This window comes from Luteimonas pelagia (genome assembly GCF_054776035.1).
Genome location: NZ_BAAHCG010000001.1, coordinates 1,013,355 through 1,112,985, shown reverse-complemented (window position 1 = coordinate 1,112,985; position 99,631 = coordinate 1,013,355). Strand labels below are relative to the sequence as shown.

The 99,631-nt window shown below is 71.9% G+C and carries 83 protein-coding genes, 1 rRNA gene and 1 pseudogene (1 of these 85 running past the window's edge); 45 read left to right on the top strand and 40 right to left on the bottom strand.

Features of this window, described 5'->3' with window-relative positions:
• Window positions 1–87: ribosomal RNA gene (gene rrf, locus ACYU7H_RS05095) — 5S ribosomal RNA — on the top strand; the annotation flags it as partial.
• A 169-nt stretch (window positions 88–256) separates the two neighbouring features.
• Here rrf and ACYU7H_RS05090 read toward each other — a convergent pair.
• The 3 genes from ACYU7H_RS05090 to ACYU7H_RS05080 all read right to left on the bottom strand — a co-directional run bounded on the left by ACYU7H_RS05090 (window position 257) and on the right by ACYU7H_RS05080 (window position 3,304).
• On the bottom strand, window positions 257–670 hold the full coding sequence (locus ACYU7H_RS05090) for an MAPEG family protein (RefSeq protein WP_460812995.1): 414 nt from the start codon (window positions 668–670) through the stop codon (window positions 257–259).
• An 80-nt stretch (window positions 671–750) separates the two neighbouring features.
• Window positions 751–2,547 carry a M28 family metallopeptidase gene (locus ACYU7H_RS05085; RefSeq protein WP_460812994.1) on the bottom strand — a complete coding sequence of 599 codons (1,797 nt, stop codon included), beginning with the start codon at window positions 2,545–2,547 and terminating at the stop codon, window positions 751–753.
• A gap of 85 nt (window positions 2,548–2,632) precedes the next feature.
• Window positions 2,633–3,304, bottom strand: a complete 672-nt coding sequence (locus ACYU7H_RS05080; protein ID WP_460812992.1) for a DUF4097 family beta strand repeat-containing protein — start codon at window positions 3,302–3,304, stop codon at window positions 2,633–2,635.
• A gap of 166 nt (window positions 3,305–3,470) precedes the next feature.
• On the opposite strand from ACYU7H_RS05080, the gene gpmI reads away from it, so the two are divergent.
• The 3 genes from gpmI to ACYU7H_RS05065 all read left to right on the top strand — a co-directional run bounded on the left by gpmI (window position 3,471) and on the right by ACYU7H_RS05065 (window position 7,746).
• On the top strand, window positions 3,471–5,003 hold the full coding sequence (gene gpmI, locus ACYU7H_RS05075) for a 2,3-bisphosphoglycerate-independent phosphoglycerate mutase (RefSeq protein ID WP_460812991.1): 1,533 nt from the start codon (window positions 3,471–3,473) through the stop codon (window positions 5,001–5,003).
• The gene (locus ACYU7H_RS05070) at window positions 5,003–6,244 is read left to right on the top strand and encodes a murein hydrolase activator EnvC family protein (protein WP_460812989.1); all 1,242 of its coding nucleotides are present in this window, start codon (window positions 5,003–5,005) and stop codon (window positions 6,242–6,244) included. Before gpmI ends, ACYU7H_RS05070 begins: the two co-directional genes overlap by 1 nt.
• Window positions 6,245–6,369: 125 nt before the next feature.
• The gene (locus ACYU7H_RS05065) at window positions 6,370–7,746 is read left to right on the top strand and encodes a S41 family peptidase (protein ID WP_460812988.1); all 1,377 of its coding nucleotides are present in this window, start codon (window positions 6,370–6,372) and stop codon (window positions 7,744–7,746) included.
• Between the two features lie 7 nt (window positions 7,747–7,753).
• Here ACYU7H_RS05065 and ACYU7H_RS05060 read toward each other — a convergent pair whose 3' ends face one another.
• Together ACYU7H_RS05060 and ACYU7H_RS05055 are read right to left on the bottom strand one after the other, a co-directional pair.
• Window positions 7,754–8,074 (bottom strand): DUF1820 family protein, encoded by a 321-nt coding sequence (locus tag ACYU7H_RS05060; RefSeq protein WP_460812986.1) that lies wholly within the window; start codon window positions 8,072–8,074, stop codon window positions 7,754–7,756.
• 28 nt (window positions 8,075–8,102) lie between these two features.
• Window positions 8,103–8,798, bottom strand: a complete 696-nt coding sequence (locus tag ACYU7H_RS05055) for a rhomboid family intramembrane serine protease (RefSeq protein ID WP_460812985.1) — start codon at window positions 8,796–8,798, stop codon at window positions 8,103–8,105.
• Between the two features lie 206 nt (window positions 8,799–9,004).
• Between ACYU7H_RS05055 and ACYU7H_RS05050 the strand changes: the two genes are divergently transcribed.
• From ACYU7H_RS05050 to ACYU7H_RS05040, 3 genes are all read left to right on the top strand, one after another.
• Window positions 9,005–10,348, top strand: coding sequence for an OmpP1/FadL family transporter (locus ACYU7H_RS05050; protein ID WP_460812983.1), 1,344 nt, complete (start codon window positions 9,005–9,007; stop codon window positions 10,346–10,348).
• A 113-nt stretch (window positions 10,349–10,461) separates the two neighbouring features.
• Window positions 10,462–11,310: a M23 family metallopeptidase gene (locus ACYU7H_RS05045; RefSeq protein ID WP_460812981.1), complete on the top strand. Its 849-nt coding sequence runs from the start codon at window positions 10,462–10,464 to the stop codon at window positions 11,308–11,310.
• 70 nt (window positions 11,311–11,380) lie between these two features.
• Window positions 11,381–12,490: a hypothetical protein gene (locus tag ACYU7H_RS05040; RefSeq protein WP_460812979.1), complete on the top strand. Its 1,110-nt coding sequence runs from the start codon at window positions 11,381–11,383 to the stop codon at window positions 12,488–12,490.
• A 14-nt stretch (window positions 12,491–12,504) separates the two neighbouring features.
• On the opposite strand, the gene putA is transcribed toward ACYU7H_RS05040, so the two are convergent.
• On the bottom strand, window positions 12,505–15,741 hold the full coding sequence (putA, locus tag ACYU7H_RS05035) for a bifunctional proline dehydrogenase/L-glutamate gamma-semialdehyde dehydrogenase PutA (RefSeq protein WP_460812978.1): 3,237 nt from the start codon (window positions 15,739–15,741) through the stop codon (window positions 12,505–12,507).
• A gap of 281 nt (window positions 15,742–16,022) precedes the next feature.
• Between putA and coxB the strand changes: the two genes are divergently transcribed.
• The 4 genes from coxB to ACYU7H_RS05015 all read left to right on the top strand — a co-directional run bounded on the left by coxB (window position 16,023) and on the right by ACYU7H_RS05015 (window position 20,349).
• The gene (gene coxB / locus ACYU7H_RS05030; RefSeq protein WP_460812976.1) at window positions 16,023–17,039 is read left to right on the top strand and encodes a cytochrome c oxidase subunit II; all 1,017 of its coding nucleotides are present in this window, start codon (window positions 16,023–16,025) and stop codon (window positions 17,037–17,039) included.
• A gap of 56 nt (window positions 17,040–17,095) precedes the next feature.
• Window positions 17,096–18,730, top strand: a complete 1,635-nt coding sequence (gene ctaD / locus ACYU7H_RS05025; protein ID WP_460812975.1) for a cytochrome c oxidase subunit I — start codon at window positions 17,096–17,098, stop codon at window positions 18,728–18,730.
• Window positions 18,731–18,871: 141 nt separating this feature from the next.
• Window positions 18,872–19,429 carry a cytochrome c oxidase assembly protein gene (locus ACYU7H_RS05020; protein ID WP_460812973.1) on the top strand — a complete coding sequence of 186 codons (558 nt, stop codon included), beginning with the start codon at window positions 18,872–18,874 and terminating at the stop codon, window positions 19,427–19,429.
• 47 nt (window positions 19,430–19,476) lie between these two features.
• Window positions 19,477–20,349 carry a cytochrome c oxidase subunit 3 gene (locus tag ACYU7H_RS05015; RefSeq protein WP_460812972.1) on the top strand — a complete coding sequence of 291 codons (873 nt, stop codon included), beginning with the start codon at window positions 19,477–19,479 and terminating at the stop codon, window positions 20,347–20,349.
• 69 nt (window positions 20,350–20,418) lie between these two features.
• On the opposite strand, the gene ACYU7H_RS05010 is transcribed toward ACYU7H_RS05015, so the two are convergent.
• Window positions 20,419–20,637, bottom strand: a complete 219-nt coding sequence (locus ACYU7H_RS05010) for a twin transmembrane helix small protein (RefSeq protein ID WP_460812970.1) — start codon at window positions 20,635–20,637, stop codon at window positions 20,419–20,421.
• Between the two features lie 84 nt (window positions 20,638–20,721).
• Here ACYU7H_RS05010 and ACYU7H_RS05005 point away from each other — a divergent pair, with 84 nt between their 5' ends.
• From ACYU7H_RS05005 to ACYU7H_RS04990, 4 genes are read left to right on the top strand one after another with little or no spacing between them, the layout of a single operon-like run.
• The gene (locus tag ACYU7H_RS05005; protein WP_460812969.1) at window positions 20,722–21,456 is read left to right on the top strand and encodes an SURF1 family protein; all 735 of its coding nucleotides are present in this window, start codon (window positions 20,722–20,724) and stop codon (window positions 21,454–21,456) included.
• A gap of 10 nt (window positions 21,457–21,466) precedes the next feature.
• Window positions 21,467–22,051 carry a hypothetical protein gene (locus ACYU7H_RS05000; protein WP_460812967.1) on the top strand — a complete coding sequence of 195 codons (585 nt, stop codon included), beginning with the start codon at window positions 21,467–21,469 and terminating at the stop codon, window positions 22,049–22,051.
• A gap of 23 nt (window positions 22,052–22,074) precedes the next feature.
• Window positions 22,075–23,247, top strand: a complete 1,173-nt coding sequence (locus ACYU7H_RS04995) for a COX15/CtaA family protein (RefSeq protein WP_460813078.1) — start codon at window positions 22,075–22,077, stop codon at window positions 23,245–23,247.
• A gap of 34 nt (window positions 23,248–23,281) precedes the next feature.
• Window positions 23,282–24,202, top strand: coding sequence for a heme o synthase (locus tag ACYU7H_RS04990; protein WP_460812965.1), 921 nt, complete (start codon window positions 23,282–23,284; stop codon window positions 24,200–24,202).
• 3 nt (window positions 24,203–24,205) lie between these two features.
• On the opposite strand, the gene ACYU7H_RS04985 is transcribed toward ACYU7H_RS04990, so the two are convergent.
• The 6 genes from ACYU7H_RS04985 to rpsU all read right to left on the bottom strand — a co-directional run bounded on the left by ACYU7H_RS04985 (window position 24,206) and on the right by rpsU (window position 30,449).
• Window positions 24,206–24,760 carry a hypothetical protein gene (locus ACYU7H_RS04985; protein WP_460812963.1) on the bottom strand — a complete coding sequence of 185 codons (555 nt, stop codon included), beginning with the start codon at window positions 24,758–24,760 and terminating at the stop codon, window positions 24,206–24,208.
• Between the two features lie 36 nt (window positions 24,761–24,796).
• On the bottom strand, window positions 24,797–26,812 hold the full coding sequence (locus ACYU7H_RS04980; RefSeq protein WP_460812961.1) for a S9 family peptidase: 2,016 nt from the start codon (window positions 26,810–26,812) through the stop codon (window positions 24,797–24,799).
• Between the two features lie 68 nt (window positions 26,813–26,880).
• Window positions 26,881–28,620: a DNA primase gene (dnaG, locus tag ACYU7H_RS04975; RefSeq protein WP_460812959.1), complete on the bottom strand. Its 1,740-nt coding sequence runs from the start codon at window positions 28,618–28,620 to the stop codon at window positions 26,881–26,883.
• A 29-nt stretch (window positions 28,621–28,649) separates the two neighbouring features.
• Window positions 28,650–29,579, bottom strand: coding sequence for a YihY/virulence factor BrkB family protein (locus ACYU7H_RS04970; RefSeq protein WP_460812957.1), 930 nt, complete (start codon window positions 29,577–29,579; stop codon window positions 28,650–28,652).
• A gap of 19 nt (window positions 29,580–29,598) precedes the next feature.
• Complete coding sequence (locus ACYU7H_RS04965) at window positions 29,599–30,045, bottom strand: GatB/YqeY domain-containing protein (RefSeq protein WP_460812955.1); 447 nt, start codon at window positions 30,043–30,045, stop codon at window positions 29,599–29,601.
• Window positions 30,046–30,233: 188 nt separating this feature from the next.
• A complete protein-coding gene (rpsU, locus tag ACYU7H_RS04960; protein ID WP_460812954.1) occupies window positions 30,234–30,449 on the bottom strand; it encodes a 30S ribosomal protein S21 in 216 nt (71 codons plus the stop codon).
• 132 nt (window positions 30,450–30,581) lie between these two features.
• Between rpsU and tsaD the strand changes: the two genes are divergently transcribed.
• The 3 genes from tsaD (at window position 30,582) to folK (ending at window position 32,602) form a co-directional block, all read left to right on the top strand.
• The gene (tsaD, locus tag ACYU7H_RS04955) at window positions 30,582–31,625 is read left to right on the top strand and encodes a tRNA (adenosine(37)-N6)-threonylcarbamoyltransferase complex transferase subunit TsaD (RefSeq protein ID WP_460812952.1); all 1,044 of its coding nucleotides are present in this window, start codon (window positions 30,582–30,584) and stop codon (window positions 31,623–31,625) included.
• Window positions 31,626–31,730: 105 nt separating this feature from the next.
• Window positions 31,731–32,093, top strand: coding sequence for a dihydroneopterin aldolase (gene folB / locus ACYU7H_RS04950; RefSeq protein WP_460812951.1), 363 nt, complete (start codon window positions 31,731–31,733; stop codon window positions 32,091–32,093).
• On the top strand, window positions 32,093–32,602 hold the full coding sequence (folK, locus tag ACYU7H_RS04945) for a 2-amino-4-hydroxy-6-hydroxymethyldihydropteridine diphosphokinase (RefSeq protein WP_460812949.1): 510 nt from the start codon (window positions 32,093–32,095) through the stop codon (window positions 32,600–32,602). Before folB ends, folK begins: the two co-directional genes overlap by 1 nt.
• Before the next feature lie 13 nt (window positions 32,603–32,615).
• Here the strand turns inward: folK and ACYU7H_RS04940 are convergent, their stop codons facing one another.
• A complete protein-coding gene (locus ACYU7H_RS04940; RefSeq protein ID WP_460812948.1) occupies window positions 32,616–33,356 on the bottom strand; it encodes a pteridine reductase in 741 nt (246 codons plus the stop codon).
• A 74-nt stretch (window positions 33,357–33,430) separates the two neighbouring features.
• Between ACYU7H_RS04940 and ACYU7H_RS04935 the strand changes: the two genes are divergently transcribed.
• Complete coding sequence (locus ACYU7H_RS04935) at window positions 33,431–34,609, top strand: class I SAM-dependent methyltransferase (RefSeq protein WP_460812946.1); 1,179 nt, start codon at window positions 33,431–33,433, stop codon at window positions 34,607–34,609.
• Window positions 34,606–35,019: a VanZ family protein gene (locus tag ACYU7H_RS04930; protein ID WP_460812945.1), complete on the top strand. Its 414-nt coding sequence runs from the start codon at window positions 34,606–34,608 to the stop codon at window positions 35,017–35,019. Before ACYU7H_RS04935 ends, ACYU7H_RS04930 begins: the two co-directional genes overlap by 4 nt.
• 196 nt (window positions 35,020–35,215) lie before the next feature.
• On the opposite strand, the gene ACYU7H_RS04925 is transcribed toward ACYU7H_RS04930, so the two are convergent.
• The 3 genes from ACYU7H_RS04925 to ACYU7H_RS04915 all read right to left on the bottom strand — a co-directional run bounded on the left by ACYU7H_RS04925 (window position 35,216) and on the right by ACYU7H_RS04915 (window position 39,543).
• Window positions 35,216–36,445 (bottom strand): multifunctional CCA addition/repair protein, encoded by a 1,230-nt coding sequence (locus ACYU7H_RS04925; protein WP_460812943.1) that lies wholly within the window; start codon window positions 36,443–36,445, stop codon window positions 35,216–35,218.
• Window positions 36,446–36,626: 181 nt separating this feature from the next.
• Window positions 36,627–37,544 (bottom strand): complex I NDUFA9 subunit family protein, encoded by a 918-nt coding sequence (locus ACYU7H_RS04920; RefSeq protein WP_460812942.1) that lies wholly within the window; start codon window positions 37,542–37,544, stop codon window positions 36,627–36,629.
• Between the two features lie 22 nt (window positions 37,545–37,566).
• Window positions 37,567–39,543 carry a lytic transglycosylase domain-containing protein gene (locus ACYU7H_RS04915; protein WP_460812940.1) on the bottom strand — a complete coding sequence of 659 codons (1,977 nt, stop codon included), beginning with the start codon at window positions 39,541–39,543 and terminating at the stop codon, window positions 37,567–37,569.
• Window positions 39,544–39,733: 190 nt separating this feature from the next.
• Between ACYU7H_RS04915 and ACYU7H_RS04910 the strand changes: the two genes are divergently transcribed.
• On the top strand, window positions 39,734–42,622 hold the full coding sequence (locus ACYU7H_RS04910) for a TonB-dependent receptor (RefSeq protein ID WP_460812939.1): 2,889 nt from the start codon (window positions 39,734–39,736) through the stop codon (window positions 42,620–42,622).
• 84 nt (window positions 42,623–42,706) lie between these two features.
• Here ACYU7H_RS04910 and ACYU7H_RS04905 read toward each other — a convergent pair whose 3' ends face one another.
• From ACYU7H_RS04905 to ACYU7H_RS04895, 3 genes are all read right to left on the bottom strand, one after another.
• Complete coding sequence (locus tag ACYU7H_RS04905) at window positions 42,707–43,510, bottom strand: endonuclease/exonuclease/phosphatase family protein (protein WP_460812937.1); 804 nt, start codon at window positions 43,508–43,510, stop codon at window positions 42,707–42,709.
• Window positions 43,511–43,548: 38 nt separating this feature from the next.
• On the bottom strand, window positions 43,549–44,358 hold the full coding sequence (locus tag ACYU7H_RS04900; protein WP_460812936.1) for a thiol:disulfide interchange protein DsbA/DsbL: 810 nt from the start codon (window positions 44,356–44,358) through the stop codon (window positions 43,549–43,551).
• Window positions 44,359–44,552: 194 nt separating this feature from the next.
• The gene (locus ACYU7H_RS04895) at window positions 44,553–45,338 is read right to left on the bottom strand and encodes a c-type cytochrome (protein ID WP_460812934.1); all 786 of its coding nucleotides are present in this window, start codon (window positions 45,336–45,338) and stop codon (window positions 44,553–44,555) included.
• Between the two features lie 130 nt (window positions 45,339–45,468).
• On the opposite strand from ACYU7H_RS04895, the gene yihA reads away from it, so the two are divergent.
• From yihA to ppc, 4 genes are all read left to right on the top strand, one after another.
• Window positions 45,469–46,125, top strand: a complete 657-nt coding sequence (gene yihA / locus ACYU7H_RS04890; protein WP_460812933.1) for a ribosome biogenesis GTP-binding protein YihA/YsxC — start codon at window positions 45,469–45,471, stop codon at window positions 46,123–46,125.
• 278 nt (window positions 46,126–46,403) lie between these two features.
• The gene (locus ACYU7H_RS04885; RefSeq protein WP_460812931.1) at window positions 46,404–47,768 is read left to right on the top strand and encodes a glutamate--cysteine ligase; all 1,365 of its coding nucleotides are present in this window, start codon (window positions 46,404–46,406) and stop codon (window positions 47,766–47,768) included.
• Between the two features lie 38 nt (window positions 47,769–47,806).
• Entirely contained in the window at window positions 47,807–49,144 is a 1,338-nt protein-coding gene (locus ACYU7H_RS04880; RefSeq protein WP_460812930.1) for an amidohydrolase family protein, read from the top strand.
• A 343-nt stretch (window positions 49,145–49,487) separates the two neighbouring features.
• Window positions 49,488–52,256 (top strand): phosphoenolpyruvate carboxylase, encoded by a 2,769-nt coding sequence (gene ppc, locus ACYU7H_RS04875; protein ID WP_460812928.1) that lies wholly within the window; start codon window positions 49,488–49,490, stop codon window positions 52,254–52,256.
• A 296-nt stretch (window positions 52,257–52,552) separates the two neighbouring features.
• On the opposite strand, the gene ACYU7H_RS04870 is transcribed toward ppc, so the two are convergent.
• The 3 genes from ACYU7H_RS04870 to rsgA all read right to left on the bottom strand — a co-directional run bounded on the left by ACYU7H_RS04870 (window position 52,553) and on the right by rsgA (window position 57,554).
• A complete protein-coding gene (locus ACYU7H_RS04870) occupies window positions 52,553–54,871 on the bottom strand; it encodes an NADP-dependent malic enzyme (RefSeq protein ID WP_460812926.1) in 2,319 nt (772 codons plus the stop codon).
• 90 nt (window positions 54,872–54,961) lie between these two features.
• Window positions 54,962–56,185, bottom strand: coding sequence for a flavohemoglobin expression-modulating QEGLA motif protein (locus ACYU7H_RS04865; RefSeq protein ID WP_460813076.1), 1,224 nt, complete (start codon window positions 56,183–56,185; stop codon window positions 54,962–54,964).
• A gap of 211 nt (window positions 56,186–56,396) precedes the next feature.
• Window positions 56,397–57,554 (bottom strand): ribosome small subunit-dependent GTPase A, encoded by a 1,158-nt coding sequence (gene rsgA / locus ACYU7H_RS04860; protein ID WP_460813074.1) that lies wholly within the window; start codon window positions 57,552–57,554, stop codon window positions 56,397–56,399.
• 43 nt (window positions 57,555–57,597) lie between these two features.
• On the opposite strand from rsgA, the gene ACYU7H_RS04855 reads away from it, so the two are divergent.
• The 4 genes from ACYU7H_RS04855 (at window position 57,598) to ACYU7H_RS04840 (ending at window position 60,589) form a co-directional block, all read left to right on the top strand.
• Complete coding sequence (locus ACYU7H_RS04855; protein ID WP_460812924.1) at window positions 57,598–57,981, top strand: DUF4345 family protein; 384 nt, start codon at window positions 57,598–57,600, stop codon at window positions 57,979–57,981.
• A gap of 73 nt (window positions 57,982–58,054) precedes the next feature.
• Window positions 58,055–59,299 carry a pyridoxal phosphate-dependent aminotransferase gene (locus ACYU7H_RS04850; protein WP_460812922.1) on the top strand — a complete coding sequence of 415 codons (1,245 nt, stop codon included), beginning with the start codon at window positions 58,055–58,057 and terminating at the stop codon, window positions 59,297–59,299.
• Between the two features lie 4 nt (window positions 59,300–59,303).
• Window positions 59,304–59,909, top strand: a complete 606-nt coding sequence (locus tag ACYU7H_RS04845; RefSeq protein WP_460812920.1) for an SGNH/GDSL hydrolase family protein — start codon at window positions 59,304–59,306, stop codon at window positions 59,907–59,909.
• Entirely contained in the window at window positions 59,906–60,589 is a 684-nt protein-coding gene (locus ACYU7H_RS04840) for a class I SAM-dependent methyltransferase (RefSeq protein WP_460812918.1), read from the top strand. Before ACYU7H_RS04845 ends, ACYU7H_RS04840 begins: the two co-directional genes overlap by 4 nt.
• A gap of 16 nt (window positions 60,590–60,605) precedes the next feature.
• On the opposite strand, the gene ACYU7H_RS04835 is transcribed toward ACYU7H_RS04840, so the two are convergent.
• On the bottom strand, window positions 60,606–61,448 hold the full coding sequence (locus ACYU7H_RS04835) for a polysaccharide deacetylase family protein (protein ID WP_460812916.1): 843 nt from the start codon (window positions 61,446–61,448) through the stop codon (window positions 60,606–60,608).
• An 82-nt stretch (window positions 61,449–61,530) separates the two neighbouring features.
• On the opposite strand from ACYU7H_RS04835, the gene grxD reads away from it, so the two are divergent.
• A complete protein-coding gene (gene grxD, locus ACYU7H_RS04830; RefSeq protein WP_460812915.1) occupies window positions 61,531–62,457 on the top strand; it encodes a Grx4 family monothiol glutaredoxin in 927 nt (308 codons plus the stop codon).
• A gap of 348 nt (window positions 62,458–62,805) precedes the next feature.
• Here grxD and ACYU7H_RS04825 read toward each other — a convergent pair whose 3' ends face one another.
• On the bottom strand, window positions 62,806–63,342 hold the full coding sequence (locus ACYU7H_RS04825) for a DUF924 family protein (protein ID WP_460812913.1): 537 nt from the start codon (window positions 63,340–63,342) through the stop codon (window positions 62,806–62,808).
• Window positions 63,343–63,481: 139 nt separating this feature from the next.
• On the opposite strand from ACYU7H_RS04825, the gene ACYU7H_RS04820 reads away from it, so the two are divergent.
• The 5 genes from ACYU7H_RS04820 to ACYU7H_RS04800 all read left to right on the top strand — a co-directional run bounded on the left by ACYU7H_RS04820 (window position 63,482) and on the right by ACYU7H_RS04800 (window position 71,805).
• Complete coding sequence (locus ACYU7H_RS04820; RefSeq protein WP_460812912.1) at window positions 63,482–64,864, top strand: amidohydrolase; 1,383 nt, start codon at window positions 63,482–63,484, stop codon at window positions 64,862–64,864.
• A gap of 281 nt (window positions 64,865–65,145) precedes the next feature.
• Entirely contained in the window at window positions 65,146–66,450 is a 1,305-nt protein-coding gene (locus tag ACYU7H_RS04815) for an amidohydrolase family protein (protein ID WP_460812911.1), read from the top strand.
• 81 nt (window positions 66,451–66,531) lie between these two features.
• Window positions 66,532–67,473 carry a DegV family protein gene (locus tag ACYU7H_RS04810; protein ID WP_460812909.1) on the top strand — a complete coding sequence of 314 codons (942 nt, stop codon included), beginning with the start codon at window positions 66,532–66,534 and terminating at the stop codon, window positions 67,471–67,473.
• A 211-nt stretch (window positions 67,474–67,684) separates the two neighbouring features.
• A complete protein-coding gene (locus ACYU7H_RS04805) occupies window positions 67,685–71,140 on the top strand; it encodes an amidohydrolase family protein (protein WP_460812908.1) in 3,456 nt (1,151 codons plus the stop codon).
• Between the two features lie 323 nt (window positions 71,141–71,463).
• The gene (locus tag ACYU7H_RS04800) at window positions 71,464–71,805 is read left to right on the top strand and encodes a hypothetical protein (protein WP_460812907.1); all 342 of its coding nucleotides are present in this window, start codon (window positions 71,464–71,466) and stop codon (window positions 71,803–71,805) included.
• Here the strand turns inward: ACYU7H_RS04800 and ACYU7H_RS04795 are convergent.
• Complete coding sequence (locus tag ACYU7H_RS04795) at window positions 71,802–72,467, bottom strand: helix-turn-helix transcriptional regulator (protein ID WP_460812905.1); 666 nt, start codon at window positions 72,465–72,467, stop codon at window positions 71,802–71,804. The two genes, ACYU7H_RS04800 and ACYU7H_RS04795, sit on opposite strands and share 4 nt — an antisense overlap.
• Window positions 72,468–72,762: 295 nt before the next feature.
• Here ACYU7H_RS04795 and ACYU7H_RS04790 point away from each other — a divergent pair, with 295 nt between their 5' ends.
• Window positions 72,763–73,449: a Dph6-related ATP pyrophosphatase gene (locus ACYU7H_RS04790; RefSeq protein ID WP_460812903.1), complete on the top strand. Its 687-nt coding sequence runs from the start codon at window positions 72,763–72,765 to the stop codon at window positions 73,447–73,449.
• 641 nt (window positions 73,450–74,090) lie between these two features.
• Here ACYU7H_RS04790 and fghA read toward each other — a convergent pair.
• Window positions 74,091–74,918, bottom strand: a complete 828-nt coding sequence (gene fghA / locus ACYU7H_RS04785; protein ID WP_460812901.1) for an S-formylglutathione hydrolase — start codon at window positions 74,916–74,918, stop codon at window positions 74,091–74,093.
• Window positions 74,919–75,049: 131 nt separating this feature from the next.
• Window positions 75,050–76,171: an S-(hydroxymethyl)glutathione dehydrogenase/class III alcohol dehydrogenase gene (locus ACYU7H_RS04780; protein ID WP_460812899.1), complete on the bottom strand. Its 1,122-nt coding sequence runs from the start codon at window positions 76,169–76,171 to the stop codon at window positions 75,050–75,052.
• 277 nt (window positions 76,172–76,448) lie between these two features.
• Here ACYU7H_RS04780 and aceE point away from each other — a divergent pair, with 277 nt between their 5' ends.
• Entirely contained in the window at window positions 76,449–79,142 is a 2,694-nt protein-coding gene (gene aceE, locus ACYU7H_RS04775; RefSeq protein WP_460812897.1) for a pyruvate dehydrogenase (acetyl-transferring), homodimeric type, read from the top strand.
• An 86-nt stretch (window positions 79,143–79,228) separates the two neighbouring features.
• On the opposite strand, the gene ACYU7H_RS04770 is transcribed toward aceE, so the two are convergent.
• Window positions 79,229–80,176, bottom strand: coding sequence for an HNH endonuclease (locus ACYU7H_RS04770; protein WP_460812896.1), 948 nt, complete (start codon window positions 80,174–80,176; stop codon window positions 79,229–79,231).
• 158 nt (window positions 80,177–80,334) lie between these two features.
• On the opposite strand from ACYU7H_RS04770, the gene ACYU7H_RS04765 reads away from it, so the two are divergent.
• From ACYU7H_RS04765 to ACYU7H_RS04750, 4 genes are all read left to right on the top strand, one after another.
• Window positions 80,335–82,410 carry a S9 family peptidase gene (locus ACYU7H_RS04765; protein WP_460812894.1) on the top strand — a complete coding sequence of 692 codons (2,076 nt, stop codon included), beginning with the start codon at window positions 80,335–80,337 and terminating at the stop codon, window positions 82,408–82,410.
• Window positions 82,411–82,673: 263 nt separating this feature from the next.
• Complete coding sequence (locus ACYU7H_RS04760; RefSeq protein ID WP_460812893.1) at window positions 82,674–83,222, top strand: fasciclin domain-containing protein; 549 nt, start codon at window positions 82,674–82,676, stop codon at window positions 83,220–83,222.
• A gap of 234 nt (window positions 83,223–83,456) precedes the next feature.
• Window positions 83,457–84,698, top strand: coding sequence for an HD-GYP domain-containing protein (locus tag ACYU7H_RS04755; protein WP_460812891.1), 1,242 nt, complete (start codon window positions 83,457–83,459; stop codon window positions 84,696–84,698).
• A gap of 6 nt (window positions 84,699–84,704) precedes the next feature.
• Entirely contained in the window at window positions 84,705–86,021 is a 1,317-nt protein-coding gene (locus ACYU7H_RS04750) for a putative bifunctional diguanylate cyclase/phosphodiesterase (RefSeq protein ID WP_460812890.1), read from the top strand.
• Here ACYU7H_RS04750 and ACYU7H_RS04745 read toward each other — a convergent pair.
• From ACYU7H_RS04745 to ACYU7H_RS04720, 6 genes are all read right to left on the bottom strand, one after another.
• Window positions 86,010–86,279, bottom strand: coding sequence for a hypothetical protein (locus tag ACYU7H_RS04745; RefSeq protein ID WP_460812889.1), 270 nt, complete (start codon window positions 86,277–86,279; stop codon window positions 86,010–86,012). The genes ACYU7H_RS04750 and ACYU7H_RS04745 overlap by 12 nt on opposite strands.
• A gap of 92 nt (window positions 86,280–86,371) precedes the next feature.
• Window positions 86,372–86,752 (bottom strand): hypothetical protein, encoded by a 381-nt coding sequence (locus tag ACYU7H_RS04740; RefSeq protein WP_460812887.1) that lies wholly within the window; start codon window positions 86,750–86,752, stop codon window positions 86,372–86,374.
• 48 nt (window positions 86,753–86,800) lie between these two features.
• The gene (locus tag ACYU7H_RS04735; protein ID WP_460812886.1) at window positions 86,801–87,598 is read right to left on the bottom strand and encodes a LytR/AlgR family response regulator transcription factor; all 798 of its coding nucleotides are present in this window, start codon (window positions 87,596–87,598) and stop codon (window positions 86,801–86,803) included.
• Entirely contained in the window at window positions 87,591–88,925 is a 1,335-nt protein-coding gene (locus ACYU7H_RS04730) for a sensor histidine kinase (protein WP_460812884.1), read from the bottom strand. Before ACYU7H_RS04730 ends, ACYU7H_RS04735 begins: the two co-directional genes overlap by 8 nt.
• Before the next feature lie 281 nt (window positions 88,926–89,206).
• Entirely contained in the window at window positions 89,207–89,686 is a 480-nt protein-coding gene (locus ACYU7H_RS04725; protein ID WP_460812882.1) for a response regulator, read from the bottom strand.
• 100 nt (window positions 89,687–89,786) lie between these two features.
• Window positions 89,787–90,182: an RcnB family protein gene (locus tag ACYU7H_RS04720; RefSeq protein ID WP_460812880.1), complete on the bottom strand. Its 396-nt coding sequence runs from the start codon at window positions 90,180–90,182 to the stop codon at window positions 89,787–89,789.
• Window positions 90,183–90,379: 197 nt separating this feature from the next.
• On the opposite strand from ACYU7H_RS04720, the pseudogene ACYU7H_RS04715 reads away from it, so the two are divergent.
• A pseudogene (locus ACYU7H_RS04715) lies at window positions 90,380–90,868 on the top strand (pyridoxamine 5'-phosphate oxidase family protein); the annotation flags it as partial.
• Between the two features lie 337 nt (window positions 90,869–91,205).
• Here the strand turns inward: ACYU7H_RS04715 and ACYU7H_RS04710 are convergent.
• Window positions 91,206–91,580 (bottom strand): hypothetical protein, encoded by a 375-nt coding sequence (locus ACYU7H_RS04710; protein ID WP_460812878.1) that lies wholly within the window; start codon window positions 91,578–91,580, stop codon window positions 91,206–91,208.
• Window positions 91,581–91,723: 143 nt separating this feature from the next.
• Here ACYU7H_RS04710 and ACYU7H_RS04705 point away from each other — a divergent pair, with 143 nt between their 5' ends.
• The gene (locus tag ACYU7H_RS04705; RefSeq protein ID WP_460812876.1) at window positions 91,724–92,395 is read left to right on the top strand and encodes an SDR family oxidoreductase; all 672 of its coding nucleotides are present in this window, start codon (window positions 91,724–91,726) and stop codon (window positions 92,393–92,395) included.
• Window positions 92,396–92,589: 194 nt separating this feature from the next.
• Here the strand turns inward: ACYU7H_RS04705 and ACYU7H_RS04700 are convergent, their stop codons facing one another.
• On the bottom strand, window positions 92,590–92,871 hold the full coding sequence (locus ACYU7H_RS04700; RefSeq protein WP_460812875.1) for a hypothetical protein: 282 nt from the start codon (window positions 92,869–92,871) through the stop codon (window positions 92,590–92,592).
• 210 nt (window positions 92,872–93,081) lie between these two features.
• Between ACYU7H_RS04700 and ACYU7H_RS04695 the strand changes: the two genes are divergently transcribed.
• Window positions 93,082–93,504, top strand: a complete 423-nt coding sequence (locus tag ACYU7H_RS04695) for a YciI family protein (protein ID WP_460812873.1) — start codon at window positions 93,082–93,084, stop codon at window positions 93,502–93,504.
• Window positions 93,505–93,570: 66 nt separating this feature from the next.
• Here ACYU7H_RS04695 and ACYU7H_RS04690 read toward each other — a convergent pair whose 3' ends face one another.
• Window positions 93,571–95,280: a hypothetical protein gene (locus ACYU7H_RS04690; protein ID WP_460812871.1), complete on the bottom strand. Its 1,710-nt coding sequence runs from the start codon at window positions 95,278–95,280 to the stop codon at window positions 93,571–93,573.
• A 179-nt stretch (window positions 95,281–95,459) separates the two neighbouring features.
• Between ACYU7H_RS04690 and ACYU7H_RS04685 the strand changes: the two genes are divergently transcribed.
• Window positions 95,460–96,674, top strand: a complete 1,215-nt coding sequence (locus tag ACYU7H_RS04685; protein WP_460812870.1) for an aminopeptidase — start codon at window positions 95,460–95,462, stop codon at window positions 96,672–96,674.
• A 45-nt stretch (window positions 96,675–96,719) separates the two neighbouring features.
• Here ACYU7H_RS04685 and pdeM read toward each other — a convergent pair whose 3' ends face one another.
• Window positions 96,720–97,394 (bottom strand): ligase-associated DNA damage response endonuclease PdeM, encoded by a 675-nt coding sequence (gene pdeM, locus ACYU7H_RS04680; RefSeq protein WP_460812868.1) that lies wholly within the window; start codon window positions 97,392–97,394, stop codon window positions 96,720–96,722.
• On the bottom strand, window positions 97,387–99,631 hold the 3' portion of the coding sequence (locus ACYU7H_RS04675; RefSeq protein ID WP_460812866.1) for a ligase-associated DNA damage response DEXH box helicase. Its footprint extends 287 nt past the window's final position; only the last 2,245 of its 2,532 coding nucleotides appear in the window; its start codon lies off the right edge, out of view — the gene reads right to left on this strand; it ends in the stop codon at window positions 97,387–97,389. The genes pdeM and ACYU7H_RS04675 overlap by 8 nt, the downstream gene beginning before the upstream one ends.

The following is a 99,631-nucleotide window of genomic DNA, read 5'->3' as shown; positions in this document are numbered from 1 at the left end:
ACCCGATCCCATCCCGAACTCGGAAGTGAAACGCAGCCGCGCCGATGGTAGTGTGCATCCGCATGCAAGAGTAGGTCATCGCCAGGAGCTTCATACCAAAAACCCCGCCCAAAAGGCGGGGTTTTTCTTTGCGCCGACGTGATAATCGGAAAGGCGACCAGTGTGGAAACTCGCTGGAAAGCTCCGCATTAACCCGGCGCTCGACGCGGGAGTATGCCGCTTGCCGCATGCCCGGAATTGCGCCGCGCGCCCGAAGTCAGCTGGCGGTCGCCAGCGACAGCGCCGCGAGGGCCATCAGTCCAAGCGCGCACAGGAATCCCCCGGTCCACGCGGTGCTGCGCAGCAGGTGCCGCCCGGACAGGTAGAACAGCCCGTGCAGGATGCGGAAGGCGATGAAGCCAACCGCCAGCATCGCCACCAGTCCCTCGCCCACGCCGGCGAATTGCGCCATCAGCACGCCCGCGGCGAAGGGCGCGAATGCCTCGAATGCATTCAGGTGCGCGGCGTGCGCGTGGTGCACGCGCGGATCCTCCTGGCGGGCGAGCCAGCCGCGCGGATCGCGGTTGTCATACCGCCGGCCGCCCGATTTCGCGATCGCAACCCAGGCGTAGGGAAGGAAGGCGGCAAGCAGCACGCACCAGTAGGCGATGGCCATCGTCGCGGACTCCATGGAAGTTCGCCCGAGCCTAGCCGGAAACGAAGACGGCGCCTTGCGGCGCCGTCCACGTGGTTCGACAGCCGGTGCGGATGTCAGCCCGCGTCGGCCCCGTTGGCGGACGCGTCCGCTTCGTCGGCGTCTTCGGACTCCGGCTTTCCGGCCAGCGACTCCTCCCGCGTCGCGCGGAACGGGTTGCCCTCGTACCACTCGGGCCAGCTGTCGCCCTCGGCGATCTCGCGACCGACCGCGTAAAGGGTCTCCAGGTCCTGGAGCACGCCGGCCAAGTTCCAGTCCGGGTCGAACTCGTCGCCCGGCTTGTGGTAGCGGTCGGCGGTGTAGCGGGCGCCCGCGGCCTTGCCGGCCTCGCTGCCGCCCTCGACCAGGTCGTCGCCACCCTTCGCGTACAGCGACGGCACGCCGGCCTTGGCGAAATTGAAGTGGTCGGAGCGGAAGTAGAAGCCGCCCGCCGGGTTGCTCTCCTCCACCAGGGTGCGCTGCTGCGGGCCGGTGATGCCGGCAAGGATGTCCTCGAGCTCGGAACTGCCCTTGCCCACGACGACCATGTCGTTCGCCGGGCCGTTCACGTTCATCGCGTCGAGGTTGATCGCCGCCACCGTCTTCTCCATCGGGAAGGTCGGGTGCGCCACGTAGTACTTCGAGCCGAGCAGGCCCGACTCCTCCAGCGTCACCGCCAGGAACACCACCGAACGCTTCGGCGCCGGCTCCTGGCCCGCGAAGGCCCCCGCGATCTCGATGATGCCGGCGGTGCCGGTCGCGTTGTCCACGGCGCCGTTGTAGATCTGGTCCTCGCCGTCGGCCGCGCCGTGCGCATCCGCGCCTTCCTCGGCGTGGTTGCCCAGGTGGTCCCAGTGGGCCATGTACACGACCGCCTCGTCGGGCGCCTCGCTGCCGCGCAGCACGCCGATGACGTTGCGCGACGAACTCTGCTCGATCGTGCTGGACAGGTCGAACGAGGCCTTCGCCTTCAGCGGCACCGGCTTGAAGCCGCGCTTGTTGGCGGCCGCGATCATGTCGTCGAGCTCGAGCCCCGCGTCCGCGAACAGCTGCTTCGCCACCTCGCCGGTGATCCAGCCCTGGGCGGGCAGCCGCGGCGCCGGGTCGTCCTCGGGGCGCAGGTCGAACTGCGCGCCGGACCAGGAGTTCTTCACCACGTCCCAGCCGTAGGACGCGCCGGGGGTGTCGTGGATGATGATCGCCGCGGTCGCGCCCTGCCGGGCGGCCTCGTCGTACTTGTAGGTCCAGCGACCGTAGTAGGTCATCCGGTTGCCTTCGAACAGGCCGTCGTCTTCTGCGTGGAACCCGGGGTCGTTGACAAGCATCACGACCGTCTTGCCCTCGACGTCGAGGCCTTCGTAGTCGTTCCAGTCCTGCTCGGGCGCGTTGACGCCGTAGCCGACGAAGACCAGCTCGCTGTCGGCGACCGACACCTCGGCCTCGCCGCTGCGCGTGTTCAGCACCATGTCTTCGCCGAAGGCCAGTTCATGGACCTGGCCGCCGTCGCCGGTGATGGTGAGGGTGGTGGCCGGGTCGGCCGTGGTCGAGACCATCGGCACGGTCTGGAACCAGGTGCCATTCTCGCCACCGGGCGCCAGGCCCAGGCGCTCGTACTGCGCGGCGATGTAGGCGACCGTCTTCTCCTCGCCTGCGCTGCCCGGCGCGCGCCCCTCGAAGTCGTCCGACGACAGGGTGCGCACCATCTCGGCGAAGTCCGCCTCGGTGATCGCGGGGGTGAAGGCGTGGGTGCCGGCGGCGCTGGCGGCCGGCTCGGCCGGCGCGGCCTGCCCGGCCGCGGGGGCCGGGTCGCGGTCGCAGGCGGCGAGCGCGAGCGCCGCGGCGAGTGCGGCGACGGCGTGTCGGGATCGGATCATCGGGGGCTCCACATGCATGGGAACCCCCGATTCTATGCGTTCACGCGGTGGCGCGATGTCGCGGCGCCGCGTGGCGCGCGATGGCTCAGTCGGCCGGGGCGCGGGGCGTGTCGTAGGCCACGGGCGTCGCCCCGGTGACCTGGCCGATGCGGGCGCTCGTGTGCACGTACAGCTTCACTTCGCGCTCGAAGCGCAGCGGGCCGTCGACACGGGCGTCGGGGCCGATCACCACGCGCGGGATGCGCTGCTTGCCGATGGTGATCGGCAGCCAGTTGTTGGACGGCTTCTCGACGGTGATCCCGCCGCGCACGTGCGAGCCGACGCCGACGGTGATGTCGCCGTTGACCGTGGCGATGGCGCCGGCCAGCTCCGTGCGGACCAGGCCGATCGCGCCGTTGACCGTCTCGATGTCGTCGCCGACGCGCCCGTGGCCGCCGACGAAGATCCCGCCGTTGACCGTGGTGAGGTCGCCGCGCACCGTCACGTTCTCGCCCAGGCGGATGCCGCCGTTGACCGTCTCGGCCGACCCGACCGAGGCGTCGTCCGCGATGCGGATCGATCCATTGACCGTCTCGGCATCCTGCACCGTGGCACCGGCTTCGATCCGGATGCTGCCGTTGACGGTGGTCAGGCTGCCGTAGGCCTGGCCGGCGGCCGCCTCGATGCTGCCGTTGACCTTGTCGACGTCGGTCTGCGCGAAGGCGGGCGTGGCCGCGACGAGCAGCGCGGCGGCGAGGGCGAGGGCGGTGCGGGTCATGGAATTCTCCGTCGGGATGGCGCGGCGGGACGCAGGGGAGGGCAGGCGTCGCCCGGGTACAATCGCACCGCACCGCGCCGCGGTCACCTGTCTGAAGTCACTGGGAAGATCGACCGTGCCCGAACGCTCCACGCAAGCGCCCGGAAGCGCGCCCCCGCGTCCCGTCGTGCTGCCGCGCCCCATCGTCCTGCTGATCCTCGACGGATGGGGCCATCGCGACGACCCGGCCGACAACGCCCTCGCGCAGGCCGAGCTGCCGAACTGGACCCGCCTGTGGTCCGGGGCGCCGCATGCGCTGATCCACACCGAGGGCCGCCACGTCGGCCTGCCGGACGGCCAGATGGGCAATTCCGAGGTCGGCCACATGAACCTGGGCGCCGGTCGCATCGTCTACCAGGACCTGACGCGCATCGACGCCGCGATCGAGGATGGCGGCTTCTTCGACAACCCCGAATTGCGTGGCGCCTGCGAAGCGGCGCGCGAATCCGGCGGCACGCTGCACCTGATGGGGCTGGTTTCGCCCGGCGGCGTGCACAGCCACGAGCGGCACCTGCACGCGATGCTCGAGCTCGCGCGTCGCGCGGGCGTGGAACGCGTCGCGGTGCACGCGTTCCTGGACGGGCGCGACACGCCGCCGCGCTCGGCGAAGCCGAGCCTCGAGGCACTCGAAGCCGTCTGCGCCAGGGCCGGCAACGCCCGCGTCGCCAGCGTCGCCGGCCGCTACTTCGCCATGGACCGCGACAAGCGCTGGGACCGCGTGCGCCGTGCGTGGGACGCCATCGTCGAGGCCCGTGCGGACCACGCCGCCACGTCCGCCACCGCAGCGCTCGAAGCCGCCTACGCGCGCGACGAGGGCGACGAGTTCGTGGCCCCCACCGTGGTCGATGGCGGCGCGCCGGTGCGCGACGGCGATGCGATGGTCTTCATCAACTTCCGCGCCGATCGTGCCCGCCAGCTCACCGCCGCCTTCGTCGATCCCGGCTTCGACGGCTTCCACGCGCGCCGGCCCGCGCTGTCGCGCTTCGTGTGCCTGGCCGAGTACGACGCGCGCCTGCCGGCCCCCGTCGCCTATCCGCCCGAGGAACTGCGCAACACCCTCGGCGAGGTGCTGGCCGCGCAGGGCATGCGCCAGCTGCGCATCGCGGAGACGGAGAAGTACGCGCACGTCACCTTCTTCTTCAGCGGTGGCCGCGAAGCCGAGTGGGCGGGCGAGTCACGCGTGCTGGTGCCCAGCCCGAAGGTGGCCACCTACGACCTGCAACCGGAGATGAGCCTGCCGGAGCTCACCGACCGCCTGGTGGCGGAGATCGAAGGCGGCGCGCAGGACGTGGTGGTGTGCAACATCGCCAACCCCGACATGGTCGGCCACACCGGGGACCTGGCCGCCGCGGTCAAGGCGGCCGAGGCGGTGGACCACGCCCTGGGCCGCATCGAGGCCGCGGTCCGCGCCGCGGGCGGCGCGTTGCTGGTGACCGCCGACCACGGCAACCTCGAAATGATGCGCGACCCGGAGACCGGCCAGCCGCATACCGCGCATACGGTCGGCCCGGTGCCGTTCGTGTACGCCGGCCCGCGCGATGCGCGGGTGCGCGAGGGCGGCGCGTTGCGTGACGTCGCCCCGACCATCCTCGACCTGCTCGGCCTGCCTTGCCCGGACGAGATGAGCGGGCGCAGCCTGCTGGTGGCGCCGGCCGGCTGATGGCTCCGCGCCTCCCCGCCTTCGCCCGCCACGGCCTGCTCGCCGGGCTGGCACTCGCGCTGCTCGCGGGCATGCCACTCGCCGCGCAGGACCAGGCCGAGGCGACGAAACGCCTCGAGCGCCTGCGTGGGGAACTCGCGACGATCGCGGCCGACCGGCGCAAGCTGGAGAACGCCCGCGGCGAAGCCGCACGCGACCTGCGCGCGGCGGACGAGGCGGTCGCGAAGGCGGCCCGCGCCGCGGCGGAGACCCAGGCGGCGATCGCAGCCGAACGCGCCGCGCTGGCCGACCTCGAACCCCGGCGCGCCGCGATGCGCGAGGACCTGTCCGCGCAGCGCGCGACGCTCGCCACCCTGCTGCGTTCGGCCTACACGCTCGGCGACGACGCGCCGCTGAAACTGTTGCTGGCGCAGGACCGCGTCGCCGACGGACAACGCCTGCTCGCCTGGCACGGCTACCTGCAGCGCGACCGTGCCCGCCGCATCGCGCGGCTCGCGGAGGAACTGAAGGCGCTCGCCGCGCTCGAGCGCGAGATCGCCGCGCGGCAGGCCCGGCTGGAAACCGCGCTCGAAGGCCAGCAGGCGCGGGTGGCGGAACTCGAATCCGCGCGCGAAGCCCGCGCGGACGTCCTCGCGGACGTCGAGGGCCGGTACCGCGACCGCGCCGCGCGCGAGAAGGCGGTGGGACGGGATGCGAAGGCCCTCGAGCAGTTGCTGGCGAAGCTGCGCGCCGCGGCCGAACGCGCCGAGCGCGAGCGGCGCGAACGGGAGCGCCGGGAACGCGAGCGCGCCCTGGCCGCCCGCCAGGAGCCGCCCGCGGCCCCGCGGACGGCGCCCGCCCTCGCCAGCGGCCCGGCCCTCAGCACGGCCATGGGCTGGCCGCTCGCGGGCACGATGATCGCCGGCTTCGGCGGCACCCTTCCGGATGGCCGCCGCAGCGACGGCGTCCTGATCGGCGCGGCGGCCGGAAGCGAGGTCGCCACGGTCGCCGACGGCCAGGTCGTGTTCGCGGACTGGATGAACGGCTACGGGATGATCCTGATCGTCGACCACGGCGGCGGCGTCATGAGCCTGTACGCCCACAACGACGCCCTGCTGCGCGACGCGGGCGACCATGTGTCGAAGGGCGATGCCGTCGCCCGCGTCGGCAATTCCGGCGGGCAGGGACGGCCGGCGCTCTATTTCGAACTGCGCCGCGCCGGCAAGCCGGTCGATCCCAAGGCCTGGCTGAGGGGCCGCTGAGCGCCCCGGGCGGGGCGGCACCGCGCCCCGGCGGGTGGTCGGCTATGGTGGACGGCCGGGCCGGGCCATCGGGTCCGGCCCGTCCACACGCGCGTCCGCGCGCGCCGAATATCCGGAGCCAGTCCATGCGCACGAAGTCCCCCGCCCGCCTGCTGGTGCTGTCGCTGGCCCTGTCCGTCGCGCTCGCCGCCAACGCGCAGACGACCGGCCCGGACGGGCACGCCGACCAGGTGGACCCGGCCGGGGACGTCCAGCCGGAGGATGCGGAGGCGGATGCCGGCGCGTCCACCATTCCACTCGACGAGATCCGTCGCTACGTCACCATCTACAACGCGATCCGGGAGGCGTACGTCGACCCGGTCGGCGACCGCGAACTGATGGACGCGGCGATCCGCGGCCTCCTGCTCGACCTGGATCCGCACAGCGCCTACCTCGAGCGCCAGGCCACCGAGGCCTTCACCGAGAACACCACCGGCGCCTACGACGGCATCGGCGTCGAGCTGGTCCGGCAGGCCGACGGGACGCTGCTGATCATCGCCCCGATCGACGACACGCCCGCCGCGCGGGCGGGCATCAAGGCCGGCGACGTGGTGGTCGCGATCGACGGCGAGCCGCTCGCGCCCGGCGACGACCGGTCCGAGCCGCTGCGCGGCGCACGGGGGTCGGAGGTGGTCCTCACGCTGCAGCGCGAGGGGCGCGACGCACCGTTCGACGTCACCGTCGTGCGCGACACGATCCGCGTGGCGAGCGTGCGCGGCAGGATGCTCGAGCCGGGCTTCGGCTACATCCGCATCAGCACGTTCCAGGCCGACACCGGCAACGATTTCGCGACGCGCCTGAAGGCGCTGCAGGGCGAGGCCGGCGGCGCGCTGCGTGGCCTGGTGATCGACCTGCGCAGCAACCCCGGGGGCCTGTTGACCACCGCGGTGCAGGTCGCCGACGAACTGCTCGACGACGGCGTGATCGTCAGCACGCGCGGCCGCCTCCCGGTCAGCGACACGCGCTTCTCGGCCACGCCCGGCGACCGGCTCGCCGGCGCGCCCGTCGTCGTCCTGGTGGACGCCGGCTCGGCGAGCGCGGCGGAAGTGCTCGCCGGCGCGTTGCGCGACCACGAGCGCGCGCGCATCGTCGGCAGCCGCACCTTCGGCAAGGGGTCCGTGCAGACGCTGCTTCCGCTCGAGAACGGCGACTCGGTCAAGCTCACGACGGCCCGTTACTACACGCCCGACGACATCTCCATCCAGGCACGCGGCATCACCCCCGACGTCGTGCTGCATGCCGGGACGGCGGACGCCGGGGACGCGCCGGCCGGCAACGGTAACGGCAATGGCAATGGCGGGGGCCGCGTGGCCAGCGAGGCCAGCCTGCCACGGCATCTCCGCCCGGACGGCGAGGCCGACTCGACCGGACCCGGCGAGGTACTCGAGGGACAGGCGCCGATCGACGCCGCGCTCGCGGAGCTGCGGAAGATGGCGGGCGCGGGCGGTACCGCTGCGCGCTGAGCTCGCGTCAGCGCGGCCGCGCGGGCAGCGGGAAGGGCGTGACCACCTTCTCGCCGGTGGCGGCATCGCGGATCGCCGCCGTCCCTTTCCGCTCGACCTCCTCGATCCGCACGATGCTGTGCATCGGCAGGTGCAGCATGCGGGTGCCTGCGAACTCGTCGCGCAGCCGCTCCTCGGTGGGGTCCACGACCACCCCCGCGTTGACGTCGAACACCAGGTCGCCCACCTCGGTGAAGCCCCAAAGCGCGCCCGACGCGACGTGCCGGGCGTACAGCTCGTACACCTTGCCGGCGTTGAGGAAGGTCACCTTGTAGAGGGGCTTGGCCATGCCGCGGATTATAGGAGTGCCCCGGGGGTCAGGGGCCCTGGCGTTGCCGTCGCATGCGTCGCGTGATCCCGCGCCGGGCCAGCAACGCGAACACCACGCCGAACCCGAAGCCGCCCAGGTGCGCCGCCCACGCCACCGCGCCGAGCTCCGGGCCGAAGAAGGTGAAGACCAGCTGCAGCAGCGCCCAGACACCGATCAGCAGCGCCGCGGGCGCGCGGACGAACTGGAGGAACAGCCCGAGCGGCACGACCACCCCGAGCCGGGCGGTCGGGAACAGTGCCAGGTACGCGCCCATCAGGGCCGAGATCGCGCCGCTGGCACCGATGATGATGCGGTCGGGCGACTGCACGCTCGCCACGGCCGCGAGGTTCGCGACCGCGCCGCCGGCGAGGAAGAGCAGGAGCAGGCGCCACGGGCCCATGGTGCGCTCGGCCGGCCAGCCGAAGATCAACAGGAACCCCACGTTGCCGAGCAGGTGCGCAAGGTCGACGTGCAGCAGCAGCGCGGTGACGAGTCGCGCCACGCTGCCGTCGACGAAGGCCTGGCGAAGATGGTCGTCGGAGAGCAGTGCGCCCGACAGCGCGCCCCACTCGAGCAGCAGCGCGCCCTGCGCGTCGCGGTCCAGTCCCAGGGCCCACAGCCAGCCCGCCACCAGCACGGCGGCCAGCAGCGGCGTCGCCCAGCGCCAGCGCGCCTTGGAGCGGGAAGGGATGGCCACGAACATGGGGCGTCGACCGACTCCTGTCGGGTCCGGGAAGATGAATGGGCGGGTGCGCGCAGGATCGCCGCGAAGGGCGCGGGGATTGTTAGCTTCGCGTAAAACCGCGCGCTATATTGCATACGCCTACGTACGTCGGCCAGCGCGTCCCGGGCGCGCTCCTCGCAGAATCATCTTCCGTGTTCACGTCATCCGGATTGGAGACCGATCGCATGCAATCGCAGTCCCGTTTCATTTCCCTGACCGCGCTGGCGCTGGGCGTCGCCGGCGTGCTCGCCACCGGCGATGCCGCGGCGGCCGGCTTCCAGCTCAAGGAGAACAGCGTCAAGTCGATGGGCAGCGCCTTCGCCGGTTCCGGCGTCAAGGAAGGCGACACCTCGGTGGTGGTGAACAACCCCGCCACCATGACCTCGTTCGAGGGCACCACGGTGCAGGGCGACGTCACCGTCATCGACCTCAACTACGAATTCCAGGGCACCGCGACCGATGCGTTCGGCCGCCCGGTGTCCGGCGGCAACGGCGGCGACGCCGGCGACGTCACCCCGGTGCCCGCCCTTTCGGTCGTGCACAAGCTCGACAACGGCATCGCGCTGGGCGCGATGGTCAGCGCGCCGTTCGGCCTGAAGACCGAGTACGACGCCGGCTGGCAAGGCCGTTACTTCGCGGTGACCTCCGACGTGAAGATCGTCGACCTGACGCTGTCGGCGGCGATCGACGTCACCGACCGCTTCTCGGTCGGCGTCGGCGTCATCCACTCGAGCGCCGACGTGACGCTGTCGAACGCGGTCGACTTCGGCACGCTGCTCTTCAGCAACCCGGCCACCCGCCCGCTGCCGTTCGCGCAGCCGCAGGCGCGCGACGGCTTCATCGAGGTGTCCGGCGACGACAGCAGCCTCGGCTGGCTGGCCGGCATCAACGTGCGCCCGACCGACCGGCTCGCGCTCGGCCTGAGCTACCGCTCCGAGATCGACTACGACCTCACCGGCAACGCCGACTGGACCGTGCCCGGCGACGTCGCGGCCGTGTTCAGCGCCAGCCCGATGACGCGCGTGCTGTTCCAGGACGGTGGCGTCACCGCCGAGCTGACCACGCCGTCGATCATGACCCTGGCCGGTACCTACGCGGTCAACGACCGCTTCTCCGTGCTGGGCACCGCATCGCGCACGGGCTGGTCGTCGCTGCGCGAGGTCCGCATCGACTTCGACAACCCGGATCCGGATGCCGTCGAGGACTTCGACTGGCGCGATTCGATGTTCTATTCGCTGGGCGTGGAGTACAAGCTCAATCCGGCGTGGACGCTGCGCGGCGGCGTCGCCAAGGACGAGACCCCGACCCGCCTGGCGACGCGCACGCCGCGACTGCCCGACGACGACCGCACCTGGCTGTCGTTCGGCGCCACCTGGCAGGTGAGCGACGCGCTGGACGTGAACTTCGCCTACGCGCGCATCGAGCCGGACGACCCGCAGGTGGACATCACCCGCAACGGCACCCGCATCAGCGGTCCGTTCGACGGCAGCGCCAACCTGTTCGGCGTGTCGGCGCAGTACCGCTTCTGACGCGCGGCCGCAGGTTGTAAGGGAAATGCCCCGCCCCGGCGGGGCATTTTCTTTTTCAGGCGCCGCGGGGTTGAGCCGCCCCTGCGGGCGCGGCACCGTCGTCATCGAGGCGCATGGATGCGCCGGACGGGAGCGCGGGACGCGTGGAAAAGGGACTTTCGACGCGGGCGGCGGCGATGATCGCGGCGCTCGGCATGCTCGGGGCGGGACAGGCGGCACGGGCGCAGCAGCTCGTGCAGCACTGCAGGTCGGGGAACACATGCATGGTGATCGACGGCATCCGCTCCTGCGGCACGGTGTCGCACTGCTGGTTCACGCTGCACCGGTTCGATGCGATCTTCACCGAACCGGAGGGGATCGCGGGCGGCATCCGCATCCCCAGGCGCGAGCTCGATCTCCAGCCCGACGCGGTCATGGACTGCTGGAAGGACATGACGCCCGACGCACGGCTGACCTCCGGGTTCCCCTACCGGAACGACGGCGTCACGCCGCACAACGGCATCGATGTCGCCTCGGACTCGGGCAACTACGGGCATGGCGCGCCCGTGCGCTCTCTTGGCGCGGGGGTCGTGCATGCCTCGGGATTCACTCGTGCGAACGGGAATTTCGTCAGGATCGACCAGGGCAACGGATTTCGGGTCACCTACATCCACCTTCTCGACTACGCGACAGAAGACGGTGCGTTGCTCCAGGCCGGCGACGTTGTCGGCGTGGGTATGGTGATCGGGCACATGAACTGCACCGGAAACTGCGGCGGCGGGTGGAGCAGTCCTTACCGCGGCACGCTCTCGAAGACACATGTCCATGTCGAGGCCAGGCGGCTGGACGACGAGCGACTGGCAGACCCGATCCAACTGCATGGTGGACAGGGGTGCGGCACCTCGTCAGGCGGGGAAGGTGGGCGTGGTGGCGTAATCACCCCGGCGCCATGCAGCGGCACGATCTGCAACGAAGTTCCATGAAGAGTCGGCGAGGGTCGGCCGGCATCGACGAGGAGTTGAGGCCATGAGATGCGCCACGCCATGCATCGCCATGCTTGCGGTGTTCGTTCTTGGAGCGGCCGGATCCGCCAATGCGGACTCGATCGCCCGGAGTGGACTTCCCCCCACGACCGGCGGCGTCTTCGTCAGTTGCGGCGAGCCGGAACGTTTCCTGGTCGTCGCCCGACGGCCCGGCGAAACGCGAGTGGAGGCGATTGGTCCGGAAGGTGCCGAGTGGTCTTTCGACCTCCCGCCAATGCAGTACGAATACGACCAGTACCAGGCATCCCCTCATGGCGATGCAGTCGTGGTCACGACGGAGTTCGCCGCCGGAAACTCGTTCCTCGTGACGCGTCAGGGTGCGATGCGCATCGAAGCGGGGCACGTGGGTGGCGTCGATTTCGAGGCAGGACGGGTGCTGATCCCGATGCATGCCACCGACGATGGCACCGGCGCCCCGGAGATTCTGGTCGGCACGTTCGACCTTCGGTCACGGGCCTGGATCGGCAAGCATCGCGTGACCGAGCCGGTCGAAATCACGGTCGATCGCGACTTCCTGATGCGCCTGAGCAAGGATGGCAAGCACTTCTACTACGTGGTCGAAGAGAGGCCCGGGATTCCGTCGCGGGTCGAAATCCGCGACGTCCGGAACGGAAGACCCGTAAAACAACGCTCCAGCCTGATGGGGCATGGAGACATCTACGACCTCCTCCTCCTGACAGCGACCGACGGTTACCTTGTCGCGCGCGAAGGCTTCTTCGCGGTTCGCAACGGCGTCACGACGCGGATTTCAATGCCGGGCGGCCTGGGGCGCGCTTGGCGCGTCCTGGACCTGGGGCACTCCGGGCTCCAGGCGGTGAAAGCCGACAAAGGCTGGGCTGTCCGGCATTGGGCGAGCGGAAGGTGGATCGCGTCGGGTCGCGGCCATGGCGAGATCCACCCGGCACCCGGCGGCTGGATGCTGCTCGAAGCGAGCACCCATCGCCATGGAATCACGTATTACCGGTACCGGGACCGGCGGGCATTGGTCGCACGCGCGGTGCATGACGGCGAGTTCCCGGGCCAGCGCGGTCGCGGGATCCTGGTGTGCGCCAATGCCTATGGCGCAATGGGCTACGAAGAGGGTCGCTTCCGCTGGACGCCGAGTCATCCGGTGGATTGAGCCACGGCTGAAGGTCACTCCCCCAGGGTAAGCAGGCTCGCGTTGCCACCCGAGGCCGTGGTGTTGATCGTCACCGTCTTCTCGGTCGTGAACCGGTGCAGGTAGTGCGGGCCGCCGGCCTTCGGGCCGGTGCCCGACAGGCCCTGGCCACCGAACGGCTGCACGCCGACCACCGCGCCGATCTGGTTGCGGTTGACGTAGACGTTGCCCACGCGGACCTTCGCGGCGATCTTCTCGGCGGTCGCGTCGATGCGCGAGTGGATGCCGAGCGTCAGGCCATAGCCGGTGCCGTTGATCTGTTCGATCACCTGGTCGAGCGTGCCGGCCTTCCAGCGCACCACGTGCAGCACCGGGCCGAAGACCTCGCGACCGAGCGTATCCAAGGTCGGGATCTCGTAGGCGCGCGGGGCGAAGTAGGTGCCGTGGGCCGCCTCGTCGCCGAGCGACGCCACCGCGATCGTGCGGGCCTCGCGGTCCATCCGCGCCGCGTGCTTCTCCAGCATCGCGAGTGCATCGGCATCGATGACCGGGCCGACGTCGGTGGACAGCAGCCCCGGGTCGCCGACCTTCAGTTCGGCCATCGCGCCGGCGAGCATCTCCAGCACGCGCTCGGCGATGTCGTCCTGCACGAACAGCACGCGCGCGGCGGAGCAGCGCTGGCCGGCCGACTGGAACGCGGAGGAGATCGTGTCCTTGACCAGCTGCTCGGGCAGCGCGGAGGAATCGGCGATCAGCGCGTTCTGGCCGCCTGTCTCGGCGATCAGAACGCCGATCGCGCCGTCGCGCGCCGCAAGCGCGCGGTTGATCGCGCTGGCGGTCTCGTTCGAACCGGTGAAGGCCACGCCCGCCACGCGGCGGTCGCGGGTGAGCGCCGCGCCGACGGTGGCGCCGTCGCCGGGCAGGAACTGCAGCACGTCCTCCGGCACGCCGGCCTCGTGCATCAGCTTCGTCGCGTAGTAGCCGACAAGGTTGGTCTGCTCGGCCGGCTTGGCGAGCACGCAGTTGCCAGCGGCGAGCGCGGCCGCGACCTGGCCGACGTAGATCGCCAGCGGGAAGTTCCACGGGCTGATGCACACGAATGCGCCGCGGCCCGACAGCTGCAGCACGTTGCTCTCGCCGGTCGGGCCGGGCAGCGGCTCGGGCGCGAACATCACCCGTGCCTGCTCGGCGTAGTAGCGCAGGAAGTCGACCGCCTCGCGGACCTCGCCGACACCGTCGGGGATGGTCTTGCCCGCGTCCTTGACGCACATCGCGATGAACTCGGGCATGCGCGCCTCGAGCAGGTCGGCGGCATTCTCGAGGATCGCGGCGCGCCCGGCGGCCGGCGTCGCGTCCCAGCGCGGGAACGCGGCCACGGCGTTGTCGAGCGCACGCTCGACCGTCTCGGCATCGGCGGGTTGCCAGTGGCCGACGACCTCGCGGCGATCGGCCGGGTTGGTCACCGGCTGGCGCTCGGCGGACGGGCGCGCGCCCGGCACCAGCGGCGTGGCGAGCCAGTCGCCGCGCATGGCGCCGTTCACCTGCTCGGCGAGCGCGCGCAGCTGGTCGTCGTTGGCGAGGTTGACGCCCATGGAATTGCTCCTGTCGCAGTACGGCAGCGTGTCGGCATGGCTGCGGTAGAGGTCGACCGGCAGCGGGATGCGGGGGTGGGTGGCCTGTTCGAAGCCGGCGACGATGTCCACGGGGTCGCGGACCAGGTCCTCGACCGGGACGGCGTCGTCGGTGATGCGGTTGACGAAGCTGGAGTTGGCGCCGTTCTCGAGCAGCCGGCGCACCAGGTACGGCAGCAGGTCCTCGTGGCTGCCCACCGGCGCGTACACGCGGCAGGGCACGTCGAGCCGGTCGGCCGGGATGACCTCGGCGTACAGGTCGTCGCCCATGCCGTGCAGCTTCTGGAACTCGTACGGCGTCGGCTGCGCGCGCGCGGCCTCCGGCAGGTACAGCGCCGCCATCCGGTGCACCGCGGCGATCGTGTGCGCGTTGTGGGTCGCGAACATCGGGTACAGCGCGTCCGCCGCGGCCAGCATCCGGCGCGCGCACGCCAGGTACGACACGTCGGTGTTGGGCTTGCGGGTGAACACCGGGTAGCCCGGGTGGCAGTCGACCTGCGCGCGCTTGATCTCGCTGTCCCAGTACGCGCCCTTGACCAGGCGCACCGGGATCCGGCGGCCGGTGCGGCGCGCGAGGTCGGCGATGAAGTCGATGACGGCCGGCGCGCGCTTCTGGTAGGCCTGGATGGCCAGCCCGCAGCCTTCCCAGCCCTCGAGCGAGGGATCGGCGAAGGCGGCGGCGAACACGTCCAGCGACACCTCGAGGCGGTCGGCCTCCTCGGCATCGACCGTGAAGCCGATGCCGGCGGCCTTCGCGAGCCGGGCCAGCTCCAGCACCCGCGGGGTGAGCTCGGCCAGCACACGGGCGCGTTTGGCGTGCTCGTAGCGCGGGTGCAGCGCGGAGAGCTTCACCGAGATGGACGGCGCGGCGAACACGTCGTCCGCGGCGGCGGCTTCGCGGCCGCGCCCGATGGCGCCGATCGCGTCGCGGTAGGCCTGCAGGTAGCGCTGCGCGTCGCGCTCGGTCAGCGCGGCCTCGCCCAGCATGTCGAAGGAATAGCGGTAGGCGGCGTTGGCGCCCTTGCGCGAACGCGCGAGTGCCTCGCCGATCGTGCGCCCCATGACGAACTGGTGGCCCATGATCCGCATCGCCTGGCGCACGGCCAGGCGGATCACGGGTTCGCCGAGGCGGCCCACCAGGCGCTTGAACGCGCCGTGCGCGTCGCGCTTGGTGTCGTCGGCCAGGTCGACGAGGTGGCCGGTGAGCATCAGGCCCCAGGTCGAGGCGTTGACGAGCACGGAGTCCGAGCGGCCCATGTGCCGCTTCCAGTCCGCCTCGCCGAGCTTGTCGCGGATCAACCGGTCGGCGGTGCCCTCGTCGGGGATCCGCAGCAGCGCCTCGGCCACGCACATCAGCAGCACGCCTTCCTCGCTGCCGAGGTCGTACTGGCGCATGAAGGCCTCGATCGCGCCCTGGTCGACGGCGCGCGCGCGGACGCGGCGCACGAGGTCGGCGGCGGTCGCGTGGACGGCGGCGCGGTCGGCCTCCGGCAGGCGCGCCTGCTCGAGCAGGCGGGCCAGGTGCGGGCCCTCGTCGACCACCCACGCGGCGGTGATGGCGGCACGCAGGGAGGGGGGCGGGGACGGGAGCTCCGGGGCGATCGCGGGCGCGTGCGCCGGGAGGGGGGTTTGCAGGGTCATCGGGGCCGGTCGGCCTGGCGTGGGCGAAGCCGCCTAGTGTATGCGCCCGTCCCGGGCGGGGACAGCCGCGCCGGCTTGCCGCCAATGGGGGTGCCGGCTAACATTCCACAGTTGTCCGCGGCCGCCGCGGTGGGGTCGGCGGCCTGTCCCCCAGAGGCGATCCCCCGGCCACGCGAAGGCGAGGCCCGATGGCCGCCGCCAGCAGGATGCGACCGGAGGCCCGGATGCCGCATCCGCCAGCCAGACCTTCCCGTACACGACGATTTGTGGGGCTCGAACTGATGAAAGCCGGTGGTATGAAGCAGTGGGCGCGGCGCATCGCCGCCGCCGCGGCGGTGCTGGCGTGGGCGCCGGCGGTGCTCGCGCAACAGGCCGACCCCGAGCGCTGGCAGCTGAACATGGGCCGGGGCGTGACGCACGTCTCGCAGAACGCCTACGAGGCGCACATGTTCGTGCTGTGGGTGTGCGTGGCGATCGGCATCCTGGTGTTCGGCGCCATGGCCGTGGCCATGTTCAAGTACCGCAAGTCCAAGGGCGCGGTCGCGGCCCAGTTCAGCCACAACACCACCGCGGAGGTCATCTGGACCGTGGTGCCGGTGGTGATCCTGGCGGTGATGGCCTGGCCGGCGACCGCCAAGCTGATCGAGATGTACGACACCCGCGACTCGGAGATGACCGTGAAGGTCACCGGGTACCAGTGGATGTGGAAGTACGAGTACCTGGGCGAGGGCGTCGAGTTCACCAGCCGCATGGACCGCGAGAGCGAGCGCATCCGCCAGAGCGGCGCGGTGCCGACCGAGGCCGACCACGCCAACTACCTGCTTGACGTCGACAACGCCCTGGTCCTGCCGACCGACACCAAGATCCGCTTCGTGATCACCGCCGACGACGTCATCCACGCCTGGTGGGTGCCGGCGCTGGGCTGGAAGCAGGACGCGATCCCCGGCATCGTCAACGAGGCCTGGACCGACATCTCCGAGCCGGGCATCTACCGCGGCCAGTGCGCGGAGCTGTGCGGCAAGGACCACGGCTTCATGCCGATCGTCGTGCGCGCCGTGCCGCGCGCCGAGTTCGACCAGTGGCTGGCCGCGCGCAAGGCGGAGACCACCCCGGCCGAGGCCGCCGACGACGCCAACGCGATCGCCCCGGGCGGCCCGGCGGCGGACGCGCGCCGCCCGGACCCGGACATGCTCCAGGACGTGATCGAGGGCGAGGAGCCCACCGCGCCCCCGGGCCTGCAGCCGGACGCCCCCGGGCAGGCCGCGCCGGCCGACGCCGACGACACCGACGCCGGCTGAGCGCCCCCGCGCCGCCGCCCAGACCCACGCAGCACCACGCATTCCCGAGGTAGGCCATGTCCGCCACGCACCCCGAAGCGCTCGACCACCACGATGACCACCACGCCCACAAGCAGGGCTTCGTGGAGCGCTGGTTCTTCTCCACGAACCACAAGGACATCGGGACGCTGTACCTGATCTTCTCGTTCGTGATGTTCATCATCGGCGCGGCGATGAGCGTGGTGATCCGCACCGAGCTCGCCGTCCCGGGCCTGCAGCACGTCGCGCCCGAGTTCTTCAACCAGATGACCACCATGCACGCGCTGGTGATGATCTTCGGCGGCGTGATGCCGGCCTTCGTCGGCCTGGCCAACTGGATGGTCCCGCTGCAGATCGGCGCGCCGGACATGGCCCTGCCGCGCATGAACAACTGGTCGTTCTGGATCCTGCCGTTCGCCTTCACCCTGCTGCTGGCGACGCTGTTCCTGCCGGGCGGCGCCCCGGCCGGCGGCTGGACGCTCTACCCGCCGCTGTCGCTGCAGGGCGGCTCGAACGTGGCGTTCACCATCTTCGCCATCCATATGATGGGCATCAGCTCGATCATGGGCGCGATCAACGTCATCGCGACCATCCTCAACATGCGCGCCCCGGGCATGGACCTGCTGAAGATGCCGATCTTCTGCTGGTCGTGGCTGATCACCGCGTTCCTGCTGATCGCCGTCATGCCGGTGCTCGCGGGCGCCGTGACGATGCTGCTCACCGACAAGTTCTTCGCCACCAGCTTCTTCAACGCGGCCGGCGGCGGCGACCCGGTGATGTTCCAGCACATCTTCTGGTTCTTCGGGCACCCCGAGGTCTACATCATGATCCTGCCCGCGTTCGGGATCGTGTCCGAGATCCTGCCGACCTTCTCGCGCAAGCCGCTGTTCGGCTACCAGGCGATGGTCTACGCGATCGCCGCGATCGCGTTCCTGAGCTTCATCGTCTGGGCCCACCACATGTTCACCGTGGGCATGCCGCTGGGCGGCGAGATCTACTTCATGTTCGCGACCATGCTGATCGCGGTGCCCACGGGCGTGAAGGTGTTCAACTGGGTCAGCACGATGTGGAAGGGGTCGATGACCTTCGAGACGCCCATGCTGTGGGCGATCGGCTTCATCATCCTGTTCACCATCGGCGGCTTCTCGGGCCTGATGCTCGCGATCGTGCCGGCGGACTTCCAGTACCACGACACCTATTTCGTGGTCGCGCACTTCCACTACGTGCTCGTGACGGGCGCGCTGTTCTCGATCATCGGCGCGGTCTACTACTGGTGGCCGAAGTGGACCGGCCGCATGTACAGCGAGTTCTGGGGCAAGGTGCACTTCTGGTGGACGATCGTGTTCGTCAACCTGCTGTTCTTCCCGCAGCACTTCCTGGGCCTGGCCGGCATGCCGCGCCGCATCCCGGACTACAACGTCGTGTTCGCGGACTGGAACCTGATCAGCTCGATCGGCGCGTTCGGCATGTTCGTCACGCCGTTCATGATGTTCGCCATCCTGTGGCACGCGAAGAAGCACGGCGCGCCGGCCGCGGCGCGCTCGTGGGAGGCCGCGCGCGGCCTGGAGTGGACCGTGCCCTCGCCGGCGCCGCACCACACCTTCACCCGGCCGCCGGTCATCAACGACCGCGACCTGGCCCACGGCGACTTCGCGCACCTCGACTACGAGTGATCCGATGGCCGCGCCGCAGTCGCCCATGACCGAAGCCGAAGTCGCCGCGCGCCGCAGGGCCGCGCGGCGCACGGCGCTGGTCGTGGGGCTGGTCGCGGTCGCCGTGTACGTCGCGTTCCTCGCGACCGGGATCCTCGGCCGGTGAGCGCGCGCAGGCCACTGGGCACGAAGGCGCTGGTGCTGGTCGCGCTGGGCGCGTTCGGCTTCTCGTTCGCGCTCGTCCCGCTGTACCGCATTGCCTGCGAGAAGGTGTTCGGGATCCGGCTGGAGCAGACCGCCGGCCGGTCCGGCGAATCGCCGGTCGTGTCCGAGCGCTGGGTCACCGTGCAGTTCGACGGCGGCGTGAACTCGAAGCTGCCCTGGGCGTTCGAGCCCAACCAGCTCGAGATGCGCGTGCAGCCCGGCAAGGTCTACGAGACCACCTACTTCGCGCGCAACACCGCCGAGCGCCCGATCGTCGGCAGCGCGGTGCCGTCGGTGGCGCCGGCGCGCGCGTCGGGCTACTTCACCAAGACCGAGTGCTTCTGCTTCACCGCCCAGACACTGCAGGCGGGCGAGGCGAAGGACATGCCGGTGCGCTTCATCGTCGACCCGGACCTGCCGGACGACATCCGGACGCTCACGCTGTCCTACACCTTCTTCAAGAACGACGCGCTGACCGCGCAGCTCAAGCCGGGCACGGCGCACGCCGCGCCCTGACCGGACCCGCCAGCAAGACCGCCAGCCAGACAGACGGAAGACCACCCATGGCCCAGACCCACGACGCCGACATCTACTACGTCCCGCACCACAGCAAGTGGCCGATCATCGGGTCGATCACGCTGTTCGTGGCCATGATCGGCTTCGCGACCATGCTCAACGGCGCGCCGTGGGGCAAGTGGGCGTTCTCCGCCGGCCTCGTCGGCGTGGCCGCCACGCTGTTCTTCTGGTTCGGCGACGTGATCCGCGAGTCGATCGCCGGCCGCTACAACCGCCAGGTCGACATCTCGTTCCGCATGGGGATGATCTGGTTCATCTTCTCGGAAGTGATGTTCTTCGCCGCGTTCTTCGGCGCGCTGTTCTACGCGCGCCAGTTCGCGCTGCCGTGGCTGGGCGGCGACGGCGACGGCATCAGCACCAACGCGATCCTGTGGCCGGAGTTCGCGGCCGCCTGGCCGAGCAGCGGCCCGGGCAACGTCGGCGGCGCGTTCCAGACCATCCCCGCGTGGGGCCTGCCGCTGCTCAACACGCTGATCCTGCTGTCGTCCGGCGTCACGGTCACCATCGCGCACCACGCGCTGAAGGCCGGCCAGCGCGGCAAGCTGCTGCTGTTCCTGGGCCTGACGATCCTGCTGGGCCTGGCGTTCCTGTTCTTCCAGGCGGAGGAGTACATCCACGCCTACAAGGAGCTGAACCTGACGCTCGGCTCGGGCATCTACGGCTCCACCTTCTTCATGCTCACCGGCTTCCACGGCCTGCACGTGACGCTGGGCACGGTGATGCTGATCATCATCTGGTTCCGTTGCCTGAAGGGCCACTTCACCGGCAACGACCACTTCGCGTTCGAGGCGGTGGCCTGGTACTGGCACTTCGTCGACGTGGTGTGGCTGGGCCTGTTCCTGTTCGTCTACGTGCTCTGACCGCAGGCGCGGGAACGCGAACGGGCCGGCAATGCCGGCCCGTGTCGTCTGCGGCGTCGGGTGGCCGCCCTAGCGGCCGACGCCGTGGGGCGTGATCCAGCCCATCCAGATGGCGAGCATGACGATCAGGATCAGCGCGACCGACAGCCCGATGCGGCGGGTGAGGGCATTGACGGTGCGCTTGCTCTCGCCCCTGTCCGTGAGCATGTAGTACAGGCCGGCGCCGAGGTTCCAGACGATGACGACCAGGAAGGCGATCACAAGCAGGGTCTTCAGCGAATCGCTCATGGCGCCTCCTGTCGTGGGCGGATGGGTCGTGGGCAGGGCGTCGCTCGCCCGCGGCGCATTATCGCAGCGGCAGGGAGGTCGGCGGTGACGCCTCGGCACGCCCTGGTTGCCGGCTGGCTTGCCGCGCTCGCGCTCGCGGGCGTGTTCGCCACGCTCGGTGCGTGGCAGTACGGGCGGTCGCAGTCGAAGGCCGCGACGCGCGAGGCGGCCACGGCGGCGCTGGAGGTCCGCGACGCGGTGCCGCTCGCGGACGCGGGCGATGCCGCGAAGCGCGACCTGCTGGCCTGGTCCTCCGGCACCGGTCGGTTCCCGGATGCGCCTGCCGTCCTGCTCGACAACCAGCAGCGCCACGGCCGAGCCGGCGTGCGCGCCTACCGCGTGTTCGTGCCCGACACCGGCGGTCCGCTGCTCGTCGACCTGGGGTGGCTGCCGCTGCCGGGCGACCGCGCGTTGCCCCCCGTGCCGGCGCCCGGTGCGACGCGCGTGGCGGGGCTGCTCGCCCCGCCGCCATCGGCCGGGCTCGCCGCGGCCACCGCGGTGCCGCAGCCGGGCGGCGACCGCATCCTCGCGACCGCGCTCGACATGGACGCGCTCGCGCCGCTGCTCGGCACCGCGCCGCCTGCGCCGCGCGTGCTGCGACTCGACCCCGACCTGCCGTTCGGCCACGACCGCGACCTCGACGTGCACGCCAACACCCTGCCGCCGGAACGCCACCTGGGCTACGCGGTGCAGTGGTGGGCGCTGTCGGCGACGGTGCTGGTCGTCGCGCTGGTCCTGACCCTGCGGCGCACGCGCCGCGCGCCGTCCAACCGCCGATGAAGCGCCAACGATGAACACACCGACTCCGCACCCGACGCCCACGCCTGACCGCTCGCGCCGCAACCGGTGGCTGCTGGTCGCCATCGTGCTGCTGTTCCTGCTGCCGATCGGCGCGGCATGGCTGATCAACCGCGGCGGCCTGGTGCCGGCGCCCAACCGCCAGCACGGCGAACTGCTGCAGCCGCCCGCCGACCTGCGCGAGACGGTGCCGGTCCGCGGCGACGGCACGCCCTACGCGTGGTCGCCAGAGGCCCGCCTGTGGCGCGTCGTCGCGCTGCCGTCGGGCCCGTGCGAGGACGCGTGCAGGGCGCTGGCCGCGGACCTGGACAAGGTCTGGCGGCTGCTCTCGCACAACGCCGACCGCGTGCAGGTGCTCTGGGCGGGCGACTGGCCCGACGGCGTGCGCGCACCCGACACGCTGGTGACGCTGGCGCCGGACGACCGCTTCCGCGACGCGTTGCCCGACGGCGGCACGGTCGCCGGCACGCCGGTCTACGTCATCGATCCGAACGGCTTCGTCGTCCTGCGCTACCCTCCCGGCTTCGATCCCGGCGGCCTGCGCAGCGACCTGGCACGGCTGGTCAAGCTGAAGTGAGCCGCCACGCCGACATGAGTCCCATGGAGCCGACCGCCACACCGACGCGCCCCGCCGGCAAGCCGCAGGTGCACCGCCACTTCCACCGGCTCGCGTGGTTCGCCACCGCGCTGGCGCTGGTGGTGATCGTGTTCGGTGCGTTCGTGCGCCTGTCCGACGCCGGCCTGTCCTGCCCGGACTGGCCCACCTGCTATGGCCGCGCCACGTGGCCGGCCGAGCCCGGGCACGCCGCCGAGCACGCCGCGACCGCGATCCGGCCGGTGGAAGTGCACAAGGCCTGGCGCGAACAGGTCCACCGCATCATCGCCGGCACCCTCGGCGTGCTGGTCCTCGGGCTCGCGCTGATGGGCGCGCGCCGGCGGAGGGCGGGCCTCGCGCAGGTGCTTGGCGCCGCCGCGCTCGTCGCGATGGCGATCCCGCTCTACATGCAGCAGCAGTACGTCGCGGCCTCCGCGCTGGCGATCCTGGGCGAGGCGATCCTGCTGTTCGCCGCGCTGCGCTGGAGCAATATCGACCTGGCGCGCGCGTCGGCGCTGACGCTCGCGGTGATCGTCTTCCAGGCGCTGCTCGGCATGTGGACGGTGACCTGGCTGCTGAAGCCCGCGGTCGTCATGGCCCACCTGCTCGGCGGCCTGCTCACCTTCTCGCTGCTGGCCTGGATGGCGTGGCGGGCCTCGGACCTGCCGATCCGGCTGGTGGACGCGCCGCGCCTGCGCCGGCTGCTCGGCATCGGCCTGGCCCTGCTCGCGGTGCAGATTGCGCTGGGCGGCTGGACCAGCGCCAACTACGCGGCGCTCGCCTGCGGCACCGACTTCCCGCAGTGCGTGAACCGGTGGTGGCCGCCGGCCGACTTCCGCGAAGGCTTCGTGCTGTGGCGCGGGATCGGCGTCGACTACGAAGGCGGCGTGCTGGACGGCGAATCGCGCATCGCGATCCAGATGGCGCACCGGATCATGGCGGTGCTGGTCACCGGCCACCTGCTGGTCGTGGCGCTGCGCCTGCTGCGCACGCCGGGGCTGCGTGGCTGGGGCGGCGCCCTGGGCGGGCTGGTCGTCGCGCAGGTCGCGCTGGGCATCGCCAACGTGAAGCTGGCCCTGCCGCTGTGGACGGCCGTGCTGCACAACGCCGGCGCCGCGCTGCTGCTGTTCGTGCTGGTGTCGCTGCTGGCGCGCCTGCGCCCGGCGGACGTGCGATGACCGCGCGCGCCTCGACCCGGGCGGCGGTGGCCTGATGCCGGCCGGCCTTCGCCAGTACTGGGACCTGACCAAGCCGCGCGTGGTCGCGCTGATCGTGTTCACCGCGGCGATCGGCATGTTCCTCGCCGTGCCCGGCTTCCCGCCGCTGAAGGAGTCGGTGATCGGTTTCGCCGGGATCTGGCTCGCGGCGGCCAGCGCGGCGGCGATCAACCAGATCCTGGACGCGCGCATCGACGCGCAGATGGCGCGCACCGCCTGGCGGCCGATCGTCGCCGGGCAGGTGACCCAGCGGCAGGCGCTCGCCTTCGCGCTGGGGCTCGCGGCGCTGTCGATGGCGCTGCTGCTGGTGTTCGTCAACGCGCTGACCGCACTGCTGACCTTCCTGTCGCTGATCGGCTACGCGGTCGTCTACACGGTGTGGCTGAAGCGGGCGACGCCGCAGAACATCGTCATCGGCGGCGTCGCCGGCGCCGCGCCGCCGCTGCTGGGCTGGTCGGCCGTCACCGGCATGCAGGGGCCGTGGGACTGGGCGCACGCGCTGCTGCTGGTGCTGATCATCTTCGTGTGGACGCCACCGCACTTCTGGGCGCTGGCGATCTTCCGCCGCGACGACTACGCGCGCGCACTGGTGCCGATGCTGCCGGTGACCCATGGCGTCGAGTACACCCGCGTGCAGGTGCTGCTGTACACGCTGCTGCTGTTCGCGGTGAGCGTGCTGCCGTTCGCGGTCGGCATGAGCGGCTGGTTCTACCTGGGCGGCGCGGTGGTGCTGGGCGCGGTGTTCGTCTGGCATGCCTGGCGGCTGCTCGACCCGCCGGACGAGTTCTTCGCGATGCGCGTCTTCAACTACTCCATCGTGTACCTGATGGCGCTGTTCGCCTTCCTGCTGCTCGACCACTGGCTGATGCCGTTCCTGCAGCCGGCGTCCGCGTTCGAATTGCGGCCCGTCGCCTGACCCCTACTCGATCACGACCCGCGCCGTCGGCAACGCATCGGTCGCAAGGGCGGCCATCAGGCTGGGGTTGTCCGGGTAGCCGGTGCCGTCGTGCTGCAGCACGACCGTGCCCGGCTCCAGGCCACCACCGCCCACGTTGACCAGCAGGTCGTGCCACCCGGCATGCCGCTGGGTGCTGACCGCGATCGGCGGGTGGGTGACGCTGGTCTCTGTGACCAGCTCGAAGCCGGCCTCCGCCTGGCGGAACACCAGCAGCGTGCAGCCGCCGCTGCCGCACCAGTTCGGGTCCTCCAGGAGCATCAGCAGGTCGTCCCTGCCGTCGCCGTCCAGGTCCACGAACGCGTCGCGGTGCGCGGGCACCTCGCGGATCTCGCGTTCCTCGAGGAACGTCGCGAGCGCATCGGCGGCGCGGGTCGCCGGGTCGGGCGGCGGGGGTGGCGGCAGGTCGACCGCCTGGTCGCCGGCCCCCGCGGGCGCGTCGCCGCGGTCGCAGGCGGCCAGCGCCAGGCCGGCGAACAGGACGCCCAGCAGGCGGGCGGCGGGACCGGTGCGGGGCATGGGGGCCTCCTCGTCGAAGGCCCCCAATCTATGCGGTCAGTTGTCGTCGCCGAGTAGATGCGACTGCCAGAAAAGCACCGCCGCGGCGGTGAAGTAGTCGCTGTTGGCCTTCTTGCGGAAGCCGTGGCCCTCGTCGTCGAACAGCAGGTACCAGACCGGCTGGCCGTTGCCGCGCACCGCGCTGACGATCTGCTCGGCCTCGGTCCACGGCACGCGCGGGTCGTTTCGGCCCTGCGCAACGAACAGGGGGGCGGTGATCCGGTGGGCGTTGTTGAGCGGGGAGATCCGGTCGAACAGCGCCGCGATCGCCGGGTCGCGCTCGTCGCCGTACTCGGCCCGGCGCAGGTCGCGGCGGTAGTCCTCGGTGTTCTCCAGGAACGTGCCGAAGTGCGAGATGCCGACGATGTCGACGCCGGCGCGGATCCGCTCGGGCCAGGTCGCCATGGTCGCCAGCACCATGTAGCCGCCGTAGCTGCCGCCGTAGACGCCGACGCGGTCGGCGTCGAGCTCCGGCTGCGCCGCGATCCAGTCCAGCAGCGCGCCGATGTCGCGCACCGAGTCCTCGCGCTTCTCCGCGTTGTCGAGCGTCAGCCAGGTCTTGCCGTAGCCGGCCGAGCCGCGCACGTTCGGCACCAGCATCGCCACGCCCAGTTCGTTGGCCAGGAACTGCGCGGTCGGGTTGAAGCTCGGCAGCGCCTGCGCCTCGGGGCCGCCATGGATGTTGACCACGACCGGCAGCTTGGTGCCTTCGGGCACGTTGGCGGGGCGGTAGTAGAACGCGGGGATGGTCCGCGGCTTGCCGTCGACGGTGTCGAACGTCGGGTAGCGCACCAGCGTCGGCGCGACGAAGCCCGCCGGGTCCAGCCCGCCGACCTCGCTGCGGGTCCAGCGCGCCAGCGTGCCGCCGTCGAGGTCGATGACGTACGCGTCGCTCGGCGAGGTGGCGCTGTTGGAGGTGACCGCCAGCGACCGGCCGTCCGGCGAGAACGCCAGGCCCCCAAGCAGGCCGACCGGCAGGTCCGGCAGCGACACCGGTTCATGCGAGGGGAGCGCCAGCACGTTGAGGCGGAAGATGCCGTCCTCGTTGGTGATGTAGGCCAGGTGGCGGCCGTCGTCGGCGACGGCGAACTCGACCACGTCCCAGGGCGTGCCGCCGCTGAGTTCGCGAATGGTGCCGTCGTCCGGCCGGTGGTAGCGAAGGGTGCGGAACTCGCTGGCGCGACCCTCGACCGGCTCGTCCGACACGAAGTAGACCGACGCGCCGTCGGGCGCGTACTGGAAGCCGTCGAACGCCGCCTTGCCGCCGTCCACGGGGAACAGCGTCAGTTCGCCCGTGGCGAGGTCCACTTCGCCCGGGTACGACTCGTTGATCGACACGTACCTGCTGACCAGCAGGCGGCGCCCGTCCGGCGAGAAGTCCAGCGCGCCCCAGCTGCCGCCCTCCGTCACCACGGCGCGGGCCCGGCCCGTGGCCATGTCGCGCACCCAGACATCGGTGTCGGTGCCGTTGCGCGCCGTGCTGCTGAAGGCCAGCAGGCGGCCGTCGGGCGAGAACAGCGGGCCGCGGTTCTGGGTGCGCTTGCCGTCGGTCAGCAGCGTGGTCGCGCGGCTGTCCAGGTCGAACCAGTGCAGCTGCCAGAACTCGTCGCCGCCGGTGTCCTTGCCGAACACGAAGCCGTCGCGGTCGGACACGGCCGGCACCGGCGTCGTGCTGCCCACCGGCTCGGGATAGAACGTCAGCTGCTCGCGCATGCCCATCGGTTCGCACACGCGGTGCACCTGGCTGGTCTCGGCGAAGCGCGTCTCCACCAGCAGGCAGCCTTCCCCGGTCCAGCCGGCCACGGACGCGCCCCGGGTGTTCTGGTAGCGGTTCAGCCGATCCATCAGCTCGGCGGGGATCGCCGGCACGTTCTCGGTGGTGCGGTTGCCTTCGACGGTCCGCGCGACGGCCGGCGCCTCGGCGGCGGCGCGGGGCGTGGATTCCTGCGCGTGGATCGGCAGGGCGATGGCCAGCGAGAGCAGCAGCAGGGACGGATGCGAAGGCACGGGCATGGCGGGCACCGGGGGCGGGCGAAGCGCCGAGCATACCCGCCGCGCCGGGGGCGGCACCGGGCAGGAGGTCAGGGCTCCTGCGCCGGCAGCCGGGAGCGCAGCAGCTCGCGCAGCTCGTCCTTTTCTCCCGGCTCGAGGGACTGCTGCCGCTGGCGCGCCTGCAGCTCGTCGAGGCGCTGGCGCACGGCCTGCGCCTCCAGCCGCTCGAAGGTGTCGCGCAGTTCCGCGGCCAGCATGGCCTCGTCGCCGGGCAGCGTGGTGGAGGCGAGCTTCTGCAGCGCGTCGGCCGCGCTGCGGTCGGCGAAGTGCTCCAGCAGCGCGCCGGTACGGATGCCGGGCCGGTCGTGCACCAGGGTGACGATGTCGGTCAGCAGGTCGATGCCGGGTTGGCGCAGCGTCGCGAACCGGAAGGGCGGATGCAGGTCGAGCGCGAGCGACGGCTGCTGCAGCAGCAGGGCGATCGCATGCCGCACCAGCGTGCGTTTCGGCGCGGGCGCGCCGGTGCCCGTGCGCGGGCGCTGCGTCGGCACGTGCGTGGCCGGGGTGCTGGCGCGCGCGCCCACGCCGGTGAGCTCGGTCAGCCGCTGGCGCATCAGGTCGGCGAACGCGCCGTCCGGGATCTGCGCCAGCATCGGCTTCGCGCGCTCGGCCAGCCGGCCCTTGCCCTCGAGCGTGCCGAGGTTCACGTCTGCGGCCAGCGAATCGAACAGGAACTCCGAGAGCGGCGTCGCCTCGCCCAGGCGTTCGCTGAAGCCCTCGGCGCCTTCCGCGCGCACCAGCGTGTCCGGGTCCTCGCCGTCGGGCAGGAACAGGAAGAACGCCTGGCGGCCGTCGCGCATCCGCGGCAGCACCGACTCGAGCGCGCGCCACGCGGCCTTGCGGCCGGCGGCGTCGCCGTCGAAGCAGAAGGTCACGTCCGCCGCGTTGCGGAACAGCAGTTCGGCGTGGTCGGGCGTGGTCGCCGTGCCGAGCGTGGCCACCGCGGTGTCCACGCCGTGCTGGAACAGCGCCACCACGTCCATGTAGCCCTCGACCACCACCAGCCGCGGGACGTGGTTGTGCGCTTGGCGGACCTGCCACAGGCCGTACAGTTCGCGGCCCTTGTGGAACAGCGGCGTCTCGGGCGAATTGAGGTACTTCGGGCCGTCTTCCTTGGCCAGCACGCGGCCGCCGAACGCGATCGGCCGGCCGCGGCGGTCGTGGATCGGGAACATCACCCGGTCGCGGAACTTGTCGTAGACGCGGCCCGAATCGCTGCGCGAGAACATGCCGGCGCGCTCGAGCAGCTGCATGCGCCGCGCGTCGCTGCCCAGCGCGTCCTTGAGCGCGGAGAAGCCTTCCGGGGCATAACCGATCCCGAAGCGTTCGCGCGTGGCCTCGTCGACGCCGCGGCCGTCCAGGTAGGCCCGCGCCTTCTCGCTGGAGCCCAGTTGCCGGCGGAAGAACTGCGCGGCCGCGGCGACCGCGCCGTACAGGTCCTGCGTCTCCGGGTTGGCGTTGCGCGCCTGCGTGTCGCGCGGCACCTCGAGGCCCGCCCGGCGCGCCAGTTCCTCGACCGCGTCGAGGAACTCGAGCCGGTCGTAGTTCATCAGGAAGCTGATCGCGGTGCCGTGCGCCCCGCAGCCGAAGCAGTGGTAGAACTGCTTGGTCGGCGACACGGTGAACGACGGCGAGCGCTCGTCGTGGAACGGGCAACGCGCCGCGTATTCCTTGCCCTGCTTCTTGAGCTGGACGCGCGCGCCGACGACCTCGACGATGTCCGATCGCGCGAGCAGCTCGTCGATGAAGGCGTCGGGGATGCGGGCCATGGCCGGCTAGGATGCCACGCGCCGGCGGCTCAGCCCGGCGCGGCCGCGGGGCTGCTGGCGGCGTCGCCGGCGTGGTTGCCCGAGGCGATCCGCCGCGCACGCGCGCGCTCGTCGATGATCGAGGTGATCAGCGCGCCGAGGAAGAACACCAGCGCGGCGAAGAACACCCACGCCAGCAGCACCACCAGCGCCCCCATCGAGCCGTACGCGCTGCCCGGCGCCGCGGTGGCCAGGTACACGCCGATGGCCCAGCGGCCGAGCACGAACAGCGCGGTGGTCACCAGGCCGCCGAGGACCGCCTGGCGCCAGTGCACGACCCGGTCGGGCAGGTAGCGGTACATCAGCGCGAACGTGCCCGCGTACAGGCAGGCGGAGGCCAGCGTGCCCAGCACCGGCAGCACGCTCGGCAGGCCGGCGAACACGATCTGCAGCAGCGTGCTGACCGTGGTCGCCACCAGCAGCAGGAAGCCCAGCGCCAGCACCACGCCGAACGACAGCAGCCGCTTGCGCAGCCAAGCCAGCGGCCCGCGCAGCCGGCGCGCGTCGGTGCGGAAGATCAGGTTGAGCGTGTCCTGCAGGCGGGCGAACACCGCGGTCGCGCCGACCAGCAGCAGGCCGGTGCTCCACCAGCCCGCGAGCGACGAGACCGATGGATCCCGGTTCGCATTGCGCAGCACCACGCGCACCACGCGCGCGGCATCGGCGCCGGCGAATGCCTGCACTTGGCCCAGCAGCGCCTCGCCGGCCGGTGCGTAGATCCAGGTGGTGGACCACAGCAGCAGCACCAGCAGCGGCGCCAGCGACAGCAGCGCGAAGAACGCGAGCGCCGCCGACTGGGCCAGCAGGTCGAGCTCGATGAAGCGCTTCGCGACTGCCGCCGGCAGGCTGCCGCGCAGCCGCGCCGCGCGGCGCTGGCGTTGTTCGAGGCGCCCGCGCGGGCCGCCGACGGTCGACCGCACCGTCACCGGGGCGGCCCGGTCAGCCCGCCAGCCGCTGCTTCACGCGGCGCGAGACCTCGCCCATGTCGGCCTGGCCGGCCAGGCGCGGCTTCAGCAGGCCCATCAGCTTGCCGATGTCGGCCGGGCCGGTCGCGCCCGTCTCGGCCACCGCCGCGTCGATGGCGGCGTCGATCTCCGCCGCGCCCAGCTTCGCCGGGAGGTAGCGCTCGATGACCACGATCTCCGCGCGCTCGACGTCGGCCAGGTCCTCGCGGCCCGCGGCCGCGTACTGCGAGACCGAGTCCTTGCGCTGCTTGACCATCTTCTCCATCACCGCGAGGACGGCGGCGTCGTCGAGCTCGACGCGCTCGTCGACCTCGCGCTGCTTGATCGCCGCGTTGACCAGCCGGATCACGCCCAAGGACGCCTTGTCGCCGGACTTCATCGCGGCCTTCATGTCGTCGGTCAGTCGGGTCTTGAGGCTCATGCGGGAACTCCGGCGGGGCGCGCGCGGGCGCGCGGTGGGACGGGAAGGGTAGCGGCCACGCGACCGCAAGGACATGGCCGCGAGATCAGGGCCGTTGGATCAGGGCCGCAAGAACACGAAAAGCCGGCACGAGGCCGGCTTCGGGTGCGACTGGGACGCGAGGCGGCCAGCGGCCGCCCCGGGCGCGCTCAGTACAGGCGCTGGCGCTTGGTGACGTCGCGCGACGAGCGGCGGGCCTGGCGCTTCACCGCCGCGGCGGCCTTGCGCTTGCGCTCCTGCGTCGGCTTCTCGTAGTACTCGCGCTTGCGGGTTTCGGCCAGCACGCCGGCCTTCTCGCACGTGCGCTTGAAGCGGCGCAGGGCAAACTCGAAGGGCTCGTTCTCGCGGACTTTGACGCTCGGCATACGGGATCTCGGTTCGGGTGTCGGCCCGGACGGACCGGGCGAGCCGCGTATGATAACGGTCCCTGGCGAGCCCGCGCAAGCAGGATCCTGACTTGCCGCTGGCCGGCCCGGCCCCCACGTCCCGGTGAGCCCATGCGCGTCCTCGGCATCGAAACCAGTTGCGACGAAACCGGCGTGGCGGTGTACGACACCCGCTTCCCCGGGATGGACGGCCTGCGCGCCCATGCCGTGTACAGCCAGGTGGACCTCCATGCCGAATACGGCGGGGTGGTGCCTGAACTGGCCAGCCGGGACCACGTCCGCAAGCTCCTGCCGCTGGTGCGCCAGACCCTGGCCGAGGCGGACCTCGCCGTCGGCGACCTGGACGGCGTGGCCTACACCGCCGGCCCCGGCCTGGTGGGCGCGCTGCTGGTGGGCGCCGGGGTGGCCCGGTCGCTGGCCTGGGCCCTCGGGCGGCCGGCCATCGGGGTCCACCACATGGAGGGCCACCTGCTGGCGCCACTCCTCGAGGACCCGGACCTGGCGCCGCCGTTCGTGGCCCTGCTGGTCTCGGGCGGGCATACCCAGCTGGTGCTCGTGGAGGCGATCGGCCGCTACCGGCTGCTCGGCGAGACCCTGGACGACGCCGCCGGCGAGGCCTTCGACAAGACCGCCAAGCTGATGGGCCTGCCGTACCCGGGCGGGCCGCGGCTGGCGGCGCTCGCGGAAACCGGGTCGCCGGGCCGGTTCCGCTTCCCGCGGCCGATGACCGACCGGCCGGGCCTCGATTTCTCCTTCAGCGGGCTGAAGACGCAGGTCCTGCTGGCATGGCGCGACAGCACGCAGGACGACGCCACCCGGGCGGACATCGCGCGGGACTTCGAGGACGCGGTGGTCGACACGCTGGCCATCAAGTGCACGCGCGCGCTGGACGCCACCGGTTGCGACACCCTCGTCGTCTCGGGCGGCGTGGGCGCCAACAAGCGCCTGCGCGAACGGCTCAAGGCGGCCGCGTCCCAGCGCGGCGGCCGCGCGGTGTTCCCGCCGCCGGCCCTGTGCACGGACAACGGCGCGATGATCGCGTTCGCCGGCGCGCTGCGGCTGGCGTCCGGCCAGCACGACGACGCCTCGGTGCGCGTGGTGCCGCGCTGGGACATGGCCACCCTCCCCGAGGTCGCCGCGATCCCCTCCCCGTAGGAGCGGGCCTGCGCCCGCGAAGATTTTCCGGCGCAACCGGGCATCCGCGGGATCGCGCCTGTAGAGGCGCTCCTACAATGAGCGACGGAAACGGGCGGAGGCGGCATGGACAAGGTGTTCATCGAGGGGCTCGAGGTCGAGGTGCTGATCGGCATCTACGACTGGGAGCGGCGCATCCGCCAGCCACTGGTGTTCGACGTCGAGATGGCGTTCGACAACCGCGTGCCCGCCGCCAGCGACGCGATCGGCGACACGCTCGACTACAAGGCCGTCAGCAAGCGCATCGCGGCGTACGCCGCCGCGTCGGACTTCGGTCTCGTGGAGACGCTGGCCGAACGCTGCGCGGCGATCGTGCTCGAGGAGTTCGGCGTGTCCGAAGTGCGGCTGCGGCTGGCCAAGCCGGGCGCGGTGCGCGGCGCGCGCAACGTCGGGGTCGAGATCGTGCGCCGCGCGCGCGGCGCGGCGTGATGGCGGCGCGCGCCGACGACCGCCACGTCGCCTGGCTGAGCCTGGGCAGCAACATCGAACCTGCCCGCCACCTGCGTGCGGCGGCGGACGCGCTGCGCGAACACTTCCCCGGCGCGCGGTTCTCGCCGGTGTACCGGACACTGGCCGTGGGGTTCGAGGGGCCGGCGTTCCTGAATGCCGCGGCCGTCATCGAGACCGGGCTCGACCCGTTCGAACTCGACGCCTGGCTGCATGCGCTCGAGGACGCGTCCGGGCGCGACCGCAGCGGCCCCCGCTATGGCGACCGGCCGCTGGACATCGACATCGTGTTCTTCGACGACCTCGTCCTCGACGGCCCGGGACACCTGCAGCTGCCGCGGCCGGAGCTGCACCATGCCTTCGTGCTCAAGCCACTGTGCGACCTGGCGCCGGGCCTGGTCGTGCCGGGCGACGGACGGTCGCTCGAGGCGCTGTGGTCCGCGCATCCGGAGCACGGCGACCCGCCGGCGACCGAGGACCTGGTGCTCTGAAGTCGCGGGTGGCTCAGTCCTGCAGCAGCCGCCCGCCGTCGAGCCGCAGCACCTGGCCGGTGACGTAGGTCGCGTCGCGCAGCAGCCAGCGGACGGCTTCGGCGACCTCCCCGGGCGTGCCGGTGCGGCCGAGCGGCGTGCGCGACAGGATCGCCTGCTTCGCCGCGTCCGGCTTGCCGCCGTCGGGCCACAGGATCGCGCCGGGCGCCACGGCGTTCACGCGCACGCGCGGCGCGAGCTCCAGCGCCAGGGCGCGCGTCATGTGCACCAGCGCGGCCTTGCTCATGCCGTAGATCGCGTGGTCGCGCAGGGGACGCGCGGCATGCACGTCGACGAGGTTCACGATCGCCCCGCCCGCGGCGGACAGGTGCGGTGCCGCCGCCTGCGCGAGGAAGAACGGCGCGCGCGCGTTCGCGGCGAACAGCGCGTCCCAGTCGCCGGGCGTTGCCTGGCCGACCGGCGTCGGGAAGAAGGCCGAGGCGTTGTTGACCAGCCCGTCGAGCCGGCCGAACGCACCGACCGCGCCGGAGACGAGTTCGGGGAGGCGGTCGAACGCGGCCAGGTCCGCCTGCAGGACGCGCACGCTGCCCGGGCGGGCCGCGTCGAGTTCGTCTCGCAGGCGATCCATGTCATCGCCGGACGACCGGTAGTGCAGGACCAGGTCGCAACCCGCGGCATGCAGGGTGCGCGCGATCGCCGCGCCGAGGCGGCGGGCGGCACCGGTGACGAGCACGGCGGGGCGTTCGGAGGCCATGGCGGCATCGTCGCATGGCCGCCCGTCCATCGCACCGCGCGTATCCTTGGGTGCCCCGCGCATTCCCCGCCACGATGCCCGACCCCGCCGTCGACACCGACGCGCTCGCCCACAGCGAGCGGCTGCGCCAGCTGATCGCCGGCGAGATCGCGGCACGCGGGCCGATCCCGTTCTCGCGCTTCATGGAGCTGGCGCTGTACGCGCCGGGCCTGGGCTACTACAGCGCCGGCGCGACCAAGTTCGGCGCGGCCGGCGACTTCGTGACCGCGCCCGAGCTCGGCCCGCTGTTCGCTGCGTGCGTGGCCGATTCGCTCGCACCGGTGTTGTGGTCGATCGGGCCGGAGGCGCAGTGGCTGGAGCTCGGAGGCGGCAGCGGCGCGTTCGCCGAGGTGGCGCTGAAGAAGTTCATGTCCGCCGACGCGTTGCCCGCGCGCTACGCCATCCTCGAGCCCAGCGCGGACCTGCGCGAGCGCCAGCGCGAGCGCCTGTCCCGGCGGCTGGTGCCGCCGCTGTTCGACCTGGTCGAGTGGCTGGACGGGCCAATCCAGGATCCGTGGGACGGCGTGCTGTTCGCGAACGAAGTCATCGATGCGCTGCCGACCCCGCGCTTCACGATCCGCGACGGCGAGGTCTTCGAGGAGCACGTGGCGCTCGACGGCGACGGCGGCTTCACCCGCCAGGACCGGCCCGCGGACGCCCTGCTGGCGGCCGCGGTGCGCCACGTGGAGCGCCAGGTCGAGGCGCCGTTCGCCGAGGGCTATCGCTCCGAGCTGCTGCCGCAGCTGCCGTACTGGTTGCAGGCGGTGGCCGGCGGCCTGCGACGCGGCGCGATGCTGTTCGTCGACTACGGCCACCCGCGGCGCGAGTACTACCTGCCGCAGCGCGACGACGGTACGCTGCGTGCGTTCCACCGGCACGCGCTGGCCGGCGATGTCCTTGCGCGCCCGGGATTGCAGGACATCACCGCGTCGGTCGACTTCACCGCCTTGGCCGAGGCGGGCACGGGCGCGGGCTTCGACCTGGCCGGCTACACGACCCAGGCCGCGTTCCTGGTCGGCAACGGCCTGGAGCGCAACCTGGCCGAGGCCGAGGCGCGCGCGCCCGACGAGGCCGCGCGGCTGGCGCTGCGGCAGGAGGCCAAGCAGCTCACCCTCCCCGGCGCGATGGGCGAGCGGTTCCAGGCGATGGGCTTCGAGCGCGACGTGGCGTTCGAGGCGGCGTTCCTCGCCGGCGACCTGAGCTGGCGGCTGTGAGTCCGCGGCTGCCCGCGCAGTCGGCGCTCCGGCCCTTCCGCCATCCCGCGCCGTGGCTCGGTGCGTGGTGGCTGCTGGTCGCGGTCGTGGTGGCGCTGTCGCTCGTCTCGCCGCCCGACCTGCCCAGCACGCCCGCTGGCAGCGACAAGCTCGGCCACCTGCTGGCCTATGCCGTGCTGATGGCCGGCGCGGTGCAGCTGTTCGCCCGCCGGCGCCACCACTGGCGCGCCGCGGGGGGCCTGGTGGCGCTGGGCGTGTTGCTGGAGGTGCTGCAGGGCGGCCTCACCGCCGACCGCATGCAGGATCCGTGGGACGCGGTCGCCAACACGGTGGGCGTGCTGGCGGGCTGGCTCACGGTCGCCACGCCGCTGCGCGACTGGCTGTCGCGCGTCGATTCGCGGCGGCGTTGAGGCCGCGCCGGGATCGCGCGCGTAGGCGCGCTCCTACAACCGCAACCCGTCTACCCCTGTAGGAGCGGGCCTACGCCCGCGAACGGCTTCCCCCGCGAACCCGACCCGCGTGTCACACCTGTAGGAGCGGGGCTTGCACCGCGATGGCTTTCCCCGCGAACCAGACGGCGCGGGCATCGCGGCCCGGGGTGCGTGCCTACAGGGGATCGCTTCGCGCGCGGCCGATGGCTTCGACGCGCGCTTTCGCCAGGGCTTCGCCGATCGCGGGGCCGGCCATGCCCTCCTCGCGGACATCGGCGGCCCGCACCGCACATGCGGCCTCGAACAGCCGCACCAGTTCCGCGGCCTGCGGGTAGGCCACGTCCTGCAGTCCGGCGCGGCCGCGCTTGTCGGCTTCGCAGACGGTGGCGAGCAGGGGCACGCGTTCCGGCCGCCGGAACGCATCGCAGCGCTCGAGCAGCTTGAGCACGGTGCGGTCCTTGAGCTCGAACAGCCGGTGCACGTTGAGGTGCTCGCGGCAGGCGACGATGGCCAGCTCGCGATGCGCGCCCGGGACCTTGAGCCGTTCGCACACGGCGCGCACCGGCGCGACGCCCGCGTGTTCGTGGCCGATGTGCTTCGGCAGCACGTCGGCCGGCGTCTCCGCCTTGCCGAGGTCATGCACCAGCGCGGCGAAGCCGACCACGTCGTCCCCCGGCGCGAGCCGCGCGGCCATGTCGCACACCAGCTCGACATGCACGCCGGTGTCCACCTCCGGGTGGTACTCGGCGCGCTGCGGCACGCCGTACAGGGCGTCGACCTCGGGCAGCACGACCGCCAGCGCGCCGCAGTCGCGCAGCGTGCGCAGGAAGGCCGACGGCCGTGGCGCGGCGAGCGCGCGCGACAGTTCCTGCCACACCCGCTCGGGCACCAGTTCCGCGAGTTCGCCGTCGTCGACCATCCGGCGCATCAGCGCCTGCGTGCCGGGATGCACCGTGAAGCCGAGCGGTGCGAAGCGCGCCATGAACCGCGCGGCCCGCAGCACGCGCAGCGGATCCTCGGCGAACGCCGGCCCGACGTGGCGCAGCACGCGGGCCTCGATGTCGCGCGCGCCGCCATGGGGATCCACCCGCGTGCCGTCCGCGCGTTCGGCGATCGCGTTGATTGTGAAGTCGCGCCGGGCGAGGTCGTCCTCGAGGGTCACGGACGGATGCGCGTCGACCACGAAGCCGCGGTGCCCACGTCCGGACTTGCGTTCGGTCCGGGCGAGCGCGTACTCCTCGCCCGTGTCCGGGTGCAGGAACACGGGGAAGTCGCGGCCGACGGCACGGAATCCGCGGGCCGCCATCGCCGCCGGGGTCTCGCCGACCACGACCCAGTCGCGGTCGCCCGGCGGCAGGCCGAGCAACCGGTCCCGGACCGCGCCACCGACGAGATAGGTCTCCATCCCGCGCCGCCGTCAGCGCAGCACGTGCCGCGAGCGCAGCCCGAGCAGCGCGAAGTCCCCGCGCACGCGCATGACCGGCATGTCCGGGGCATTGCCCATCAGGGCGTCCAACAGGCCCATCGTGCATCTCCTTGCATGGCTTGGCACGCAGCTTATCGGCGCGCGCGCCGGCGTGCCGTGCTCAGCATTGCCCGAGGATGTCCCCCACCATCGGGCGCACGGCGGTCGGCGTGATCCCGAGCGCGCGCAGCCCGTCGGCGTCGCTGGTCGAGTCGAACTGGAGCGATCGCCAGTTGTCGCGGCTGATCGGCTTGCCGGGCAGGTGCTCGCCCAGTTCGGCCTGCAGCCGGCCCAGCACCCGTGGCAGCGGCAGCACGCGGCGCCGGCGCCCGGCGGCGCGGGCCGCCAGCTCGACGATCTCGCGCAGCGTCATGCGCTCCGGGCCGACGAGGTCGTAGGCCTGGCCGATGGTGTCGTCGCGGTCGAGGGCGACCGCGAACGCCTCGGCCACGTCATCCACCCACACCGGCTGGAAGCAGGCGTCCGCGCGGCCGATCGGCAGCACGGGCGCGAAGCGCAGCAGGTCGTCGAAACGGCAGAACAGGCCGTCGCCGGCGCCGGCGATCACCGAGGGCCGGAACAGCGTCCAGTCCAGCCCGGATTCGCACACGAGCGACTCCGCGCGGCCGCGCGCCTGCAGGTAGTGGCTGTCGCCGCGGCCGGCGTTGAGCGCGCTCATCTGCAGCAGCCGACGCACGCCGGCGTCCCGCATCGCGTCCATGATCCGCCGGGCGAAGTCGACGAACACGCGCTCGAAGCCGCGCCCGTCGTCACCGTGCTCGTTGAGGATGCCGACGAGGTTCACGACGGCGTCGGCGCCCCGGACGGCCGCGCGCAGGAATCCCGGGTCCTCGACGTCCCCGCGGCGCAGTTCCGCGCCCGTCGGCAGCCCCGGGCGGCCGCGCGGACGGACGTCGCGGCGGCTCGGCACGACCACGCGCGCGCCGTCCTCGAGCAGGCGCGCGGCGAGGTTCCGGCCGACGAAACCCGTCCCGCCGAACACCACCACGTGCCTGGGGCCCATCGCGCGCGCGTTCATCCGCCCGATCCTACGCCCGATCCTACGCCGGGCAGGCGAAGCCCTTGCGAGGGCCGTCGAAGCGGCCGGCCAGCCGGTCGCTCAGCCGCAGCGCGTCGCCGCCCAGGCGCCAGTCGTAGAGCACGCTGAAGGCCAGCACGCGGGGCACGTAGTCGCGGGTCTCGTGGTAGTTGATCGTCTCGATCCACACGTCCGGCTCCGCCCAGGGGCGCTCGGACTTCCAGCGGGCCACCGGCGTCGGGCCGGCGTTGTACGCGGCGATCGCCTGGTAGGGCGGGCCGTGCGCGTCGAGCATCTGGCGCAGGTAGGCCGTGCCGAGCACGATGTTGACCTCCGGCCGGTACAGCGACTCGCCACCGCCCCAGGGTTCGCCGATCCGGCGCGCGACCGCGGCGCCGGTCGAGGGCAGGACCTGCATCAGGCCACGTGCGTCGGCGGGCGAGCGCGCGGCGGGGTTGAAGATGCTCTCGGCGCGGATCTCCGCCGCCACGAAGGCTGGGTCCAGCCGGTTGCGGCGGGCCTCGCGCCGGATCAGCGTCTCGTGGTGCAGGGGGAAGCGCAGCGTGTACAGCCGCAGCTCCGCCGGGTCTTCCTTGCCCAGGGAGAACACCGCCCGGTCGTACCAGCCGTGCTCCTGCGCGAGCGCGACCGCCAGCTGGCGCTGGCCGGCGTCGAAGCGCGACAGCGCGTCGTTCCACTCGCGCACCGCCCAGGACGCGCGGTCGATCCTGTACAGCGACAGCGCCCGCTGCAGCGCCGGGACCGCCGCGACCCGCGCGCGCAGCGCGGGGTCCTTCGGCGGCTCGATCGGGCACAGGGCATACGGGGCGTCGATCCGGTCCGCCGCGAGGAAGCCGTGGAACTCGGGCCGCCGCGCCGCCTCGGCGTACTTCGCTCGCGCGGTGGCGGCATCGCCGGTGAGTTCGGCCAGCCGCCCTTCGAAGTACTGGTACTTGGAATCCCCGCGCTGCGCCGGCGCCATCGCGCGGATCGCCGCCAGGGCGCCGGCCCAGTCGCGGCGCGACAACGCTTCGCGGACCTGCCATTCGCGCAGCCGCGCATCGAATGCCGACGCCGGCACCTGCGCGAACCGGCGCGCCGCCGTGGGCAGGTTGTTGGCGGCGGACCACAGCGCGACGGGATGCAGCACGCGTCCGCGCTCGGCCTCGCCGAACCCCAGCGCGGCGGCGAGCGAGGCCAGCAGCGCTTCCGCTCGGTCGGGATCCTTCTCCGCGAGACGGGCCAGGCCATGCGAGGCCACCAGCCGGCTCCGTGCATCCTTGGGCCAGGAGGCGGCGCGCGGATGGACGGCGTCGATGAAGGCGGCGTAGTCCTCCGCCAAGGTCCGTTCGTTCGCGGGCAGGCCGCGCGCGGCGGCGCGCATCACGCCTGCCTGCCCTTCCGCGGCGGCGCGCTCCAGGCGCTGCCAGCGCAGCGCGGGCGTCAGGGCGCCCCGCGCGTCCAGCGTCGCGAACACCGGGTCGCAGGCGGCCGGCAGCGACGTGCCGGCGTCGGCCCACAGCGCGCGCGCCGCCTGCACCCAGGCGGCATCCGCCTGCCCGGCGACGTCGCGAGCATGCAGCGCATGGCAGCGCAGGGCGGTGTCCTCGATGGCGTCGTTCCACGCGGCGAGATAGGCGGACCAGTCCTTGCGGTCGGCCAGTTCGGCCAGCCAGCGCGCACGGAAGGTGGCGGCGACCGCCTGGTCGCGGTGGCGGGCGAGGAACGCGTTCGCGCGCGACGGCGAAAGGGCATCCATGTCGCGGACGAGGTCGGCGTACTCCACCCAGCCCCATGCCGGATGACCGGCCAGGGCGGCGCGGGTGGACGCGTCGAGGCGCCCGCGCTCGGCATCGGCGATCGCGGCCCGGAGGCGGGCGTCGTCCGCCGGGGTCGCGGCGAGCAGCGGCGCGCACGGCAGGGCGGCGCACAGCAGGCGCAGGACATGCACGAACCGGCGCCGGGGGCGGCACCGTGCGGTGGGGGTGGGCACGGGCATGGTGGGGGGGAGGGGAGGGGGCTCCCGACTATAGGCGAGGCACCCCGGGGGGTCGTTCGCGCCGCCTCGACGGACGGACGGCGCTTGCCGTGCGGTTACGGTTTTGTTAACAAGCACGTGAGGCGACAGGGGCAGGGGGTGTCGCCGCGAGGAGCCCGGCTCCGCCTTCGGATTTTCAGGGAGAGAAGTGATGTCCGCCAATCGCCGTACACGGCTGTCCACGGCCGTGCAGTTCTCGTTGCTCGTCGCCGCCCTTCCCGTCGCCGCGCTCGCGCAGGACGAAGCGGCGGAGACGCCGTCGCAGGAAGCCACCACCCTCGACCGCGTGCAGGTCACCGGTTCGCGCATCAAGAAGGCGGAAGTGGAGGGGCTCGTGCCCGTCCAGACCGTCACCCGCGAGGACATCGACCGGACCGGCCTGACCTCGATCGGCGACGTGGTCCAGGCGCTGACCGCCTCCGGCTCCGCGCTCAACACGAAGTTCAACTCGTCGGGCAACTTCGGCTTCCCGCCCGACGGCAGCGGCGTGGGCGCGGGCTCCGCGCAGGTCGACCTGCGCCACCTCGGCGCCAAGCGGGTGCTGGTGCTGGTCGACGGCGTGCGCTGGGTGAACGAGGCCTCCGCCTCCGGCGTGGGCGCGGCGACCGACCTCAACACCATCCCGCTGGCCATCGTCGACCGCATCGAGGTCCTCGAGGACGGCGCCTCCGCGCTGTACGGTTCGGATGCGATCGCGGGCGTGGTGAACATCATCACCCGCCGCGACTTCGAGGGCGGGGCGATCACCGCGCAGTACGGCCAGTACGAGGAAGGCGACGGCGCGACCGGCAAGGTCGACGTGGCCTGGGGCTGGAACGGCGATCGCAGCAACCTGTTCCTGGGCGCGAGCTGGACGGACCAGGACGTCGTCTACTCGCGCGACCGCGTGCAGTCGTCGTTCCCGGTCCCGGGGACCGGCACGACGTTCGGCAGCTCGGGCACGCCGACGGGCCGCTTCATCTTCACCGACCCGCTGACCGGCGTGACGTACGACGTCACCCCGAACACGGGCGCCAACGACCCGAACTTCGATCGCACCGACTTCGACTGCGCGCGCACGGACGACTACCACTGCTTCTCGACGCCGGCCGACCGCTTCAACTTCTCGCAGTTCAACCTGCTGGTGACGCCGTCCGAGCGCGCCGGGCTGTTCGGCCAGTTCCGCTTCGACCTGTCGCCGGCGGCCAGCTGGTACGTCAAGGCGCTGTACAACCGCCGCGAATCGACCAACCAGGCCGCCCCCGAGCCGATCTTCCTGGGTCCGGAAGCCGGCACCGGCAACCCCCTCGCGGACAACATCTTCATTTCCGCGCTGAACCCGTACAACCCGTTCGGGTTCGACCTCGACTCGTCGAGCAACCTGATCCTGATCGGTCGCCGCCCGGTCGAGGGCGGGCCGCGCGTCTTCGAGCAGGAGGTCGACACCTGGTACGTCGGCACCGGTTTCGAGGGCACCTTCTCGACCGGCCAGCGCGACTGGTTCTGGGACGTCAACTTCGCGCACAGCGAGAACGAGGCCGACCAGACCAACTACGGCAGCTACAACATCCGCAACATCGCGCTCGCGCTCGGCGACCCGGCCGCCTGCGCGGCGGTGGCCGGCTGCGTGCCGCTGAACATCTTCGGCGGCCCGGGCACGATCACGCCCGAGATGCTGGCCTGGATCCAGCCGGTGGTGCGCGACCGCAGCGACAACACGCTGACCCAGTTCACCGCGAACATCTCCGGCGACATCCTCGACCTGCCGGCCGGCCCGCTGGGCTTCGCCGCCGGTGCCGAGCACCGCCGCTACGAGGGCAGCTACCAGCCCGACCCGATCGTCGTCGCCGGCTTCTACAACGGCGTGCCCTCGCTGCCGACCGCGGGCGAGTACGACGTGACCGAGGTCTACACCGAGTTCAACGTGCCCCTGGTGGCGGACTCGAGCTGGGCCAAGAACCTCGACCTGAGCCTCGCCGGTCGCTATTCGGACTACTCGACCTTCGGCGGCGAGTTCACCGGCAAGATCGGCCTGCGCTGGCAGGTGGTCGACGAACTGATGTTCCGCACGACGTTCGCGGAGGGCTTCCGCGCGCCGTCGATCGGCGAACTGTTCGGATCGGCCAGCCGCTTCGACGCGCAGCTCGACGACCCCTGCACGGAGCCGTTCCTCGATCCGTCGCTCGAATCGAACTGCCGTGCGCTGGGCGTGCCCGCCGGCTACCAGCAGCCCAACCCGCAGATCTCCGTGACCACGGGCGGCAACGCGGACCTCGAGCCCGAGCGCGCCGACAGCTTCAGCGCCGGGATGGTCTGGAGCCCGAGCATCCTCGAGAACAGCGCGGCCGCCGAGCGGGTGGACCTGGAGATCACCTTCTACCGCCACGAGATCGAGGGCGCGATCCAGGCGATCGACGCGCAGACCCAGCTCGACCTGTGCGTGGAGACGCTCGACCCGCTGTACTGCAACGGCATCACCCGCGCGTCCACGGGCGGCATCAACGGTTTCAACAACCGCCTGACCAACCTCGGCGTGATCCGGACCGACGGCTGGGACGTGGACCTGTTCTGGGTGTTCCCGGACAGCGACCTGGGCAAGTTCAAGGCGACCTGGCGCAACTCGTTCGTCGGCGACTACGAGGCGTTCGGCGCGGCCGGGCAGCGTCAGCCGCAGCGTCCGGGCGTGGAGGTGGTGGACAGCGCGATCCCGGAGTGGACGTCCACGTTCGTCGCGGACTGGGCGCTGGGCAACTGGAAGGCGGCGTGGACCGTCCGGCACATCTCGGAACTGCGCGAGGATTGCGGCCGGGCGGTCAGCTTCCCGGTCTGCAGCAACCCCGCCGAGAGCGAGAACGTGCTGCCGGCGACGACCTACAACGACCTGCAGCTCGGCTACCGTTTCCCGGTGCTCCAGGGCCTGGAGCTGACGGCCGGCGTCAACAACCTGTTCGACGAGGATCCGCCGATCTGCCTGTCGTGCTCGTTGAACGGTTACGACGCCTCGACCTACGACATCCCGGGCGGGCGCTTCTGGTACCTGCGCGCGGACCTGCGGTTCTGATCCGCGTCGAAGCGTGACCACGACGGCCGGCGGGGCGACCCGCCGGCCGTTTTCGTTTCCGGGGCAGGTGTCCGCGCGCGGCGCTCAGGTGCGCAGCGCGGACTCCGGGACGTCGAGTTCGATCGAGAGCGCGAGGTGGTCCGATGCCGCCGCGGGTAATGCGCGGTGGCCCGTGCAGCCACCCAGGCCCGGGGTCACCAGGATGTGGTCGATCGCGCGCTGCGGCGCCCACGCGGGGAACGTCGGCACCACGCAGTCCGGCGGCTGCAGGCGCGTGCGGCGGTAGAGCAGCTGCATCTCGGCGCTGTCGGGCAGGCAGTTGAAGTCCCCCATCAGCACGGCGTTGCCGTGGTCCGAGAGCAGCTCGGCGATGAAGGACAGCTGCGAGAGGCGCGACTGCGCGCCGAGCGACAGGTGCGCGACGGCGACCAGCAGCCCCTCGTCGCCCTCGCCGAAGCGGGCGGTGAGGATGCCGCGACCGCGCACGCGGCCGGGCAGGGCGTGGTCGTCGACCTCCACCGGCTCCAGCCGCGACAGCAGGCCGTTGGCGCTCGAGGCCACGCCGCCCACGCGTCGGTTCGGCTGGTGGCTCCAGTAGTCGAAGCCGCCACGCTCGGCGAGGTAGTGGGTCTGGTTGGTGAAGCCCGAGCGCAGGCTGCCCGGGTCGCTCTCCTGAAGGCCGACGATGTCGTGCCCGCCCGCGAGCGTGGCGATCGCGTCGAGCGCCGCCCGCTTGTTGCCGGCGGGCAGCACGTGCGACCAGCTGCGGGTCGCGTAGTCGCTGTAGCGGCGGGTGCTGGACCCGGCCTGGATGTTCGCGCTCAGCAGGCGCAGCCGGCGGGTTTCGATCCGGGGCTGTTCCACTGCGGTGTCCGTGCGCGTATCCATCAAGCGATCGCCGCCGGCGCGTGGCCGGCGGCCGGGCGTCACTCCGCGGCCGGCGCCTCGCCGCCGCGGGCCACGCGCTCCATCGCCACCAGCTGATTGGTGATGCGCAGGGTGTCCTCCAGCGACCGGCCGGTGACCTTGTAGGTGCCGTTGACCACCATCGTCGGCGTGCCGTCCACGCCGGAGCGCTGCAGGAACTGGCGCGCGCGGTTGAGCTTGCCGTTGGTGCCGAAGCTGTCCATGGTCGCGGCGAAGCGTGCCGCGTCCACGCCGTACTGGGCGTACCACTGCGCGATCTGCGCGCTGTCGGCGCCCTGGATCGGCAGGCTGCGCTCGACGTGCAGCGCGCGGAACATCGCGTCATGGCTGCGGTCGAGCACGCCCTCGGCCTCGGCGGCGTAGTACGCCTTGGCGTAGGGGATCCAGTAGCCGCCGAACGGGGCCGGCACGTAGGTGAAGCGGACGTCGGCCGGCAGCTGCGCCTTCCACGCGTTCACCAGCGGCTGGAAGTTCGCGCAGTGCGGGCAGGTGTAGCCGAAGGCCTCGACCACCTCGACCTTGCCGTCCAGCGGCTCGAAGGGCTGGCCGTTGTCGATGCGCACGTAGTCGGTGCCCTCGACCGGGGCCGGGCCCGACAGCGCGGCGGCCATCGCCGCTTCGGCGGCCGCGGCCGCGGCCGCGGTGTCGACGCCGGCATCCGCCTGCGCGGCCGCCTGGGTGGCGCCCTGCGCGGTGCTGGCCGCGGCGCCGGCCGACGCGGGCTCGACCGGCGGCGCCGGTGCATCCTCCGCGGTGCAGGCCGCGATCGGCAGCAGGAGGGTCAGCAGCAGGGCCAGGGGCTGGCGCATCGTCGGGTCTCCGGGAAGGTCGAGAGGGTGAAGGGGGGGGCGCCTCCGGGGCGCGGGCCGACAAGTCTAGCGGGCCGGCCGGAAGCCGCCGTGGACGATGCCTGAAACGCAGACGCCGACCCTGGGGTCGGCGTCCGGGGCGTCCGTCCGGGGTCTTCAGACCGCGGCGGGGCGCGCAGGTTCCGTGGCGCGCGTCAGCCGCCGTTCGCGGACAGGTCGGAGGCGCGCGGATGCAGGCCCTCGAGGTAGCTGGCGAGCGCCTGGATTTCCTCGTCGGTCAGGTCGGCGGCGACCTGCGACATCACCTCGTTGGCATGGTCGCCGCTGCCGAGCACCAGCCCGTCGCGGTACGCCTGCAGCATGCGCGCGGTGTAGTCCGCATGCTGGCCCGTCAGTTGCGGGTAGGCCGGGCCCGGATTGCCGCGCCCGGCCGGGCCGTGGCACGCCATGCAGGCCGGGATGCCGCGCGCCGCGTCGCCGCGGCGGAAGAGCTGCTCGCCCACCTGGTAGAACGCCATGCCGGCATAGGGGCCGGTGGTCAGGGCGGTGTCGTCGGCGACGCCGGCGCCCGGCGTCTGGCCGGCGAAGTAGGCACCCACGTCGCGCATGTCCTGGGCCGTCAGCGGCATCGCGTAGGGCTGCATCAGCGCGGCCATCGCGGTGGCGCGCTCGCCGCTCTTGAACAGCGCCAGCTGGCGGGCGATGTAGTTCTCGCTCTGTCCGGCGATGCGCGGGTACTGCGGGTCGGCGGGGTTGCCGTCCACGCCGTGGCACGCCGCGCACGCGGCCGCCTTGGCCGCGCCGGCCTCGGCGTCGCCCGGCTGCGTGGACGACAGGTCGGCCATCGCGGTCGCCTCGATGGGCGCGGTCTGGACCGGCGCCTCCTCCGGCAGCGGGGTGACGGTGGTCTGGGCGAACGCGGCCGCGGCCGCCGCGAGGGCGGCGGCGCCGGCAAGGCCGTAAACGCGGACGTGGCGCATGCAGTCTGGCTCCGGGGAATGCGGGCCCCCGCGCGGCGCGCGCGGGCCAAGACCGGAAATTATCGTCGCGGCCGGCAGGCCCGGTCAAACCGCGTCCGGCCGGGCGCGGTGGCCGTGCGATGCTATGCCGATGACCAGTCCCCCCAGCCCCCGGGCCAATCCGCTGGCCCGCGCACGCTACCTGTGCGCCGCGCACACGCCCGCCCAGCTGCCGCCGGACGGGGGCGCGGAGGTCGCCTTCGCCGGCCGGTCCAACGCCGGCAAGTCCAGCGCGCTGAATGCGCTCACCGCCCAGAACGCCCTCGCGCGCGTGTCCAAGACACCGGGCCGGACGCAGCAACTGGTGTTCTTCGACGTCACTCCCGGTTCGGAAGGTGCCGCGGGCGCGCCGGCCAACGAGGCGCGCTACCTGGTCGACCTGCCCGGGTACGGCTACGCCAAGGTGCCGCGCGACCTGCAGGCGCACTGGGAGGCCTTCCTCGATGGCTACTTCGGCAGCCGCCACGCGCTGCGCGGCCTGGTGGTGGTGATGGACATCCGCCATCCGCTGAAGGACTACGACCGGCAGATGCTCGGCTACGCGGTCCAGCGCGGCCTGCCCGCGCACGCCCTGCTGACCAAGGCCGACAAGCTGGGCCGGGGCGCCGCCGGCAACACCGTGCTCGCGGTGCGGCGCGACCTGGCCAAGGCCTTCGGCGACAGCGTCACCGTGCAGGCGTTCTCGGGCGAGTCGAAGCAGGGCGTCGACGAGGCGCGCGCGGTCGTCGGCGGCTGGCTGGACCTCTAGCCGGCTTCGCCCATCGCGCCTGCAGAGGCGCGCCTACGGGATGCGATGGCCCTTGCTTGTAGGAGCGCGCCTACGCGCGCGATCGGGTCCGGGGCCGGTCAAGGCAGGTGTTCCGATCCCCGCGCAGCGGTGTCGCGTCGGACGGATTCGCCTTGCGGACGGTCGCGCCCGTAGGGGCGCTCCTACGGGGTGGGGCGTCGTGGGTGCGGGCTATAGTCGCGGCTTGCGAGGTGGCGGCCGTGGCCCCATCTCGGACCGCCCGCCCGCGAGCCCGCCGCATGTCCAGTCCGAGCGCCGTTGCCGAGACGCCGATCACCGACCGTCGCCAGCTGGTCGAATCGCTCGAGGCCGGCAACAAGCCGCGCGACGCATGGCGCATCGGCACCGAGCACGAGAAGTTCGGCTTCCGCCTGGACGACCTGCGCCCGCCGCCCTTCGACGGCGACCGCGGCATCGAGGCGCTGCTGCGCGGGCTGGTCGCCTTCGACTGGACGCCGGTGGAGGAGCACGGCAGGACCATCGCGCTGGTCAAGGACGGCGCCTCGGTCACGCTCGAGCCCGCGGGCCAGCTGGAACTGTCCGGCGCCCCGCTGGAAAGCATCCACGACACCTGCTGCGAGGTGGACAGGCACCTGGTCGAGGTGAAGTCGGTCGCCGACCGGCTCGGCCTGGGCTTCCTCGGCATGGGATTCCAGCCGAAGTGGCGCCGCGGGGACATGCCGTGGATGCCGAAGGGCCGCTACGGGATCATGCGCCGCTACATGCCCACGCGCGGCGACCTCGGCCTGGACATGATGACCCGCACCTGCACCGTGCAGGTCAACCTCGATTTCTCGGACGAGGCGGACATGGTCCGCAAGTTCCGCGTGTCGCTCGCGCTGCAGCCGATCGCGACCGCGCTGTTCGCGGATTCCCCGTTCACCGAGGGCCGGCCGAACGGCTTCCTCTCGTACCGCTCGCACATCTGGACCGACACCGACCCGGACCGCACCGGCATGCTCGACTTCGTATTCGAGGACGGCTTCGGCTTCGAGCGCTACGTCGACTACCTGCTCGACGTGCCGATGTACTTCGTCCACCACGACGGGGAGTACCTGGATGCGGCCGGCAAGTCGTTCCGCCGCTTCCTTCGCGGCGAGCTCGACCTGCTGCCCGGGCGCGTGCCGACGCTGCGCGACTGGTCCGACCACATGACCACCGCCTTCCCCGAGGTGCGGCTGAAGAAGTACCTGGAGATGCGCGGCGCGGACGGCGGCCCATGGAACCGGCTGTGCGCGCTGCCGGCGTTCTGGGTCGGCCTGCTGTACGACGACGCCGCGCTCGACGCCGCGTGGGACCTGGTCAAGGACTTCACGATGGCGGAGCGCCATGCGCTGCGCGACGGCGTGCCGCGCCACGCGCTGAAGCTGCCGTTCCGCGGCGGCACCGTGCGCGACCTCGCGCTGCGCGCGCTGGAGATCGCCTCGGCCGGCCTGCACCGGCGCGCGTCGCGGAACGCGAACGGCGCGGACGAGTCGATCTTCCTCACCCCGCTGATCGACATCGCCGACGCGGACGAGACGCCGGCGGAGCGGAAGCTGGCATTGTTCCGCGGCGAGTGGGGCGGCAACATCGACCCGGTGTTCCGCGAGTTCGCGTACTGACGCCGGCGCCGGGTGGCGTCGTCAAGAGGGGAAGGCCCATGCAGGTGATCCGACGTGCCGCCGTGGCGGCCCTGTTCGCGCTCGCGAGCCTCCCGGCCGCGGCGGAGAAGCTCGCGCTGGTCGGCGGCACGCTGGTCGACGGCACGCTGCGCGCGCCGGTGCACGACAGCGTCGTGCTCGTCGATGGGGAGCGCATCACCGCGGTCGGCACGGTCGGTTCGCTCCCGGTGCCCGATGGCTACACGGTGGTCTCGACCGAGGGCATGACCGTGCTGCCCGGCCTGTGGGACATGCACGTGCACCTGAAGCTCAACGGCCACGCCGATTACGCGCACTGGGACCGCACGTACATGGACCGGTTCGCGGACACCATCATGCCGGCGTCGGCCAGGCAGTTGCTGCTTGCCGGCGTGACCGGCGCGCGCGACCTGGGCGGCCCCCTGGAGGAGAGCATCGCGGTGCGCGACGCGATCGCGCGCGGCGACATCCCGGGCCCGACCCTGTTCGTCGCGGGCCCGTTCATCCAGAAGGCGCCCTATCCGGGCACCGGGCACTATCGCTGGGGCGTCGATTCGCCCGCCGACGCGCGCGCCAAGGTGCGCCGGCTGGCCGAAGCCGGCGTGGACGTGGTCAAGCTCATCGACCAGGACCGGATGAGCGAGGCCGAGATCCGGGCGATCGTCGACGAGGCGCATCGCCACGACCTGCCGGTGATCGCGCACGCGCACCGGCCCGAGGAGATCCGGCTAGGGCTGGCCGCGGGGGTGGACGGATTCGAGCACACCGGCCTGTCGGCGGCGCCGGAGTACCCGGCGGACGTGATGGCCGCGCTGGCCGAACGCACCGCGGACATGGCGGCCGGACCGCTGTTCTGGACGCCCACGATCGAGGGGCTGTGGAACTTCCCGCATACCGTGCGCAACCACGAGCACATCGACGACGACGACTGGCACGAGGGCCTCCCGCCGGAGATCGTGGCCGACATCCGCCGTTCGCTGGAGCATCCCGAGCGCATCGCCTACTTCCAGGCCACACCGCAGCGCTTCCCGACGCTGGAGCGCAAGTTCAACCAGTTGCGCGAGGCCGGGGTGCAGCTGCTCATCGGCACCGATTCGGGCATCCCGATGAAGTTCCACAGCGACAGCACGTGGCACGAGATCGAGGTGTGGGTGAACCGGCTGGGCGTGGACCCGGTCGAGGCCATCCGTGCCGCCACCTGGTGGCCGGCGGTGGCGATGGGCGTGTCGGAGGACTACGGCACCGTGGCCGAGGGCAAGTACGCCGACATCATCGCCGTCGAGGGCGACGTGCTTCGCCACGTGGCGCTGCTGCGCGACGTCGACATCGTCGTCAAGCACGGCCGCCGCGTGAAGTGACCCCATCCCCGCCCCGCGGCGTCGGCCGGTCGCGCGGCGATCCCACGCACCGCGGCATCGCGCCTGTAGAGGCGCTCCTACGGGAATGGGTTGCACCGTAGGAGCGGGCCTGCGCCCGCGATGGTTGCCCGTCGTCGGCCGGTCGCGCGGCGATCCCACGCACCGCGGCATCGCGCCTGTAGAGGCGCTCCTACGGGAATGGGGTTGCCGCCGTAGGAGGGGGCCTGCGCCCGCGATGGTTGCCCGGCGTCCGTCGGTCGCGCGGCGATCCAAGGCATCGCGGCATCGCGCCTGTAGAGGCGCACCTACGGGGCGCACACGGGGGCGGGTGTAGCCTGACGCGATGACTGCTTCCCCCGGCGACGACATCGACCGCGATGACGACGGACCGCTGCGCGCGGTCGACTTCCCCGACACCGACGCGCTGCTGCGCGACGACGTCAAGCGCCTCGGCGCACTGGTCGGCGACATCCTGGCCGAGCAGCGCGGCCAGGCCTTCCTCGACGCGGTCGAAGCCTTGCGGCGCACGGCGATCGCGCGCCGCGAGTCCGGCCGGCCGGTGGACGACCTGGTCGCCGCGCTCGCGGGCGTCGACGTCGACCGGGCCGCCGACCTGGTGCGCGCGTTCTCGACCTACTTCCAGGCGGTGAACCTGGCCGAGCGCGTCCATCGCATCCGCCGCCGCCGCGACCACGAGCGCGCAGGCGACGGCGCCCAGCCCGGTGGCCTGCACGACGAGCTCGGGCGGTTGAAGGCGGAGGGCGTCGACGCCGACGCACTGGCCGGCCTGCTGGCCCGCCTGCGGATCGAACCGGTGTTCACCGCCCACCCGACCGAGGCGGTGCGCCGCGTGCTGCTGCACAAGGAGCGCCAGATCGTCGCCGCGCTGGTCGAGGATATCGACCGCAGGTTGACGCCCCCGGAGCGCGAGGCCGGCATCGCGCGCATCCGCCAGGCGCTCACCGCCGGATGGCAGACCGCCGAGACCCCCGCGGCGCGTCCAAGCGTGGCCGACGAATTCGAGCATGTCGGCTTCTACCTGTCGGACGTGCTGTACCGGGTGCTGCCCGGCTTTCTCGAGGCCTTCGAGGACGCGCTGCGCGCCCACCACGGGGACGCGGTGCGCCTCCCCGAACCGCCGGAGGTGCTCGGGTTCGGCAGCTGGGTCGGCGGCGACATGGACGGCAACCCGAACGTCGGCGCGGACACCATCGAGGCCACGCTGGCAGGCCAGCGCGCGCTGGTGCTGGAGGCCTACCAGCGCGACATCGCCGAGCTGGCCGACCTGCTCAGCCAGTCCAGCACGCGCGTGGACGTTTCCCTTGACGTGGCCGCGCGCGTCGAGGAGTACCGGTCCCGCCTGCCACGTGGCGCGGAACAGTTGCACCCGCGCCACGCGGACATGCCGTACCGCAACCTGCTGGTGCTGGTGGGCGCGCGCCTGTGGGCCACGCGCCACGACGAGCCCGAGGGCTATCCGGACGCGGCCGCCTTCGAGGCCGACCTCGCGGCGATCGCCGACAGCCTCGCCGCGCATGGCGGGGCGCATGCGGGCCTGTTCGCCCTGCGGCGCCTGCAGCGGCGTGCGCGCTGCTTCGGCTTCCACCTGGCCACGCTCGACCTGCGCCAGGACTCGGCGGTCCACGACGCGGCACTCGCCGCGTTGCTCGACGACCCCGACTGGGTGGACCGGCCCGCCGGCGAGCGGGCGGGGCGCCTGCACCAGCTGCTCGGATCGACCTCGCCGCCGGCGCCGTGCGACGACGATGTCGCGGTGTCCACGCTGGCCGTGTTCCGCACGGTCGCCGACCTGCGCCCGCGCTACGGCCCGCGCGCGTTCGGCCCGTACATCGTGAGCATGAGCCGGACGGCGGCGGACGCGCTGGCGGTGCTCGCGCTCGCGCGCATGGCCGGCTGCACCGACGGCGACGACGTCCCGCTCGACGTCGCCCCCCTGTTCGAGACGGTCGACGACCTGCAGGCCGCGCCCGACACGCTGCGCCAGCTGTTCGCAGACCCCGTGTACCGCGCCCACCTCGACCGGCGCGGCGGCCGGCAGGTGGTGATGCTCGGCTATTCGGACAGCGCCAAGGACGGCGGCATCGTCGCCTCGCGCTGGGCCCTGCAGCGCACGCAGGTGGCGCTGGTCGAGCTGGCGCGCGAAAGCGGCGTGCGGATCGCCTTCTTCCACGGCCGCGGCGGGTCGGTGAGCCGCGGCGGCGGCAAGACGTCGCGGGCGGTGGTCGCCGCGCCGCGCGGCAGCGTCGACGGCCACCTGCGCCTGACGGAGCAGGGCGAGGTGATCCACCGCAAGTACGGCATCCGCGCGATCGCGATGCGCAACCTCGAGCAGACGACCGCGGCGGTGCTCCGCGCGAGCCTCAGGCCGCGGCCGGCCGATGCGCGCGAGGACGGTTGGCGCGCGATCGCCGCCGGGATGGCCGAGACCTCGCGGGCGGCCTACCGCGGGCTCGTGCACGAGCATCCCGACTTCCCCGCGTACTTCCGCGCGGCCACGCCGATCGACGTCATCGAACGGTTGCGGATCGGTTCCCGACCCGCAAAGCGCGGCGGCAGCGGCGGCGTCGAATCGCTGCGCGCGATCCCCTGGGTCTTCTCGTGGGCGCAGAACCGCAGCGGCCTGACGGGGTGGTACGGGGTGGGCACCGCGCTCGAGGCCGCGTTCGACCGCCACGGACGCGACGCGGTCACCGAGATGGCGCGCGACTGGCCGTTCTTCCGCACGCTGCTCGATGACGTCGAGATGGTGCTCGCCAAGTCCGACCCGGCGATCTTCGAACGCTATTCGCGGCTGGCGATCGACCTCCCGGAAGGGAACCTGCACGCCAGGCTTCACCCCGGCATCGCCGCGGAGTTCGAGCGCACGCGCGCGGCCGTGCTCGCGATCAAGGACGCACGCGACCTGCTGGAGAACGACCGGCGGCTGGCCCTGTCGATCCGCCTGCGAAATCCCTACGTCGACCCGATCAGCCTGTTGCAGGTCGACCTGCTGGCGCGGTGGCGCGCGGCAGGACGGCCGGAGGACGCGTTGTTCCAGGCGCTGGTCGCCACGGTCAACGGCATCGCCGCGGGCATCCAGAACACCGGGTGATCCGACGCGACGGTTTGCGTGGCGGCGTCGTGCGACGCCGGCGCCGGACCCATCGCGCGCGCAGGCGCGCTCCTACGGGATCCACGTCCGCAGGCGCGCCGCCACAGACGCGATCGGAACCCACCAGGCGCGCCTCCACAGATGCGATCGGCACCCACCTCGTAGGAGCGCCTCTACAGGCGCGATGGGCGTGCCGTGCAACTGACACGTAGGCGCACGCCCCGACCGGCGCGAAATCTTGGGTTCGCAGGCGCCGGTCGCATCGCGCGCGTAGGCGCGCTCCTACGTGGGCGAGGTCAGTCGCCGCGCATCAGGCGGCCGAGGCCGAGGGAGGGCTGGTGCGCGCGGATCTGCGCGTCCACGGACGCGATCGCCGTCATGTTGACCACGCGGCGGGTCGTGGAGGCCGGGGTCAGGATGTGCGCCGGCTGGTCCAGGCCCATCAGGATCGGGCCCAGCGCCACGCCGTCGGTCATCACCCGCACCATGTTGTAGACGATGTTGGCCGCGTCCAGGTTCGGCAGCACGAACAGGTTCGGCCGCCCGTGCAGCGTGGTGTTGGGGAAGATGTGCTGGCGCAGCTCGGTGTTCCAGGCCACGTCCGCCATCATCTCGCCGTCCACCTCCAGCCGCGGCATGCGGTGGGCGAGGATCTCGCGCACGCGGCGCATCTTGGCGGCCGACGGGTCGTCGTGGCTGCCGAAGCTGGAATGCGACAGCAGCGCCACGCGCGGCTCGATGCCGAACAGCTTCATGCGCAGGGTCGCCTGCAGGGTGCTCTCGGCGATCTGCTCGGCGGACGGGTCGACCTGCACGTGGGTGTCGAGGAAGAACCAGACGCCCTGCTCGTTGATCACGCCGGTCATCGCGGCGGTGCCGGTCACGCCCGGGTCGAAGTCGAACACGCTGCGCAGGTAGCCGAGCTTCTTGTGGTAGCGGCCGACGATGCCGCAGATCATCGCGTCGGCCTCGCCGCGCTCGACCATCAGCGCGGCGATCAGGGTCGGGCGCGAACGCAGCAGGTTCTTCGCCGCGTCCGGGGTCACGCCGCGGCGCTCGGTGAGCTTGTGGTACTGCTGCCAGTACGCGTCGAAGCGCGGGTCGGAGTTGATGTTGGTCAGCTCGAAGTCCACGCCCTCGCGCATGCGCAGGCCCAGCTTCTCGATGCGCGCGTTGATGACCTCCGGGCGGCCGATCAGGATCGGGTCGGCCAGCTTCTCGTCGATCACCGTCTGCACCGCGCGCAGCACGGTGTATTCCTCGCCCTCGGCGTAGACCACGCGCTTGCGCTCGGCGCGCGCGCGGTCGTAGACCGGCTTCATCACCAGCCCGGTGCGCCAGATGAACTGGCCGAGCTTCTCCTCGTAGGCGTCGAAGTCCGCGATCGGCCGCGTGGCGATGCCCGATTCCATGGCCGCCCTGGCCACGGCAGGCGCCAGCATCACCAGCAGGCGCGGGTCGAACGGACGCGGGATCAGGTAGTCCGGGCCGAAGGTCGGCGACTCGCCCGTGTACGCGCCGCCGAGGTCGGAGGCCTCCATCCGCGCCAGCTGCGCGATCGCGCGCACGCAGGCCAGCTTCATCGCCTCGTTGATGCCGGTCGCACCCACGTCGAGCGCGCCGCGGAAGATGTACGGGAAGCAAAGCGCGTTGTTGACCTGGTTGGGGTAGTCGCTGCGGCCGGTGGCGATGATCGCGTCCGGGCGCACGGCCTTCGCGTCCTCCGGCAGGATCTCCGGGTGGGGGTTGGCGAGCGCCAGGATCACCGGCCGGTCGGCCATCTTCGCGACCATCTCCGGCTTCAGGATCCCGCCGGCGGACAGGCCCAGGAAGATGTCCGCGCCGTCCAGGATCTCCGCGAGGTCGCGCTTGTCGGTGTCGGTCGCGTAGCGCGCCTTGTCCGGGTCCAGGTTGGGCCGGCCGGCGTAGATCACGCCCTCGCGGTCGAAGGCGGTGATGTGTTCACGCTTCACGCCCAGCGCCACCAGCATGTCCAGGCAGGCGATGCCCGCCGCACCGGCGCCGGTGGTGGCGACCTTCACGTCCCCGATCTTCTTGCCGACGATCTCCAGCGCGTTGACCACCGCGGCGCCGACGATGATCGCGGTGCCGTGCTGGTCGTCGTGGAACACGGGGATGTTCATCCGCTCGCGCAGCTTGCGCTCGACGATGAAGCACTCCGGCGCCTTGATGTCCTCGAGGTTGATGCCGCCGAAGGTCGGCTCGAGGCTGGCGATGATGTCGACGAGCTTGTCGGGGTCCTTCTCGTCGACCTCGATGTCGAACACGTCGATGCCCGCGAACTTGCGGAACAGCACGCCCTTGCCTTCCATCACCGGCTTGCCGGCCAGCGGGCCGATGTCGCCCAGGCCCAGCACCGCCGTGCCGTTGGAGATCACCGCCACCAGGTTGCCGCGCGCGGTGACCTCGCTGGCGGCCTTCGGGTCGGCGACGATGGCTTCGCACGCATAGGCCACGCCGGGCGAGTAGGCCAGCGACAGGTCGCGCTGGGTCACCAGGGCCTTGGTCGGGACGACCTTGATCTTCCCGGGCGGGTCGGCGCGGTGGTAGTCGAGCGCGGCCTGCTTGAGGTCGTCGGCGGGCGTGTCGGGCATTGGGGGGTGTCCGGGCGCGGGCGGACCGCCGATTCTACCGGTTGGCCGGGGCGCGACCGTGTCGGCGCGCCCGCGGGCGGCGCCGGCCGGCTACAGCCCGATCACCGCGTCGCTGTCCTCGCCGATCCGGTCGAGCCGGATCCGGTTGGCGAACAGCGAGAACGCCAGCATCCCCGCCAGCCCGTTGGCCCGCGCCACCCAGTGCGGCAGCCAGCGCGGCGTGGCCAGCACCGGTTCCCCGGCCGAGGCGTCGAACAGCGGCTCGAAGCGCGGAACGTCGGCCAGGGTCATCTTCCCGGCGAACAGCAGGCGGCACAGCCGCAGGCGCCCGTGCCGCAGCGCCCAGCGGAAGAACGTGTGCACGCCGACCAGCCCGCGCAGGTAGACGGTGTCCTTGGTGAAGGCCGCGCCGCCGTCGGTGGGCACCCCGCGGAACACGCGCTGCGCCGAGGCGAAGCTTTCCGTCGGCGACTGGCCGGCGTCGAGGAAATAGCGGAACACGTCGATGAAGTCGGCGCCGTCCAGCGCCATCGACACGGCCACGATGCGCAGGCTCAGGCGCTTCATGCGTTCGATGTCGATGCTGCCGGTGATCTGCTCGGCGAACGTGGCCAGGCCTTCCTGCGTCGCCGTGGTGCGCGGCGACGACAGGGCCAGGCTCCCCAGCACCGGCTGTTCGCGGCCATTGAGGCCGGTCAGCGAATGGACCAGCGCCTCGTGGTGGTAGAGCTGCGCCCGGTCGTAGTCCGAATACGCCGCGCCGGCGCGCAGGCGGATGCGGGTGGCGCCGGCGGCGGCCTTGGCGATCAGCTCCGGGTCCAGCTCGACGTCGATCACCCGGCCGCCGAAGAACGCGTCGAGGTCGCCCTGCAGCTGCAGTTGCAGCGCGGTGGCCGAGACCTGGATCTCCTCGGCCGGCGAGAGCAGTTCGCGGTCGAGCTCGTCGGCGATGACGATGAAGTGGCGCGCGGCGTCGCGGGTGCTGGGCCCGCCCGGCAGGGGTTCGTCCGGCCGGCCGTAGAGCGCGACCGAGTGCGTGGTGACGTCCGCGGTGCCCAGCGCCTCGAGCAGTTGCGCGGCGATCGCCCAGCTGCGCGCGGACTCGGCGATGTACGCGCCCAGCGGGTGGTCCGGGTCGGCCGCCTCGGCGACCGCCTCCAGTTCGCGGCGCTGGTCGGTGAAGTCCAGGCGCGGGTACTCGTGGCGGGGCAGGCGAAGGGCGCCGCGTGCATGGCCGGCCAGGAAGGCCTCCTGCTCGCGCGCCGGCCAGCTGGTCAGCGTCAGCAGCCGGATCCCGCGCGCCGCCTCCACCATACGCGCGTCGAGCGCGGCGTGATGGACGACGTCGGCGGGGAAGCCCGTCACCAGCCCGCCCCGCCCTCTCCTGTCGTCCCGAGCGCAGCGAGGGACCTGCTCTTGCTCTTGGCAACGGTAGAAGCAGGTCCCTCGCTGCGCTCGGGACGACAGGACTCGATGGGGCGACAGGACTCGATGGGGCGACAGGGGGGTGTTGGCAGGCGGGCCATCAGTGCCGTCCGTACTTGTCGTCCAGGCGCTTGTTGAGCGCGCGCGACTGGACCCGGTCGCCGGTCTTCTGCGCGCGGCGCGCGGCCAGTCTGTCCGCGGCGCCGGCCACCTCGTCGCGCAGCTTTAGGAAGTTCGCCAGCCGGCCCGCGTCGAGCGATCCGGCCTCCAACGCCCCGCGCACCGCGCAGCCGGGCTCGCGGCCGTGCGCGCAATCGCGGAACCGGCAGTGGGCCGCCAGCGCCTCGATGTCGGTGAAGGCGTCCTCGACGTCCTCCTCGCCGGTCGGCTTGAGTTCGCGCATGCCGGGCGTGTCGACCAGGCAGGCGCCGGAGGGCAGGGCGACGAGCGCGCGGTGGGTGGTCGTGTGCCGGCCGCGGTCGTCGCCCGCGCGCACCTCGCCGGTCTTCATGCGTTCGATGCCCAGCAGGCTGTTGGTCAGCGTCGACTTGCCCGCACCGGAACTGCCGACGAGCACCGCGGTGGTGCCCGGTCGCAACCACGGGGCGAGGGCTTCCTGCACCTCGCCACGGTCGCGGGCGTTGACCGCGACGACCGGGACGTCCTGCGCGCGGATGTCCGCCAGCGCGGCGGTCGCGGCGTCCACCGCGCCGGCCTCGCGCCCGCTGGCGACGTCCGCCTTGGTCAGCACCACCACCGGCTGCACGCCGCGCCCGCGCACCAGCAGCAGGTAGCGCTCGATGCGGCGCGGGTTGAAGTCGTTGTCCAGGCCGGTCACGACCAGCACCGTGTCGACGTTCGCCGCGATCAGCTGCTGGCCGTAATGCTCGCCCGCGGCACCGCGCTTGATCGCGGAGAAGCGCGGCAGCAGCGCGACGATGCGTGCCGCGTCCCGTCCGCCCTCCACCAGCACCCAGTCGCCCACCGCGGCGCGCTGGTCCGGCGCCAGCTTCGGGCGTTGCCACTCGGGCAGGGATTCGGCGGGGAACATGGCATCCGGGCCGTCCGCGAGCACGTAGCCGGCCCGGTGCTGTTCCGCGACGCGTGCGGGGCGGGCGGCGGTGTGCGCGGCGAGCGCGTCGCGCCAACCGGCGGGCAGGGGCGCGACATCGTCGCCGGCCGGCCAGCCGATGGCGTGCAGGGAGTTCATGCGGGGACGGACCGGACCATGGCCGGATTCTAGCGACCCGGGCGGCATCCCGATCACGCGTCATTGATCGTGCGGCGTGCAGCGTCCGGGCATGCCCCGCCTGGCCACCCTTGTCCTGCTGCTGTCGGGCCTGAGCTTCATCGGGTTCGGCATCTGGTTCTTCCTCGACCCGCTCGAGCCCCTGCTGGGCCTGGGCGGCTCGATCGAGGGCTCGGCGATCCCGCTGGAGCTGCGCGCCTTCTATGGCGGGGGCGAGATCGGCCTGGGCGCGTTCCTGCTGCTATGCGCGATGCGCGCGGACTGGTACCGGCCCGGGCTGTGGCTGGTGCTGCTGGTGAACCTGTGCACCGGCCTTGCGCGGGCGTTCGCCCTGCTGGGCGGGGGGCCGCCGTTGCCCTTCTTCCTGGCCGCCCTCGGTTGGGAATTCGGCTTCGCGCTGCTGGCCGCGGTCGCGCTGCGCCGGGTCCGGCGGTAGGGCTCGCGCGCGGGCGCGGCTTGGGGCCGATTCCAGTAGGCTGGCGCTCCCTCCAAGACCCGCAGCACCGCCGATGGCCACCCTGAGGACCCGCGAACGCCTCTCCGAAGTCCGCTACGAGATCCGTGGCGAACTCGCCCGGCGGGCCCGCGAGCTGGAGGCCGCCGGCCGGACGCTGGTCAAGCTCAACATCGGCAACCCGGGCGCGTTCGGCTTCCGCGCGCCGCCGCACCTGCAGCGGGCCATCGCCGACCACATCCACGACACCGACCCGTACACGCACCAGCAGGGCCTGCCCGCGGCGCGCGAGGCGGTGGCCGCGTTCCACCGGGCACGCGGCACGCCGAATGCCTCGCCCGAACGGGTGTTCGTCGGCAACGGCGTCAGCGAACTCATCGACCTGTCGCTGCGCGCGCTGCTCAACCCGGGCGACGAGGTGCTGCTGCCGTCGCCCGACTACCCGCTGTGGAGCGCGGCCACCATCCTCAACGACGGCCGGCCGGTCTATTACCGCTGCCAGCCCGACCAGGGCTTCCTGCCCGACCCGGACGAGATCGCCGCGCGCGTGTCGCCGCGCACCCGCGCGATCGTCCTGATCAATCCGAACAACCCGACCGGCGCGGTGTATCCGCGTGGGCTGCTCGAACGCATCGTGGCGGTCGCGGCGAAGCACCGCCTGCTCCTGCTGTGCGACGAGATCTACGACGGCATCACCTACGACGGCGCCGCGTTCCAGCCCGTCGCGCCGCTGGCCGGCGACCTGCCGTGCGTCAGCTTCGGCGGCCTGTCGAAGGTGCACCGCGCCTGTGGCTGGCGCGTGGGCTGGGCGGTGCTGTCCGGCGACCCGGTCGCCAGCGGCGATTTCCACCATGCGATGGACCTGCTCGGCGCGCTGCGCCTGTGCGCGAACGTGCCGGGCCAGTTCGCGGTCGAGGCCGCGCTGCACGGCGAGGATTCGATCGGCGCGCTGTGCGCGCCGGGCGGCCGGCTGCACGAGGCCCGGCGCGTGGTGGTCGAGGCCTGCGACGCGAGCCCGCACCTGTCGCTGGTCGCGCCGGCCGGCGCGCTCTACGCATTCCCGCGGGTCGTCGGCGAGGCGGCGGAGGGCTTCGACGACCACGCGTTCGCCCTGCGCCTGCTCGAGGACGAGGGCGTGCTGGTGGTCCCCGGCTCGAGCTTCAACGTGCCCTGGCGCGACCATTTCCGCGTGACGCTGCTGCCCGAGCCCGGCGTGCTGCGCGAAGTGTTCGCGCGCATCGACCGCGTGCTGGCCCGCCACGCCGCGGCCGATGAGACGCGCCGCGTGGCGATCGCCTGACGCGATGCGTTACCTGGCGCTCGGGGACAGCTACACCATCGGCGAGGGCGTGCCCCTGTCCAACCGCTGGCCGGTGCGGCTGGCGCGCGCGCTCCGCGAGGAAGGCGTGCAGATGCCCGACCCGCGCATCATCGCCACCACCGGCTGGACCACCGACGAGCTGTCCTCCGCGATGGACATGGAGGAGCCGCTCGGCCAGTGGCAGTTCGTCAGCCTGCAGATCGGGGTGAACAACCAGTACCGGGGACGCTCGGTCGCCGACTACAGGAGCGAGTTCGAGCGACTGCTCGGGCGCGCCATCGGCCTGGCGGGCGGGCGCGCGGACCGGGTGATGGTGCTGTCGATCCCGGACTGGGGCGTGACGCCGTTCGCGGAGGAACAGGGGCGCGATCCCGCGACCGTGGGCGCGGAGATCGATGCATTCAACGCCGCGGCGCGCGACGTGTGCGCGAGCCATTCCGTGGCCTTCGTCGACGTCACCGGTATCAGTCGGACCTACGGGCACGAGCCCGCGATGCTGGTCGAGGACGGACTGCACCCATCGGCGCAGATGTACGCGCTGTGGATGGAGGCGGCGCTGCCGATCGCCCGGGCGTTGATGCACCAGTGACCGGCCGCGCCCTCGACGCCGCCGAGGCGTCCCGCATCGCCCGGGCCTTCCTGCCGGCGCGCGCGCTCGGCAATCGCTGGCACTACCACTACGCGCGCATCAAGCTGCGCACCGATCCGCTGTACCCGGGCGTGGTCGATGCGCTGCGCGGCAGCGAGGCGCCCCTGCTGGACCTGGGCTGCGGCATCGGCCTGCTGGCGCATGCGCTGCGCGGCGCCGGCCTGGCGATGCCGTACCGCGGCGTGGACAACGACGCGCCGAAGGTCGCGCAGGCGCGGCGGGCGGCCGGGCGTGCCGGGCTGCGGGACGTGCGATTCGACCTCATGGACCTGTCCGACGGCCCGCCGCCGCACGCGGGCAGCGTGGCCATCCTCGACGTGCTGCAGTTCGTGCCGCCCGACGTCCAGGACGCGATCCTGGACGCGGCGGTCGCGATGCTCGCGCCCGGTGGCCGGCTGGTCATCCGCACGGGCCTGGAGGATGGCAGCGCGCGCGCCCGCACGACGCGGCGGATCGATGCGTTCTCGCGCATCCTCGGATGGATGAACGCCGGGCCGAAGCGCTACCCGGACGCCGACACGTTGCGCGTGCGGTTCGAAGCCGCCGGCCTGCGCGCCGAGTTCACGCCGCTGCACGCCGGCACGCCCTTCAACAACTGGCGGATCGTGGCGTCGCGCTAGGCGCGATTCGACCGCGTCAGCGCGTGTCCGCGGCCGCCTGTCCAAAGCCCGGCTCGCCGGGGACGCGGCCGGAAGCCGCCACGACCGGCAAGACGCAGCGGTATCCCGCCGGACCCAGGCGTTCCAGGAGCACGCGCAACTGTTCGACGTTGCGGCCGTGCCGCGCGCCCTCGTGCAGCAGCACGATCGCGCCCGGCGTGATGTCGCGGATGATCCGCGCCGCGCTGCGCTCCGGATCGCCATCCACCGCGTCGTAGCCGCGCGCGGTCCACGCGACGCGCGTGAGGCCATGCGGGGCGATCGCCGCGGCGGTGAACGGGTTGGCCATGCCGACCACGGCGCGGAACCAGCGTGGTGGTTCGCCGGCCAGCGACGTGAGCGTCGCCTGCGCCTCGGCCACCTCCGCGCGCATCCGGCGCGGGCCAAGCGCCCAGAACCAGGCCTGCGGGTGGCGCATGCTGTGGTTGCCGATGCCATGGTCGCGGCGGACGATCTCGCGCACCAGGTCCGGTCGGCGCGCGGCGCGCTCGCCGACCAGGAAGAACGTCGCCTTCGCGTCGTGCGTGTCGAGCAGGTCGAGGATTGCAGCGGTGTCGTCCGACGGGCCATCGTCGATCGTCAGCCAGGCCAGCTTCTCGTCGGTCGACAGCCGCCGCAGCACCGGGCTGAACAGCCGCGAGCCCGGCACGAACGTGCCCCAGAGCAGGGGCAGGTGCGACAGCAGCAGGGTCGGGAGTCCGACCTGCCACCCCATCCGCCACCAGATCAGCGCGACCAGCGCCTGCGACGCCGCGAACAGCCAGGCCCACGCATGCGGGCGCCGCGGCGGTCGGGGCTGAACGGACGGGGCGCTGGCCATCGCCGCGCATGATGCCAGCGGAAGCGGCATGGCGTCCGGCCCGGTAAAATGCGCGGTCCCCCGCCGTACCCGGACCGAATCCATGGCCCTCGATCCCGCCCTGCGCGAGCGCATCCAGACGCTGCTCCACACCAACCAGATCGTCCTGTTCATGAAGGGCGAGCCGGGGGCGCCGCAGTGCGGCTTCTCCGCCAAGGCCGCGGGCACCCTGGACGCGCTCGGCGTCGAGTACGCGCACGTGAACGTGCTGGCCGACCAGGCCATCCGCGAGGGCATCAAGGAATACGGCCAGTGGCCGACGATCCCGCAGCTGTACATCGGCGGGGAGCTGGTCGGCGGCAGCGACATCATCGAGCAGATGGCCAACTCGGGCGAACTGCACGCCGCACTCGGCGTCGAGGCGCCGGACCGCACGCCGCCGGCGATCACCATCACGCCCGAGGCGGCGAAGATGCTGCGCGAGTCGATCGCCAACGCGGGCGAGGGCTACGCGCTGCAGGTCGCCGTCGATCCGCAGTTCAACGCGCGCCTGCAGCTGGCGCCGGTCGACGGCAACGCGATCGCCACCGAGGTCGACGGCGTGCGCGCCCAGTTCGACCTGGCCAGCGCGCAGCGCGCGCGCGGCCTGAAGATCGACTGGGTCGACGACATCCGCGGCCGCGGCCTGGTGATCGAGAACCCGAACGCGCCGCCGAAGGTGAAGGACCTGGCGCCGGACGAGGTCGCCGAGCGCGTGAAGGCCGGCACGCTGGTGCTGGTCGACGTGCGCCCGGCGGACGAGCGGGCGTTGTCCGCCGCGCCGGTCGAGGTGCGTACGCTGGATGGCGACGGCCTGGCCGGGCTCGAGCTGCTGCCGAAGGACACCGCGCTCGCGTTCCTGTGCCACCACGGCGGCCGCAGCGGGCAGGCCGCCGAGCATTTCCGCCAGCGCGGCTTCACCGAGGTCTACAACGTCGCGGGCGGCATCGACGCCTGGGCCGACGTCGATGGCGGCGTCGCGAAGTACTGATCCGCGGCGTCGTCCCATGCGCCCCGTAGGAGCGGGCCTACGCCCTCGATCGGTCGCCCGTGCGTGACCATTCGCACCGGATCGCGCCTGTAGAGGCGCTCCTACGAGGGTCCACATTCGTGGTGATTTCCCGTAGGAGCGGGCCTACGCCCGCGATCGGTCGCCCGCGCGTGATCATTTGCACCGGATCGCGCCGGATCGCGCCTGTAGAGGCGCTCCTACGTGGGTCCACATTCGCGGTGATTTCCCGTAGGAGCGGGCCTACGCCCGCGATCGTTCGCCCGTGCGGGACCTGTATTCGCGTCGGATCGCGCCTGTAGAGGCGCTCCTACGAGGGGTTGCCCGCCGTCAGAACCCGCCGCCGGTGTCCAGCCAGGCCTGCTCGTCGGGCGTGTTGTCGCGGCCGAGTTCGCGGTTGCGGTGGGGGAACCGGCCGAACCGCGCGATGACGTCGCGGTGCCGGATCGCGTAGTCGAGGTAGGCGTCCTCGCCCAGCGCACGGAACAGGGACACCGACCGCGCCTGGTCGGTCATGTTCTCGGCGTGCTCGAAGGGCAGGTAGAAGAAGCCCCGCAACGCCGGCTCGAACGCCTGGTCGTGCCGCGCTGCGATCGCCCGGTCGGCCACGTGCCGCGCCAGCGGATCGGTCGCGTACGCATGGGCCGAGTCGCGGAACAGGTTGCGCGGGAACTGGTCGAGCAGCAGCACCAGCGCGAGCGCGCCCTCGGCCCCGTCGAGCCAGGCGTCGTGCTCGCGCCGCGCGGCGGCATGGTGGTCGTCCAGGAACCGCCGGCGGATCTCCGCGTCGAAGGCGCCGTCTTTCGCGAACCACTTGCCGTACCCCGCGTCCCGCCAGAAACCGACGATCTCCGCCGCCGTCGCCATGTCCGTCGTCCCGCGTTGGCCGGCCGACATCATGGCCCTTGCGCGGGCGGCGACCAAGCGCACGCCCGACCATGACCATCGTCAGGGTCCGCACGCGCGGTGCGCTGCTACGGTGCCCGTTCCACCGGGGAGACCACCGATGCTTCGACCCTTGACCCTCGCCCTGGCCGGCGTGCTGCTCGTCGGCTGCGCGGGCACCCAGGCGCGCGACGACGCCCCGCCGGACGCGCCGTCCACCGCCTTCACCGACGATCCGTATCCCAGCACCTACGTGCCGATCGCCGCGCCACCCGTGCTGGTGGCCGGCGCGACCGTGCTCGACGGCGACGGCCGCCGCCTCGACGGCGCCGACGTGCTGATGCGCGGCGGCCGCATCGTCGCCGTCGGCACCGGCCTGGACGTCCCCGCCGACGCGGTCCGCGTGGACGGCACCGGCAAGTGGGTCACCCCCGGGCTGATCGACGTGCACTCGCACCTGGGCGTGTACCCCAGCCCGGGCGTCGCCGCGCACAGCGACGGCAACGAGATCACCGCGCCGACCACGCCCAATGTCTGGGCCGAGCATTCGGTGTGGCCGCAGGATCCGGGTTTCGCCACGGCGCTGGCCGGCGGCGTGACCACGATGCAGGTCTTGCCCGGCAGCGCGAACCTGGTCGGCGGCCGCGGCGTGACGCTGCGCAACGTGCCGGCCACGACCTACCAGGCGATGAAGTTCCCGGATGCACCATGGGGCCTGAAGATGGCCTGCGGCGAGAACCCCAAGCGCGTCTATGGCCAGAAGGGCGGCCCCGCCACCCGCATGGGCAACGTCGCCGGCTACCGCGCCGCGTTCATCGACGCGAGCGAGTACAGGCGCAAGCGCGGGGGCAAGGAGCCCGGCAAGCGCGACCTCAAGCTCGACACGCTCGCCGCCGCGATGGACGGCGACATCCTGGTGCACATCCACTGCTACCGCGCCGACGAGATGGCGACGATGCTCGACCTCGCCGACGAGTTCGGCTTCAAGGTCGCCGCCTTCCACCACGGCGTGGAGGCGTACAAGCTCGCCGACCGCCTGGCCACGGAAGGCGTGTGCGGCGCGCTGTGGGCCGACTGGTGGGGCTTCAAGATGGAGGCCTACGACGGCATCCAGGGCAACATCGCGCTGGTCGACCGCCCCGCGGGCGGCTGCGCGATCGTGCACTCGGATTCGGCCGAGGGCATCCAGCGGCTCAACCAGGAAGCCGCCAAGGTGATCGCCGACGCGGGCCGCATGGGCATGGCCATCACGCCCGAGCATGCCGTGCGCTGGATCACCGCCAACCCCGCGCGCGCGCTCGGCGTGCTCGACGAGACCGGCACGCTGGCGCCCGGCAAGCGCGCCGACGTGGTGCTGTGGAACGGCAACCCGTTCAGCGTGTACGCGAAGGCCGAGCAGGTCTGGATCGACGGCGCCCGCGTGTACGACCGCAACGATCCATCGCGCCAGCCGATGTCCGATTTCATGCTCGGCAACGGCGCCGGCCGGGGAGGCGTGCAATGACCCGCGTGCATGCCGCTTCCGCCCTCCACGCTGTCGTTCCGAACGCAGTGAGGCACCTGCTTTCCCGCCACGTCGCCAACAGCAGGTCCCTCGCGCTTCGCGCTCGGGACGACAGGGGAGGACGCGACGCCGCCGACCAGGCTGTCGTTCCGAATGCCCAAGCTGTCGTTCCGAACGCAGTGAGGAACCTGCTTTCCCGCCACGCTGCCAACAGCAGGTCCCTCGCGCTTCGCACTCGGGACGACAGGCGGGGGGGCGAAACCACTGTCGTTCCGAACGCAGTGAGGAACCTGCTCCTCGCCGCCACGCTCGCCACCGGCAGCGCCATCGCCCAGGACGCCGCCCCCGCCGGCGGCACGTTCCTGGTCCGCAACGCCACCGTCCACACCGCCACCGACCGCGGCACCCTGCAGGGCGCCGACGTGCTGGTGCGCGACGGGCGCATCGCCGCCGTCGGCACCGGGCTGGAGGCCCCCGACGGCGCGCAGGTGGTCGAGGCCGGCGGCCTGCCGCTCACGCCGACGCTGTTCGGTGGCATCACCGGCATCGGCATCGAGGAGGTCTCGGCCGAGGCCCCGACGTCGGACGCCACGCTGGCGCTCGGCGCGGCCAACAGCGCGATGACCGTGCGGCCGGAGTTCGACGTCACGCTCGCCTACAACCCGGCCTCGAGCCTGGTGCCGGTTGCGCGCGTCGAAGGCATCGGCTGGACCGTGCTCGGCGCGGGCAGCGCCACTGGCGGTTCGATCGTCGGCGGGCAGGGTGCCGCGATGCGGCTGGACGGGTCGGTCGATCCGGCCGGCCCCCCGCTGCTGTTCGTCTCGCTCGGCGGCGGCGCCTCGGAACTGACCGGCAACTCGCGCGCCGCGCAGTGGATGCTGCTCGACCAGCTGGTCGACGAGGCGCGTGGCCGCATTTCCGCCGACTCGCGCCATTCGCTGCTCACGCCGGCGGGCCGCGACGCGCTGCGACGCTACCTCGACGGCGACGGCCGCGTGGTCGTGAACGTGCACCGCGCCGCCGACATCCACCAGTTGCTGCGCTGGGCCGACCGGCACGGGGTCTCGATCGCGATCTCCGGCGGCGCCGAAGCCTGGAAGCTCGCGCCGCGCCTCGCGGCGGCCGGCGTACCCGTGTTCGTCGATCCGCTGGCGAACCTGCCCGGCAGCTTCGACCAGCTCGGGGCCACGCTCGAGAACGCCGCGCGCCTCCACGCCGCCGGCGTGCGGGTCGGCTTCACCCAAGCGGGCGACAGTTCGCACAACGCGCGGAAGATGCGCCAGCTCGCGGGCAACGCGGTGGCCAACGGCCTGCCGTGGGAGGCGGGCCTGGCCGGCCTGACGCGCGTGCCGGCGGCCGCCTTCGGCGTGGCCGGCGCGCTGGGCACGATCGCGCCGGGCCAGCGCGCCGACCTTGTGCTGTGGAGCGGCGACCCGCTGGATGTCGCCAGCATCGCGCGCCAGGCCTGGTTCGACGGCCGTCCCGTGCCCATGCACAGCCGCCAGACCGAACTGCGCGACCGCTACCTGCGCAGCCCCGACCGCGAGCGCGGCGAGCTGCCCCGCGCGTATTCCGCCGGCGGCTGAGGCAACCCGTCCGGCGCGTCCCGAGGGCGCGCCGGATTCCGTTGACCCGGAGTGCAGCCCAGAACCAAGCGGGGGTAGTCCATGCGCATCGGACTGGTGGTCGATTCGGCCTGCGACCTGCCGCGCGCGTTCTTCGATGCGCACGACATCACGATCCTGCCAATCACGGTCCGGATCGGCGATGCCGTGCTCGCGGACCAGCGCAACGAGGAGGCGACGCTCGAGTTCCTCCACGCCCACGTCGCCGAACACGGCGCCGGGGCGGAGACCATGCCCTTCACCGTCCAGCAGATCCACGACCTGTTCCTCGACCGCCTGGTCATCGACTACGACTACGTGTTCTGCATGACGATCACGAAGTCGCGCAGCCCGATCCACGACAACGCGCAGCAGGCCAGCTTCGCGATCCTCAACGACTACCGGCCGGTGCGGTCGAAGGCCGGGCACGACACGCCGTTCGCGCTGCGGGTGGTCGACACGCAGAACCTGTTCGCCGCGCAGGGCGTGACCGCGGTCGAGGCGGTGCGCATGCGCGACGCCGGCGAGAGCGCGCCGAAGATCCGCGCGCGCCTCGAGCACCTGGCCATCAACACCCACGGCTACCTGGTGCCGCCCGACCTGTACTACCTGCGTGCCCGCGCCCGGAAGAAGGGCGACCGCAGCGTGGGCCTGCTCAGCGCCGCGCTCGGCAGCGCGCTGGACATCAAGCCCGTCCTGCACTGCAACCGCGGCGAGACCGGCCCGGTCGCGAAGATCAAGGGCTTCGAAGCCGCGGTGCAGCGCCTGTTCGAGTTCGCCGCACGGCGCGTCGCGTCCGGGCTGCTGACGCCGACGATGTGCGTGTCCTACGGCGGCGAGCTGTCGACGCTGCGGCAGATGCCCGGCTACCAGGAGTTGCACGCGGCATGCCGGGCGCACGACGTCGAACTGTTCGAGAGCGTGATGAGCCTCACCGGCATGGTGAACGTGGGCAAGGGGGCGGTGGTCGTCGGGTTCGCAGCCGAGCCGCACGCGTTCGACTGAACGATGCGTTGGACCCGGGTGACGCGGGTCAGGCCCATCGCGGTGCAAGCCCCGCGCCTACAACGGCCGGACTCCCCGTAGGAGCGCACCGCGGGGCGCGATCGGGCGATCGCCAGTTCCGCGTGCTCCGTCCGGTCGGGCGGGACTTCCGGCCTACGGCGTGCGCGGCGCCGACGGGTAGGCTGCGGGACTTTCCGTCCGCGATCCCGTCATGACCCCGACCCGCTCCCTGCTCGCGCTGGCCCTGTGCGCGGCCCTTGCCGTCCCCGCGTTCGCCCAGGATCCCGCCCCGCAACCCCCCGTCGAGGATGCGGAGCCACGGGAAGAGCGAGAGGAGCTCGAACAGGACGCGCTCGACCCCGTCGGCCACGACCCGGCCCCCGCGCCGCTGGCCACCGCCAGCGGCGTCCGCAAGACCGACGACGGCGACGCGCCGGCCGAATGGGACGTCGGCGCGCCGCACGGTCCCACGAAGACGGTCCGGTTCACGGTGGACGAAGGCACCTGGATGGACCTGGACGTCTCGCCCGACGGCCGTCGCATCGCCTTCTCGCTGCTGGGCGACCTCTACCTGCTGCCGATCGGCGGCGGCGAGGCGACCCGGGTCACTTCCGGGCCGGCGTGGGACGTCCAGCCCCGCTGGTCGCCGGACGGCAGCGAACTGGCCTTCACCTCCGACCGCGGCGGCGGCAACAACCTCTGGCGCATCGACGCGGACGGCACCGATCCGGTGCAGGTGACCAAGGAGGACTTCCGCCTGCTCAACACGCCCGCCTGGACGCCGGACGGCCGGTTCCTGATCGGCCGCAAGCACTTCACCTCGCAGCGCTCGCTGGGGGCGGGCGAACTCTGGCTGTACCACGCCAGCGGCGTCGAGGGCGGCGCGACCGCCGGCCTGCAGCTCACCAAGCGCAAGAACGACCAGCAGGACCTGGGCGAACCGGCGGTCTCCCCCGATGGCCGGTACGTGTATTTCTCCGAGGACGTCAGCGGCGGCGAGACCTTCGAATACAACAAGAACCCGCATGGCGTGATCTATGCGGTCAAGCGCCTGGACCGCGAGACCGGCAAGGTCGAGACGATCATCGCCACGCCGGGCGGCGCCGTGCGCCCGCAACCCTCGCCCGACGGCAGGCAGCTGGCCTTCGTCAAGCGCGTGCGCGAGAAGTCGGTGCTGCACGTGATGGACCTGGACAGCGGCGCGGTGCGCCCGGTGTGGGACGGGCTCAGCCACGACCAGCAGGAGGCCTGGGCGATCTTCGGGCCGTACACCGGCTATGCGTGGACGCCGGACGCCAGGGCCGTGGTGATCTGGGCCCAGGGTGGCCTGTGGCGCGTTGACGTCGCCTCGGGTCAGGCGCGCGCGATCCCGTTCACCGCGCAGGTCGAGCAGGTCGTCACCGAACCATTGCGCTTCGAGCAGGCCATCCCCGAGGGCGACTTCGCCCCGAAGATGATCCGCGACGTGGCCACCAGACCGGACGGCCGCACGCTCGTGTTCCATGCCGTCGGCCAGCTGTGGCGCAAGTCGCTGCCCGACGGCGCGCCGCGGCGCCTCACCGGCGACACGGGCGTGCACGAGTACGAACCGAGCTTCAGCGCCGATGGACGCCGGCTGCTCTACACCACGTGGTCGGACGCCGACCAGGGCGCGATCCACGTGATGGACGCGAACGGCGGCGGCCGCCGCAAGCTCACCACGCAGCCCGGCTTCTACTACCACCCGCGCTTCTCGCCCGATGGCAGCCGAATCGTGTACGCGCGTTCGGGCGGCGGCGGCCTGACCGGCAGCCTGTGGTCCGGCGACCGGGGCGTGTACGTGATGCCCGCGCGCGGCGGCGCGGCGGTGAAGGTGGCCGACGACGGCCAGTCCCCGCAGTTCTCGGCGGACGGCAGCCGCGTGTACTACCTCGCCGGCAACGGCATGGAGAAGAAGCTGATGTCCGTCGGCCTGCACGGCGAGGACCCGCGCGAGGTCTACAACCTCAAGTACGTCGATGCGGTCAGCGTGAGCCCGGACGGCAAGTGGGTGGCGTTCACCGAGCTGTTCAACGCCTACGTCACGCCGCTGGTGGACACCGGCACCGCGGTGGAACTGGGCAAGGACGCCAAGGCGCTGCCGGTGACCCGGATCAGCGGCGACGTCGGCAGCTACCTGCACTGGTCGGGCGATTCGAAGTCGCTGCACTGGATGGTCGGCGACCGCTATTTCTCCCGCGCGCTGTCGGACAGCTTCGCGTTCCTGCCCGGTGCGCCGGCCGAACTGCCGGCGGTCGCCGACGCGCGCGGCGTCCCGGTCGGCCTGACCGTGGAAGGCGACGCGCCGGCCGACACCATCGCCTTCACCAACGCGCGCATCGTCACCATGCGCGACGCGGAACAGCGCCAAGAAGTGATCGAGGCGGGCACCGTGGTGGTCCGCGGCGACACCATCGTCGCGGTCGGCCCGGCGGGCACGGTGGACGTGCCGGCGGGTGCCCGCACCATCGACGCCAGCGGCAAGACGATCATCCCGGGCGTCATCGACGTGCACGCGCACGCCGCGCACTTCGGCCAGGGCGTGGTGCCGCAGCAGAACTGGGCCTACTACGCCAACCTCGCGTTCGGCATCACCACGATGCACGACCCCTCGGCGACCACCGAGTTCGTGTTCTCGCAGGCCGAGCTGCAGCGTGCCGGCAAGCTGGTCGGCCCGCGCATCTTCTCCACCGGGTCGATCCTCTACGGCGCCGACGGCAGCTACAAGGTCGTGGTCGATTCGCTGGACGACGCGCGCGCGCACCTGCGCCGCATGCAGGCCAACGGCGCCTTCTCGGTCAAGAGCTACAACCAGCCCCGGCGCGAGCAGCGCCAGCAGATCAACCAGGCCGCGCGCGAGCTGGGCATGCTGGTGGTGGAGGAGGGCGGCAGCACCTTCCACCACAACATGACGATGGTGCTGGACGGCGCCACCGGCATCGAGCACAACATCCCGGTGGCGCCGCTGCACGACGACGTGCTGAAGCTGTGGTCGGCGACCGACGTGCGCAACACGCCCACGCTGGTGGTCAGCTACGGCGGCCTGTCCGGCGAGTACTGGTGGTACGCGCGCGACGACGTGTGGAATGACGCCAAGCTCAATCGCTATTTCCCGCGCGAGACGCTGGATGCGCGCAGCATCCGCCGCGAGGTGGCGCCGGACTGGGACTACTGGCACGTCGAGGTCGCGAAGGCGGCGAAGACCCTGCGGGACGCGGGGGTGAAGATCCAGGTCGGCGGCCACGGCCAGCTGCAGGGCCTGGCCACGCACTGGGAGATCTGGATGCTCACCCAGGGCGGCTTCTCGAACTTCGAGGCGCTGCGCGCGGCCACCATCGACGGCGCGGACTACCTCGGCCTGGCCGACGGCATCGGCTCGATCGAGGTGGGCAAGCAGGCGGACCTGGTGGTGCTCGACGCCAATCCGCTCGAGGACATCCGGGCCACCGACGACACCCGCTACGTGATGGTGGACGGGCGGCTGTTCGATGTCGCCGCCGGCATGGCGGAGATCGGCAACCGCGGGACGCCGGCGCCGTCGTTCTACTGGCAGCGCCACGGCGCCGGCCAGTCGTTCGGCCTCCAGTTCGGCCCCACCGTCCCCAGCCATTGCCCGAAGGGCGGGGCCCACGCCCTGCACGGCCACTGAGCCCCCGCCCCGCCCGCCGTAGGAGCGCCTCTACAGGCGCGAAGCCGACCCTTGGCGCGTCGACCGAAACGATCGCGTCCATCCAGCCGGCCGCGGTCATCGCGGGCGTAGGCCCGCTCCTACGGTGGAAGCGAACCCCCGGCACCCGATTTCCGTAGGAGCGCACCTCGGGGCGCGACCCCGCGCCGGTCGGATTCGCGGAGAAAGGGGTCGCGGTGCGAGCCCCGCACCTGCAGGGGCGGAAGACGATCGGCCGCGCTCTTCACCGCGCATCCGGCGGCGATCGCGCTAGGCTCGCGCGCAGTCCAACGAAGGAACGCCACATGGCCCGCTTCCACCTGGCCCTGCCGGACCCGTCGCGCGCGCGCGGCAACGATCCGGCGATCGCCTTCACCGCCCGGGGCGCGGACGAGTTCGCCGCGCAGTTGCAGGACGCGCTGCGCACCACGGCGCTGTTCGAGCGCTGGCGCGCCGCGCAGGAGGATCCCGACCAGGTCGACCCGGCCTTGGGCGCGACCGATCCGGTGGCCACCGTCGAGGGCGCGCAGGACGACCTGGAGATCGACCTGATCGTGCGCTCCACCATCCCGGGCGACATCCTGCGCCACCGCATGCGGCTGCTCGCGGGCAACGCCTGGGAGCTGCGCGACGTGTCGGCCCGCTAGCGCGGCGGCCGGACGGCCGGTCGCACCGGCGGCGTCCCCTCGCGCGCGTCGATGCCGAGTGCCCGCGCCACCAGCGCCGCGCGGCCGGTCACGCCTTCGCGCTGGAAGGCGGCATGCAGGTGGCTCTTGACCGTCTCCGGACTGATGCCCAAGCGGCGCGCGATCTGCTTGTTGCTCAGGCCGGCCGACGCCCAGCGCAGGATCTCCAGCTGCCGCGGGGTGAGCCCGCTCCCGGGGCCGCCCAAGCGCCAGGCCAGCGGATCGACCGCATTGGCCAGCTGGTGCAGCAGGGGCGGCGAGATGACGCACAGGTCCACTTCGACCGCGTGCACCGTCATCAGGATGGCTTCCGCAGGCGCGAGCTTGTCCAGGCACCCGTGCGCCAGGGCACGCCCGCACCGCTCGAGCGCGCGCAGGTCCGGGTGGCGGAAGAAGTAGACCCGGCGTGGCGATGGCTGGTACGGGCGGCGCGGCGCGCGGTCGATGGCGGGGTCGTCGCCGTCCAGCAGCAGCACGTCGGCCGGTCCGCCGCGGGCCCGGCGTGGCTCGGCGGGCGCGAACGCGCCCAGCCAGTCCACGTCGCCGCGCAGGGCGAGCAGGCGCTGCATCCGGGTCCGCCATGCGGCGTCCCGCCCGATCGCGAGCACGGGCATGTGCGCCATGCCGATTCTCCGTCCCCCGGATCGGCCCCTGCTGCCCCGCGACGCGGGACACAGTCCCCAACGCCATCACGCCACGCCACCGGACACCGCCGGGTTCACCCGCCCGCGTGGTTCCAGCGGACGCACGACATGACGACAATGGAAGCTCGCAGCCTTCTCCCGCGCCGCCCTCCTCGGCACGGGCGCTGGAGGCCGGGATGTCGAAGATGACGCTCCAGGGGCGGCCCACGCGGGACGCCTCGACTGGTGCGACTGGACTGCCGGCGCCGTGCCGGCGTGGCTGGGGAGCCGAGCCATGCAACAGATCCTCCTGAGCTGGAGCGGTGGAAAGGACGCCGCATGGACGTTGCATGTCCTGCGGGGGCAACCGGACATCGAGGTGGTGGGGCTGCTGACCACCGTCACCGAGGGATACGAGCGCGTCGCGATGCAGGGCATCCGCACCGACGTGCTCCACGCGCAGGCCGAGGCGGCGGGCCTGCCGCTGGTCGAGGCGCGGATTCCCAGGCGCGCGAACAACGAGGTCTACGAGCGGGCCTTCGCCGGTGCGCTCGAGCGCGCGGGGTTCGTCTGGCCCGAGTGCCGGGTCATCGCGTTCGGCGACCTGCTGCTGGCCGACGTCCGCGCCTACCGCGAGGCGCTCTGCGCGCGGCTGGGCTGGGGTTCGCTGTTCCCCCTGTTCGACAGCGACACCACACGGCTCGCGGGCCGGATGCACGCGGGCGGGCTGCGCGCGATCGTGTGCTGCGTGGACACCGAGCAGCTGGACGCGTCGTTCGCCGGACGTGACTTCGCGCCCGCGCTCTTCGGCGACCTGCCGCCGGAAGTCGATCCGTGCGGCGAGAACGGCGAGTTCCACACCTGCGTGCATGCCGGGCCGATGTTCGAGCACGCCATTCCGCTCGAGCGCGGCGAGACCGTGCTGCGCGACGGCCGCTTCGCCTACACCGACCTGTTGCTGGCCGAACACGCCGTGCAGTGAAGTCACCCGCGCGCCCGTAGGCATGGGCCCCCTGCCCGTGATGGCCGCAGCCGGCTCGATCCGCGCGGCACGATCATTCGGCGCGGGATCGCGCCTGTAGATGCGCTCCTACGGGTGGCGCCACATCCCCTCCGTAGGAGCGGGCCTACGCCCGCGATGGGCGCGGTCGATTCGACCGCTGCGATCGGTTCGATCCACGCGGCACGGTCGTCTTGCGCGGGATCGCGCCTGTAGATGCGCTCCTACGGGTGGCGCCACATCCCCTCCGTAGGAGCGGGCCTACGCCCGCGATGGGCGCGGTCGATTCGACCGCCGCGATCGGTTGATCCACGCGGCAGGATCGCCTTGCGCGGCATCGCGCCTGTAGAGGCGCTCCTACGCGTGGCATCACACCCCCTCCGTAGGAGCGGGCCTACGCACGCGATGGGTGCGGTCGATTCGACCGCCGCGATCGGTTGATCCACGCGGCAGGATCGCCTTGCGCGGCATCGCGCCTGTAGAGGCGCTCCTACGCGTGGCATCACACCCCCTCCGTAGGAGCGGGCCTACGCCCGCGATGGGCGCGATCGATTCGACCACCGCGATCGGTTGATCCACGCGGCAGGATCGCCTTGCGCGGCATCGCGCCTGTAGAGGCGCTCCTACAGCAATTCGCGGGCGTGGTGGGCGACGTGGTCGCCGATGAAGCTGGCGATGAAGTAGTAGCTGTGGTCGTACCCCGGCTGCATCCGCAACTCGAGCGGGTGCCCCGTCGATTCGCACGCGGCCCGCAGCAGTTCCGGGCGCAGCTGTTCGGCGAGGAAGTCGTCCGCGTCGCCCTGGTCCACGAGCAACGGCAGCCGCTCCCTGGCCGAGCCGATGAGCTCGACCGCATCCCACGCCCGCCATGTGTCGCGGTCGTCGCCGAGGTACGCACCGAACGCCCGCTCGCCCCAGGGGACCTGCGACGGCGCCACGATCGGCGAGAACGCCGACACGCTCCGGTACATGCCGGGATTGCGCAGCGCCAGCACCAGCGCGCCGTGCCCGCCCATCGAATGGCCGGCGATCCCGCGCGCGGTGGTCGTGGGGAAGTGCGCGTCCACCAGCGCGGGCAGCTCCTCGACCACGTAGTCGTGCATCCGGTAGTGGCGGGACCACGGATCGACCGTGGCATTGACGTAGAACCCGGCGCCCTGGCCGAGGTCGTAACGATCCGCATCCGCCACGTCCTCGCCGCGCGGACTGGTGTCCGGCGCCACGAGGATCAGTCCGTGCTCGGCTGCATGCCGCTGCGCGCCCGCCTTGGTGATGAAGTTCTGCTCGGTGCAGGTCAGCCCGCTGAGCCAGTACAGCACCGGGCACGGACCCTGGGCGGCCTGCGGCGGCAGGTACACGCCGAAGCGCATGTCGCAGCCGGTCGCGTCGGACCGGTGCATCCACACCGCCTGCCAGCCGCCGAAACAGGCGTGATTCTCGATGCGTTCCATCCAACCTCCGGTGTCGAACACCTGTCGTCCCGAGCGCAGCGAGGGACCTGCTTCTTCCTTCTATCCCTGCGCCACCACCGATCGAAAAGCAGGTTCCTCGCTGCGCTCGGAACGACAGGTGGGGGAACCGATCAGGGCGTCCACTGGAACCGGATGACCGTGCGGATCGACTCGCCCGCATGCATCAGGTCGAACGCCTCGTTGATCCGCTCCAGCGGCAGTTCGTGCGTGATGAACGGATCGAGGTCGATCACCCCGCGCATCGCCTGCTGGACCATGCCCGGCAGCTGCGTCCGCCCGCGCACGCCGCCGAACGCGCTGCCGCGCCACACCCGCCCGGTCACCAGTTGGAACGGCCGCGTGCGGATCTCCTGCCCGGCGCCGGCCACGCCGATGATCACCGACTCGCCCCAGCCCTTGTGGCAGCACTCCAGCGCCGCGCGCATCACGTCGACGTTGCCGATGCACTCGAAGCTGAAGTCCACGCCGCCGTCCGTCAGTTCGACGATGACGTCCTGGATGGGCCGGTCGTGGTCCTTCGGGTTCACCACGTCGGTGGCACCCATCGACCTGGCCAGCTCGAACTTGGCCGGGTTGGTGTCGATGCCGATGATCCGCCCCGCCTTCGCCTGCACCGCGCCCTGGATCACCGCCAGGCCGATGCCGCCCAGCCCGAACACCGCGACCGTGTCGCCTGCCTTCACCTTGGCCGTGTTGTGCACGGCGCCGATCCCGGTGGTCACGCCGCAGCCTAGCAGGCAGACCTTCTCCAACGGCGCCTCGGGGTCGATCTTCGCCAGCGAGATCTCCGGCACCACCGTGTACTCGCTGAAGGTGCTGGTGCCCATGTAGTGGTAGATCGGTTCGCCCTTGTACGAGAACCGCGTCGTCCCGTCCGGCATCAGCCCCTTGCCCTGCGTCGCGCGCACCGCCTGGCAGAGGTTGGTCTTGCCCGACAGGCAGAATTTGCATTTGCGGCATTCGGCCGTGTACAGCGGGATCACGTGGTCGCCGGGCTTCACCGACGTGACGCCTTCGCCCACCTCCACCACCTCGCCACCGCCCTCGTGGCCCAGCACCGCCGGGAACACGCCCTCCGGGTCGTCACCCGAGAGGGTGAAGGCATCGGTGTGGCACACGCCGGTGGCGTGGATCCGGACCAGGACCTCGCCGGCCTTCGGCGGCGCGACGTCGATCTCCACGATCTCCAGCGGCTTGCCGGGGGCGAACGCGACGGCGGCGCGGGATTTCATGCGGGACTCCGGTGGGCGGCGGCCCCCGACGATACCCCACCCCCGACCCCGAACCCCCTCCGTAGGAGCGCGCCTACGCGCGCGAATGGCCTGCGCCGCGGGCCCCGGACCACGGTGGAATCGCGCGCGTAGGCGCGCTCCTACGGGCGGATGCGCAGATCGGGATTGACCGCCCCGGAACCCGTACGGTCGCCCCCTTCCGGGTACGGACCGGCTGCTAAACTCCGGGGTCCACTGACGACCCCCTGGGCGCGGCCGGATGCCGCGCGGAGCACGCATGAACTGGTTCGACGAACTGCTGCAGAACGACCCCGATCCGACCGAGACCCGCGAGTGGATCGAGTCCATCAAGGCGGTCATCGACAACGATGGCGCCGACCGCGCGCACCAGCTGCTCGAGGGCATGGTCGCGCTCACCCGCCGCGCCGGCGCCCACCTGCCGTTCGCGCCGACCACCGAATACATCAACACCATCGCCCCGGCCCTGGAGGCCAAGAGCCCCGGCGACGCCGCGATGGAGTGGCGCATCCGCTCGCTGATCCGCTGGAACGCGATGGCGATGGTCGTGCGCGCCAACCGCAAGCCGGGCGACCTGGGCGGCCACATCGCCAGCTTCGCCTCGGCCGCGACGCTCTACGACGTCGGCTTCAACCACTTCTGGCGCGCCCCGTCCGAGGACCACCCGGGCGACCTGCTGTACATCCAGGGCCACTCGTCCCCTGGCATCTACGCGCGCTCGTTCCTCGAGGGCCGCCTGTCCGAGGAGCAGCTCGACAACTTCCGCATGGAGACCGGCGGCAAGGGCCTGTCCAGCTACCCGCACCCGTGGCTGATGCCGGACTACTGGCAGACGGCCACCGTGAGCATGGGCCTGGGCCCGATCGCGGCGATCTACCAGGCGCGCAACTGGAAGTACATGGAAGCCCGCGGCCTGATGCCGAAGTCCGACCGCAAGGTCTGGTGCTTCCTCGGCGACGGCGAGACCGACGAGCCCGAGAGCCTCGGCGCGCTGTCGGTCGCCGGCCGCGAGGGCCTGGACAACCTGGTGTTCGTCATCAACTGCAACCTGCAGCGCCTGGACGGCCCGGTGCGCGGCAACGGCAAGATCATCCAGGAGCTCGAGGGCCAGTTCCGCGGCGCGGGCTGGAACGTGCTCAAGGTGGTCTGGGGAAGCTACTGGGATCCGCTCCTGGCGCGCGACCACACCGGCAAGCTGCGCCAGCTGATGATGGAGACCCTCGACGGCGAGTACCAGAACTGCAAGGCGTTCGGTGGCAAGTACACGCGCGACAACTTCTTCGGCAAGTACCCGGAGACGGCGCAGATGGTCGCCAACATGAGCGACGAGGACATCTGGCGCCTCAACCGCGGCGGCCACGACCCGCACAAGGTGTACGCGGCGTACCACCACGCGGTGAACAACGCGCAGGGCATGCCCACCGTGATCCTGGCCAAGACGGTCAAGGGCTACGGCATGGGCGAGGCCGGCGAGTCGCTCAACCCGACCCACGGCACCAAGAAGATGGACGACGAGGCGGTGCGGATCTTCCGCGACCGCTTCGCCATCCCGGTCACCGACAAGCAGCTGGCCGACGGCGCGATCCCGTTCTTCAACCCGGGCAAGGACTCGGAGGAAGTGCAGTACATGCTGTCGCGCCGCGAGGCGCTGGGCGGCTTCCTTCCGCAGCGCCGCCGCAAGGCGAGCAAGCCGCTCGACGCGCCGAAGCTGGAGGTGTTCGAGCGCCTGATGAAGGACAGCGGCGAGCGCGAGATCAGCACCACCATGGCCTTCGTGCAGGCTCTGAACATCGTGCTGCGCGACAAGCAGGTGGGCCCGCGTTGCGTGCCGATCGTCGCCGACGAGGCGCGCACCTTCGGCATGGAGGGCATGTTCCGCCAGCTGGGCATCTATGCGCCCAAGGGCCAGCAGTACAAGCCGGTCGACCGCGACCAGCTGATGTACTACCGCGAGGACGCGGCGGGCCAGGTGCTGGAGGAAGGCATCACCGAGGCGGGCGCATTCGCCAGCTGGATGGCCAGCGCCACCAGCTACAGCGTCAACGACGTGCAGATGCTGCCGTTCTACATCTACTACTCGATGTTCGGCTTCCAGCGCATCGGCGACAGCGCCTGGCAGGCGGCTGACATGCGCTCGCGCGGCTTCCTGCTGGGCGCCACCGCCGGCCGCACCACGCTCAATGGCGAGGGCCTGCAGCACGAGGACGGCCACTCGATGGTCCAGGCCGGCCTGATCCCTAACTGCCGCAGCTACGACCCGACCTTCAGCTACGAGGTCGCCGTGCTGCTGCAGGAGGGCATGCGCCGCATGCTCGAGGAACAGGTCGACGAGTACTGGTACCTGACCCTGATGAACGAGAACTACAGCCACCCGGCCATGCCCGAGGGCGCGGCCGTGGGCATCGTCAAGGGCATGTACCTGCTGAAGGACGGGGGCAAGGCGAAGAAGGGCGGGAAGCGCGTCCAGCTGATGGGCAGCGGCACGATCCTGCGCGAAGTCATCGCCGCGGCCGAGCTGCTGGAGAAGGATTTCGGCGTGACGGCGGACATCTGGTCCTGCCCCAGCTTCAACGAGCTGGCCCGCGACGCGACTGACGCCGTGCGCTGGAACCGCCTGAACCCGGAGTCCAAGAAGCCGCGTACGCCCTACATCACCAGCCTGCTGGATGGCCGCGAAGGCCCGGCGATCTGCGCGACCGATTACATCCGAGTGTATCCGGAACAGGTCCGCGCCTATGTGCCGATGCGCTACACGGTGCTGGGCACGGACGGCTTCGGCCGCAGCGACACCCGCGCCAACCTGCGCCGGCACTTCGAGGTCAGCCGGCACCACGTCGCGCATGCGGCGGTGGCGGCGCTCGCGGTGGAGGGCGTGCTGACGTTGAAGGACGTGACGAAGGCGATCGAGCTGTACGACATCGACTCGGAGAAGCCGAATCCGATCGGGGTATAGCGCGCCCAATTGTCAACGTTTGCGTCGGAAGGGCGGCCCTAGGCCGCCCTTCTTCTTGCTATCCGCGTTGCTCGGAGACCAGGCGGTCATCCAACCTTGGCGGAAAAGACCTTTCGATGGTGTTCGAGGTAGGGGCGTTGCTCACCTTTGAACACACCGACCCGCGCGTGGCGCTTGATGGACCACCTCTCGAGCACATCGCCTGGAAGTGAGGGATGAACAAGCATCTGTCCATCGTCTTCAAAGGAGATCAGCTGCTCGTCGAACAGCGCGTCGACGTGCGGCGAAAGCATCATGCCGTTGAAGCCGTTGATGCGGTCCGCATTGGAGGAGTCTCGCCAAGGCTTTATATGGCTAGCAATGAGCAAACGCGGATCTTGCACTCCAGTGACCCGGCAATAAGGGTCAACCAACATCACACGCTTACGAAAAAGTCCCTGGCCTACGCGCGCCTTGGCTAGCTGCAGGCGCTGCGTCTCCGGAATGGAAACATCCACCTCAACGATGTGGATGTCGTCGAGGATCTCGGCGTCATGTTCTGGAGAATGGATGTGGGTTGCCTGAAGCGAAAAATCGGGCAGCACGTCCACGTCGAGCAACGCCAGCAACAAGTGTCCGAGCGCGTCGGAAATTCCCGCTAGGTAGCAGAACTGATTGCCCCTACCGTTGGGCTGAATTGGGGAGTATCGCGCCGGCAACAAGGGCGCAATTGATTCGATGTGGGCCTTCGGACGGATTGGTTTTGGAGCGTCTGAGAAATAGACGCCGACAAGCCATCCTTCCTTCGCCCAGTAATCGCCAACACTTCCAAACTCGTCTGGCTTTGGGCTAACGGTCGCAGCTTCGGTCACCCGTCCAATTGCGCCGATGCGCCCATTGGCATAGGAGAAAACGACATCCCCAGGACGCACGTACGTCATGTTCTCGTACGTCTGGTTGAAGCTGTTGTTGGCGTTGCGCATGGGCGACCAAAGGTAGCCGCCGCGCACTTCGTGCTCGCGGGTCTGCTTGTGGTTGACCCACCAAAACGCCATGGACTCCCCCTTGGATTGCCAGGATAGCGCGACAAGAGCTCAGGCCGGCAAATCGGCGACTCCGAGCTGGTTGGCCGAGCGCTTCTTCCTTTTTCGTTGGGTTTCGAGCACAAAAGCCACGTCCACGACAGTAGATCTATTCACTAAGGGAGGGCTCCATGTTGTTTCTGCGTACTTCACTTGCCGCCGCCACCGTTCTCTTCCTCGCCATGACCATCCCCACCGCCATCGCCCAGTCCGGCCCCACGGCCGCCGAGCGCATCGCGGACACCGAGCTGATCCCTCGCGAGGCCCTGTTCGGCAATCCGGAGCGGGCGCTGGTGCAGATCAGCCCGGACGGGAAGTACCTGAGCTGGATCGCGCCGGTGGACGGGGTGATGAACGTCTGGGTGGCGCCGGCCGACGACATGGCCGCGGCGAAGCCCGTCACGGATGACGACGCACGCGGCATCCGCCGCTACTTCTGGTCCTACAACCCCGGCAAGCTGCTTTACCTGCGCGACACCGGCGGTGACGAGGACTTCCACCTGTACTCGGTGGACGTCGAGTCCGGCGCGGCCCGCGACCTGACCCCCTTCGAGAAGACCACCGCACAGGTGGTGGGCGTGAGCCACGCCAGCCCGGGCACGATCCTGGTCGGCATGAACGACCGCGACGCCAAGTGGCACGACGTGTACCGCGTCGACCTGGCGACGGGCGAGCGCACGCTGCTGGAGAAGAACGACGACGAGATCGGCGGCTACCTGGTCGACGACGACTACACCATCCGCTACGCCACCCGGTCCCGCCCCGACGGCGGCACCGACATCCTGGTACCCGACGGCGACGGCGGCTGGAAGGTGTACTCGCAGATCCCGTTCGAGGACGGCCTGACCACCCAGCCGGCCGGCCTGACCACCGACGGCAGGACGCTGTACATGATCGACTCGCGCGAGCGGAACACCGCGGCGCTGTACGCCATCGACGTGGAGAGCGGCGAACGCACGCTGGTCCACGAGGACGCGCGCGCCGACATCGGCAATGCGCTGTCGCATCCACGGACAGGGAAGGTGCAGGCCGTCGGCGTCAACTACCTGCGCGAGGAGTGGAAGCCCATCGACCCGGCCATTGCCGGCGACCTGGCCAGGCTCGAAGCGCTCGGCCCGGGCGAGGCGGGCGTCAATTCGCGCACGTACGACGACGGCACCTGGATCGTCACCTACTCGGCCGCCGAGCAACCGGTCACCTACTACCGCTACGACCGGGCCGGCGACGGCAGCCTGACCAAGCTCTTTTCCGCCCGCCCGGCACTGGACGGCAAGCCGTTGGTGCCGATGTGGCCGGTGGAGATCGAATCGCGCGACGGCAAGACGCTGGTGAGCTACCTCACGCTGCCGAAGAGCGCGGACCCGGATGGCGACGGCAAGGCGAACGGCGCCGTGCCGATGGTGCTGTTCGTGCACGGCGGCCCGTGGGCGCGCGACGGCTACGGATACCACTCGTATGCGCAGTGGCTGGCCAACCGCGGCTACGCGGTGCTGATGACCAACTTCCGTGGCTCGACCGGGTTCGGCAAGGACTTCACCAACGCCGGCAACGCGGAGTGGGGCGCGAAGATGCACGACGACCTGCTCGACGCGGTCGACTGGGCCGTGGCGGAGGGCGTCACCACCGACGACCAGGTGGCGATCATGGGCGGCAGCTACGGCGGCTACGCCACGCTGGCGGGCCTGGCGTTCACGCCGGACGAGTTCGCCTGCGGCGTGGACATCGTCGGGCCGTCCAACCTCAACGCGCTGCTCGCCACGGTGCCGCCCTACTGGGCGAGCTTCTACAAGCAGCTGACCGGCCGCATGGGCGACCCGGCCACCGAGGAGGGCCGCACCTGGCTCACCGAGCGATCGCCGCTCACCAGGGCCGACGCAATCGAGAAGCCGCTGCTGATCGGCCAGGGCGCCAACGACCCGCGCGTGAAGCAGGCCGAGTCCGACCAGATCGTCGAGGCGATGACCGCGAAGGACATCCCGGTGACCTACGTGCTGTTCCCCGACGAGGGCCATGGTTTCGCGCGGCCGGAGAACAGCATGGCGTTCAACGCGGTGGCCGAGGGCTTCCTCGCCCAGTGCCTGGGCGGGCGCGCGGAGCCGATCGGCGACGACTTCAACGGCTCGAGCATCAGCGTGCCGACCGGCGCGGCGATCGTCCCCGGGTTGGCCGAAGCCCTCCAGGACCACGAGCAGGTGATCCGCAAGTAGGCGATGTGCGAAGCAATCCCACGGTGGGGCCGCGTACCCCGCCGTGGGTTCGCCGCCGCGGACGCGCGGCATCGATCATCTCCCGCTCACGGCGCGGGGCGCATCCTGCATGGGCATTACGACGCAATGTCGTAACGGCACTCAGCCGCGCCGCACGTCCCCCCACTCTCCGCACTGAGCCTCCGACCCGTCCGCGACGGGACCGCGGCGCCATGCCGCGCCCGGCTGTCCACCGACGGCCGGCCAAGGAACGAGGCCCCGCCATGAACACGTGGTACGTCGGTGCTCTGCCCGGAAGCAGTCGCGTCAAGGCCGAGACCGTCGTCTCCAGCGGGCCTAGCGACCTGGACCTCGACTTGCTCGAGACCGCCGCCGCGCATCCCGCCTTCCGGATCTTCGGGAAAGCCGCCGAAGCCTCCGGATTGGGTCGGATGCTGCGTGGCGTCGGCCCTTTCACGATCTTCGTCCCCACCGATGCGGCATTCGCGAAGTTGCCCTCCGGCCGCCTCGTGGACCTGTTCAAGGCCGAGAACAGGGATCGCCTCGCGACGCTGCTGAAGGAGCACCTCGTCCATGGCCGCCGATTGTCCTCGGTGATTGCGCGCTGGGAGGCCGCACGCACCATGCAGGGTCGGGCCGTCCCCATCGACGTCGACGTGGAAGGCCGGATCAGCGTCGACGGAGCGCGCGTGATCATGCCGGACATCGAGTCCGTCAACGGCGTCATGCACGGGATCGACAGAGTGATCCTGACCATCGACACCCGCTACCCGGCGGCTGGCCGCAGGCCGAAGCGCCGTGGCGACCGCTAGAAGCCCGTCCCGGCCGCGGACGCCCCGGCAGGCGGAACACAACTTGGCGATCCGGCGGGCCAGCCCGCCATCCCGGGGAACAGGGTCGGGTTGAAGGGGGGGCGATCGGGGGCGGTCGGTGCGCACCGGCGGCCTGTCGTCGCCCCGTTTAGCGTTCGTCCACCAGGGAGGCGCGCGCGCGAAACATTCCGGGCAGCGTGCCGGCCCGTGGGTCCGGAGACAGGGGGCAGTGTGATGGTCGAGTTCATGCAGGAGTTCCGCGTGAGCACGCGGGGCCTGCAGGTCGGGATGTTCGTCTCGCGGCTGGACAAGCCGTGGCTGGACACCCGGTTCCCGATGCAGGGGTTCCTGATCCGCACGGAGGCGGAGCTCGAGTCGCTGCGCAACCAGTGCAGCCACGCCTGGGTGGACATCGCGCGCGGCGAGGCGCCCGACCCGCGGTTCATCGAACTGACCGACACCAGCGAGGCGCAGGCCGCGCGCGAGCGCGAGGAATACCGCGCGCTGCGCAAGACCGACTGGACGGTGCGGAGCACCTTCGAGGGCGAACTGTCGAAGGCGGAAGCGGCCCACGCCAGCCTCGAGCAGGGCATCGCCGAGGTGATGTCCGACGTGGACGCCGGCCGGAAACTGGACGTGGCCAAGCTGCGCCAGGGCCTGGACGCGATGGTCGACTCGATCACCCGCAACCCGGCCGCCTTCAACTGGCTGAAGGAGCTCAAGCGCCGCGACAGCTACACATACCAGCACGCGCTGAGCTGCTCGGTGTGGTCGGCCACGTTCGGCCGCCACCTGGGCCTGGAGCGCGACGAGATCCGCGAGCTCGCGTTGGGCGGCCTGCTGTTCGACGTCGGCAAGACCCGCGTGCCGCCCGCGCTGCTGTCCAAGGGCTCGGGGCTGGACGCGCACGAGAACGTGCAGATGCGCCAGCACGTGGCGCACGGCCTGGAGATCCTGTCCGACACGCCGGACATCAGCGCCGCGGTGCTGGAGATGGTGGGCGCGCACCACGAGCGCCACGACGGCAGCGGCTACCCACAGGGGCTCGCCGGCAGCGCCATCCCGATCACCGGCCGCATCCTCGGCATCGTCGACACCTACGACGCGCTGACCACCGTCCGCTCCCACGCCGCGAGCCTCGCGCCGCACCAGGCGGTGGCGGAGCTGTACCGCGTGCGCGGCACGCTGTTCCAGGCGGAGCTGGTCGAGCAGTTCATCCAGACCTGCGGCATCTACCCCACCGGCTCGCTGGTGGAACTCACCGATGGCTACGTCGGGGTGGTGACCGCGGTGCACAGCCTCAAGCGCCTGCGCCCGAGCGTGCTGCTGCTGCTCGACCCGGACCATCGCCCCCTGCCGCAATTCCACACCGTCGACCTGGGCGACGCGAACGGCGAGGGCGAGGCGGTGTCGATCGCGCGCGGGCTGCCGCGCGGCGCCTACGGCATCGACCCGACCGAACTGTTCCTGGACTGACCGGCCGTGTCCACGCTCGAGGACGAACTGACCGGAGTGCACGGGCGCCGCAGCTTCCTGTCGCTGCTGCGGCGGCACATCGGCTTCGCCAACGACCGGCAGGACGCGCTCGCGCTGGTGGTCGTCGACATCGACGGCTTCGCCCGCATCAACGGCGCGCTCGGCTACGAGGTCGGCGACCGTGTGCTGCAGCACGTGGCGGGCCTGCTCAAGCAGGTCGTGCGCAAGCAGGACTACGCCGCGCGCATCGGCGGCGACCGGTTCGCCCTGCTGCTGCCGCGGATCATGAACGCGGGACACGCGGAACTGGCGGTGCAGAAACTCTTCCGCCTGCTGGACACGCCGTTCCGCGCCGGCGAGCACCAGCTGCGGCTTTCGGCGACGACCGGCATCGCCCTGTGCCCGGCGCATGCCACGCACGCCGACTTCCTGCTGCGCCAGGCGGAGAAGGCGGTGGTCCGCGCGCGCACCGGCGGCCTGCGGTGCGCGTTCGCCATGGACACGGATGCCGACGGCGCACTGTCGGCGTTCTGGGACATCGAGATCGAGCTGGACGACGCGCTGGAGAACGGCCAGATCGCGCTGTACTACCAGCCCCAGCTGCGCCTGGCCGACCGCCGCCCGGTGGGGGTGGAGGCGCTGATGCGCTGGTACACCCCGTCGCGCGGCGAGATTCCCGCCGACGTCTTCATCCCGGTCGCCGAGCGCACCGGCCAGATCAAGAAGCTCACGATGTGGGCGCTCAACACCGCACTGCGCCAGGCCGGGCGATGGCACCACCCATGGGGCGCGCTGACGGTGGCGGTGAACGTGCCGGCCGAACTCGTCGCACAGCAGGACCTGCCGGAACTGGTCGAGAACGCGATGCGGCTGTGGGGCAGCGACCAGGCCCGCCTGGTGCTGGAGATCACCGAGCGCTCCCTGATGGACGCACGGCACAGCTTCGACGTGCTCACCCGGATCCGCGACCTCGGTGCGAAGGTGTCGATCGACGACTTCGGCACCGGCTATTCGTGCCTGGCCAGCTTCAAGGACATCCCCGCCGACGAGCTCAAGGTCGACCGCTCGTTCGTCCGCAACCTGTTGTCCGACCCGGCCAGCCGGCACATCACCAGCCTGGTCATCGATCTCGCGCACCGCTTCGGGCTGTCGGTGGTGGCCGAAGGCATCGAGGACGAAGCGACGCTCGCCGCGCTCGAGGGACTGCTGTGCGACATCGGCCAGGGCTACCTGTTCGGCAAGGCGATGCCGGGTGACGCCATCCAAGCCTGGCTGGCCGGCGGTGCCGGCGAAGGCGCGCCCGCCGTGTCCTCAGGCGCCTGAGACGCCGAGGGTCCCGAACGACGAACTCAGGTCGGTGACGGTGCCCAGCCGGCGCTTGGCGACCGCGACCTGCAGGGCCTCGTCGATCTCCGCGCGATGCGGGTGCCGCTGCCAGTCCGGGCCGATGTACACGTCGGCGCGGGAATTCTTGCGCACCACGTCCTTGTCGCTGATCCACTTCCAGTCCCCGGGCATCAGTTCGTTGTGCAGGGCGAACTGGTGGGCGCTCGAATAGCTCGGGGTGTACAGGAGGTACATGGCGCACCTCGCGACGCGGCGGGCCGCGGGAGTGCGGCCCGGATGCCTGCGGGAACGCCCCGGGCGCCCGCTGCCGGCCACGGCGCGCAGGGTCAGTGGCGGCCGGCGTCGCCCGGCTCGCCGGCGCAGGTGGCCGGGTCGCCGCCCACGCACAGCTCGAACCGCGCCAGCCCCGCCACCTGCCGGCTCTCGCCGGCGGCCAGGCTGAACCGCTCGACCGCATCGGTCGGGCAGCGGCTGGCCGGCCAGGGCGCGCGGCCGGCACCGGTGCAGCGTGCCGGCAGCACCGCGTAGTGGCAGTGGCCGCTCGCGCTGCGCATGCACTGGAACCGCGCGACGCCCGAGCTGACTTCGGCGCGGCTCTCCAGCGTGGTCGTGCCGTTGCTGGTCGCGCGGTTGACGAAGGTCGCGCCGCCGACGTCGACGCCGGCCAGGGCGAGCAGTTGGAAGAGGATTGCCAGCAGGGTGTCCATGTCGTGCCTCGCTTGCGTGCATCCGGGGGTGGCGCGTGGGCGCCGCGGTCACATGTGCTTGAACAGGGCCATGTAGGGCGCGCTGACCGGCAGTGTCTCGGGGCGATGTTTCAGCCGGACGGTGCCGCGGCCGCTGTCGTCGCGGGTGATGCCGGCGATCGCCTTGAGGTTGACGATCGTCGAGCGGTGGATCTGCTTGAACACGGTCGGGTCCAGGCGGCCGAGCAGTTCGCGGATCGGCGTGCGCAGCAGCGCCTCGCCGTCGGCGGTGACGACCGTCGTGTACTTGTTGTCGGCCTGGAAGTAGGCGACCTCGTCGACCAGCACCAGGCGCGTCTCGCGACCCGCGCTGGCGGTGATCCAGGTCAGCGGTTCGGGCGCGTCGGCCGCCTTCGCGCGCGGCGCGGCGCCCAGGCGGGCCAGCAGCGCGGTGAGCGCGGCGGCGTCGTTGTTGCCGGTGCGGGCCTTGAGCCGGTCGACCGTCGCCCTGAGCCGGTCGGGCTGGATCGGCTTGAGCAGGTAGTCCACAGCGCCGCGCTCGAAGGCGTCGATCGCGTACTGGTCGTACGCGGTGACGAACACCACCTGGGTGCGCGGGCTGGACTCGGCGGCGGTGGCCGCGACCTCCAGGCCGGTGAGGCCGGGCATGCGGATGTCGAGGAAGGCGATGTCGGGCTGGTGCTCGGCGAGCGCGTCCACCGCGCAGGCCCCGTCCTCGCATTCGGCGACCACCTGCAGGCCGGGCCAGGCGCGGGCGAGCTGGTCGAGCAGTTCGCGCCGCAGCAGGGGTTCGTCCTCGGCGACGATCGCGGTGATCGCGCCGGCGTCGTGGACCAGGTCAGACATCGCCGGTCTCCCGCGCCTGGCCGGCGTCCACGTCGTCGTGGGCGGCGGCGTCGGCGTTGGCGGCGGCGTCGCGTCGCGGCGCGGTCTTCGGGCCGGCCGGAACGGTGATGGTGGCCGCCACGCCGGCGGGGAAGTTGGCGATGATGCTCAGCGAGGCCGCGTTGCCGTGCGTCAGGCGCAGCCGCTCGCGCACGTTCTTCAGGCCGATGCCGGTGCCGTTGGTGTTGCCGGCGCTCGCGGCCAGCCCTTCGCCGTCGTCGGCGACGGTGATCGCGACCTGGCCCTCAGCCTCGCGGGCGCGGATCCAGACCGTGCCGCCGCCGGTGCGCGGTTCCAGGCCATGCTTGATCGCGTTCTCGACCAGCACCTGCAGCATCATCGGCGCCATCGGCGTGGTGCGGAGTGCCTCGGGCACGTCGACATGCACGCGCAGCCGCTCACCCATGCGGATCTTGAGGATCTCCAGGTAGGCCACGGCGCGCTCGAGTTCGGCGCCCAGGGTGCTCGGCGCGTCCTCGGTGCGCGGCAGCGAATGGCGCAGGTACTGGATCAGGTGGCCCAGCATGCGCTCGGCGCGTTCCGGGTCGCTGCGCGTCAGCAACTGCGCGTTGGCGAGCGTGTTGTAGAGGAAGTGCGGCTCGACCTGCGCGTGCAGCAGGCTGAGCTTGGCGACGGTCAGTTCCTTCTCGGTCTTCGTCTGCGCCACGTCGCGCTTCTCGCTGCGGCGGGCCTCGGCGATGCGGCGGCTCACCGCGCGGATCACGGCTTCGGCGTTTTCGTAGTTGGTCGCGTTGTCGACCAGGAACAGGTCCGACCAGGTCGGGTTCTCCGGTTCGCAGATCAGCAGCACGCTGGCGCTGTCGGCGCCCGGCGTGACCGTGGCGAGGATCTGGTTGCGGCGTTCGCCGAACCAGGCGATCGGGTTCCAGCGGCCGAGCGGCAGCTCGCCGTACAGGTCGGGGCGGCCGACCTTGGCGCGGACCTGCAGGCTGTCGCGGGCGCTCTCGACCTTCTCGATGCGCGGCAGTTCGCGGATGGCGGCGTCGAGCAGGTCGAAGGCCTCGCCGGCCTCGAACGGAATCTCGATGTGGCGGCGCTGGCGGTTCGAGAGCGCGGCCGAGTCGATCCGGCCCGCGACCAGCCGCACGCGGCCCAGGTGGGAGATCGCGCCGGTGACCACCAGCGCCATGGTCAGCATGCCCGCGACGGCGATCGGCCAGCTCATCCAGTTGAGCAGCGGGATCTCGTCCCAGATGGCGGTGGCCAGCCCGACCACCAGCAGCCAGGCGACGGCGAGTCGGATGACGAAGAAGAGGCTCTTGAACACGGCGGGCCACCAGGGCGTTTTTCGATGGGCCCGAGGATAGCGACCGGCCCCGCGGCCGGAAGGAGGCACGCGACGAACCGGGGAATGGCGCGACGAATGCGCGGGACGGGGGCGTGGCGGCGACGGAGAGCACCCCTCCCCAGCCCTCCCCTGCGCGCAGGGGAGGGAGCTACGGCATCGCGCGATGACCGCTTCTGCTCCTCCCCCTGTTCGCAGGGGGAGGCTGGGAGGGGGTGCTCCAGCCTGCGCGTCGTACGGCCATCGCGGGCGCAGGCCCGCGCCTACAGGCGTTCGTCGGGCGCGTCGGCGTCGGGCGCGTCGGGCGCGGGGAGGGCGGTGGCGGGCACGTGGTCGGCGAACTGGCGGTACAGCAGCCGCACCTCGATCTGGTTGCGCACCCGCAGCTGCAACTCGTCGAGGTCCAGCGGCTTGCGCATCACGTCGCGCGCGCCCAGCCGGAGGGCCGTCAGGCGCTGGGCCGGATCACCGGTCACCGCGAGCACCGGCAGGTAGCCGTCGCGCTCGAAGGCCTTCAGGTCCTCCATCACCTGGAAGCCATGCATGCCCGGCATGCGCAGGTCCAGCACGATCAGGTCGTAGGGCTTCTCGCGGTGCAGGCCGGGGACGAGGGAGGGTTCCGTGCAAGGCTGCACGTTCGCGTAGCCCCAACTGCGGAGGGTCAGCACGATCGTGTCGGTCGCGTCGCGGTCGTCGTCGACCACGAGGATCCGGGCATTGAGGATGTCGGCGACATTGACCATGCGGACCTCCGTGTCGTTGCCCGGCGGGGTGGCGGTCGAAGCAGGCGGCTGGAAAACAAGACGGCCCCACCGGAGTGGGGCCGTGTCGTGCGGGGCGCGGTCAGTAGCCGAGCGCGTCCAGGATCAGGCCGGTCGCGGTCTGCACCAGCAGGTAGCGGCCGTCCATCGGACGGACCCAGCGGTAGCCGCTGGGCGGCGGCGCCAGGTCGTACACCCGGTAGTCGTCGATGTAGTACCGCGACTCCAGGTAGTCCACCGGGATGCGGTCGCCCTTGCGCCACTGCTGCTTGTACCAGCCCAGGTGCAGGCCGTTGTCGTGGCGGCCGTGCGCCTTCGGGCTGTTGCCCGGGGCGTGGTGCACCGCGGCGGCCGGGTGGTGGTCGTGGTGCTTGTCCTTGCCCTTGCCCTTGCCGGGGCCACCGGCGAACGCCGGCGCGGCGGCGAGGGCGAGTGCCGCCACGACGGCGGCGGCGAGGTGCGTGCGATGGATCGTCATGGGACCTCCTCGTGTGGCGGGTGAAGGGGCGCAGCGTATACCGGGCCGGCGTGAACGCGATGCCTGTCGACGCGACCGTCCAGGCGGACGGTTCAGCATCCGCGGCGCGGCGTGAATCCGCCGTACCGCGGCGCTTTCACGGGCGGGTTGCGCCGCGCTGTCCAGACTCGGCGGCCTGTCCGCACGCGAGTCCCGCCATGGCCACCAGCAAGACCGCCCAGCACATCGCCAAGCTGCTCGAGAAGATCGACATCGCGATGCTGACCACCACCGGCCCCGACGGTTTCCTGGTCAGCCGGCCGCTCTCCACGCAGCAGGCGCGCTTCGACGGCAAGCGCGTGTGGTTCTTCACCGAGGCCGACAGCCCGAAGATCGCCGAGATCGGCAGGCATCCCAAGGTCAACGTCGCCTACGCGTCCAAGGACCGGAACACCTACCTTTCCGTCGCCGGCACGGCGAAGGTCAACCGCGACCGCCGCAGGATCAACCAGCTCTGGAACGACGCGCTCAAGGCGTTCTTCCCCGGCGGCAAGGACGACCCGAACCTCGTGCTGCTTGAGGTCGAGGTGCGCACCGTCGAGTACTGGGACGGCCCGGGCACCTGGGTCGGCAAGCTCGCGAGCTTCGTCGTCGCCCGGGTCACCGGGCGGGAAGAGGTGATGGGCGAGAACCGCCTGGTCGACCTGTCGCCGCGGACGAAGACGCGCCTGCCCCCGTCGCATGCAGACGCGCCGAAGGGCGCGCGCAAGGCGGCGAAGCGCTCGGTGCGCAAGACCGCCGCGAAGACGACGGCGAAGAAGGCGTCCAGCCGGACCTCGACCGCGCGCAAGGCCGCCTCGAAGAAGGCGGCGGCGAAGAAGGCGGGTGCGCGCAAGGCGCCGGCGAAGAAGGCCGCCACGCGCAAGACCGCGGCACGACGGACCACGCGCAAGTCCGCCACGAAGAAGACGACCCGAACGGCCTCCAAGCGCACGCGGCGCTGAGGCCCGGCCGCCGCGCCGGCCGGGCCGGCGCGGCGGCCGATCAATCGAGCCGCACGAGGGCGTGGCCGGTGCCGCGGCACACGGTGATCGCGCCGTCGGCGCCCACTTCGCCGGTGGCACGGATGCGCTCGCCCACGACGAGCGTGCCGAAGGCATCCAGGCCGGGCGCGTCGCACAGGTTCAGCCGCGCGGGAATCTCCACGCGGGCCGTGCCCCCGGTGGTCTGCACCGCCATCACCGCGTTGCCGTCGTAGGCCCACGGGTCGCGGTCGATCGACGTGATGCGACCCTCCGCCGTGGCGGTCGTGCCCGGCCCGGCGGCGGCGTCGGTGGCGGCCGTGGTCGCGCAGCCGCTCGACAGCGCGGCCGCGAGGGCGAGGGCGAGGAGGGGGCGGACGGCGGCGGGATGACGCATCGGTGGCCTCGGGCGGATGGACGGGTGGGCGATGATCATGGCGGCCGCGCATCGCCGGCGTGAGTGCCGGAAGGCGGTCCACGGGTTGAGTCCGGCCATCGGCGCCGCCATTGCTGTGGGAACGATCGAACCGGGAGCCCGAGATGAAGACCGTCCTGATCACCGGCGCCAACCGTGGCATCGGCCTGGCGCTGGCGACGCACTACGCGTCCCGCGGCGACCGCGTCATCGCCGCCTGCCGCAGGTCCAGCCCGGCGCTGGACGCCACCGGGGCGCAGGTCGAGTCGGGCATCGACGTCACCGACGACGCGGCGCTCGCGTCGCTGGCCCGGCGCCTCGAGGGCACCGCGATCGACGTCCTGGTGTGCAATGCCGGCATCCTCGGCCGCGAGGCGCTCGACGGGCTGGACGGCGCGGGTTACGACTCGATGCGCCGGCAGTTCGAGGTCAACGCGCTCGGCCCGCTGCGCGTCGCGCATGCCCTCCGGGACCGCATGGCCGAGGGCGGACGCATCGGCATCATCACCAGCCGCATGGGCTCGGTGGCCGACAACGGCAGTGGCGGCTACTACGGCTACCGCGCATCGAAGGCCGCGGTGAACGCGATCGGCAAGTCGCTGGCGCACGACCTGCAGGGCAGAGGCATCGCGGTGTTCCTGCTGCACCCGGGCTACGTGGCCACCGACATGGTCGGCGGCACCGGCGACGTGACGCCGCCGCAGGCGGCCGGGCAGCTGGTCGAGCGCCTGGACACGCTGGGCATCGAAGACACCGGCACGTTCTGGCATGCCAACGGGACGCCGTTGCCGTGGTAGCCAGCCCGGCCATCGCATCCCGTAGGAGCGGGCCTACGCCCGCGATGCGCCGTCCGCCGGCGCGCATGTCCGCGGATGCCGTTGGGTTGCGCGGAATCGCGCCTGTAGAGGCGCTCCTACGGGGGTTGGAATTGCCATGCATGTGCGGGTCGCGCGGCGCCCCGTAGGAGCGGGCCTACGCCCGCGAATTCGCGTCAGCGGGCATCGTCCGCCACCTTGCGGCGTTCGGCGCGCAGGAACACCACCTGCCCGATGATCGCGGTCACCAGGATCAGCGTGTTGGTCACGATGAACACCCAGTTGTCCAGTAGCCAGCTGTAGGCGATGAACCCGACGGATGCGGCGATCTGCCCGGCGAACAGCCAGTGCGAGACGCCGCGCGGATCCGGATCCGACCATTGCCGCCACGTCTGCCGGCCGAGGGTGAGGATGAGGATGCCGGAGGCGATCCAGCCGATGATGTCGGGGGACTGCATGCACGCGCGCCACGGTCGGACGGGCCGGCGATTGCACCAATGCACGGGCGAACCCCGCGTGAGTCCGGCGCGCCCGACCGCGCGTTGCGGCGCGCCCCCGGTGCCGGAACGGTCGCGCACCGATGGGGCCGGGCCGGCGCCGATCCGGACTTCACCGGGTCGTCGTACCCTCGACGCCCTGCCCCCGGGCCCCCAGCGAGGAGACCTCCGATGCGCGTCATGGTGATCGTCAAGGCCACGGAAGATTCCGAGGCCGGCAAGCTGCCCTCCACCGAACTGCTTGAGGCGATGGGGAAGTTCAACGAGGACCTGGTCGAAGCCGGCATCATGCTGGCGGGCGAAGGCCTCAAGCCCTCCAGCGAGGGCGCCCGCGTCCGCTTCGATGGCCAGTCGCGCACCGTCGTCGATGGCCCGTTCGCGGATGCCGGGCAACTCGTCGCCGGCTACTGGCTCTGGCAGGTGCGTTCGATGGAAGAGGCGATCGAATGGGTGCGCCGGTGCCCGAACCCGCATGAAGGCCCGAGCGAGATCGAGATCCGCCCCGTGTACGAGGCCGACGACTTCGGCGAGGCGTTCACGCCCGAACTGCGCGAACAGGAAGAACGCCTGCGCGACACGATCGAACGGCGCTGATCGACCACCGGACGTGCAGCAGGCGGGCGACGGTGACGGGTCACCGCCGCCGGAAGCGCCGCGCCCTCACATCCGAGAGGCGACCAGTTCCACGTCCGCGTGCTGCCAGGCCAGGTCGCGTTCGCGGGCGACCGTCGCCGCCGCGTCGGCCTTGCCCTGTGCCGCCAGCGCAAGCTGCAGCCCGTGCAGCGACCAGCCGTTGCCCGGGTTGCGGCGCAGTTCCTCGCGGTACACGGCTTCGGCCTCCGCCGCGCGGTTGGCCGCCAGCAGCGCCGCGCCCAGCGAGTGGCGCACCGGCGCATGCCAGCCGGGCGGTTCGTCGTACGGGATCATGTCCTCGATCCGCACCGCCTCGCGCAGCGCGTCGACGGCGGCGCCGTGGTCGCCGCCGGCCATCGCGAGCTCCGCGGCGACCGTGCGCTCGGCGATCTTCACCGCGTGGGAGAGCGGATAGCGGTCCCACATCGTCAGCGAATCGAACGAGGGGTCGGCCGCGGCCGGCTGCAGCGCGGCATGGTGCGTGCGGGCGTCGTCGAGCCGGCCCTGGCGCACGGCGGCCACGCCCTGCGCGTAATGCCAGATCGCGGTGACGTAAGGCAGGTCGGGCGCGGGGTTCTCCAGCGACGCGATCTCGTCCCAGCGGCCGAAGCGCACCCGTTCGAACCACGGGGTCATCCAGAAGTGCTGCAGGCCCTCGAACCCGGCCTGTCGCATGAGCTCGGGCAGGTTCGTCCGCTCGGCGGTGTGCGCCGCGGCCGCGCGCGCCGTGGCGCTGTCGCCCTCCATGCTGGACGAGAACCACAGGAAATGGTGGTTGTGCGGGACGTACCCGAGCGGATAGATGCCCTGCGCGTTGCCGCCGCAGATGGCCAGGTACGTGTCGTCCGCCTCGATCGCGCGCTGGTTGGCGATGGAGGCGTCGTGCCAGCGGCCCACCCGCGCGTAGATGTGCGCGGGCATGTGCACCAGGTGGCCGGAACCGGGGATCAGTTCGCGCAGGCGGTCGGCCGCCGCGACGCCGCGCGACGGATCCGCGGACGCTTCCACGGCGTGCACGTACAGGTGCAGCGCGCCGGCATGGTCGGGGTCGCGGTCCATCACCGATTCCAGCACCTGCACGATCTCCGCCGTGTTGCCGACCGGCTGCAGCTGGTCGTCGTAGTACGCCCACGGCTGCAGGTCCATCAGCGCCTCCGCGTGCAGCGTGGCCGCGTCCAGGTCGTCCGGCCGGCTGCGCATCAGCACGCGGGTGGCCTCGGCGTACGCGGCGTCGAGCGCCTTGCGGTCGGCGGGCGCGTTTTCCGCGTAGCGCGCGGCGAGCGTGCGGATGAAGGCCTGTTCGCGTTCGCTCGCCCGGTCCGCCAGCGACAGCGCGCGCTGCGTGCGCGACCAGGCGTCGGCGTTGTCGGCCGGGTCCATGGCCGCATTGACGTGCGGCCCGACGACGAGCGCGGCGCCCCACCAGCACATCGCGCATTCGGGGTCGAGCTGCGTGGCGCGCAGGAACGAGCGCTCCGCGGCGTCGTGGTTGAAGCCGTAGGTGAGCATCAGCGCCTGGTCGAACCAGCGCTGGACCTCCGGATGGTCGGTCGTGACCGGGAAGTTGTGGTCGCCCAGCCCCTCGAGGAGGTTGGCCCCGAGGTTGGTTTCCGGCGGCGACACCGCCGGCGTGGCGGCGACGCTGGCGTCGTGGGGACGGGCGCAGCCCGCCATGGCGAGCGCCGTCGTGAGCAGTGCCGCGGGGAGGGTGGCGGAAAGGGATGCGGACGGGCGCATGGGGCCGCCTCCGGAGGTGGGGGTGCCCCTGCCAACGCGACCCTCGGCGACGTCCGGCCGTGTCGGGCGTGACCGTCCGTCGGAACCCCGCCCACCCGCCACGCGCTGACCGCATTCGCCGCAGGCGGGCGTTGGGCACGGAACCCGCCCCCTCCCGGGGACGTCGCAGGAGACAGGACATGACCCGTTCCAGCGTCGCGATCGCGATCGCGGCAGCACTGTGCTTCCTCCCCCTTCGCATCCAGGCCGAGCCCCAGCAGGCCACCACCACCACCCGGGCCACGACCGACCTGGACCAGCTCGCCGAGCGGCTCGTCACCCAGAGCGCCGGCGTGCGCGAAGGCGAGACCGTGCTCATCACCGGCCGGCCCCACGACGCCGAACTGCTCGAGAACCTGGCGGTGCAGGTGCGCCGCGTCGGGGCCTTCCCGCTGGTCACCTACAGCAGCGACCGGCTGGCCAGGCGCCTGTTCTTCGACGTGCCCGCCCGGTACGACAGCCAGTCGGACACGCTCGGGCTGGCGCTCGCCGACGTGGTCGACGTGGTGATCAGCCTCGGCAACGTCACCGAGGAAGGCCTGTTCGAGGGCGCCGATCCCGCGCGCATGGCGGCCCGCGCCAAGGCCGACGAACCGGTGATGCAGGCGTTCCTGCGCAACAACGTGCGAACCGTCGAGGTCGGCAACAACCTGTATCCCACCCCCTGGCGCGCGGAGCGCTACGGCATGGACGAGCAGGCGCTCGCCCGCACGTTCTGGAGCGGCCTCAACCTGGACTACACCGATCTCCAGGCCCGTGGCGCGGAGGTGCGCGAAGCGCTCGCGGCCGGCGACCGCATGCACATCACCCATCCCGATGGGACCGACCTGACCTTCCAGGTGGGTGGACGGCCGGTGATGGTCAGCGACGGCATCGTGTCCGAAGCGGACCGGGCGGCGGGGGGAGCGGCGGTCTCGGTGTACTTGCCGGCGGGCGAGGTCTACGCCACGCCCGTGCCCGGCACGGCCGAGGGCACCGTCGTCCAGCGCCGCAGCTGGTTCCGTGGGAAGCCGGTCGAGGACCTGACGATGCGGTTCGAGGACGGCCTCATGGTTTCGCTGTCGGGGAAAGGCCCGGGTTACGCGGACTACCGGGCGGCCTACGACGCGGTCGAGGATCCACGCAAGGACGAGTTCGGCTTCGTCGACATCGGGATCAACCCGAACGTCGTGCTGCCGCCGGGCGGCAGCCTGGGCAACTGGGTGCCCGCGGGCAGCGTGACCATCGGGACGGGCAGCAACACCTGGGCCGGCGGGGACAACACCGTCGGCTACGGGATCACCGTGTTCCTGCCCGGCAGCACCGTCACGCTCGACGATGCGACGATCGTCGAGGACGGCCAACTGAAGCTGTGACGTGATGCGGCCCGGCCGATCGACCGGCCGGGCCGCGCCCTGGCTTCATCGCCACGCCGTGCGCGCCGCGGTCCCGGAGGCGGGCACCCGCACGAGGCCCCCCGGCGTGCACGCCACCAGCGTGTCGCCGGGCGCCGGGTCCGGGCGCGACCCGCCGGTGAACGCCGAGAACGCCGGCAGCACGGTGCAGCCACGTGCCAGCCAGAACGCCGGGAAGCGCCGTCGGCCGAGTCCCGGCAGCGGCACGCCCGGGTGCAGGTGCCCGCACAGCACGTGCCGCGTGGGATCGGTGCCCGGTGCGTGCCGCAGCGAGAACGGGCCGTCGTCGACGCGCTCGCCCGCGAGCGTCGCGCCGAGTCCTGCGCCGGCCAGTGCGCGGTCGTGGTTGCCGGCGAGCACGACGAGGTCCAGCCCGGGGCGTTCCGCGCGCCAGGCGTCCCAGCTGTCGCGCCAGCCGCGGCCGTCGGTCGCGCCGTGCAGCATGTCGCCCAGAACCCAGGCGGCGGTCGCCCCGGTCGCGTCGACGAGCGCGCCGAGCCGCTCGAGATCGTGGCGGCTGCCGCCGCTGGGAAGGGCGATGCCCGCGCGCCGGAACACGTCGCCCTTGCCCAGGTGCAGGTCGGCGATGAACAGCCGTCGCCGTGCCGGCCAGTAGAGCGCGCGGTCGGCCAGCAGCTGCATCGGCTCGCCGCCCAGGTGCATGTCGAGCCGCTCAGCCATGGCGCTGCTCCAGGCGCGCGGCGGCGCGCTCGACGCGGGTCTTCCAGTCCTCGGTGCTGAGCTGGCCGCGCAGCCCTTCGGCCCAGAGCGGGAAGGACAGGGGCGTCAGCGAGGCGGGTTCCACGAAGCGCAGCGGCCGCGCGACGCAGTCGCGCAGCGTCTCGGCCAGGCGCGTGGCCTCCAGCTGCCCGGACAGGACTTCGCGCTCGGCCTGCGCCAGCAGCAGGTGGCCGGGGTCGTGGCGGCGGAGCACGTCGTACAGCAGGCCGCTCGACGCCTGCAGCTGGCGCATCGAGCGGGGCGCGCGCCCGGGCAGCGACGGGGGCAGCAGGCCGGCGACGCGCGCGATCTCGCGGAACTGGCGGCGCGCCAGTTCACCCAGGTTGAGGCCGGCCGCCAGGTCGGCGGCGAGATCGCCCGGCTCGAGCAGCGCGTCCAGCAGCGCCGCGTCGATCGACGCGCCCGCGCGCGCGGAGACGACGAACCCGTAGTCGTTGGCCGCGTAGGAAAAACTCTCCGGCAGGCGACGGCCCCAGCGCAGCGCGACCAGCGCGGCCAGGCCCTCGTGGATGCCGCGGCCGGCGAACGGATACACGAACAGGTGGCGGCCGTCGCGTGCGCGCACCCATTCGGCAAGCAGGTGCCCGGGGCCGGGCAGCGCGGACAGGCGCGCCTGCAGCCGCAGCAAGGGTGCGATCGCGCGCAGTTCCGGGGCATCGAGCGTCCCGGCCAGCAGGCGTTCGACCTCCCGCCCGAGCTCGCTCGACAGCGGCATGCGCCCGCCCTGCCACTTCGGGACGCTGCCCTCGCCGGACTTCGCGATGCGCACGTACGCCGTCATGTCCTGCAGGCGCGCCAGCTCGAGCGTGCGCCCCGCGAACTGGAAGCGGTCGCCGGGGCGCAGGCGGCCGATGAAGCTTTCCTCGACCGACCCCAGGCGCCCGCCCTTCAGCAGCTTCACCGCCAGGCTGCCGTCGCTGGCAATCGTGCCGATGGACAGCCGGTGCCGGAACGCGACCTTGCGATCGTGCACGCGGTACAGCCCATCGTCGCCGCGCACGACCCGCTGGAAGTCGGGGTAGTGCGCCAGCGCGCTGCCACCCTGCACGACGAAGTCGAGCACCGCCTGCCACGTCGCCCGGTCGAGCGCGGCGAAGGCATGCGTGCCGCGCACCTCGTCGAACAGGGCGTCGGCATCGAAGCCGCCGCCGAGCGCCAGCGTCACGCAGTGCTGCGCCAGAACGTCGAGCGACAGCACCGGAGGTTCGCGTGCCTCGACGCGGCCGTGCGCGATCGCCTCGCGTGCCGCGGCGTACTCGACCAGCTCCAGCGCGTGCGTCGGCACGCAGGTGACGCCGCCGGCCTCGCCGGGCCGGTGGCGGGCGCGCCCGGCGCGCTGCAGCAGGCGCGCCATGCCTTTCGGGCTGCCGACCTGCAGCACCTGGTCGACCGCGGGGAAATCGACGCCGAGGTCGAGGCTCGAGGTCGCCACCACGCAGCGCACGCTGCCGTCGCGCAGGCCCTGCTCGGCGGCGGCGCGCAAAGCGGGATCGAGCGAGCCGTGGTGCAGCGCGAGCGTGGCCGGGTCCTCGGGCCAGACCGCGGCGAGCGCGCGGTGCCAGAGCTCGGCCTGCGCGCGGGTGTTGGTGAACAGCAGGCTGGTGGGGGCGGCCAGCAGGCGCTGCATCACGCGTGGCAGTTGCACGAGCCCGAGATGGCCCGCCCAGGGAAAGCGCTCCCCGGCGTCCGGCACGAGGGTGTCGAGCTGCATCCGCCTGGGCAGCACGCCGGAGACGATCGCCGCGCCCGGTGCGTGCGGGAGCAGCACGTCGCGGGCCTGGTCCAGGTTGCCGAGCGTCGCGGACAGCCCCCAGGTGCGCAGCCCCGGCGCGAGCGCGCGCAGTCGCGCCAGGCCCAGCTGCAGCAGCACGCCGCGCTTGTTGCCGACCAGTTCGTGCCACTCGTCGACGACCACCGTGCGCAGGTGCGCGAGCCGCGGCGCCGTCTCCGGGTACGACAGCAGCAGCGCCAGCGACTCGGGCGTGGTCACCAGCACGTCGAGCCGCCCGTCGCGCGCCAGCCGCTTGTCGCGCGCGCTGGCGTCGCCCGTGCGCGCGCCGACGCGCCAGTCGAGCCCGAGCGCGTCGACGGGTTCGCGGATCGCGCGCAGGGTGTCGGCCGCGAGCGCGCGCAGGGGCGTGATCCACAGCACGCGCAAGGGGCGCGGCTCGGCGCGG

Coding starts and splice junctions, on each gene's coding strand:
- ACYU7H_RS05090 (WP_460812995.1), bottom strand. CDS start 670: ATGGAGTCCGCGACGATGGCCATCGCCTACTGGTGCGTGCTGCTTGCC.
- ACYU7H_RS05085 (WP_460812994.1), bottom strand. CDS start 2,547: ATGATCCGATCCCGACACGCCGTCGCCGCACTCGCCGCGGCGCTCGCG.
- ACYU7H_RS05080 (WP_460812992.1), bottom strand. CDS start 3,304: ATGACCCGCACCGCCCTCGCCCTCGCCGCCGCGCTGCTCGTCGCGGCC.
- ACYU7H_RS05070 (WP_460812989.1), top strand. CDS start 5,003: ATGGCTCCGCGCCTCCCCGCCTTCGCCCGCCACGGCCTGCTCGCCGGG.
- ACYU7H_RS05065 (WP_460812988.1), top strand. CDS start 6,370: ATGCGCACGAAGTCCCCCGCCCGCCTGCTGGTGCTGTCGCTGGCCCTG.
- ACYU7H_RS05060 (WP_460812986.1), bottom strand. CDS start 8,074: ATGGCCAAGCCCCTCTACAAGGTGACCTTCCTCAACGCCGGCAAGGTG.
- ACYU7H_RS05055 (WP_460812985.1), bottom strand. CDS start 8,798: ATGTTCGTGGCCATCCCTTCCCGCTCCAAGGCGCGCTGGCGCTGGGCG.
- ACYU7H_RS05050 (WP_460812983.1), top strand. CDS start 9,005: ATGCAATCGCAGTCCCGTTTCATTTCCCTGACCGCGCTGGCGCTGGGC.
- ACYU7H_RS05045 (WP_460812981.1), top strand. CDS start 10,462: ATGGATGCGCCGGACGGGAGCGCGGGACGCGTGGAAAAGGGACTTTCG.
- ACYU7H_RS05040 (WP_460812979.1), top strand. CDS start 11,381: ATGCTTGCGGTGTTCGTTCTTGGAGCGGCCGGATCCGCCAATGCGGAC.
- putA (WP_460812978.1), bottom strand. CDS start 15,741: ATGACCCTGCAAACCCCCCTCCCGGCGCACGCGCCCGCGATCGCCCCG.
- coxB (WP_460812976.1), top strand. CDS start 16,023: ATGAAAGCCGGTGGTATGAAGCAGTGGGCGCGGCGCATCGCCGCCGCC.
- ctaD (WP_460812975.1), top strand. CDS start 17,096: ATGTCCGCCACGCACCCCGAAGCGCTCGACCACCACGATGACCACCAC.
- ACYU7H_RS05015 (WP_460812972.1), top strand. CDS start 19,477: ATGGCCCAGACCCACGACGCCGACATCTACTACGTCCCGCACCACAGC.
- ACYU7H_RS05010 (WP_460812970.1), bottom strand. CDS start 20,637: ATGAGCGATTCGCTGAAGACCCTGCTTGTGATCGCCTTCCTGGTCGTC.
- ACYU7H_RS05000 (WP_460812967.1), top strand. CDS start 21,467: ATGAACACACCGACTCCGCACCCGACGCCCACGCCTGACCGCTCGCGC.
- ACYU7H_RS04995 (WP_460813078.1), top strand. CDS start 22,075: ATGGAGCCGACCGCCACACCGACGCGCCCCGCCGGCAAGCCGCAGGTG.
- ACYU7H_RS04990 (WP_460812965.1), top strand. CDS start 23,282: ATGCCGGCCGGCCTTCGCCAGTACTGGGACCTGACCAAGCCGCGCGTG.
- ACYU7H_RS04985 (WP_460812963.1), bottom strand. CDS start 24,760: ATGCCCCGCACCGGTCCCGCCGCCCGCCTGCTGGGCGTCCTGTTCGCC.
- ACYU7H_RS04980 (WP_460812961.1), bottom strand. CDS start 26,812: ATGCCCGTGCCTTCGCATCCGTCCCTGCTGCTGCTCTCGCTGGCCATC.
- dnaG (WP_460812959.1), bottom strand. CDS start 28,620: ATGGCCCGCATCCCCGACGCCTTCATCGACGAGCTGCTCGCGCGATCG.
- ACYU7H_RS04965 (WP_460812955.1), bottom strand. CDS start 30,045: ATGAGCCTCAAGACCCGACTGACCGACGACATGAAGGCCGCGATGAAG.
- rpsU (WP_460812954.1), bottom strand. CDS start 30,449: ATGCCGAGCGTCAAAGTCCGCGAGAACGAGCCCTTCGAGTTTGCCCTG.
- tsaD (WP_460812952.1), top strand. CDS start 30,582: ATGCGCGTCCTCGGCATCGAAACCAGTTGCGACGAAACCGGCGTGGCG.
- folB (WP_460812951.1), top strand. CDS start 31,731: ATGGACAAGGTGTTCATCGAGGGGCTCGAGGTCGAGGTGCTGATCGGC.
- folK (WP_460812949.1), top strand. CDS start 32,093: ATGGCGGCGCGCGCCGACGACCGCCACGTCGCCTGGCTGAGCCTGGGC.
- ACYU7H_RS04940 (WP_460812948.1), bottom strand. CDS start 33,356: ATGGCCTCCGAACGCCCCGCCGTGCTCGTCACCGGTGCCGCCCGCCGC.
- ACYU7H_RS04935 (WP_460812946.1), top strand. CDS start 33,431: ATGCCCGACCCCGCCGTCGACACCGACGCGCTCGCCCACAGCGAGCGG.
- ACYU7H_RS04925 (WP_460812943.1), bottom strand. CDS start 36,445: ATGGAGACCTATCTCGTCGGTGGCGCGGTCCGGGACCGGTTGCTCGGC.
- ACYU7H_RS04920 (WP_460812942.1), bottom strand. CDS start 37,544: ATGAACGCGCGCGCGATGGGCCCCAGGCACGTGGTGGTGTTCGGCGGG.
- ACYU7H_RS04915 (WP_460812940.1), bottom strand. CDS start 39,543: ATGCCCGTGCCCACCCCCACCGCACGGTGCCGCCCCCGGCGCCGGTTC.
- ACYU7H_RS04910 (WP_460812939.1), top strand. CDS start 39,734: ATGTCCGCCAATCGCCGTACACGGCTGTCCACGGCCGTGCAGTTCTCG.
- ACYU7H_RS04905 (WP_460812937.1), bottom strand. CDS start 43,510: ATGGATACGCGCACGGACACCGCAGTGGAACAGCCCCGGATCGAAACC.
- ACYU7H_RS04900 (WP_460812936.1), bottom strand. CDS start 44,358: ATGCGCCAGCCCCTGGCCCTGCTGCTGACCCTCCTGCTGCCGATCGCG.
- ACYU7H_RS04895 (WP_460812934.1), bottom strand. CDS start 45,338: ATGCGCCACGTCCGCGTTTACGGCCTTGCCGGCGCCGCCGCCCTCGCG.
- yihA (WP_460812933.1), top strand. CDS start 45,469: ATGACCAGTCCCCCCAGCCCCCGGGCCAATCCGCTGGCCCGCGCACGC.
- ACYU7H_RS04885 (WP_460812931.1), top strand. CDS start 46,404: ATGTCCAGTCCGAGCGCCGTTGCCGAGACGCCGATCACCGACCGTCGC.
- ACYU7H_RS04880 (WP_460812930.1), top strand. CDS start 47,807: ATGCAGGTGATCCGACGTGCCGCCGTGGCGGCCCTGTTCGCGCTCGCG.
- ppc (WP_460812928.1), top strand. CDS start 49,488: ATGACTGCTTCCCCCGGCGACGACATCGACCGCGATGACGACGGACCG.
- ACYU7H_RS04870 (WP_460812926.1), bottom strand. CDS start 54,871: ATGCCCGACACGCCCGCCGACGACCTCAAGCAGGCCGCGCTCGACTAC.
- ACYU7H_RS04865 (WP_460813076.1), bottom strand. CDS start 56,185: ATGGTGGAGGCGGCGCGCGGGATCCGGCTGCTGACGCTGACCAGCTGG.
- rsgA (WP_460813074.1), bottom strand. CDS start 57,554: ATGCCGCCCGGGTCGCTAGAATCCGGCCATGGTCCGGTCCGTCCCCGC.
- ACYU7H_RS04855 (WP_460812924.1), top strand. CDS start 57,598: ATGCCCCGCCTGGCCACCCTTGTCCTGCTGCTGTCGGGCCTGAGCTTC.
- ACYU7H_RS04850 (WP_460812922.1), top strand. CDS start 58,055: ATGGCCACCCTGAGGACCCGCGAACGCCTCTCCGAAGTCCGCTACGAG.
- ACYU7H_RS04845 (WP_460812920.1), top strand. CDS start 59,304: ATGCGTTACCTGGCGCTCGGGGACAGCTACACCATCGGCGAGGGCGTG.
- ACYU7H_RS04835 (WP_460812916.1), bottom strand. CDS start 61,448: ATGGCCAGCGCCCCGTCCGTTCAGCCCCGACCGCCGCGGCGCCCGCAT.
- grxD (WP_460812915.1), top strand. CDS start 61,531: ATGGCCCTCGATCCCGCCCTGCGCGAGCGCATCCAGACGCTGCTCCAC.
- ACYU7H_RS04825 (WP_460812913.1), bottom strand. CDS start 63,342: ATGGCGACGGCGGCGGAGATCGTCGGTTTCTGGCGGGACGCGGGGTAC.
- ACYU7H_RS04820 (WP_460812912.1), top strand. CDS start 63,482: ATGCTTCGACCCTTGACCCTCGCCCTGGCCGGCGTGCTGCTCGTCGGC.
- ACYU7H_RS04810 (WP_460812909.1), top strand. CDS start 66,532: ATGCGCATCGGACTGGTGGTCGATTCGGCCTGCGACCTGCCGCGCGCG.
- ACYU7H_RS04805 (WP_460812908.1), top strand. CDS start 67,685: ATGACCCCGACCCGCTCCCTGCTCGCGCTGGCCCTGTGCGCGGCCCTT.
- ACYU7H_RS04800 (WP_460812907.1), top strand. CDS start 71,464: ATGGCCCGCTTCCACCTGGCCCTGCCGGACCCGTCGCGCGCGCGCGGC.
- ACYU7H_RS04795 (WP_460812905.1), bottom strand. CDS start 72,467: ATGGCGCACATGCCCGTGCTCGCGATCGGGCGGGACGCCGCATGGCGG.
- ACYU7H_RS04790 (WP_460812903.1), top strand. CDS start 72,763: ATGCAACAGATCCTCCTGAGCTGGAGCGGTGGAAAGGACGCCGCATGG.
- fghA (WP_460812901.1), bottom strand. CDS start 74,918: ATGGAACGCATCGAGAATCACGCCTGTTTCGGCGGCTGGCAGGCGGTG.
- ACYU7H_RS04780 (WP_460812899.1), bottom strand. CDS start 76,171: ATGAAATCCCGCGCCGCCGTCGCGTTCGCCCCCGGCAAGCCGCTGGAG.
- aceE (WP_460812897.1), top strand. CDS start 76,449: ATGAACTGGTTCGACGAACTGCTGCAGAACGACCCCGATCCGACCGAG.
- ACYU7H_RS04770 (WP_460812896.1), bottom strand. CDS start 80,176: ATGGCGTTTTGGTGGGTCAACCACAAGCAGACCCGCGAGCACGAAGTG.
- ACYU7H_RS04765 (WP_460812894.1), top strand. CDS start 80,335: ATGTTGTTTCTGCGTACTTCACTTGCCGCCGCCACCGTTCTCTTCCTC.
- ACYU7H_RS04760 (WP_460812893.1), top strand. CDS start 82,674: ATGAACACGTGGTACGTCGGTGCTCTGCCCGGAAGCAGTCGCGTCAAG.
- ACYU7H_RS04755 (WP_460812891.1), top strand. CDS start 83,457: ATGGTCGAGTTCATGCAGGAGTTCCGCGTGAGCACGCGGGGCCTGCAG.
- ACYU7H_RS04745 (WP_460812889.1), bottom strand. CDS start 86,279: ATGTACCTCCTGTACACCCCGAGCTATTCGAGCGCCCACCAGTTCGCC.
- ACYU7H_RS04740 (WP_460812887.1), bottom strand. CDS start 86,752: ATGGACACCCTGCTGGCAATCCTCTTCCAACTGCTCGCCCTGGCCGGC.
- ACYU7H_RS04735 (WP_460812886.1), bottom strand. CDS start 87,598: ATGTCTGACCTGGTCCACGACGCCGGCGCGATCACCGCGATCGTCGCC.
- ACYU7H_RS04725 (WP_460812882.1), bottom strand. CDS start 89,686: ATGGTCAATGTCGCCGACATCCTCAATGCCCGGATCCTCGTGGTCGAC.
- ACYU7H_RS04720 (WP_460812880.1), bottom strand. CDS start 90,182: ATGACGATCCATCGCACGCACCTCGCCGCCGCCGTCGTGGCGGCACTC.
- ACYU7H_RS04710 (WP_460812878.1), bottom strand. CDS start 91,580: ATGCGTCATCCCGCCGCCGTCCGCCCCCTCCTCGCCCTCGCCCTCGCG.
- ACYU7H_RS04705 (WP_460812876.1), top strand. CDS start 91,724: ATGAAGACCGTCCTGATCACCGGCGCCAACCGTGGCATCGGCCTGGCG.
- ACYU7H_RS04700 (WP_460812875.1), bottom strand. CDS start 92,871: ATGCAGTCCCCCGACATCATCGGCTGGATCGCCTCCGGCATCCTCATC.
- ACYU7H_RS04695 (WP_460812873.1), top strand. CDS start 93,082: ATGCGCGTCATGGTGATCGTCAAGGCCACGGAAGATTCCGAGGCCGGC.
- ACYU7H_RS04690 (WP_460812871.1), bottom strand. CDS start 95,280: ATGCGCCCGTCCGCATCCCTTTCCGCCACCCTCCCCGCGGCACTGCTC.
- ACYU7H_RS04685 (WP_460812870.1), top strand. CDS start 95,460: ATGACCCGTTCCAGCGTCGCGATCGCGATCGCGGCAGCACTGTGCTTC.
- pdeM (WP_460812868.1), bottom strand. CDS start 97,394: ATGGCTGAGCGGCTCGACATGCACCTGGGCGGCGAGCCGATGCAGCTG.